Source organism: Enterobacter cloacae complex sp. S3 (assembly GCF_014930495.1).
Taxonomy (GTDB): domain Bacteria; phylum Pseudomonadota; class Gammaproteobacteria; order Enterobacterales; family Enterobacteriaceae; genus Enterobacter; species Enterobacter asburiae_B.
This window is the reverse complement of sequence record NZ_JADBRD010000023.1, coordinates 1-114,355: the sequence shown is the minus strand read 5'-3', so window position 1 is coordinate 114,355 and position 114,355 is coordinate 1. Positions and strand designations below refer to the sequence as shown.

General features: G+C 57.3%; 108 protein-coding genes and 1 pseudogene (1 of these 109 cut by a window edge). 57 read left to right on the top strand and 52 right to left on the bottom strand.

The genetic code is table 11. The features are described 5' to 3' along the window. Positions 1-702 carry the 5' portion of a LysR family transcriptional regulator gene (locus tag IM317_RS15255; protein WP_033146854.1) on the bottom strand. Its footprint begins 180 nt before the window's first position, so only the first 702 of its 882 coding nucleotides appear in the window; its start codon is at positions 700-702; the stop codon falls past the left edge of the window. Positions 703-801: 99 nt separating this feature from the next. Here IM317_RS15255 and IM317_RS15250 point away from each other — a divergent pair, with 99 nt between their 5' ends. The 8 genes from IM317_RS15250 to arnF all read left to right on the top strand — a co-directional run bounded on the left by IM317_RS15250 (position 802) and on the right by arnF (position 9,007). After that, on the top strand, positions 802-1,305 hold the full coding sequence (locus tag IM317_RS15250) for a phenolic acid decarboxylase (protein ID WP_008503103.1): 504 nt from the start codon (positions 802-804) through the stop codon (positions 1,303-1,305). 326 nt (positions 1,306-1,631) lie between these two features. After that, positions 1,632-2,771 (top strand): UDP-4-amino-4-deoxy-L-arabinose aminotransferase, encoded by a 1,140-nt coding sequence (gene arnB, locus IM317_RS15245; RefSeq protein WP_023309541.1) that lies wholly within the window; start codon positions 1,632-1,634, stop codon positions 2,769-2,771. A gap of 1 nt (position 2,772) precedes the next feature. After that, positions 2,773-3,756 (top strand): undecaprenyl-phosphate 4-deoxy-4-formamido-L-arabinose transferase, encoded by a 984-nt coding sequence (gene arnC, locus IM317_RS15240; protein WP_029740674.1) that lies wholly within the window; start codon positions 2,773-2,775, stop codon positions 3,754-3,756. Then, positions 3,753-5,735 carry a bifunctional UDP-4-amino-4-deoxy-L-arabinose formyltransferase/UDP-glucuronic acid oxidase ArnA gene (gene arnA / locus IM317_RS15235; protein WP_033146853.1) on the top strand — a complete coding sequence of 661 codons (1,983 nt, stop codon included), beginning with the start codon at positions 3,753-3,755 and terminating at the stop codon, positions 5,733-5,735. Before arnC ends, arnA begins: the two co-directional genes overlap by 4 nt. Then, complete coding sequence (gene arnD / locus IM317_RS15230; protein WP_023309538.1) at positions 5,732-6,634, top strand: 4-deoxy-4-formamido-L-arabinose-phosphoundecaprenol deformylase; 903 nt, start codon at positions 5,732-5,734, stop codon at positions 6,632-6,634. Before arnA ends, arnD begins: the two co-directional genes overlap by 4 nt. Then, the gene (gene arnT, locus IM317_RS15225) at positions 6,631-8,286 is read left to right on the top strand and encodes a lipid IV(A) 4-amino-4-deoxy-L-arabinosyltransferase (protein ID WP_033146852.1); all 1,656 of its coding nucleotides are present in this window, start codon (positions 6,631-6,633) and stop codon (positions 8,284-8,286) included. Before arnD ends, arnT begins: the two co-directional genes overlap by 4 nt. Then, complete coding sequence (gene arnE / locus IM317_RS15220; RefSeq protein WP_033146851.1) at positions 8,286-8,621, top strand: 4-amino-4-deoxy-L-arabinose-phosphoundecaprenol flippase subunit ArnE; 336 nt, start codon at positions 8,286-8,288, stop codon at positions 8,619-8,621. Before arnT ends, arnE begins: the two co-directional genes overlap by 1 nt. Beyond that, positions 8,618-9,007, top strand: a complete 390-nt coding sequence (arnF, locus tag IM317_RS15215) for a 4-amino-4-deoxy-L-arabinose-phosphoundecaprenol flippase subunit ArnF (protein ID WP_033146850.1) — start codon at positions 8,618-8,620, stop codon at positions 9,005-9,007. Before arnE ends, arnF begins: the two co-directional genes overlap by 4 nt. Here the strand turns inward: arnF and acpT are convergent. The 20 genes from acpT to IM317_RS15115 form a co-directional block, all read right to left on the bottom strand. Beyond that, on the bottom strand, positions 8,955-9,572 hold the full coding sequence (acpT, locus tag IM317_RS15210) for a 4'-phosphopantetheinyl transferase AcpT (RefSeq protein ID WP_033146849.1): 618 nt from the start codon (positions 9,570-9,572) through the stop codon (positions 8,955-8,957). The genes arnF and acpT overlap by 53 nt on opposite strands. A 2-nt stretch (positions 9,573-9,574) precedes the next feature. After that, complete coding sequence (locus IM317_RS15205; RefSeq protein ID WP_033146848.1) at positions 9,575-10,804, bottom strand: beta-ketoacyl-ACP synthase; 1,230 nt, start codon at positions 10,802-10,804, stop codon at positions 9,575-9,577. Next, positions 10,801-11,532 (bottom strand): 3-ketoacyl-ACP reductase FabG2, encoded by a 732-nt coding sequence (locus IM317_RS15200; protein ID WP_032662188.1) that lies wholly within the window; start codon positions 11,530-11,532, stop codon positions 10,801-10,803. Before IM317_RS15200 ends, IM317_RS15205 begins: the two co-directional genes overlap by 4 nt. Continuing rightward, complete coding sequence (locus tag IM317_RS15195; RefSeq protein WP_033146847.1) at positions 11,529-12,002, bottom strand: 3-hydroxy-fatty acyl-ACP dehydratase; 474 nt, start codon at positions 12,000-12,002, stop codon at positions 11,529-11,531. The genes IM317_RS15200 and IM317_RS15195 overlap by 4 nt, the downstream gene beginning before the upstream one ends. Continuing rightward, positions 11,999-13,168 (bottom strand): beta-ketoacyl-[acyl-carrier-protein] synthase family protein, encoded by a 1,170-nt coding sequence (locus IM317_RS15190; protein ID WP_033146846.1) that lies wholly within the window; start codon positions 13,166-13,168, stop codon positions 11,999-12,001. Before IM317_RS15190 ends, IM317_RS15195 begins: the two co-directional genes overlap by 4 nt. Position 13,169: 1 nt before the next feature. Continuing rightward, positions 13,170-13,748 carry a DUF3261 domain-containing protein gene (locus IM317_RS15185; RefSeq protein ID WP_033146845.1) on the bottom strand — a complete coding sequence of 193 codons (579 nt, stop codon included), beginning with the start codon at positions 13,746-13,748 and terminating at the stop codon, positions 13,170-13,172. Further along, positions 13,745-16,069, bottom strand: a complete 2,325-nt coding sequence (locus IM317_RS15180) for an MMPL family transporter (RefSeq protein ID WP_033146844.1) — start codon at positions 16,067-16,069, stop codon at positions 13,745-13,747. Before IM317_RS15180 ends, IM317_RS15185 begins: the two co-directional genes overlap by 4 nt. Next, positions 16,038-16,643 carry an outer membrane lipoprotein carrier protein LolA gene (locus IM317_RS15175; RefSeq protein WP_033146843.1) on the bottom strand — a complete coding sequence of 202 codons (606 nt, stop codon included), beginning with the start codon at positions 16,641-16,643 and terminating at the stop codon, positions 16,038-16,040. Before IM317_RS15175 ends, IM317_RS15180 begins: the two co-directional genes overlap by 32 nt. After that, a complete protein-coding gene (locus IM317_RS15170) occupies positions 16,640-17,062 on the bottom strand; it encodes a thioesterase family protein (protein ID WP_023309526.1) in 423 nt (140 codons plus the stop codon). Before IM317_RS15170 ends, IM317_RS15175 begins: the two co-directional genes overlap by 4 nt. Before the next feature lie 3 nt (positions 17,063-17,065). After that, the gene (locus IM317_RS15165) at positions 17,066-18,757 is read right to left on the bottom strand and encodes a glycosyltransferase (protein WP_033146842.1); all 1,692 of its coding nucleotides are present in this window, start codon (positions 18,755-18,757) and stop codon (positions 17,066-17,068) included. Beyond that, positions 18,748-19,101 carry a hydroxymyristoyl-ACP dehydratase gene (locus IM317_RS15160; RefSeq protein ID WP_033146841.1) on the bottom strand — a complete coding sequence of 118 codons (354 nt, stop codon included), beginning with the start codon at positions 19,099-19,101 and terminating at the stop codon, positions 18,748-18,750. The genes IM317_RS15165 and IM317_RS15160 overlap by 10 nt, the downstream gene beginning before the upstream one ends. Next, positions 19,088-20,449 carry an AMP-binding protein gene (locus IM317_RS15155; RefSeq protein ID WP_033146840.1) on the bottom strand — a complete coding sequence of 454 codons (1,362 nt, stop codon included), beginning with the start codon at positions 20,447-20,449 and terminating at the stop codon, positions 19,088-19,090. Before IM317_RS15155 ends, IM317_RS15160 begins: the two co-directional genes overlap by 14 nt. Then, on the bottom strand, positions 20,442-21,029 hold the full coding sequence (locus IM317_RS15150) for a hypothetical protein (protein ID WP_029740658.1): 588 nt from the start codon (positions 21,027-21,029) through the stop codon (positions 20,442-20,444). The genes IM317_RS15155 and IM317_RS15150 overlap by 8 nt, the downstream gene beginning before the upstream one ends. A 6-nt stretch (positions 21,030-21,035) precedes the next feature. Further along, the gene (locus IM317_RS15145; protein WP_024908875.1) at positions 21,036-21,287 is read right to left on the bottom strand and encodes an acyl carrier protein; all 252 of its coding nucleotides are present in this window, start codon (positions 21,285-21,287) and stop codon (positions 21,036-21,038) included. Between the two features lie 10 nt (positions 21,288-21,297). Next, positions 21,298-21,555, bottom strand: coding sequence for a phosphopantetheine-binding protein (locus IM317_RS15140; protein ID WP_008503081.1), 258 nt, complete (start codon positions 21,553-21,555; stop codon positions 21,298-21,300). Further along, a complete protein-coding gene (locus tag IM317_RS15135; RefSeq protein WP_033146839.1) occupies positions 21,536-22,351 on the bottom strand; it encodes a 1-acyl-sn-glycerol-3-phosphate acyltransferase in 816 nt (271 codons plus the stop codon). Before IM317_RS15135 ends, IM317_RS15140 begins: the two co-directional genes overlap by 20 nt. Further along, complete coding sequence (locus IM317_RS15130) at positions 22,348-23,070, bottom strand: beta-ketoacyl synthase chain length factor (RefSeq protein ID WP_033146838.1); 723 nt, start codon at positions 23,068-23,070, stop codon at positions 22,348-22,350. The genes IM317_RS15135 and IM317_RS15130 overlap by 4 nt, the downstream gene beginning before the upstream one ends. A gap of 66 nt (positions 23,071-23,136) precedes the next feature. Beyond that, on the bottom strand, positions 23,137-24,201 hold the full coding sequence (locus IM317_RS15125) for a methyltransferase (protein ID WP_033146837.1): 1,065 nt from the start codon (positions 24,199-24,201) through the stop codon (positions 23,137-23,139). A gap of 69 nt (positions 24,202-24,270) precedes the next feature. After that, positions 24,271-24,660 (bottom strand): hypothetical protein, encoded by a 390-nt coding sequence (locus IM317_RS15120; protein WP_023309518.1) that lies wholly within the window; start codon positions 24,658-24,660, stop codon positions 24,271-24,273. Positions 24,661-24,997: 337 nt separating this feature from the next. Further along, positions 24,998-26,047, bottom strand: a complete 1,050-nt coding sequence (locus IM317_RS15115) for an AI-2E family transporter (protein WP_032662225.1) — start codon at positions 26,045-26,047, stop codon at positions 24,998-25,000. Between the two features lie 145 nt (positions 26,048-26,192). On the opposite strand from IM317_RS15115, the gene IM317_RS15110 reads away from it, so the two are divergent. Beyond that, positions 26,193-27,410 carry an MFS transporter gene (locus IM317_RS15110; protein WP_033146836.1) on the top strand — a complete coding sequence of 406 codons (1,218 nt, stop codon included), beginning with the start codon at positions 26,193-26,195 and terminating at the stop codon, positions 27,408-27,410. A 4-nt stretch (positions 27,411-27,414) separates the two neighbouring features. Here IM317_RS15110 and IM317_RS15105 read toward each other — a convergent pair whose 3' ends face one another. Then, positions 27,415-27,972 carry a DcrB family lipoprotein gene (locus IM317_RS15105; RefSeq protein WP_023309515.1) on the bottom strand — a complete coding sequence of 186 codons (558 nt, stop codon included), beginning with the start codon at positions 27,970-27,972 and terminating at the stop codon, positions 27,415-27,417. Positions 27,973-28,044: 72 nt separating this feature from the next. Next, positions 28,045-28,710 carry a 7-cyano-7-deazaguanine/7-aminomethyl-7-deazaguanine transporter gene (locus IM317_RS15100; RefSeq protein WP_033146835.1) on the bottom strand — a complete coding sequence of 222 codons (666 nt, stop codon included), beginning with the start codon at positions 28,708-28,710 and terminating at the stop codon, positions 28,045-28,047. Between the two features lie 167 nt (positions 28,711-28,877). Here IM317_RS15100 and tusA point away from each other — a divergent pair, with 167 nt between their 5' ends. Further along, complete coding sequence (gene tusA, locus IM317_RS15095) at positions 28,878-29,120, top strand: sulfurtransferase TusA (RefSeq protein WP_008503071.1); 243 nt, start codon at positions 28,878-28,880, stop codon at positions 29,118-29,120. 153 nt (positions 29,121-29,273) lie between these two features. Here tusA and yhgN read toward each other — a convergent pair whose 3' ends face one another. Then, positions 29,274-29,867, bottom strand: coding sequence for an NAAT family transporter YhgN (gene yhgN / locus IM317_RS15090; RefSeq protein ID WP_003861574.1), 594 nt, complete (start codon positions 29,865-29,867; stop codon positions 29,274-29,276). Positions 29,868-30,046: 179 nt separating this feature from the next. Here yhgN and asd point away from each other — a divergent pair, with 179 nt between their 5' ends. From asd to glgP, 6 genes are all read left to right on the top strand, one after another. Then, a complete protein-coding gene (gene asd, locus IM317_RS15085) occupies positions 30,047-31,150 on the top strand; it encodes an aspartate-semialdehyde dehydrogenase (protein ID WP_033146834.1) in 1,104 nt (367 codons plus the stop codon). Positions 31,151-31,399: 249 nt separating this feature from the next. Further along, entirely contained in the window at positions 31,400-33,586 is a 2,187-nt protein-coding gene (glgB, locus tag IM317_RS15080) for a 1,4-alpha-glucan branching enzyme (protein WP_033147085.1), read from the top strand. Further along, positions 33,583-35,556, top strand: a complete 1,974-nt coding sequence (glgX, locus tag IM317_RS15075) for a glycogen debranching protein GlgX (RefSeq protein ID WP_033146833.1) — start codon at positions 33,583-33,585, stop codon at positions 35,554-35,556. The genes glgB and glgX overlap by 4 nt, the downstream gene beginning before the upstream one ends. A gap of 17 nt (positions 35,557-35,573) precedes the next feature. Next, positions 35,574-36,869, top strand: a complete 1,296-nt coding sequence (glgC, locus tag IM317_RS15070) for a glucose-1-phosphate adenylyltransferase (RefSeq protein WP_193362479.1) — start codon at positions 35,574-35,576, stop codon at positions 36,867-36,869. Beyond that, on the top strand, positions 36,869-38,302 hold the full coding sequence (gene glgA / locus IM317_RS15065) for a glycogen synthase GlgA (protein WP_023309509.1): 1,434 nt from the start codon (positions 36,869-36,871) through the stop codon (positions 38,300-38,302). Before glgC ends, glgA begins: the two co-directional genes overlap by 1 nt. Positions 38,303-38,320: 18 nt before the next feature. Beyond that, the gene (glgP, locus tag IM317_RS15060) at positions 38,321-40,768 is read left to right on the top strand and encodes a glycogen phosphorylase (RefSeq protein ID WP_029740650.1); all 2,448 of its coding nucleotides are present in this window, start codon (positions 38,321-38,323) and stop codon (positions 40,766-40,768) included. 95 nt (positions 40,769-40,863) lie between these two features. Here the strand turns inward: glgP and glpD are convergent, their stop codons facing one another. Then, entirely contained in the window at positions 40,864-42,372 is a 1,509-nt protein-coding gene (glpD, locus tag IM317_RS15055) for a glycerol-3-phosphate dehydrogenase (RefSeq protein ID WP_023309507.1), read from the bottom strand. 302 nt (positions 42,373-42,674) lie between these two features. Between glpD and glpE the strand changes: the two genes are divergently transcribed. The 3 genes from glpE to IM317_RS15040 are packed head-to-tail and all read left to right on the top strand — an operon-like array spanning position 42,675 to position 44,660. Further along, positions 42,675-43,007, top strand: coding sequence for a thiosulfate sulfurtransferase GlpE (gene glpE, locus IM317_RS15050; RefSeq protein ID WP_006177908.1), 333 nt, complete (start codon positions 42,675-42,677; stop codon positions 43,005-43,007). Positions 43,008-43,054: 47 nt separating this feature from the next. Then, positions 43,055-43,885 carry a rhomboid family intramembrane serine protease GlpG gene (gene glpG, locus IM317_RS15045; RefSeq protein ID WP_033146831.1) on the top strand — a complete coding sequence of 277 codons (831 nt, stop codon included), beginning with the start codon at positions 43,055-43,057 and terminating at the stop codon, positions 43,883-43,885. A gap of 16 nt (positions 43,886-43,901) precedes the next feature. Continuing rightward, entirely contained in the window at positions 43,902-44,660 is a 759-nt protein-coding gene (locus IM317_RS15040) for a DeoR/GlpR family transcriptional regulator (protein WP_008503060.1), read from the top strand. Positions 44,661-44,722: 62 nt separating this feature from the next. Here the strand turns inward: IM317_RS15040 and malT are convergent, their stop codons facing one another. Further along, positions 44,723-47,428 carry an HTH-type transcriptional regulator MalT gene (gene malT, locus IM317_RS15035; RefSeq protein ID WP_033146830.1) on the bottom strand — a complete coding sequence of 902 codons (2,706 nt, stop codon included), beginning with the start codon at positions 47,426-47,428 and terminating at the stop codon, positions 44,723-44,725. Positions 47,429-48,014: 586 nt separating this feature from the next. On the opposite strand from malT, the gene malP reads away from it, so the two are divergent. Together malP and malQ are read left to right on the top strand one after the other, a co-directional pair. Then, the gene (gene malP, locus IM317_RS15030) at positions 48,015-50,408 is read left to right on the top strand and encodes a maltodextrin phosphorylase (protein ID WP_033146829.1); all 2,394 of its coding nucleotides are present in this window, start codon (positions 48,015-48,017) and stop codon (positions 50,406-50,408) included. A 9-nt stretch (positions 50,409-50,417) separates the two neighbouring features. Then, the gene (gene malQ, locus IM317_RS15025; RefSeq protein WP_033146828.1) at positions 50,418-52,499 is read left to right on the top strand and encodes a 4-alpha-glucanotransferase; all 2,082 of its coding nucleotides are present in this window, start codon (positions 50,418-50,420) and stop codon (positions 52,497-52,499) included. 80 nt (positions 52,500-52,579) lie between these two features. On the opposite strand, the gene gntT is transcribed toward malQ, so the two are convergent. The 3 genes from gntT to gntX form a co-directional block, all read right to left on the bottom strand. Then, positions 52,580-53,896, bottom strand: coding sequence for a gluconate transporter (gene gntT, locus IM317_RS15020; protein WP_033146827.1), 1,317 nt, complete (start codon positions 53,894-53,896; stop codon positions 52,580-52,582). Between the two features lie 390 nt (positions 53,897-54,286). Beyond that, on the bottom strand, positions 54,287-54,862 hold the full coding sequence (gene nfuA / locus IM317_RS15015) for a Fe-S biogenesis protein NfuA (RefSeq protein WP_008503055.1): 576 nt from the start codon (positions 54,860-54,862) through the stop codon (positions 54,287-54,289). Between the two features lie 61 nt (positions 54,863-54,923). Next, complete coding sequence (gntX, locus tag IM317_RS15010; protein ID WP_033146826.1) at positions 54,924-55,607, bottom strand: DNA utilization protein GntX; 684 nt, start codon at positions 55,605-55,607, stop codon at positions 54,924-54,926. Between the two features lie 36 nt (positions 55,608-55,643). Between gntX and bioH the strand changes: the two genes are divergently transcribed. Together bioH and IM317_RS15000 are read left to right on the top strand one after the other, a co-directional pair. Further along, a complete protein-coding gene (gene bioH / locus IM317_RS15005; protein WP_033146825.1) occupies positions 55,644-56,417 on the top strand; it encodes a pimeloyl-ACP methyl ester esterase BioH in 774 nt (257 codons plus the stop codon). 111 nt (positions 56,418-56,528) lie between these two features. Continuing rightward, positions 56,529-56,798 (top strand): YdgH/BhsA/McbA-like domain containing protein, encoded by a 270-nt coding sequence (locus IM317_RS15000; protein WP_033146824.1) that lies wholly within the window; start codon positions 56,529-56,531, stop codon positions 56,796-56,798. Positions 56,799-56,831: 33 nt separating this feature from the next. On the opposite strand, the gene feoC is transcribed toward IM317_RS15000, so the two are convergent. The 5 genes from feoC to greB all read right to left on the bottom strand — a co-directional run bounded on the left by feoC (position 56,832) and on the right by greB (position 62,883). Continuing rightward, complete coding sequence (feoC, locus tag IM317_RS14995; RefSeq protein WP_033146823.1) at positions 56,832-57,068, bottom strand: [Fe-S]-dependent transcriptional repressor FeoC; 237 nt, start codon at positions 57,066-57,068, stop codon at positions 56,832-56,834. A gap of 10 nt (positions 57,069-57,078) precedes the next feature. Continuing rightward, complete coding sequence (feoB, locus tag IM317_RS14990; protein ID WP_033146822.1) at positions 57,079-59,397, bottom strand: Fe(2+) transporter permease subunit FeoB; 2,319 nt, start codon at positions 59,395-59,397, stop codon at positions 57,079-57,081. A gap of 30 nt (positions 59,398-59,427) precedes the next feature. After that, on the bottom strand, positions 59,428-59,655 hold the full coding sequence (feoA, locus tag IM317_RS14985) for a ferrous iron transporter A (RefSeq protein ID WP_008503050.1): 228 nt from the start codon (positions 59,653-59,655) through the stop codon (positions 59,428-59,430). 336 nt (positions 59,656-59,991) lie between these two features. Continuing rightward, positions 59,992-62,322, bottom strand: coding sequence for a Tex family protein (locus tag IM317_RS14980; RefSeq protein ID WP_033146821.1), 2,331 nt, complete (start codon positions 62,320-62,322; stop codon positions 59,992-59,994). 87 nt (positions 62,323-62,409) lie between these two features. Further along, a complete protein-coding gene (gene greB / locus IM317_RS14975) occupies positions 62,410-62,883 on the bottom strand; it encodes a transcription elongation factor GreB (protein WP_033146820.1) in 474 nt (157 codons plus the stop codon). A gap of 232 nt (positions 62,884-63,115) precedes the next feature. Here greB and ompR point away from each other — a divergent pair, with 232 nt between their 5' ends. Both ompR and envZ read left to right on the top strand, forming a co-directional pair. Next, a complete protein-coding gene (ompR, locus tag IM317_RS14970; protein ID WP_001157751.1) occupies positions 63,116-63,835 on the top strand; it encodes a two-component system response regulator OmpR in 720 nt (239 codons plus the stop codon). Then, positions 63,832-65,178 (top strand): two-component system sensor histidine kinase EnvZ, encoded by a 1,347-nt coding sequence (envZ, locus tag IM317_RS14965; protein ID WP_010436407.1) that lies wholly within the window; start codon positions 63,832-63,834, stop codon positions 65,176-65,178. The genes ompR and envZ overlap by 4 nt, the downstream gene beginning before the upstream one ends. Positions 65,179-65,304: 126 nt before the next feature. Here the strand turns inward: envZ and pckA are convergent, their stop codons facing one another. The 5 genes from pckA to IM317_RS14940 form a co-directional block, all read right to left on the bottom strand. Then, positions 65,305-66,924 (bottom strand): phosphoenolpyruvate carboxykinase (ATP), encoded by a 1,620-nt coding sequence (gene pckA, locus IM317_RS14960; RefSeq protein ID WP_033146819.1) that lies wholly within the window; start codon positions 66,922-66,924, stop codon positions 65,305-65,307. Positions 66,925-67,316: 392 nt separating this feature from the next. After that, positions 67,317-68,201, bottom strand: a complete 885-nt coding sequence (gene hslO / locus IM317_RS14955) for an Hsp33 family molecular chaperone HslO (RefSeq protein ID WP_120785278.1) — start codon at positions 68,199-68,201, stop codon at positions 67,317-67,319. Positions 68,202-68,218: 17 nt separating this feature from the next. Next, positions 68,219-68,620: a ribosome-associated heat shock protein Hsp15 gene (gene hslR / locus IM317_RS14950; RefSeq protein WP_029740483.1), complete on the bottom strand. Its 402-nt coding sequence runs from the start codon at positions 68,618-68,620 to the stop codon at positions 68,219-68,221. Then, positions 68,617-69,300, bottom strand: a complete 684-nt coding sequence (yrfG, locus tag IM317_RS14945) for a GMP/IMP nucleotidase (protein ID WP_033146818.1) — start codon at positions 69,298-69,300, stop codon at positions 68,617-68,619. Before yrfG ends, hslR begins: the two co-directional genes overlap by 4 nt. A gap of 67 nt (positions 69,301-69,367) precedes the next feature. Next, positions 69,368-71,503, bottom strand: a complete 2,136-nt coding sequence (locus tag IM317_RS14940) for an intracellular growth attenuator family protein (RefSeq protein ID WP_033146817.1) — start codon at positions 71,501-71,503, stop codon at positions 69,368-69,370. 324 nt (positions 71,504-71,827) lie between these two features. On the opposite strand from IM317_RS14940, the gene nudE reads away from it, so the two are divergent. Continuing rightward, entirely contained in the window at positions 71,828-72,388 is a 561-nt protein-coding gene (gene nudE, locus IM317_RS14935; RefSeq protein ID WP_008503041.1) for an ADP compounds hydrolase NudE, read from the top strand. Between the two features lie 88 nt (positions 72,389-72,476). Here the strand turns inward: nudE and mrcA are convergent, their stop codons facing one another. Continuing rightward, the gene (gene mrcA, locus IM317_RS14930; protein WP_033146816.1) at positions 72,477-75,029 is read right to left on the bottom strand and encodes a peptidoglycan glycosyltransferase/peptidoglycan DD-transpeptidase MrcA; all 2,553 of its coding nucleotides are present in this window, start codon (positions 75,027-75,029) and stop codon (positions 72,477-72,479) included. Between the two features lie 120 nt (positions 75,030-75,149). Between mrcA and pilM the strand changes: the two genes are divergently transcribed. The 12 genes and pseudogenes from pilM to trpS form a co-directional block, all read left to right on the top strand. After that, positions 75,150-75,926: a pilus assembly protein PilM gene (gene pilM / locus IM317_RS14925; protein WP_033146815.1), complete on the top strand. Its 777-nt coding sequence runs from the start codon at positions 75,150-75,152 to the stop codon at positions 75,924-75,926. Beyond that, positions 75,923-76,417, top strand: coding sequence for a PilN domain-containing protein (locus tag IM317_RS14920; RefSeq protein ID WP_033146814.1), 495 nt, complete (start codon positions 75,923-75,925; stop codon positions 76,415-76,417). Before pilM ends, IM317_RS14920 begins: the two co-directional genes overlap by 4 nt. A gap of 3 nt (positions 76,418-76,420) precedes the next feature. After that, positions 76,421-76,876, top strand: coding sequence for a hypothetical protein (locus IM317_RS14915; RefSeq protein WP_033146813.1), 456 nt, complete (start codon positions 76,421-76,423; stop codon positions 76,874-76,876). Next, a complete protein-coding gene (locus IM317_RS14910; RefSeq protein ID WP_033146812.1) occupies positions 76,866-77,270 on the top strand; it encodes a HofP DNA utilization family protein in 405 nt (134 codons plus the stop codon). The genes IM317_RS14915 and IM317_RS14910 overlap by 11 nt, the downstream gene beginning before the upstream one ends. Then, entirely contained in the window at positions 77,197-78,420 is a 1,224-nt protein-coding gene (hofQ, locus tag IM317_RS14905; protein WP_223998201.1) for a DNA uptake porin HofQ, read from the top strand. The genes IM317_RS14910 and hofQ overlap by 74 nt, the downstream gene beginning before the upstream one ends. A 286-nt stretch (positions 78,421-78,706) precedes the next feature. Further along, the gene (gene aroK / locus IM317_RS14900; protein WP_003861630.1) at positions 78,707-79,228 is read left to right on the top strand and encodes a shikimate kinase AroK; all 522 of its coding nucleotides are present in this window, start codon (positions 78,707-78,709) and stop codon (positions 79,226-79,228) included. Positions 79,229-79,285: 57 nt separating this feature from the next. Then, on the top strand, positions 79,286-80,374 hold the full coding sequence (aroB, locus tag IM317_RS14895) for a 3-dehydroquinate synthase (protein WP_033146810.1): 1,089 nt from the start codon (positions 79,286-79,288) through the stop codon (positions 80,372-80,374). Between the two features lie 92 nt (positions 80,375-80,466). Beyond that, entirely contained in the window at positions 80,467-81,765 is a 1,299-nt protein-coding gene (damX, locus tag IM317_RS14890; RefSeq protein WP_033146809.1) for a cell division protein DamX, read from the top strand. 67 nt (positions 81,766-81,832) lie between these two features. Then, a complete protein-coding gene (dam, locus tag IM317_RS14885) occupies positions 81,833-82,645 on the top strand; it encodes an adenine-specific DNA-methyltransferase (RefSeq protein WP_033146808.1) in 813 nt (270 codons plus the stop codon). A gap of 41 nt (positions 82,646-82,686) precedes the next feature. Continuing rightward, positions 82,687-83,364 (top strand): ribulose-phosphate 3-epimerase, encoded by a 678-nt coding sequence (rpe, locus tag IM317_RS14880; protein ID WP_024907923.1) that lies wholly within the window; start codon positions 82,687-82,689, stop codon positions 83,362-83,364. Beyond that, positions 83,357-84,118: a phosphoglycolate phosphatase gene (gene gph / locus IM317_RS14875; protein WP_033146807.1), complete on the top strand. Its 762-nt coding sequence runs from the start codon at positions 83,357-83,359 to the stop codon at positions 84,116-84,118. The genes rpe and gph overlap by 8 nt, the downstream gene beginning before the upstream one ends. Continuing rightward, positions 84,111-85,112, top strand: a pseudogene (trpS, locus tag IM317_RS14870) (tryptophan--tRNA ligase); the annotation flags it as partial. The gene gph and the pseudogene trpS, both read left to right, overlap by 8 nt. 161 nt (positions 85,113-85,273) lie before the next feature. Here trpS and IM317_RS14865 read toward each other — a convergent pair. From IM317_RS14865 to nirB, 4 genes are all read right to left on the bottom strand, one after another. Further along, on the bottom strand, positions 85,274-85,444 hold the full coding sequence (locus tag IM317_RS14865; RefSeq protein WP_033146806.1) for a YhfL family protein: 171 nt from the start codon (positions 85,442-85,444) through the stop codon (positions 85,274-85,276). A 143-nt stretch (positions 85,445-85,587) separates the two neighbouring features. Then, positions 85,588-86,961 carry a siroheme synthase CysG gene (gene cysG / locus IM317_RS14860; protein WP_033146805.1) on the bottom strand — a complete coding sequence of 458 codons (1,374 nt, stop codon included), beginning with the start codon at positions 86,959-86,961 and terminating at the stop codon, positions 85,588-85,590. 135 nt (positions 86,962-87,096) lie between these two features. Continuing rightward, on the bottom strand, positions 87,097-87,423 hold the full coding sequence (gene nirD / locus IM317_RS14855) for a nitrite reductase small subunit NirD (protein WP_033146804.1): 327 nt from the start codon (positions 87,421-87,423) through the stop codon (positions 87,097-87,099). Next, the gene (gene nirB, locus IM317_RS14850) at positions 87,420-89,963 is read right to left on the bottom strand and encodes a nitrite reductase large subunit NirB (RefSeq protein WP_033146803.1); all 2,544 of its coding nucleotides are present in this window, start codon (positions 89,961-89,963) and stop codon (positions 87,420-87,422) included. Before nirB ends, nirD begins: the two co-directional genes overlap by 4 nt. Before the next feature lie 239 nt (positions 89,964-90,202). Here nirB and IM317_RS14845 point away from each other — a divergent pair, with 239 nt between their 5' ends. Further along, entirely contained in the window at positions 90,203-91,519 is a 1,317-nt protein-coding gene (locus IM317_RS14845) for a cytosine deaminase (RefSeq protein WP_033146802.1), read from the top strand. Positions 91,520-91,522: 3 nt separating this feature from the next. Here the strand turns inward: IM317_RS14845 and tsgA are convergent, their stop codons facing one another. Then, positions 91,523-92,707: an MFS transporter TsgA gene (gene tsgA, locus IM317_RS14840; RefSeq protein ID WP_033146801.1), complete on the bottom strand. Its 1,185-nt coding sequence runs from the start codon at positions 92,705-92,707 to the stop codon at positions 91,523-91,525. A gap of 278 nt (positions 92,708-92,985) precedes the next feature. Here tsgA and ppiA point away from each other — a divergent pair, with 278 nt between their 5' ends. The 4 genes from ppiA to IM317_RS14820 all read left to right on the top strand — a co-directional run bounded on the left by ppiA (position 92,986) and on the right by IM317_RS14820 (position 96,151). Next, positions 92,986-93,558 (top strand): peptidylprolyl isomerase A, encoded by a 573-nt coding sequence (gene ppiA / locus IM317_RS14835; RefSeq protein WP_023309471.1) that lies wholly within the window; start codon positions 92,986-92,988, stop codon positions 93,556-93,558. 106 nt (positions 93,559-93,664) lie between these two features. Then, on the top strand, positions 93,665-94,249 hold the full coding sequence (locus tag IM317_RS14830; protein WP_033146800.1) for a putative adenosine monophosphate-protein transferase Fic: 585 nt from the start codon (positions 93,665-93,667) through the stop codon (positions 94,247-94,249). Between the two features lie 30 nt (positions 94,250-94,279). Then, positions 94,280-94,843, top strand: coding sequence for an aminodeoxychorismate synthase component 2 (gene pabA / locus IM317_RS14825; RefSeq protein WP_033146799.1), 564 nt, complete (start codon positions 94,280-94,282; stop codon positions 94,841-94,843). 87 nt (positions 94,844-94,930) lie between these two features. Beyond that, entirely contained in the window at positions 94,931-96,151 is a 1,221-nt protein-coding gene (locus tag IM317_RS14820; protein ID WP_172421409.1) for an aspartate aminotransferase family protein, read from the top strand. Here the strand turns inward: IM317_RS14820 and IM317_RS14815 are convergent. Together IM317_RS14815 and crp are read right to left on the bottom strand one after the other, a co-directional pair. Next, entirely contained in the window at positions 96,148-98,235 is a 2,088-nt protein-coding gene (locus IM317_RS14815; RefSeq protein ID WP_033146797.1) for a YccS/YhfK family putative transporter, read from the bottom strand. The genes IM317_RS14820 and IM317_RS14815 overlap by 4 nt on opposite strands. A 57-nt stretch (positions 98,236-98,292) precedes the next feature. Further along, the gene (gene crp, locus IM317_RS14810) at positions 98,293-98,925 is read right to left on the bottom strand and encodes a cAMP-activated global transcriptional regulator CRP (protein WP_000242758.1); all 633 of its coding nucleotides are present in this window, start codon (positions 98,923-98,925) and stop codon (positions 98,293-98,295) included. A 311-nt stretch (positions 98,926-99,236) separates the two neighbouring features. Between crp and IM317_RS14805 the strand changes: the two genes are divergently transcribed. Beyond that, positions 99,237-99,641 (top strand): OsmC family protein, encoded by a 405-nt coding sequence (locus IM317_RS14805; RefSeq protein WP_008503018.1) that lies wholly within the window; start codon positions 99,237-99,239, stop codon positions 99,639-99,641. 66 nt (positions 99,642-99,707) lie between these two features. Here the strand turns inward: IM317_RS14805 and IM317_RS14800 are convergent, their stop codons facing one another. The 4 genes from IM317_RS14800 to IM317_RS14785 all read right to left on the bottom strand — a co-directional run bounded on the left by IM317_RS14800 (position 99,708) and on the right by IM317_RS14785 (position 103,862). Then, positions 99,708-100,577 carry a phosphoribulokinase gene (locus IM317_RS14800; protein ID WP_023309465.1) on the bottom strand — a complete coding sequence of 290 codons (870 nt, stop codon included), beginning with the start codon at positions 100,575-100,577 and terminating at the stop codon, positions 99,708-99,710. Positions 100,578-100,607: 30 nt separating this feature from the next. Further along, positions 100,608-100,826: a YheU family protein gene (locus tag IM317_RS14795; RefSeq protein WP_008503016.1), complete on the bottom strand. Its 219-nt coding sequence runs from the start codon at positions 100,824-100,826 to the stop codon at positions 100,608-100,610. Next, on the bottom strand, positions 100,823-101,845 hold the full coding sequence (locus tag IM317_RS14790) for a hydrolase (protein ID WP_049014807.1): 1,023 nt from the start codon (positions 101,843-101,845) through the stop codon (positions 100,823-100,825). Before IM317_RS14790 ends, IM317_RS14795 begins: the two co-directional genes overlap by 4 nt. Positions 101,846-101,957: 112 nt before the next feature. Beyond that, positions 101,958-103,862, bottom strand: coding sequence for an ABC transporter ATP-binding protein (locus IM317_RS14785; RefSeq protein ID WP_033146795.1), 1,905 nt, complete (start codon positions 103,860-103,862; stop codon positions 101,958-101,960). Between the two features lie 135 nt (positions 103,863-103,997). Here IM317_RS14785 and kefG point away from each other — a divergent pair, with 135 nt between their 5' ends. From kefG to slyD, 4 genes are all read left to right on the top strand, one after another. Then, the gene (gene kefG, locus IM317_RS14780) at positions 103,998-104,552 is read left to right on the top strand and encodes a glutathione-regulated potassium-efflux system ancillary protein KefG (protein ID WP_021242220.1); all 555 of its coding nucleotides are present in this window, start codon (positions 103,998-104,000) and stop codon (positions 104,550-104,552) included. Continuing rightward, complete coding sequence (gene kefB / locus IM317_RS14775) at positions 104,552-106,357, top strand: glutathione-regulated potassium-efflux system protein KefB (protein ID WP_033146794.1); 1,806 nt, start codon at positions 104,552-104,554, stop codon at positions 106,355-106,357. The genes kefG and kefB overlap by 1 nt, the downstream gene beginning before the upstream one ends. A 13-nt stretch (positions 106,358-106,370) precedes the next feature. Continuing rightward, on the top strand, positions 106,371-106,571 hold the full coding sequence (locus tag IM317_RS14770; protein ID WP_033146793.1) for a YheV family putative zinc ribbon protein: 201 nt from the start codon (positions 106,371-106,373) through the stop codon (positions 106,569-106,571). A gap of 94 nt (positions 106,572-106,665) precedes the next feature. Then, complete coding sequence (gene slyD / locus IM317_RS14765) at positions 106,666-107,256, top strand: peptidylprolyl isomerase (protein WP_014833521.1); 591 nt, start codon at positions 106,666-106,668, stop codon at positions 107,254-107,256. A 197-nt stretch (positions 107,257-107,453) separates the two neighbouring features. Here slyD and IM317_RS14760 read toward each other — a convergent pair whose 3' ends face one another. Then, positions 107,454-107,672 carry a protein SlyX gene (locus IM317_RS14760; RefSeq protein WP_023309461.1) on the bottom strand — a complete coding sequence of 73 codons (219 nt, stop codon included), beginning with the start codon at positions 107,670-107,672 and terminating at the stop codon, positions 107,454-107,456. A gap of 238 nt (positions 107,673-107,910) precedes the next feature. On the opposite strand from IM317_RS14760, the gene fkpA reads away from it, so the two are divergent. The 9 genes from fkpA to IM317_RS14715 form a co-directional block, all read left to right on the top strand. Then, positions 107,911-108,729, top strand: a complete 819-nt coding sequence (fkpA, locus tag IM317_RS14755; RefSeq protein WP_023309460.1) for an FKBP-type peptidyl-prolyl cis-trans isomerase — start codon at positions 107,911-107,913, stop codon at positions 108,727-108,729. A gap of 166 nt (positions 108,730-108,895) precedes the next feature. Continuing rightward, on the top strand, positions 108,896-109,618 hold the full coding sequence (locus IM317_RS14750) for a transcriptional regulator (RefSeq protein ID WP_014171909.1): 723 nt from the start codon (positions 108,896-108,898) through the stop codon (positions 109,616-109,618). After that, positions 109,618-110,004, top strand: a complete 387-nt coding sequence (gene tusD, locus IM317_RS14745) for a sulfurtransferase complex subunit TusD (RefSeq protein WP_033146792.1) — start codon at positions 109,618-109,620, stop codon at positions 110,002-110,004. Before IM317_RS14750 ends, tusD begins: the two co-directional genes overlap by 1 nt. Beyond that, the gene (tusC, locus tag IM317_RS14740; protein ID WP_033146791.1) at positions 110,004-110,363 is read left to right on the top strand and encodes a sulfurtransferase complex subunit TusC; all 360 of its coding nucleotides are present in this window, start codon (positions 110,004-110,006) and stop codon (positions 110,361-110,363) included. Before tusD ends, tusC begins: the two co-directional genes overlap by 1 nt. A 7-nt stretch (positions 110,364-110,370) precedes the next feature. After that, a complete protein-coding gene (gene tusB / locus IM317_RS14735; RefSeq protein WP_033146790.1) occupies positions 110,371-110,658 on the top strand; it encodes a sulfurtransferase complex subunit TusB in 288 nt (95 codons plus the stop codon). 124 nt (positions 110,659-110,782) lie between these two features. Further along, positions 110,783-111,157 carry a 30S ribosomal protein S12 gene (gene rpsL / locus IM317_RS14730; RefSeq protein WP_000246815.1) on the top strand — a complete coding sequence of 125 codons (375 nt, stop codon included), beginning with the start codon at positions 110,783-110,785 and terminating at the stop codon, positions 111,155-111,157. Positions 111,158-111,253: 96 nt separating this feature from the next. Beyond that, the gene (gene rpsG / locus IM317_RS14725) at positions 111,254-111,724 is read left to right on the top strand and encodes a 30S ribosomal protein S7 (protein ID WP_004106370.1); all 471 of its coding nucleotides are present in this window, start codon (positions 111,254-111,256) and stop codon (positions 111,722-111,724) included. Between the two features lie 96 nt (positions 111,725-111,820). Then, on the top strand, positions 111,821-113,935 hold the full coding sequence (gene fusA / locus IM317_RS14720; RefSeq protein ID WP_033146789.1) for an elongation factor G: 2,115 nt from the start codon (positions 111,821-111,823) through the stop codon (positions 113,933-113,935). 69 nt (positions 113,936-114,004) lie between these two features. Next, on the top strand, positions 114,005-114,355 hold a 351-nt coding region (locus IM317_RS14715), incomplete at its 3' end, for a GTP-binding protein (protein ID WP_171048787.1).

Genomic DNA, 114,355 nt, shown 5'->3' with positions numbered 1-114,355 from the left:
TTCCTCTGGCAGCCAGCCGTAGCCGACCTGAGAGACGACGGCTTCAATCGCGGCATCGATGGTGGAGAAGGTCCACGACTCGCCGGCAGCACGCGCGGCGGGCTGGCTGTCCGCAATCTGGATGAGCGGCCACGGGCGCAGCATCTCATCATTTAGCGGCGCGTCGAGGAGAAACAAGGGGTGCCGGGAATGGGCCACGGCAACAAAGTCGATATTCATCAGCCATTCTCCGAGCCCGGTAATGTCCTGGCGGCGGGTTAAGACCATCACATCGGCTTCGTCGTTAATGGCATCGGCGCGGGTATTTTCCAGCACCTCGGTCAGACGTACCTGAGTCTGCGGATACTGCTGCTGGAACTGACGAAGAATAGCGAACAGGCGGCGGCGCGGGAAAATGGAGTCCACCACCAGATCTAACCGCGTTCGCATCCCGTTGCGAAGGGTCGCTGCGCGCGTCTCAACGTACGAAAACGCTTTCAGCAGCGGTTTAACCTGGTTGAGAAGAAGCTCTCCGGCCGGGGTTAACACCGCCCGTCGCCCCTCCGGGACCAGCAGCGCCACGCCGAGCCGCTCCTGCAGCAGCGACAGGTTATAGCTCACCGAGGACTGGCTGCGGTGGGTTTCTTCCGCGGCTTTGGCAAAGCTGCCCGCTTCCACCACTCTTTCCAGTAAAGCCCATTGTTCCAGCGTCGTCTTATGCATGATTTATCTAAAATTTGGATGAATTTAATTAAAACATAGCGTTATTCATTCATTTTTTGAAGGGGTACGATCGTCTCATCAAAACAAAGGAGACATCTTATGAACACCTTCGACAAACACGACTTAAGCGGCTTTGTTGGTAAACATCTTGTATATACCTACGATAACGGCTGGAACTACGAGATTTACGTAAAAAATGAGACCACGCTTGATTACCGTATTCACAGCGGTCTTGTGGCCAACCGTTGGGTTAAAGATCAGCAGGCTTATATCGTGCGGGTAGGCGAGAGCATCTATAAAATTTCCTGGACCGAACCAACCGGTACCGACGTCAGCCTGATCGTGAACCTGGGCGACAAGCTGTTCCACGGCACCATCTTCTTCCCACGCTGGGTCATGAACAACCCGGAAAAAACCGTCTGCTTCCAGAACGACCATATTCCGCTGATGAACAGCTATCGCGATGCGGGTCCGGCGTATCCAACGGAAGTGATTGATGAATTTGCCACGATCACCTTTGTGCGCGATTGCGGTGCCAATAATGAAAGCGTTATTGCCTGTGCGGCCAGTGAATTACCGAAAAACTTTCCAGATAATCTCTAATAAGCGCGACAATTAACTAAAAAGAAAAGTTCCCGGCTATTTCATATTATTTTGAAATGGCCGGGATTTTTTTTGTTTGTTGATGATTGGTTTAAATGAATCCATTTCAAAATGTTGCAAAAGATCACATTAAAAATATTTAATATTAATTTAACTTGTTGTTTTTCAACTGGCTGCTAGTTGTCTTATAACGTTGCAAACGTTGTCTTAATTTTTCCCTAAGGAAAGAGAGCTACTTTGATATAAGTTTATGGTTCGTTGAAATAAACGGGCTGGCATTTGGTTAATATCAAAAACATGCCATTTTTATTGCAAGGAAATTAATAATGAGTGATTTTCTGCCTTTTTCGCGGCCGTCGATGGGCGCTGAGGAAATTGCGGCGCTTCAGGACGTTTTGATGTCGGGCTGGATCACCACTGGGCCAAAGAATCAGGAACTTGAAGAGGCATTCTGTCAGCTTACCGGGAATCAGCATGCGATTGCCGTCTGTTCAGCCACCGCGGGTATGCACGTCACGTTGATGGCGCTGGATATTGGCCCGGGCGATGAAGTCATTACCCCTTCCCAGACCTGGGTATCCACGCTGAATATGATCGTGTTGCTGGGTGCTACACCGGTCATGATTGATGTGGACAAAGATACGTTAATGGTGACGCCAGAAGCCGTTGAAGCCGCCATTACCCCGCGTACCAAAGCCATTATTCCCGTTCATTATGCTGGCGCGCCGTGTGAAATCGACGCCATTCATGCCATCGGTGAACGTCACGGTATTCCGGTTATTGAAGATGCGGCCCATGCCGCCGGAACCTACTACAAGAACCGTCATGTGGGATGGAAAGGGACCGCGATTTTTTCCTTCCACGCCATTAAAAATATGACCTGCGCGGAAGGCGGCTTAGTCGTCACGGATAATGCCCAGCTGGCGCAGCGGATCCGCAGCCTGAAATTCCATGGCCTGGGCGTAGATGCCTATGACCGCCAGACGCACGGCCGCGCGCCGCAGGCGGAAGTGATCGCGCCGGGCTATAAATACAACCTGGCGGACATCAACGCCGCGCTGGCGCTGGTGCAGTTAGGCAAGCTGAAAGAGGCCAACAGACGCCGCCAGGAAATTGCTGAACGCTACCTGCGTGAGCTTGCCGATACGCCGTTCCAGCCGCTCACCATTCCGTCATGGCCGCACGTGCACGCCTGGCACCTGTTTATTATTCGCGTTGACGAAGCGCGCTGCGGAATTTCCCGCGACAACCTGATGGCGGCGCTGAAAGAGAAAGGCATCGGTACCGGCCTCCACTTCCGCGCGGCGCACACCCAAAAATACTACCGCGAGCGTTTTCCTGATGTATCGCTCCCGAATTCTGAATGGAATAGCGCGCGTATTTGTTCTCTCCCTCTTTTCCCGGACATGACTCATGACGACACAACCCGCGTCATTACCGCACTCCATCAGCTTGCAGGACATTGATATGTTCAGTGCACCGCCTGTACAAAAAGTTTCCGTGGTAATCCCGGTTTATAACGAGCAGGAGAGCCTGCCCGAACTGATCCGTCGTACAACCGCCGCCTGCGACACGATGGGCAAGGCTTATGAAATTCTGCTGGTAGATGACGGCAGTAGCGATAATTCCGCGCTGATGCTGACAGAGGCCGCGCAGGCCGAAGGCAGCCATATTGTTGCCGTGCTGCTCAACCGCAACTACGGCCAGCACTCGGCGATTATGGCGGGGTTTAGCCACGTTACGGGCGATCTGGTCATCACCCTGGACGCTGACCTGCAAAACCCGCCGGAAGAGATCCCGCGCCTGGTCGCCAAAGCCGATGAAGGCTATGACGTGGTCGGCACGGTACGTCAGAACCGTCAGGACAGTCTGTTCCGCAAGCTGGCCTCACGCACCATCAACCGCCTTATCCAGCGCACGACCGGTAAAGCGATGGGCGATTACGGCTGCATGCTGCGCGCCTACCGCCGCCATATTGTCGACGCGATGCTGCACTGCCATGAGCGCAGCACCTTTATTCCGATCCTCGCCAACACCTTTGCCCGCAAGGCAACGGAAATTCCGGTTCTGCACGCCGAGCGCGAGCACGGGGAATCGAAGTACAGCTTTATGCGTCTCATCAACCTGATGTATGACCTCATCACCTGCCTGACCACCACGCCGCTGCGTCTGCTGAGCGTGTTCGGCAGCATCATCGCCGTGGCCGGGTTTGCGTTGTCCGTTCTGCTGGTGGTGCTGCGCCTGGTCTTTGGCCCGCAGTGGGCGGCGGAAGGGGTCTTCATGCTCTTTGCCGTGCTGTTTATGTTCATCGGCGCCCAGTTTGTCGGGATGGGCCTTCTCGGTGAATACATTGGCCGTATCTATAACGATGTTCGCGCGCGTCCGCGCTACTTTATTCAACGTGTTGTCCGTCAGGAACACAAAGCATCTCAAGAGGAAATTCACCCATGAAAGCTGTTGTATTTGCCTATCACGATATGGGGTGCACGGGCACGCTGGCCCTGCTGGAAGCGGGCTATGACATTGCGGCAATCTTTACCCATCCGGACACGGCTGGAGAAAACAACTTTTTCGGCTCAGTGGCGCGTATCGCCGCCGAGCGCGGGATCCCGGTTTATGCGCCGGACGACGTCAACCACCCGCTGTGGGTGGATCGCATCCGCGCGCTCGCGCCTGACGTAATCTTCTCGTTCTACTATCGCAACCTGCTCTCTGACGAGATCTTAGGTCTGGCCGCAAAAGGCGCCTTTAATCTTCACGGTTCTCTGCTGCCCGCCTACCGCGGCCGCGCTCCGCTGAACTGGGTGCTGGTGAACGGTGAAACGGAAACGGGCGTGACGCTGCACCGCATGGTGCGCCGTGCTGACGCGGGCGCTATCGTGGCACAGCAGAAGGTCGCTATTGATAGGGACGAAACGGCGCTGCAGCTGCATCAAAAGCTGAATGCAACGGCGCAGACGCTGCTGCGTGATGCACTTCCAGGCATCCTCAATGGCACCTTCAGCGAGACCGCGCAGGATGAGAGCAAGGCAAGCATCTTTGGCCGCCGCGCGCCGGAAGATGGTCGTCTGGACTGGAACAAGCCTGCCCGCCAGCTGCATAACCTGGTGCGCGCCGTAACCGACCCGTGGCCGGGCGCGTACAGCTTTGCGGGCGTAAGCAAATTTATCGTCTGGAAATCCCGCGTGCGTGACGATATACCGGCTGCCAAACCGGGCACCGTCGTCTCTGTCTCTCCGCTGATTGTAAGCTGCGGTGAACAGGCGCTGGAGATCGTTACCGGACAAACCGACAACGGCCTGTACGTGCAGGGCACGCAGCTGGCACAGTCTCTGGGTCTGGTGGCCGGGGCGCTGATCACAAGCGCGCCGGTGGTTGCCATCAAGCGCCGTACCCGCGTGCTGATCCTCGGCGTGAACGGCTTTATCGGTAACCACCTGACGGAACGTCTGCTCAAGGACGATAACTACGAGATTTACGGTCTGGATATCGGCTCTGACGCCATCAGCCGTTTCCTCGACAATCCGCGTTTCCACTTCGTGGAAGGGGATATCAGCATCCATTCCGAGTGGATTGAATACCACATTAAAAAATGCGACGTGGTGCTGCCGCTGGTCGCCATTGCCACGCCAATCGAGTACACCCGTAACCCGCTGCGCGTGTTCGAGCTGGACTTCGAAGAGAACCTGAAGATCATCCGCGACTGCGTGAAATACGATAAGCGCATCATCTTCCCGTCCACGTCTGAAGTGTACGGCATGTGTACCGATAAGAACTTCGATGAAGACACCTCCAACCTGGTGGTCGGGCCGATCAACAAACAGCGCTGGATTTATTCCGTCTCCAAACAGCTGCTGGACCGCGTGATTTGGGCCTACGGTGAGAAAGAAGGCCTGCGCTTTACCCTGTTCCGTCCGTTTAACTGGATGGGCCCGCGTCTGGATAACCTCAACGCGGCGCGTATCGGTAGCTCCCGTGCGATCACTCAGCTTATCCTGAACCTGGTGGAAGGCTCGCCAATTAAGCTTATCGAAGGCGGGAAACAGAAACGCTGCTTTACGGACATCAGCGACGGTATCGAAGCGCTGTTCCGCATCATCGAAAACAAAGATAACCGCTGCAACGGTGAAATCATCAACATCGGTAACCCGGACAACGAAGCGAGCATTCGCGAGCTGGCAGAGATGCTGCTGGCCAGCTTTGAGCGCCATCCGCTGCGCGACAAGTTCCCGCCGTTTGCCGGCTTCCGCGAAGTGGAAAGCAGCAGCTACTACGGCAAAGGGTATCAGGACGTTGAGCACCGTAAGCCAAGCATTCGCAACGCGAAGCGCTGCCTGAACTGGACGCCGACGGTGAAAATGGAGCAGACCATTGACGAAACGCTCGATTTCTTCCTGCGCACCGTGGAGCTGTCGGAACAGGCCTCATGAAAAAAGTCGGTTTACGCATTGATGTCGACACCTTCAGGGGAACGCGTGACGGCGTACCCAAACTGCTGGAACTGCTGAACAAACACGATGTGCGTTCCAGCATTTTCTTCAGCGTGGGGCCTGACAACATGGGACGCCATTTATGGCGTCTGATTAAACCGGCATTCCTGTTCAAAATGCTGCGCTCGCGCGCAGCATCCCTCTACGGCTGGGATATTTTGCTGGCTGGCACCGCCTGGCCCGGCAGACGTATCGGCGCGGGTAATGAAGCCGTTATCCGCGAGGCGGCGCAGCATCATGAGGTGGGTCTGCACGCCTGGGACCACCATGCCTGGCAAGCCTGGGCGGGCGTCTGGGATATCCCGCGCCTGTCCCGTGAGGTCGAGCGTGGGATGCTGGAGCTGGAGGCCATTACCGGTCAGCCCGTGCGTTGCTCCGCCGTGGCGGGATGGCGTGCGGATCAGCGCGTCGTGAAGGCCAAAGAAGCCTTTGCGTTTCGCTACAACAGCGACTGTCGCGGAACCGGGCCCTTTTTGCCGCTGTTAGGCGAAAATCGCTACGGAACGGTGCAAATTCCGGTTACGCTTCCCACCTGGGATGAAGTGGTCGGGCGCGAGGTGAAGGCGGATGAGTTCAATCGCTACATTCTGGACCGCATCCATCGTGACGCCGGCACGCCGGTGTATACCATCCATGCCGAAGTGGAAGGGATTGCGTATCAGCATGATTTCGACGAACTGCTGACGATGGCCGCTCAGGAGGGCATTGAATTTTGTCCGTTGAGCGAGCTGCTGCCGGACGATCTCAGCACCCTGCCTGTGGGCAAAGTCGTCCGTAATGAAATGGCTGGCCGGGAAGGCTGGCTTGGCTATCAACAAACCGTGAGTCCGGTCCCATGAAAACAGCCCGTTATGGCTTAGCGCTTCTCGCACTGTTTATCGTTTACTACCTCATTCCGGTCGATATTCGTCTGCTCTGGCAGCCTGATGAAACGCGCTATGCGGAAATCAGCCGCGAAATGCTGGCATCCGGAGACTGGGTTGTCCCGCATTTTCTGGGGCTGCGTTACTTTGAAAAACCGATTGCTGGCTACTGGATCAACAGCATCGGGCAGTTGCTGTTCGGGCACACCAACCTCGCCGTGCGCGCCGGTTCTATATTCTCCACCGGGTTAGCGGCGCTGCTGGTCATCTGGATGGCATGGCGTCTCTGGCGAGATAAGCGGACCGCCATTTTCTCCGGTCTTATCTTCCTGACCCTGTTCCTGGTGTATGGCATCGGCACGTATGCGGTGCTGGATCCTATCATCACCCTGTGGCTGGTGGCGGCGATGTGCAGCTTCTGGCTGGCCTCACAGGCCCAAACCGTTGCCGGAAAAGCGGGCGGCTATGTGCTGCTTGGGCTGGCCTGCGGGATGGGGGTGATGACCAAAGGCTTCCTGGCGCTGGCGGTACCGGTGATTGGCGTGCTGCCGTGGGTAATCGCCCATAAGCGCTGGAAAGAGGTGCTGATTTTTGGCTGGCTCGCGATCCTGAGCTGTGTGCTGATTGTTCTGCCGTGGGGGCTGGCTATTGCGCAGCGTGAACCTGACTTCTGGCGTTATTTCTTCTGGGTTGAGCATATTCAGCGTTTTGCCCAGAGCGACGCGCAACACAAAGCCCCGTTCTGGTACTACATACCGTTCCTGATCGCTGGCAGCCTGCCGTGGCTTGCGCTTTTGCCCGGTGCGATTCGTCTCGGCTGGAATGACCGACAAAACGCGGGTGGCGGGTTCTATCTGCTGGGTTGGGTGGTGATGCCGCTGCTGTTCTTCAGCATCGCCAAAGGCAAGTTGCCGACCTATATCCTGCCGTGCTTTGCCCCGCTGGCCATCCTGATGGCGCGCTATGCCTGCCTCGCGGCGGAAAAAGGTGCCAGAGCGTTACGCATTAACGGCGGGATTAACCTGGCGTTTGGCGTTATCGGCGTGGTGGCGGCGCTGGTGGTCTCGCCGTGGGGACTGTCTAAGCATCCGGTCTGGACGTCGGTCGAACTGTATAAAGTCTTCTGTGCGGTGGTGGCGTTCCTCATCTGGGCCGCGGTAGGTTGGTTTACCTTCAGACAGAGCCAGCAGCGCTGGTGGCTGGCGGCACTGTGCCCCGCAGGGCTGGCACTGCTGATTGGTTTTGCCATTCCTAACCTGGTGGTGGATTCCAAACAGCCGCAGTCGCTGGTCGATACCGTGCGCGAGCCGCTTCAGGAAAGCCGATTCGTGCTGGCCAATAACGTGGGCGTGGCCGCGGGCCTGGCGTGGGAGCTGAAGCGTAATGACATCACGCTGTTTGGTCAGAGCGGCGAACTGCGCTACGGGCTGGATTATCCCGATGTGAAAGATCGTTTTGTCAGTGAGGACGACTTCGCGCAGTGGCTGGCAGCGCATCGTCAGCAGGGGCGCGTGTCGCTGGTCATGCTGCTGTCAAAACGCGACGATATTTCACAGGCGAATTTACCGCAGCCGGACAATCTCTATATCCAGGGGCGTCTGGCCTTGCTGGAGTACCTGCCGAAGTGATGACCTGGATCTGGCTGATACTGGCAAGCCTGCTCAGCTGCGCGGGGCAGCTGTGCCAGAAACAGGCCACCCGTCCGGCGAAAGCCGGGCGGCGCGGGACGCATATCGCGCTGTGGCTTGGCCTGGCACTGCTGGCGCTGGGCAGCGGGATGCTGGTCTGGCTGGTGGTGCTGCAACGCCTGCCTGTCGGCATCGCGTATCCTATGCTGAGCCTCAATTTTGTCTGGGTGACGCTGGCGGCGAAGGCGTTCTGGCGTGAGCACGTTGCTGCGCATCACTGGCTGGGAGTAGGGTTCATCATCATTGGGATTGTTATCCTGGGAGGGAGCCTGTGAAAGGAGCGTTCTGGGCCTTATGCAGCGTGCTGTTAGTCAGCGCGGCGCAGCTGTTGCTGCGCAATGCCATGCAGGCATTGCCACCGGTCAGTGAGATCCTGGCGTTTGTTTCCGCGCTGTGGCACTTCTCGTCCGGCACGGGCGCGCTGCTGCTGGGGTTGACGGGGTACGTGGCCTCGATGGGCTGCTGGTATCTGGCGCTGCACCGTATGGCGCTCAGCAAAGCGTATGCCCTGCTGAGCCTCAGCTATATTCTGGTGTGGGGCGCGGCGATCCTGCTGCCCGGCTGGGGAGAACGCTTCTCCTGGCACGGGCTGGTGGGCGTCGGGTTTATTATTCTGGGTGTGTTAGTGATTTTTCTGCCCCGAACGTCCCAACGTGAATAATCGACTCGTGGGTCAGGGTGTAAGGGGTCGATGTGCAGACGGCAAGGCTCAGCGAGCCGACCTGTAGCTGGCTGACCGCATGCGTCTGCGCCGTGCTGTCGATGCTGACAATCTGCCAGGCACTGCCGCCACGCTGTTTCACAATCGCTTCTTTCCGCGTCCAGATACGCCAGAACGCGGAAAGCCGTTCCTCGGGCGCTTCACGCTCCAGCTCGTCATGCTCGGTCATGCTGAAAACCGCATTAGCCAGCGCCTGCCAGTTCATCCTCGGGCGAATCACTTCGATATCGCAGCCGACTTCACCTTCATCGCTCATCAGCAGGGCGATATCGTCACCGCTGTGGCTCAGGTTGAACCACAGCGGATTTCCCTTCGCAAAGGCCGGTTTCCCCTGCTCACCGTAAATGATGTCGGGGAGCGGGTGAGGGGATAACGTTCTGGCGAGCAGCGTTCTCCCGGCCAGCCAGGAGGCCTGTCGGGCACCCTGAGGCGCCCTGTCTGCGAGCGCTGATGCCAGCGGGTCCGCGCAAAGGGTGGAGATTTTTCCCAGTACAAACTGGTACATAGTTACGCCCAGCGTTTAATGATAATCGAGGTGTTGATGCCGCCAAACGCGAAGTTATTGCTCTGCAGATACTCGCAGTCAATCTGACGGGCTTCCCCCATAATATAATCTAAAGCACCGCATTGCTCATCCGGCTGCGTTAAATTGAGCGTCGGGGCAAACCAGCCTTCACGCATCATCTGCAGGCTCATCCACGCTTCCAGCGCGCCGCAGGCACCCAGCGTGTGGCCAAAATAGCTCTTCAGCGAGGAAACCGGCACGCTGTCACCGTAGATGGCGGCAGTGGCCTGACTTTCGGCGATATCGCCGCGATCGGTGGCGGTACCGTGCGCGGAGATATACCCCATATCCCGGGCGCTTAATCCCGCCATGGCCAGCGACTGCTCCATGCAAATCTGCATGGTGTCACGCTGAGGCTGGGTGATATGGGCCGCGTCACAGTTGGTGGCAAAGCCCACGATCTCACCGTAGATCGTGGCCCCGCGCGCTCTGGCGTGCTCCAGCTCTTCCAGAATCAGGGTGCCTGCGCCTTCCCCAATGACCAGACCATCGCGCTGCGTATCGAACGGAGAAGGGGTGGTTTTGGGTTCGTCGTTACGCTGGCTGGTGGCAAACAGCGTGTCAAACACCGCCGCTTCAGACGGACACAATTCTTCCGCGCCCCCCGCGATCATCACGGTCTGATACCCGTGGCGAATCGCCTCCCAGGCGTAGCCAATCGCCTGGCTGCCGGAGGTACAGGCGCTCGACGTCGGGATGACGCGGCCGCGTAGTCCAAAGAACAGGCCGGTATTCACCGCCGTAGTGTGCGGCATCATCTGGACGTAGGTTGTCCCGGTGATGTTATTGGTGTGCTTTTCGGTGAGCATGGTCGCGAATTCGCTGACCGGACCGGTGCTGCCTGTCGAAGAACCGTAGGCGATACCGGTTTGGCCGTTGGTGAGCACCGCTTCGCCAATCAGCCCCGCCTGCTCCAGCGCCAGCTCGGTGGCGCGGGTCGACATCAGCGACACGCGGCCCATGGCGCGAATACGCTTGCGGGTATAGTGTTCCGGCAGCGTGAAATCGTCGATCGGCGCGCCCAGCAGGGTATGCAGGCCATCGTACACCTGCCATTCCGGCATTTTACGCACCGCGTTTTCATACGCCAGCAGCCTGCTGGAAACGGATTGCCAGCTTTCGCCAAAGGCGGTCACGCCGCCCATGCCCGTAATCACCACGCGACGCGTCATAGCATGCCTCCGTTAATGGAAATGACCTGGCGGGTAACGTAGCCCGCAATATCTGACATCAGATAGCTTGCCAGCCCGGCGACCTCCTCAGCCTGGCCCATCCGTTTCATTGGGATGATGGACATGGCTTCCTTCAGCGCGGCCTCTTCCATCTCAATCATGCCGGTATCAATCAGCCCCGGGGCAATGCAGTTGACGGTGATTTTGCGTTTTGCCAGCTCAATCGCCAGCGCTTTGGTGGCGCCGATAATGCCCGCTTTGGCCGCGCTGTAGTTCACCTGTCCGCGGTTGCCCATCACGCCGGACACGGACGATAAGGTGATAATGCGCCCGCCTTTACGGGTGCCAATCATCGGCATAATGCAGGGGTGAATGACGTTATAAAAACTGTCGAGATTGGTGTGGATCACGCTGTCCCAGTCGTCTTCGCTCAGCGCCGGAAAGGCGCCGTCACGGGTAATTCCGGCGTTGCTGACCACGCCATACCATGCGCCATGGGCTTCAATCTCCTGCTCCAGCACCTCGCGGCACTGTTCGCGGTTGCCCACATCAAAGGCGAGTAAACGACCGTTGCCACCCGCCTGCGTGATGGCGTCCAGCGTCTCCTGCGCGCCTGCGGCATCACGATGGTAATGCACGCCTACGGTAAACCCGTCGGCGGCAAGCTGACGAGCGATGGCGCGCCCTATGCCTTTGCTGGCCCCGGTGACCAGTACGGAACGACTCATGCGTTAGATCCCTGATTAAAAAGCGATGTTAATTCTTCTGCGCTCGGCTGGAAGGTGTTGACCCGGCCCGTGGCCAGCGTCTCTTCATTAGCGGAAATCGCGCATTCAAAGCTGCCGAAGCGTTCGTCCTGCATCAGCAGCTTAACGGTGATGTCCAGCGTCAGGCCTGCGGCGAAACGCCCGCTGGCGCAGACCAGCTCGCGCGCGCCGAGCACCATGCCCAGCGCGATATGTTCCTGCCCCTGCTGCTGGCGATGCCAGCCTGACCAGACGCCGACGGTCTGCGCCATCAGCTCGAGCGCGTACCAGCCCGGCAGGTCGCCATCGGCGTTGAGAAACGGCGCCAGCACGCTTTGCCCGTTGACCGCCACGCGGCAGACCGCCGTGTCGTCCGTAACGTTCTCAACGGACCCCAGCAGCATCATTGGCGCCTCGTGCGGCAGATAGGCTTCGGGTGATAAGTAGCTCATGAGGCTCTCCCCAGCAGGATGCTGGCGTTGTTACCGCCAAACGCGAACGAGTTAGACAAAATGACCGGCTTTTTCAGGGCGGTGCGCTGGTGCAGAAGGCCGCACGGCGCCAGCGTGTCGTCCGGCGCGTAGCGGGCGAAGTCCTGCGGCGGCAACGGCAGATCGCGCGTCAGAATCAGCCAGCTCAGGGCCGCTTCGGTAATGCCGGCGGCGCCCAGCGTATGGCCGGTAAGGTGTTTGGTTGAGCTGCACGGCACGCTTTCCCCGAAGAGATCGTGAATCACCTGCGATTCAATCTGATCGTTGAGCGGCGTGGCCGTGCCGTGCAGGTTGATGTAGCCGATATCCTGCGGCTGCATACCCGCTTCGTTAAGCGCCTGCGCGATAGCCCTTATCGCCCCTTCACCTTGCGGATGCGGGGCGGAAATATGGTACGCATCGCTGGATTCGCCCGTTCCGAGCAGCGCCACGTCTGCGGGCTCCCGGCTCAATACCATCAGCGCGGCGGCTTCACCAATGGTGATCCCCCGGCGGTCGCGACCAAACGGCTCGCAGAGCGTAGGGGAGAAAGATTCAAGGCTGTTAAAGCCGTTGACGGGCATCCGGCTCAGGGTATCGGCCCCACCGACAATGGCGATGTCCACCAGCCCGGCTTCAATCAGACGTTTGCCGCCGATCATCGCCCGCGCGCTGGAAGAGCAGGCCGTGGAGATCGTATAGGCCGGGCCTTCGAGCTGAAGCCAGCTGGCGAGGAAGCGGGACGGATCGCCAAGCTCCTGCTGCGGATACTGCCAGCGCGTGCTCGCTTCGCCATGGGCCATGTGGCGCACGTGCTCATCGCCTTCGTCCAGCCCGGAGGTGCTGGTCCCCAGCACCACGGCCACGCGGTCACGACCGACGCGGGCGATGGCCTCGTCAACGGCGGGCTGAATCTGCGACAGCGCGGCCAGCAGCAGCTGGTTATTGCGGGTACGGTGTGCGGCGAAGGCGTCCGGGATGTGCGGAATCTCGCCTTCCACGCCGCCCAGAACGGCTTCGGGTAAACCCTGCAACCAGCCGGTCCGGGCGTGCATCCCCGGCGCCACGCCTGCCGTCAGGTTCGCGGCAATCTCGTCAGGCGAGTTGCCCAGCGCGTTGACCATGCCAACAGCGGATATATAAATCATCTCAGTCACCCAGATATTGAATGGTGATGTGGTATTTGAACACGTGCTGCTCGATGCTGATCGGCTCGCGCTTGCCTTTGCGCTGCAGGTAGACAATCTCCGTCACCAGCTTGCCGCTGGCGTTACGCAGCTCGCGCCGATCGCCATTGTCCGTTAACGTCCAGCCCTTCGGCAACTGCGGCTGCCAGGCGCTAATCGGCCAGTGGCTGAGCATCACGTCGGCCAGCACCTGGCTGGCGGGCGGCAGCTGCGGCACGACGATCGACTGCTCGGTATGAATACCGGTCTCATCGTACGTTGCCAGGAACAGGCGAATGCCCACGGAAGAGAGCCCGGCCAGCGTGACCTTATGCGCATCCGCGTTGAGCATCACCAGCAGGGACTGCGTTTGTCCGTTAAAGCTGCCGGTCAGCAGCTGCTGGGAGCTCACCGCCGGGCTGATGCCGGGCGGCGGCAGCGTCACTCTGGTGCCCGGCTGGAGCCAGGCCTGAGGCCGCGTCTCTTTGGTATCGGTCGAATGGCTGCAGCCCGCCAGCAGCAGCGCCGCGGCCAGCGCAACGGCGCGGTAAAAAGCGTTCATTTACGTTTTCTCTCTTTCTTATCCGGCATCGCCAGCGGAGCCAGCAGGAAGGCGGTAAAAATACCGCTCACCAGCACGATGCCAAAGCTGCTGATGGCCTGGGTGGCGCTGAAGACGAGCATGCCCAGCGTCAGCAGCGTGGTCATCATGGCCAGCGTAATCGCCAGCATCGAGGTCAGCGGCGTACCGCGCGGGTTGCTGAAAAACAGCGTGTAGTTAATGCCAATGCCGAGCACCAGTACCAGCGCCAGCAGTGAGAACAGATTCACCGGGTGGCCCGTTGCGGCCAGCACCGCCAGGCCGCAGCTCAGCGACAGCACGGACGGCACCAGGCTTATCAGCCCTTTACGCCAGCCGAGGCGCAGCATCGCCCCGCAGGCAATGACTGCCAGCGCGGCAAAGAGTAGCCCCGTCAGCAGCGTGCGGTAGAGGGCAAACAGGCTGTCAAAGCTGGCTTTGCGATCGACCCAGACGACGCCGTCATGGCGCGCGGCCAGTTCACCGAGGTAAGCGCTGTTTTTCGCGCCGTCCACCGGCACCAGCACGCCGCTTTCCCCATTGGGCAGGGTCAGCCAGAGCAGACGCCAGCCTTCGCTGGCCGGGCTTTTAAGCCACGCGTCCACGCTGACCGGCATGGCGTCGAGATTCGGGGATACGGCGCTGAGCCCGGCGCTTTTCAGCACGTTCGTTACCGCAGGGGCAGCGTCGTGCAGCAGCGTAAGATCGCTTTTCTGGCGCGCCAGCGAGTTCAGCGGCAGCGTACGCCAGCGGGCGATCTCTCCGGCTTTTTTCGCCTGTGCCAGCGCCGGGGTAAAGGCTTCCAGCCGCTCCAGCGTTTGCTGAGGCGAGGCGCCATGAACCACAAACCATTTCTGATCGACGCTCTGTCCGGTCAGGGCGGTAATGGCCTTCTCCTGCGCCAGAATATCTTTCGGCAGGGCCTGCAGCTGGGCGATGTCGTCGTCCACCCTCAGGGTGCTCATCCCCACGGCGGAGAGCAGCGCCAGCGCGACGGGCAAACCCACGGACAGTTTTTTATTGCGTCGCCACGCGGCCAGCCAGCGCAGCATGATAACCATCAGCGGAACCGGGCGCACCGGTAATCCCCGGCACAGCCACGGATGCCAGAAAATCACCGTCAGGCAGGAGGCGCTCAGCCCCACGGCGGCGAACACCGCCATCTGGCGGATCCCGGGGAAGGGGGCCAGCATCATAATCAGGTAGGCGGCGACGGTCGTCAGCAGCGCCAGCAGCAGCGCATTGCGTACTTTCGCCAGGCTTTGCCAGGGGGAATGCTCCGCGCCGTGCACCATCCGTTCGGTCAGGTAGTAGAGCGTGTAGTCGGCTGAAATACCGATGATGCTCATGCTCATCACCAGCGTCATCAGGTGCAGTTCGCCAAAGAGCAGCAGCGTCACCACCGTACCCGCCAGCGCGCCGATGGCAATGGAGAGCACGCTCAGCAGCAGCGGGCGCAGAGAGCGGAACACCGCCACGATGAGCAGGAACACGCCAAGCAGGGTGGCGATGCCCAGCGTCGAGACGTCGCGTTTGGCCTGCTGGCTGGCGTAATCGCTGTAGAACACGGTCCCGCGCGAAAGCAGCTGCGCCTGGGGGTAACGCGCTTTTAGCCTCTCCTGCAGCGCGCTAAGCGTCGTCACCAGCCGGTGGGTCTGCTGCATATCAAATGACGAGCCCGCCAGCTCGCCGTGCAGCAGATACCAGTAGTTTCCCGCCTCATCCTGTGTGACCAGCCAGCCGTCCATCAGCCGCAGCTTCTGGCCGTTTTGCGCCAGAGCGAGCTGCGAGCCGCGCATCAGCATCAGGGGATCGTTTTGCAGCTCTTTGCCGCTGACGCCGGAAAAGGCCGAATAGAGCTGAGATAAAATCCACTGCGCCTGCGCTTCTCCGCCGTTTTGCAGGCGGGTGCGGGTGGCGGGATCGATCAGGCCATTTCGGTGCTGCCAGAAGAACTCTCCCCAGGCCTTTTGCCCGGCGGCGTCCATCGGGCCTTTGACCTCGCTGAGCGAATCGCTGCTTTGCAGCAGCGCCAGCCACTGCTGCGCCACGCGCGGATCGGGCTCTTTGCCGGGGCTGACCAGCCAGACCAGCTGGCGGTCGAGACGCTGCATAAACCCGTCGTTGAGCGCCGGCGGGATCGCCCCCAGCGTCTGCTTCGGCAGCATGGCCAGCACGCTGCTGTTCAGACGCGCGCCGGGCAGCAGCGACAGCAGCACGCCCAGCAGAATCAGGCATAGCGTGGCCCACAGCAGCGCCGGGCGCAGGGATTTACGGTGCGGCAAAGCGTTGGCGTTCGTCATCGGTCAGGCTGGCGGGCGTCAGTTGGTGGCGTGAAAGGGCGATATCGGTACGGTCGCCCTGTTTATCGTTGAGGCGAATCGTCTCCAGATAGGTCGCGCCGCCCAGATCGAGGGTGGCGAAAATCTTGTCCAGCGGCGTCGTTTTTGGCGTAAGCACCAGCGACCAGCGGCCCGCGCCCAGGTCTTTAAAATCGATGCGGAAGTTCTCTTCAAGCACCCTGCGGTCGGCCTGGAACAGGGCCCGCAGAAGATGGTTGAACTGGAACATCTGCGGATTATTGTCGGCGGTGACGGTCTGCGGCGGCTGGCCGTTAATGGCCTGAACCATCCGCTTGTCGTCCAGCAGGAGCGTCATCGGAAACGGCGCTTTTTGATCCCACAGCAGGCCGCTGTCGCGGGCGATCAGCATCTCGCCCTGCGAGCGCAGCGGCTGCGGCATATCTTTTATGGTGCGAACCTGCTCGAAGTGCGCGCGCACGACAGGCTGCCCGGTGAAGCGCTGCTGCAGTTCATCCAGCGTCACGGCGCTGACCAGCGGGCTGACGATCAGCGCCAGCAAAGGCCACCATTTCATGGCGTCACTCCCATTCGTTCAAACAGTATTGCCGGGCTCACAAAGCACATTTCGCGGGTGGCTTCTTCCACCGCTACCTGGATGGTGTAGCCGGTGGTGGTGCGTTTGCCGGTCTGCGCATCGAAAATTTGATAGGCTATGCGCAGGCGGTTTTCATACTCTTCAACGTGCGCGCGGACGCGAATACGCTGCTCAAAGGTCACCGCATCGCGGTATTTCACCCGGGTATCGACGACGGGCCAGACGTAGCCGGAGGCCTTCATCTGGCGATAGCCATAGTCAAACTGATTGAGCAGCGCCTCGCGGGCGATCTCAAAGTAGCGGAAATAGTTACCGTGCCAGACCACGCCCATCATATCGACGTCGTGGAACGGAACGGTGATCTCAACTTCAGTCGTAAAGCGGGGATCGGTCAGCACCCTTTACTCCTTCTCTCTGGACTCTGGCAGATGCCAGAAATCGAAAAAATTAAACCAGTCGAGCGGCGACAGGAGGGCGTAATGCTCCAGCCGCTGCGCGTAGCGATCGACGGTCTCCTGCAGCGCCTGCTGGCGTTCGCCGCGCGGCAGGTGCAGCGGGTCGGCAAACGGTTCGCTGTGCAGGACGAGCTTACCCTGCTGGCGCAGGGCAAAAATCAGCACCACCGGGCAGCGCAGGATGGAGGCCAGGATAAACGGCCCCTGTGGGAACGGCGCTGGCTGGCCCATGAACGGACTCCAGATCACGCGCCACTCGCCGCCACGCTGCGGATTCACCGCGATGCGGTCGCCCACAATGGCGACCCATTCTCCCCGCTCAAGCTTCTCTTTGATGGCAATCGCGGTGTCCGGGCCGATGTCGGTAACCGACATCAAATTCACGCCCGCCTGGGGCGCCATTTCGCTCATGATTTGCTTAAAGCGCCGGGCGTTTTCGCTGAAGACCAGGGCGGTGATAGTTTTGCTGCCGTCCAGCTGGGCCAGCGCCCGGCAGGCCTCAACGTCGCCAAGATGCGAGGCCAGCAGCAGCTTGCCCTGCGGTGCCGCGATATTAAGCGTTTCGCTCGCGCCGGGGGCAAAGACCACGTCGCGATCAAACTTCAGCTCACCGCGCCAGCTGGCGACTTTATCCAGCATCGCGTTGCCGAAGCGCATAAAATGGAAAAAGCTGTTGAGCCTTGAGGGAACAGGCATGTTCCGCTGACGCAGCTCTTGCTTCACTCTCTCAATCCACTGCCGCGAGGCCTGGCGCGCCGGACGCGCGATAAGCCAGTACACGCCGATCGTTGGCCACAGCAGCACGGTAAAGGCCCGCCGCCCCATCAGCTTCCAGACGCGCAGCATCAGGCGCATGCCCCACAGGCCCTTGACCTCATCCTGCTGCGCCCAGTGCTGGCGGCGTCGACGGAAAAGCAGGCCGGGCATGCGGGGCAGCATGCCGAAGAACAGCCGGGTATGCATCAGGGAGATCCGCACGTTATCTTTTAACGCGTCGAAGTGGGACAACCCGTCATGCGGGTAGGTAACGCGGGTGGGCAGAAAGATGCTGGTGTTGCCCTGCCAGTAGAGACGGACCATCACTTCGGTGTCAAAGTCCATCCGTTTGCCGAGCGTTTCACGCGCTGCCAGGCGCAGCGTGGGCGAGACCGGGTAGACCCGAAAGCCGCACATGCTGTCTTTAAGCTGCAGGGATAAGGTCTCAATCCAAACCCATACGTGGGTTACCCAGCGCCCGTAGAGCCGCGAGCGCGGAATGGAATCATCGTAAATGGGCTGGCCGGAGATCAGCGCGTCCGGGTGGCACTCCGCCAGCGCCAGCAGTTTGGGAATATCTTCGATGGCGTGCTGACCGTCCGCGTCCACCTGCACGGCGTGGGTATAGCCCGCGCGCGCGCACTCCTCCAGCCCCCTGATGACCGCGGCACCTTTTCCGGCGTTTTGCGCCAGGCGGACCAGCGTTACCTGCGGCTGCTCCGCCGCCAGGCGCTCGAGCTCCTGACGGGTGCTCGCTTCGCTGCCGTCATCCACCACCAGGCACGGCAGGCCGAACGGTGCGAGACGCGACAGCACGCGGGCGATCATGGCGCCGTGGTTGTAGCACGGGATCAGCACGCAGGGGCGGAAGGTTACTGACATAGCCGAATTTTCCCGCTGCTGGCGGTATGGCGCTCCGCCCCGGCGTGACGCTGGTAGCTGAAGGTCAGCATCTGACGTTCGGCATGCCACTCAAGCACCAGCGTCACCGTGGTTTCCGGCAGCAGAGGCGCCTGGAACTTCACGTTTTGAATGCTGTGAAAGCGGTAGCCCGGCGCCAGTAACGTCGTGGCGTAGTGCATCACCCAGTCAAGCTGCGCAACGCCGGGCAGCAGCGGTTGTACGGCAAAATGGCCCTGAAACCAGAACAGCGCCGCGTCGAGATGCAAAATGATTTCCAGCTTCTCCGGCTGTGTCTGGTGGCGCTCAATTTCATGAATTTTCATGAAATAACTCCTCTAGCTGCGCATAGACACGCTTGTTCATACTGTTTACCGGCATTTCATCGACAATGCGCCAGTAGCGCGGAACGGCGACCGGCTCAAGCCACGGCAGCAGGGCGCGACGCCAGGCGAACTCCTGCGCTTTTTTATCCTGCATATAGCCGCGCTGGCGAACCGCTTCGTCCAGGACCAGCAGTGCGCCAATCCCCTGACGGCCTCCGCGCGTGACCGGCAGCGCCGCCGCTTCGCAAATGCCGTCGAGCTCCAGCAGGCGACGTTCGATCTCGTTAAGCGAGATGCGCTTTTCTTCAATTTTGACCACCCGCCCGCGACGACCGGCGATGCTGAATAGCCCCTCGCTGTCGAAGTGCAGGATATCGTCCAGCTGGAGTCCTTCAGCCTCGTGGATCAGTGGCGACGTGACGCGACAGGCGTCATCTTCCTGATGGAAGATAACGCCGGGGAAGGCCAGCCACGGGACGTTATCCTGCTGGCGATGGCGCCAGGCGAGGATGCCGGTTTCGGTGCTGCCATAAATTTCATCCGGGCAGATGTTAAGCCAGCCAGCGGTGATGGCGACGTCACACCACGGCAGCATGCCCCCTGCTGAAATCAGCATTCTGACGGGCGGCGCGGGCAGTTCCGTATCCAGGCGCTTCAGGAACGCCGGGCTGCTGATGAACAGATAATGCCGGTCATGAGGAAGGGCGGCCAGCTGCTCGGCGTAGTAGAGCATTGCGGCATGCAGCGGCAGGCCCAGCGCCATCGGCAATACGATGCGGAAGGTCAGGCCGTACAGATGTTGCGGTACGACCGAGGCGACAACGCTACAGCCGGTGAGCCGCTCGCCGAAGCGGTCAGCCAGCAGACGGGCTTCGCGATCCAGGCTGACGATGTGCTTAATCACCCGGCGCGGGGTACCTGTGGAGCCGGAGGTGAACAGCTCTACGAAGCGGCTTTCGTCAATGGCCGGCAGGGGCGCCCAGCGGCGAGCGGTCTGATGGCTGGAGGCCACCACAATCAGCTTGCCATGGAAATCGAGAGAGCGATCGCTCAGAACGCCGCTAAACAACGCCTGCTGTTCTTCAAGCTGCGAGACGCGGCTATGGCCGGGGATGACCGGCGTTTTACCGGCATGCAGCGAGGCAAGCAGCGCAACGATAAACAGGTAGCTGTTTTCAAAGCACAGCGCCCAGCGCTCGCCTTCCTGCTGATGCAGAGTGTCGACCAGCAAGGTCACGTCGTGGCGCAGCTGGCCCAGCGTCCAGGTACGATCGTCAAGCCAGGCAACGGGCATGTCGTCAGGGCGGGGCGCGTTTAACCACTGGCCCAGCGGAAGGGGATTAGTCATTGTGCATCTCTTTTTTTATCACCCGCTGGCGCACCAGCCACTCGGTCGCCATCAGCGTTCCCATCAGGATGTAGGCCACCATACCGTTCCACAGCGTCCACAGATGCATGTCGCCGTGGAGCACGGTGAACAGCGCCATCGCGCCGTTTCCGATGAAAAAGCCGCACCAGACGAGGGTCACCTTGCGGGTATAGCGCACGCCCTCCGGGGGCAGGTTTGGCTCGCGCAGGCGCGCCAGCCGTTCGACCAGCGGCATCGCGGTCCACAGTGAACCGCCGAACACGGCCAGCATCACAAGGTTGACGACCACCGGGTAGAACAGCAGCCACTGGTGGGTTTTCAGCAGGTAGCTTGCCGCGCAGAGCGCAATGCCCGCGAGCGCCACGCACTGCACCACATACCGCATCGGGCCAGCGTTCCGCCGCGCCTGGCGCAGCCGCAGCAGCAATACCAGCGCCATCACCGGCAACAGCCACTGCAGGCTGTTGTGCGTTAGCCCAAATCCAATCAGGAAGGGCCACGCCAGCAGCATCAGCCCCGTCAGCAGTGGGATGACCGGGAACGTCCGTCCACCACGCACGACGTCTTACTCTTCGCGCAGAAGCTGTTCGACGGCGTCTACCACATCCTGAACGGTACGAACCGACTTGAAGGTTTCCGGCTTGATTTTCTTGCCCGTTTTCTTCTGCAGATGAACAATCATGTCCACCGCATCAATGCTGTCCAGCTCCAGGTCTTCGTAAAGACGGGCTTCGGGCGTAATGTCCTGTGGGTCGATTTCAAAGAGCTTGGTCAGAAGGCCGCAGACTTCCTGATAAATGGTTTCTTGTTCAGTCATTGTTCACATCTCAGGCGCGTTGAGCGTTGATAAAGGACGCCAGCGTGGCGACGGAAAAGAAGTGCTGGCGCATCTCTTCGCTTTCGGCAGAAAGCACCACGCCATACTGGTTTTTCACGGCCAGACCCAGTTCCAGCGCGTCAATGGAGTCCAGACCCAGCCCATCGCCAAACAGCGCGGCATCGGTATCAATATCCTCTGCGGTAAGCTCGTCCAGATTCAGCGTGGTGATTATGAGATTCTTAATTTCAAGATAAAGCGCTTGCATCATTAATTCCTGACAAAGATTGAAGGCCTGATGTTAATCGATGCTGCAGATGCCGGTTTAACTGCCTTGCCGCCAGCGCCGGTTCTTGTTCATTTGCATCGTAAAATTCGTCGATGTTCACGCGGTCGCGGACATCCACGGTGAAAACAGGTTTTTCTGGCGGTACATCATACCAGTGGCTTTTTTTATCCAGCAGGTGTTCGCTACAGTGGATCAGCACCACCCGCAGATCGCTGTTACAGCGCACGGCGATATTTGCCGCGCCGCGCTGGAGGGAGATAGCCTCGCCAAACCGGGTACGCGTGCCTTCCGGGAAGATTAACAGCGTGTCGCCCTGAGCCAGACGCTGCTGGCTGGCCGCGAGCAGGGGCTCGGCTTCGCTGTTAATCAGGTAATCCGCCGCGCGGATGACGCCGCTGACAAAGGGATTGCGCAGCAGCGCGCTTTTCACCAGGCAGTCGGTTTCGGGCATCACCGACGCCAGAATCACGTAGTCTATTAACGTGGGGTGGTTAGCCACCACCAGACAACCCCGATCGCTGCGCAGCGCGTCAAGATTGTGAATGCGATAGTCCAGTACGCCGAGGCCGCGCGCCACGGTCAGGAAGAAGCGGAAGCTGGCCGCAATGCTGCGACGCGCCAGGCGGCGACGGCTGGCGCGGTCGCGCTGGACGATCAGCAGCAGGTTGAACCAGACCAGCGATAGCAGCAGCCCGCCCACGCCAAACAGCGCGAAGCAGAAGCCGGTCATCACCAGACGCCATAACCAGTTGATACGGGCAGCCAGGCGATTCATGCGCGCGTCCATTGCCACAGCAAACGTTCGCCGGGCACCGCAAACTGACGTTCCTCGCTGAGATAGCGCTGCAGGAACATCAGGCTTTGCGGCAGGGCGGGTTCTTCACCCGTGCTGCCGCTGCGGGTTTCACACTGCAATCCGTTGCCGGATTCAATCACCAGCGCCAGCGCGTAGGGCCAGGTGGGCATCTGCGGCGGTAGCGCCGGATGGTAAAATTCCGGCAGCGCGCCGTCAAAATCGACCAGCAGGACGCGGGAATAGCCCGCATGCAGCAGGCTCAGCACTTCACATAGGGCCTGCTGGAAGGTGTCCAGCCCGGCAGAAATGGATGACGAGACGATGGCCTGGCGTGCGGTGATCGTGAGATTGCCCACCGCGGAATTGTGCACGGACATCGCGAAGTCGGTGGGTGAAACGGACTGCCCGGTCGCCAGAGCATGCAGAATACGGTAGTTGCGCTCCAGCTCGCCGTGGCGGCTGGAATAGACGACGGCATCAATGGCGTGGTTTTGCAGCATGGCCAGACCAATATCCACCGCCAGCTTACTGCCTGAATTGAGGCGGCGCGCGGTCATCATGGGTAAAGCGGTCAGGCGGGGAAGCGGGGCCGCTGGGTCAACGGCCAGCTGCAGGCGCGCCCATGCCTGCCACTCTGTGGCATCGCTGAGTCCTGGCGCTCTCGCCTGCCAGTCGATAATGTTCAGTGAAAATTTCATCTACGCGCGTCCGCGAAAAAAACCGTATTCAAAGGGCAGACTGGGCCACCCGGCAGCTAAGCTGCTCTATTGTTCACGTTTGGTGCATATCAGCAGGGTATGACCGACCCCAAGGTTGTCCAGCCGCTGTTCAACGCTGAAACCTGCGCTCTCCAGGTAGCGATAGAACTTCTCTACGCTGTAAAACCGGCTATTGCCATTCGCCATACAGGTGAAATAGAGCGAGGTGGCATTCAGGCTGAAAGAGGCTGCTTCAAATTTCTGAGCATCCCAGAAAAGCTCCATGATGCACAAACGTGCGCCTGGCTTCATGGCCTGTGCGACGCGCGTCAGCATGGCGACAATCTGATCCGGAGAGAAACAATCCAGGAACTGGCTCATCCACCAGACGTCGGCGTCACCCGGCAATGTTGCTGGGCTAAGCATATCGACAGCATGGAATGCAATACGATGAGAAAAACCTGCTTTTGCGATGTTTTCCTGCGCCAGCGCTATCTGCTGCGGCAGATCGAGGATCGTCACGGCAACATTTTCGTCATAGCGGCAGCAGCGTAACGACCATTTACCCGTATTTCCGCCCACATCGTACAAGTTTGTCGGCGAGCTTGCGAATATATATGGCAACGCAGCGTCAAAAGCGGCGTCAGAATAGTAATGATCGAAGGCGAACCAGCTCTCTTTCGCCGGAGCAGGTAATTGGGATAACGCCGGGTAGATGGTTGGCCAGTTGCCAAACACGGCTAATCCGGCAGGTTTTTCCTCCTGCAGGGCGTCCGCCAGGTGAAATAGCCCCTGATAACAAACGTCCTGGGTGAAATCCATATTTACGCGGGTCATTTCGTCGTGCAGTAAAAAATGGCCCACTTTCGCCAGGAAATAACGTCCATTCTGTTGGGTAACAATTCGACCGCTTAATCCCATATCCAGCAGTACGCTGACGCCATAGCTGCCGAGCGTGCTGTGTTCGGTTATTTCGTCGAGGCTTGCCCCCGCTTTACCTTGTTTATCGAGCCAGGCGAGAACGCCTGAGTTACGCAGACAAAGCGCAGTCTGGAATAACATCGGGGCAAAGGCGATGCGTTGCGCTTCGGTAATGGCATCCAGTGCGCTGAGTGTGTCCTTTTCGTACATTCCTGCGTAACCTTTAAGGCTAATAAAAAGAGGTTATCGGGCCATACGCGGCCCGACTTTAGAAAAATATTACAGCGCGGCGCCAGCGGAGAGGTTCAGCTGAATATCGTGGTCGAGGTTATTTACCCAACGGTTATAATTTTTGTGAATTTTACCGTCTGCCGCTTTCAGGTTAAGGCTGTTTTCATAGTTGATTGAATAGCTTGTGGCCGTGTACGGAATACTTACCTGGACGGAGTGATCGCGTGACTGCAGACGCCCCTTAATCATTCCCGGGCCGGTTTCCGTCATGATCCAGTCGCGTTTTTGGCCTGCTTTCAAAATTGCCGTTTTTACCTGATCGGCAGTATGGCCCGCGCTTACAATAGAGTGAACCTGAGCAATTGGGGCGGTGCGCGCACAGCCTGCCAGTGCGCCAACGAATACGGCAGCAGCACACCATTTAACGATCTTTTTCATCAACAACTCCATATCAATAATAACAATTAAAGGTAGTGTTTTTTACAAATAATATTCATCCGGCTTTTTGTTATCGCTGGGTGTATTTTTTAATCAATATTAATGTTTACATTACGTTGACGCGAAGACGGGCATAATAACATGGAAAATAAATAAGAATTTCATTTTTTATAATTTGCGTTAAATCATGAGTTGCGTTTCAACGTTATGCGCGCGGCGTAATTAAAAACAGAATGAGTATCGCCTTAACGCAAATAAAAATACCGCGACGGATTAGGGACGCGGTAATTTACGGTGTATTACTGACGGTTTAAACCTACCTGTACAGGTAGGTCGGTTAGCCGGGTAACCGGCTTTTCGGCCTCCCCGGCCCGAGCAGGATCGCCAGCTTGCTGCCGCCTTTGGTGGTTTCCATCCAGATTTTACATACGCTGGTCAGGGGGACCGACAGCAGCATACCGACCGGGCCCAGCAGCCATCCCCAAACCAGTAAGGATAAAAACACCACCAGCGTCGACATGCCCAGACGGTGTCCCATCATGCGCGGTTCAAGAATATTGCCCAGCACCATATGCACGACGAGGAACAGCGCGCCGACCAGCATGCATTCGTAGAAACCGTTAAACAGAAACGCCTGAATCATCGGCGGCACGGCGGAAAGCACCGCGCCAATATTGGGCACGTAGTTCAGCAGAAAGGCCAGCACGCCCCACATCAGCGCGAACTGCACGTCCATCAGCATCAGCCCCAGCCAGACAATCACCCCGGTCCAGACGCTCAGGAGCGTTTTCAGCGCCAGATATTTGGAGACGCCCTTCAGGGCCCGGTGTAATCCGGCAATGTGAATTTGCGGATTGTTCAGCGCAAAGCGCAGCTTATAGGGGACGTGGCGAACTTCGAACAGCATAAACACAACGGTCATGACCAGCAGCAGAATGCTGGCCATCGCGCCGGAAAGCCCCGTCATCAAGGTGGTGGCGTAGGTCATGACCTTCTCGGAGTCCATCCTGCGCAGCATCCGTTCGGGTGAGATATGCAGATTGAGGAATGGCACCATCTCCTGCAGCGCGACAATTTTACGCGTCAGCTCTTTGTTGTACTGCGGCAGCATGGTGGAGAATTCGCTCAGCGATGCCGCCAGCACGCCGAAGAGCGCCGTCAGTCCAATCAGCATGACAATAACCACGATGGTGATGGCTACCGGACGGCTGACGCCCCGGCGTAAAAACCAGGTGACCAGAGGATTAAGCACGATGGCAAAAAAGAGCGCCAGCAGGAGCTGAACAATAATGTCAGCGGCAGCATGGATACCCGCAAGGATAACCACCAGACAGGCGAGTTTTAATAAGATGTGGAGTCCTGCTTTGTCGGACGGGTTAGCGATCATGCGTGTTCCTTAATATGATGACCCGATAAGTGTAGTGCCCGGGCTTCGCTTCGTCTGGCACCGTTAATCTGAAAGTCGGGGCTGATTTTCTTATTGCGCCGTGGTAATAGTGAAACACTGTTGTAAAAAATCCAGGTAGAACCCCATGCCCGAACCTGCCGCTGAACCGGCACTGAGCGGACTGCGCCTCAATCTGCGCATCGTTTCCGTTGTTATTTTCAACTTTGCCAGCTATCTGACCATTGGCCTGCCGCTGGCGGTCCTGCCGGGCTATGTCCATGACGTGATGGGCTTCAGCGCCTTCTGGGCGGGGCTGGTGATTAGCCTGCAATATTTCGCCACGCTCCTCAGCCGCCCGCATGCCGGGCGCTACGCGGACGCGTTCGGTCCAAAAAGCATCGTGGTGGTGGGACTGTGCGGCTGTTTCCTCAGTGGCCTGAGCTACCTGCTGGCTGCCGCAACCGGCCACTGGCCGCTGGTCAGCCTGGCGCTGCTCTGCCTGGGCCGCGTCATTCTGGGCATTGGGCAAAGTCTGGCGGGAACCGGCTCGACGCTGTGGGGCGTGGGGGTGGTAGGCGCGCCGCACATTGGCCGGGTGATCTCCTGGAACGGGATTGTCACCTACGGTGCGATGGCGCTCGGGGCGCCGCTCGGCGTGGCCTGCTATGCGCCTGGCGGGCTGTATGGGCTTTCCATCACCATTATGGCGGTCGCGCTGCTGGCAATCCTCTTTGCGCTGCCGCGTCCGAAAGTGAAGGCCAGCAAAGGCAAGCCGCTGCCGTTTCGGGCGGTGCTGGGGCGCGTCTGGCCGTACGGCATGGCGCTGGCGCTGGCGACCACCGGCTTCGGCGTGATTGCGACCTTCATTACCCTGTTCTACGACGCCAAAGGCTGGGACGGCGCAGCCTTTGCGTTAACCCTGTTTAGCTGTGCGTTTGTTGGCGCCCGCCTGCTTTTCCCTAACGGCATCAACCGTCTTGGCGGGCTGAATGTGGCGATGATCTGCTTTGCGATAGAGATTATCGGGCTGCTGCTGACCGGAATTGCGATGGTGCCCTGGGTCGCGAAAGTGGGCGTATTCCTCGCGGGGGCTGGCTTTTCCCTGGTCTTCCCGGCGCTGGGCGTGGTGGCGGTAAAAGCCGTGCCGCAGCAGAATCAGGGGGCGGCGCTGGCGACCTATACGGTGTTTATGGATATGTCTTTAGGCATTACCGGCCCGCTGGCGGGGCTGGTGATGGCCTGGGCAGGGGTTCCGGTGATCTATCTTGCCGCGGCGGGTCTGGTGGTGATTGCGCTGCTGCTGACGTGGCGGCTAAAAAAATGGCCCCCGGTGCAGGCACCGGAGGCCACGTCATCGTCGTGAAGCGTTACTGGATCACGATGGTGTTAATGATGTTTTCAGCAGCCGTCTGCGCTTTCTGCTGATCTTCGGCTGGCAGGGTGATCTGCAGGGTCAGCAGTTTGTTATCGACCTTGCCCAGCACCACAGAAGAGTATGCGGTCTGGCCTTTTGCGGAGATGATGCTGTCGAGCTGTTGCAGCGTGTGGCCTTTCAGCTCGATGGATTTATTGGTCACGACCTGCAGCTGAGGATCGCGGCCGCGCTGCTGATCTTCCAGACGTTTGGACAGGACGGCCAGGTCTTCGCTGGTGTCGTCGCCCACAATCACAATGACCGCTTTCTGCCCGGTTGCGTCGGAGTAAACGTGCATGTTATTCGCCTGGGTGCCCAGCTTGCCGCTCTGATCGGTCATATCGGCTGGCAGAGAGAAGCTGAGTTTGCCATCCATCAGATTCACCGGCTGGCCGGTCGCGTTGCTCTCTGCGGATGCGCCCTGAGCAGGCGTTTTCGTGTCGCTGTTATCACAGGCTGCAAGACCCACAACCAGCAGGCCAATCCCGACATATTTAACCAGATTGCGCATTGACTTCTTCCTTTCGATAAACGGCCATAACGGCTCATTCGCTCATCTTATCACAACTGATAAAGCGAACCCTTAACCAGCCTGCAATGCCGTGATTTCAGATTTATCTGCCAGCCTTTTCAGCAGCATATTGAGCAGCACGCCGTACATCGGCAGGAAGAACACAATGCTGATAAGGACCTTGAAGCAGTAGTCCACCAGCGCGATTTCCATCCAGTGTTCGGCCATGAACGCATCCGGGCTGCGCCAGAAGGCGATGAAGAAGAAGGCCAGCGTATCGCTCACGTTACCGAACAGCGTGGAGGCGGTTGGCGCCATCCACCAGCGATGATTTTGACGCAGGCGGTTAAACACATGCACGTCGAGGATCTGCCCCAGCGCGTAGGCCATAAAGCTTGCCGCGGCGATACGGGCAACAAACAGGTTGAAGTGGGTTAACGCCTCAAAGCCCTGCCAGCTTCCCATATAAAACAGTGACGAAACCACGTACGAGATGAACAGCGCCGGGAGCATGACCGAAAAAATAATACGGCGAGCCAGCGATGCGCCAAAGATACGCACGGTCAAATCCGTCGCGAGGAAAATAAACGGGAAGCTGAATGCGCCCCAGGTGGTATGAAAACCAAAGATGGAGATTGGGAGCTGCACCAGATAGTTGCTGGAGGTGATCACCAGCAAATGGAAAAGCGAAAGCCAGAACAACGCTTTTACGCGCTGTGATTCAGAAAACGACGTCATATTGTGACCTTTTTATACGTTGGGGTGAGGGAACCCAATAAAAACCGCAGCATGATACTGCTTTGGCAGGACATTGCAATGGTTAGTTTTTACGCAATCGTTAACCTGGTTTGCATTGATCGCAACCGGGCGTAAACTACAGCCGTTTTTACCAGACCGAGAAGACCATGACCGACCTGTTTTCCAGCCCAGACCACACTCTTGATGCCCAGGGCCTTCGCTGCCCGGAACCGGTAATGATGGTACGCAAAACCGTGCGCAACATGCAGACCGGTGAAACGCTGTTGATTATTGCCGACGACCCGGCCACGACCCGCGATATTCCCGGCTTTTGTACCTTTATGGAGCATGAGCTGGTGGCACAGCAGACCGAGGCGCTGCCGTACCGGTATTTGATTCGTAAGGGGTAGATGGGCTGGCGTTGCTGTAGGTCGGGTAAGGCGAAGCCGCCACCCGACGAATATGTGTCCTCTGCGGCCTGATGCCCTCACCCCGGCCCTCTCCCACGGGGAGAGGGTGCAAACACTAAAAACGGCAATCTTTGATTGCCGTTTTGCATTTACCTAGCCTTTCATCCACGCGCGGATCCCGTCCAGGAACATCTGCGTTGCCATCATCACCAGAATCAGCCCCATCAGGCGTTCCAGCGCGTTCACCCCTTTCTCACCCAGCAGGCGCAGGAACAGCGACGACTGCAGCAGGATAATAAACGTCCCGCCCCAGGCGATCAGCAGGGCAATCACCAGATGGCTCATCTGGTTCGGATACTGATGCGACAGCAGCATCAGCGTCGCCAGAATGGTCGGCCCGGCGACGAGTGGAATCGCCAGCGGCACGATAAACGGCTCTTCACCCGCGGGCAGGCCGCTGCTGCTGCCTTCCGCGCTTGGGAAAATCATCTTAATGGCAATCAGGAACAGAATAATCCCGCCGGAAATCGACACGGTTTCGGCGCGCAGGTTCAGGAACGCGAGAATTTTTTCACCGGCAAAGAGGAAGATAAACATCACCAGCAGGGCGATGAGCAGCTCGCGGATCATGATCGCCCGGCGGCGCTTCGGCTCGGTGTGCTTCAGCACCGACATGAAGATAGGCAGATTTCCCAGTGGATCCATAATCAGGATCAATAAAACCGCCGCGGAAATGATTTCACTCATCTTTAAATTATCCCTGATACTTAGTAGTGTTATTCCGATGATTAGCGCTTTTTCTGATTGCCGGGCAATCATCGATTAATTTCGCTTGCGACTTTGGCAGCATTTTGTAATGTGAAGCATATCCCAGTTCAATACTGGCTTGCACAATCAGCACACACCCTCAGCAGGAAAAAAATGCTATGAAAAACGTTGGTTTTATCGGCTGGCGCGGTATGGTCGGCTCTGTACTCATGCAACGCATGGTTGAAGAGCGCGATTTCGACGCTATCCGCCCGGTCTTCTTCTCCACTTCCCAGCTCGGCCAGGCTGCTCCGTCCTTTGGTGGTACCACAGGCACGTTGCAGGATGCTTACGATCTGGAAGCGCTGAAGGCACTCGACATTATTGTGACGTGCCAGGGCGGCGATTATACCAACGAAATCTATCCAAAGCTGCGTGAAAGCGGCTGGCAGGGCTACTGGATTGACGCGGCCTCTTCGCTGCGTATGAAAGACGATGCCATCATCATTCTCGACCCGGTGAACCAGGGCGTCATCACCGACGGCCTGAACAACGGCGTGAAAACCTTTGTCGGCGGTAACTGCACCGTCAGCCTGATGCTGATGTCCCTCGGCGGCCTGTTCGCGCAGGATCTGGTTGAGTGGGTCTCCGTGGCGACCTACCAGGCGGCGTCCGGCGGCGGCGCGCGTCACATGCGCGAGCTGCTGACCCAGATGGGCCAGCTGCACCAGAGCGTCGCAACCGAGCTGGCAAACCCGGCGTCCGCGATCCTCGATATAGAACGTAAGGTCACTCAGCTGACCCGCAGCGGCGAGCTGCCGGTGGACAACTTCGGCGTACCGCTGGCCGGTGGTCTGATCCCATGGATCGACAAACAGCTGGATAACGGCCAGACCCGCGAAGAGTGGAAGGGCCAGGCTGAGACCAATAAAATCCTCGCGACCGCGAACACCATTCCGGTTGACGGTCTGTGCGTGCGTATCGGCGCGCTGCGCTGCCACAGCCAGGCCTTCACCATTAAACTGAAAAAAGATGTGTCTATTCCGACCGTGGAAGAGCTGCTGGCCGCGCACAACCCGTGGGCGAAAGTGGTGCCAAACGATCGCGATATCACCATGCGCGAGCTGACCCCGGCTGCCGTTACCGGCACGCTGACCACGCCGGTTGGCCGTCTGCGCAAGCTGAACATGGGGCCGGAGTACCTCTCCGCGTTCACCGTCGGCGACCAGCTCCTGTGGGGCGCCGCCGAGCCGCTGCGCCGCATGCTGCGCCAGCTGGCGTAATAATTTGTTAACTACCGGGGGTGATTTTCACCCCTTTTTTTTGCGTACTACATGGAGTAACACGCGTATGTCTTATTTTTTATCAGGAGTCATCTAAAGCGTTGGCTATGCTTTAAGGAAGAGTCATTTCTTACCTGAGGTTCGAACGGAGCAGAATGGATGCACATTTTTGTGCTGTCCCGTTCAGGTCACATTAAAAGTCGTCCCGGAGCGCTTAAAAAGGACGACATAAAAAACAGGATGAATACCATGTCCGATCGTGTGGATAGAGACGTGATTAATGCGCTTATTGCGGGTCATTTTGCTGACCCCTTTTCTGTGCTTGGGATGCATCAAACTGAGGATGGCCTTGAAGTTCGGGCACTGTTACCGGATGCCACAGAAGTCTGGGTGATTGAACCCAAAACCGGCCGCAAGGTCGGTAATCTTGAATGCCTCGATTCCCGTGGCTTCTTCTCGGGCGTGATGCCCCGCCGTAAAAACCCTTTTCGCTATCAGCTCGCCGTTCTCTGGCACGGTCAGCAAAACCTGATTGACGATCCTTACAGCTTTGGCCCGCTGCTTAAAGAGATGGACGCCTGGCTGCTCTCCGAAGGAACGCATCTTCGCCCTTATGAAACCTTGGGTGCCCATGCCGATACCATGGACGGCATTACCGGCACGCGATTCTCCGTGTGGGCGCCTAACGCCCAGCGCGTCTCCGTTGTCGGCCAGTTCAACTACTGGGACGGTCGCCGCCACCCGATGCGCCTGCGCCGGGAAAGCGGCATCTGGGAGCTGTTTATCCCCGGAGCGCACCCCGGGCAGCTTTATAAATTCGAGATGATCGACGCCAACGGCAAGCTGCGCATCAAAGCCGACCCGTATGCCTTCGAAGCGCAGATGCGCCCGGATACCGCGTCGCTGATTTGCGGCCTGCCGGAGAAGGTCGTCCAGACGGAGGAGCGCAAACAGGCCAACCGCTTTGATGCGCCGATCTCCGTCTATGAGGTACACCTTGGCTCCTGGCGTCGCCATACCGATAACAACTTCTGGCTGAGCTACCGTGAGCTTGCCGACCAGCTGGTGCCCTACGCCAAATGGATGGGCTTTACCCACCTTGAGCTGCTGCCGGTTAACGAGCACCCGTTCGACGGCAGCTGGGGCTATCAGCCTACCGGGCTGTATGCGCCAACGCGCCGCTTCGGCACGCGCGATGACTTCCGCTATTTCATTGATGCCGCGCACGCCGCCGGGCTGAACGTGATCCTCGACTGGGTGCCGGGACATTTCCCTGCGGATGATTTCGCGCTGGCAGAGTTTGACGGCACGAAGCTGTACGAGCACAGCGACCCGCGCGAAGGCTATCACCAGGACTGGAACACGCTGATCTACAACTACGGTCGCCGTGAGGTCGCAAACTATCTGGTCGGGAATGCCCTGTACTGGATCGAGCGGTTTGGCATTGATGCCCTGCGCGTCGATGCGGTGGCGTCGATGATCTACCGCGACTACAGCCGCAAAGAGGGCGAGTGGATCCCGAACGAGTTTGGCGGCCGTGAAAACCTGGAAGCGATTGAATTCCTGCGCAATACCAACCGCATTATCGGCGAACAGGTGGACGGTGCCGTGACCATGGCGGAAGAGTCGACCGACTTTGCGGGCGTCTCCCGTCCGCCGTCATCAGGCGGCCTGGGGTTCTGGTATAAGTGGAACCTGGGCTGGATGCACGACACGCTCGACTACATGAAGCTGGATCCGGTTCACCGTAAGTATCATCACGATAAGCTGACGTTCGGGATGCTCTACAACTACACCGAAAACTTCATGCTGCCGCTGTCGCACGATGAAGTGGTGCACGGCAAAAAATCCATTCTCGACCGCATGCCGGGCGACGCGTGGCAGAAGTTTGCCAACCTGCGCGCCTACTACGGCTGGATGTTTGCCTTTCCGGGCAAGAAACTGCTGTTTATGGGCAATGAGTTCGCCCAGGGACGCGAGTGGAACCACGACGCCAGCCTCGACTGGCACCTGCTGGAAGGCGGCGACAACTGGCACCACGGGGTGCAGCGTCTGGTGCGCGACCTGAACCTGACCTACCGCCACCACAAAGCGCTGCACGAGCTCGACTTCGATCCGTACGGCTTTGAGTGGCTGGTGGTGGACGACCACGAGCGCTCGGTGTTTGTCTTTGTGCGTCGTGACAAAGCGGGTAACGAAATCATCGTCGCCAGCAACTTCACGCCGGTGCCGCGCGAACATTACCGCTTCGGCATTAACCAGCCGGGCAAATGGCGCGAGATCCTGAATACCGACTCGATGCACTATCACGGCAGCAACGCCGGTAACGGCGGGCTGGTCCAGAGCGATGCCATCGAAAGTCACGGGCGACCCAACTCCCTGAGCCTGACGCTGCCGCCGCTTGGCACCATCTGGCTGATGCGGGAGGGCGAATGACGCAGCTTACGGCAGGTAAACCCGAACCGCTCGGCGCGTGTTTTGACGGAAAGGGTGTCAATTTCACCCTCTTTTCCGCTCACGCTGAGCGGGTAGAACTGTGCGTGTTTGATGGGGAAGGTAACGAACACCGTTACGATTTACCCGAGCGCACGGGGGATACCTGGCACGGCTACCTGGCCGGAGGACGGCCAGGCATGCACTATGGCTTTCGCGTACATGGTCCGTGGGATCCGGCGCAGGGGCACTGGTTTAACCCGGCGAAGCTGTTGATTGACCCGTGCTCGCACCGCGTGGACGGCGAATTTAAAGACGACCCGCTGTTCCACGTGGGCTACGGCGAGCCCGAACACCGCGACAGCGCGCCCGTCGCGCCAAAAAGCGTGGTGGTAAACGATCTTTATGACTGGGAAGACGATGCCCCGCCGCAGACGCCGTGGGGCAATACCGTTATTTATGAAGCCCACGTCAAAGGGCTGACGTACCTGCACCCGTCGATCCCCAAAGAGATGCGCGGCACCTATAAGGCGCTCGGGCATCCCACCATGATTGCCTACCTGAAACACCTCGGCATCACCGCGCTGGAACTGTTGCCCGTGGCCCATTTCGCCAGCGAGCCGCGCCTGCAGCGGCTGGGGCTAAGCAACTACTGGGGCTACAACCCGCTGGCGATGTTCGCGCTTGAGCCACGCTATGCCGCCCATCCGGAAAAGGCGCGTGACGAGTTTCGCGATGCGGTGAAGGCGCTCCATACGGCGGGCATTGAGGTCATTCTGGACGTCGTGCTCAACCACAGTGCTGAAAGCGATCTCGACGGTCCGACGCTCTCCATGCGCGGAATTGATAACCGTAGCTATTATTGGATCAGGCAGGATGGCGATTATGAGAACTGGACCGGCTGCGGTAACACGCTCAACCTCAGCCATCCGGCGGTCACGCATTTTGCTTATGAATGCCTGAAATACTGGGTGGAGACGTTCCACGTCGACGGTTTTCGTTTCGATCTGGCGCCCGTGATGGGGCGCACGCCAGCGTTCAGCCAGCAGGCGCCGCTGTTTGAGGCGATAAAAAACTGTCCGGTGCTCTCGCAGGTGAAGCTCATTGCCGAGCCGTGGGACATCGGGGAAGGCGGTTATCAGGTCGGGAATTTCCCGCCGCTGTTTGCCGAGTGGAACGATCACTACCGCGATGCCGCGCGCCGCTTCTGGCTGGAACGGAATCTGTCGCTGGGGGAGTTCGCCGGACGCTTTGCCGCTTCAAGCGATCTCTTTAAGCGCGACGGCAAACGCCCGTCGGCCACCGTCAATCTGTTGACGGCACACGACGGTTTTACGCTCAGGGACTGCGTTTGTTTCAATCAGAAACACAATGAGGCAAACGGCGAAGAGAATCGCGATGGCACTAACAATAACCATAGCTTTAATCATGGTATAGAAGGGTTAGGCGGTAGCCTGGACGTCATCGAGCGGCGACGCGCCAGCGTTCACGCTTTGCTGACAACGCTTTTATTGTCGCAGGGCACGCCGATGCTGCTGGCAGGCGATGAACACGGCCACAGCCAGCACGGTAACAACAATGCGTATTGCCAGGACAACACGTTAACCTGGCTCGACTGGGGTGAAGCCAACAGCGGGCTGATTCATTTTACCGCTGCGCTGATCCATCTTCGCCAGCAGATCCCCGCGCTGACCGCCGACCGCTGGTGGGAAGAGGGTGACGGCAACGTTCGCTGGTTGAATCAAGACGCGCAACCGTTAAGCGCGCAAGAGTGGCAACACGGCGTACCACGCCTGCAAATCCTGCTGTCGGATAAATGGCTGGTCACGCTGAACGCGACGGATGACGTCGCAGAGATTGTTTTACCTGAAGGGGAATGGCGAGCTGTTCCCCCCTTTGCCGGAGCGGATAATCCGGTAGTAATGGCTGTCTGGCACGGGCCTGCGCACGGAGTGTGCGTATTCCAAAGATGATAAAAAAGGAGTTAGTCATGGTTAGATTAGAGAAGAACGATCCCTTAATGTTGGCGCGCCTGCTACCATTAAAAACGGTTGCCCTGATACTTGCGGGTGGACGTGGTACCCGTCTGAAAGATTTGACCATCAAGCGCGCGAAACCGGCCGTTCACTTTGGTGGTAAGTTCCGTATCATCGACTTTGCGCTCTCCAACTGCCTGAACTCGGGCATTCGCCGTATTGGCGTCATTACGCAGTATCAGTCGCACACGCTGGTTCAGCATATCCAGCGCGGCTGGTCATTCTTCAGCGAAGAGATGAACGAGTTTGTCGATCTCCTTCCCGCTCAGCAACGCGTCCACGGTGAGAACTGGTACCGCGGAACGGCGGATGCAGTGACGCAGAACCTCGACATCATTCGCCGCTATAACGCGGATTACATCGTGATCCTCGCCGGGGACCATATCTACAAGCAAGATTATTCCCACATGCTCATCGACCACGTCGAAAAAGGGGCGCGCTGCACCGTAGCGTGTCTGCCTGTGCCCGTTGCTGAAGCGACGGCGTTTGGCGTGATGCACGTGGATGCCGACGACAAAATTATCGACTTTGTTGAAAAGCCGGCGAACCCGCCAACCATGCCCGGCGATGACACCAAATCGCTCGCCAGCATGGGGATTTATGTCTTTGATGCAGATTATCTTTATGAGCTGCTGGAAGACGATGACAAAGACGAAAACTCCAGCCACGACTTCGGTAAAGACATCATTCCGAAAATCACTAAAGCTGGCATGGCCTATGCACATCCTTTCCCGCTGTCCTGCGTGCAGTCCGACCCCAATGCGGAACCTTACTGGCGCGATGTGGGAACTCTGGAAGCGTACTGGAAAGCGAACCTCGACCTGGCGTCGGTCACGCCTGAGCTGGATATGTACGACCAGAACTGGCCGATTCGTACCCATATGGAATCGCTGCCGCCGGCCAAATTCGTGCAGGACCGCTCCGGCAGCCACGGTATGACGCTGAACTCGCTGGTGTCCGGCGGGTGCATTATTTCAGGCTCGGTGGTGGTGCAGTCGGTGCTGTTCCCCCGCGTGCGAATAAATTCATTCTGTAATATCGATTCGGCAGTCTTGCTGCCTGATGTCTGGGTAGGGCGCTCGTGCCGTCTGCGTCGCTGCGTTATCGATCGTGCCTGCGTCATTCCAGAAGGGATGGTGATTGGTGAGAACGCGGAAGAAGACGCGCGTCGTTTCTATCGTTCGGAAGAGGGGATCGTGTTAGTCACACGGGAAATGTTGCGGAAGCTGCAGATCAAACAGGAGCGATGATGCAGGTTTTACATGTATGTTCTGAGATGTTCCCGTTGTTAAAAACGGGCGGTCTGGCAGATGTTCTGGGTGCATTACCGGCGGCGCAAATCGCCGGAGGCGTGGATACCCGAGTCCTGCTGCCCGCCTTTCCGGATATCCGGCGCGGTATTCCCGATGCAAAAGTGGTGACCCGCCGTGAGACCTTCGCCGGACGCATCACCCTGCTGTTTGGACATTACAATGGCGTAGGGATTTACCTGATCGACGCGCCGCACTTATACGATCGACCGGGCAGCCCGTATCACGATACGAACCTGTTCGCCTACACCGATAACGTGCTGCGCTTTGCGCTGCTCGGCTGGGTCGGGGCAGAAATGGCGACGGGGCTGGATCCGTTCTGGCGCCCGGATGTGGTGCACGCGCACGACTGGCACGCCGGGCTTGCCCCGGCGTATCTCGCGGCGCGCGGCCATCCGGCGAAATCGGTCTTTACCGTGCATAACCTGGCGTATCAGGGGATGTACTATGCCCATCACATGAGTGAAATCGATCTGCCATTATCGTTCTATAACATGCACGGGCTGGAATTTAACGGGCAGATCTCGTTCCTGAAAGCCGGGCTGTATTACGCCGATCATATTACCGCCGTGAGCCCAACCTACGCGCGTGAGATCACCCAGCCGGAGTTTGGCTACGGCATGGAAGGGTTGCTGCAACAGCGCCACCGCGAAGGCCGCCTGTCGGGCATTCTGAACGGCGTGGATGAACAGATCTGGAGCCCGGAAACCGATCTCCTGCTGGCGGCGCGCTATGGCCGTGATTCCGTGGAAGACAAAGCGGAGAACAAACGCCAGCTGCAGATTGCAATGGGCCTGAAGGTTAACGATAAAGTGCCGCTGTTCGCGGTGGTCAGCCGCCTGACCAGCCAGAAAGGGCTGGATCTGGTGCTGGAGGCGTTGCCCGGTTTACTGGAGCAGGGCGGACAGCTGGCGCTGCTCGGCGCGGGCGACCCGGTGCTGCAGGAAGGCTTCCTTGCCGCCGCGGCGGAACATCCGGGGCAGGTGGGCGTGCAGATTGGCTACCACGAAGCGTTCTCGCACCGCATCATGGGCGGCGCGGACGTCATCCTGGTGCCGAGCCGTTTCGAACCCTGCGGCCTCACGCAGCTTTACGGTCTGAAATACGGCACGCTGCCGCTGGTGCGCCGCACGGGCGGACTGGCGGATACCGTATCCGATAGCTCTCTGGAAAACCTGGCGGACGGTATCGCCAGCGGGTTTGTCTTTGAGGACAGTAATGCCTGGTCGCTGCTTCGGGCGATTCGGCGTGCTTTCGTCTTGTGGTCCCGTCCATCGCTCTGGCGTTACGTTCAGCGTCAGGCGATGTCCATGGACTTTAGCTGGCATGTTGCGGCGCAGTCATACCGCGATCTCTATCAACGCTTGATGTAACGAGGCGAAGTTACTGATATGAACGCTCCATTTAGCTACTCTTCACCCACGCTCAGCGTTGAGGCGTTAAAGCACTCCATCGCCTACAAGCTGATGTTCACCATCGGGAAAGATCCGGTTATCGCCAACAAGCACGAGTGGCTGAACGCCACCCTGTTTGCGGTGCGTGACCGCTTAGTTGAACGCTGGCTGCGCTCAAACCGCGCCCAGCTCTCGCAGGAAACGCGTCAGGTTTACTACCTGTCGATGGAATTTTTGATTGGCCGCACGCTGTCCAACGCGCTGTTGTCGCTCGGTATTTATGACGACGTCAAAACCGCACTCGAAGAGATGGGGTTAGATTTAGAAGAGCTGATCGACGAAGAGAACGACCCGGGCCTCGGCAACGGCGGCCTGGGGCGTCTCGCCGCCTGCTTCCTCGACTCGCTGGCAACGCTGGCGCTGCCGGGCCGCGGCTACGGTATTCGCTACGACTACGGTATGTTCAAACAGAACATCGTCGACGGACGCCAGAAAGAGTCGCCGGACTACTGGCTGGAGTACGGCAACCCGTGGGAGTTTAAGCGCCACAATACGCGCTACAAGGTGCGCTTTGGCGGACGTATCCAGCAGGAAGGCAAAAAATCCCGCTGGGTAGAAACGGAAGAGATCCTGGCCGTGGCCTACGACCAGATTATCCCCGGCTATGACACCGATGCCACCAACACGCTGCGCCTGTGGAGCGCCCAGGCCAGTAGCGAAATCAACCTCGGTAAATTCAACCAGGGGGACTACTTTGCGGCGGTGGAAGACAAAAACCACTCCGAGAACGTGTCCCGCGTGCTGTACCCGGATGACTCGACCTACTCCGGTCGCGAGCTGCGCCTGCGTCAGGAGTATTTCCTCGTCTCCTCGACGATTCAGGATATCCTCAGCCGCCACCATCAGCTGCACAAAACCTACGCCAACCTGGCGGAGAAAACCGCGATCCACCTTAACGACACTCACCCGGTGCTTTCCATACCGGAGCTGATGCGTCTGCTGATCGACGAGCATAAGTTCAGCTGGGATGACGCGTTTGAAGTGACCTGTCAGGTATTCTCCTACACCAACCACACGCTGATGAGCGAAGCGCTGGAAACGTGGCCGGTAGACATGCTCGGTAAAATCCTGCCGCGCCATCTGCAGATTATCTTTGAGATTAACGACTACTTCCTCAAGACCCTGCAGGAGCAATACCCGAACGATACCGGGCTGCTGAGCCGCGCTTCCATCATTGATGAATCGAACGGGCGCCGCGTGCGCATGGCCTGGCTGGCGGTCGTCATCAGCCACAAGGTCAACGGCGTGTCCGAGCTCCACTCGAACCTGATGGTGCAGTCGCTTTTTGCGGACTTCGCGAAAATCTTCCCGACGCGGTTCTGCAACGTGACCAACGGCGTCACGCCGCGCCGCTGGCTGGCGCTGGCCAACCAGCCGCTCTCTGAGGTGCTGGACGAGAATATCGGCCGTACCTGGCGTACCGACTTGAGCCAGCTGAGCGAGCTGGAACAGCATATTGATTTCCCGACGGTGAACAAAGCCGTGCGCGAAGCCAAGCTGCTGAACAAAAAGCGTCTGGCGGTCTGGCTGGCGATGCACCTCAACGTGGTGGCAAACCCGAAAGCGCTGTTTGACGTTCAGATCAAACGCATCCACGAATACAAGCGTCAGCTGATGAACGTGCTGCACGTGATCACCCATTACAACCGCATTAAGGCCGATCCAACGGCCGAATGGGTGCCGCGCGTGAAGATCTTCGCCGGTAAGGCGGCCTCCGCCTACTACATGGCCAAGCACATCATTCATCTCATCAACGACGTGGCGAAGGTAGTCAACCAGGATCCGGACATTGGCGACAAGCTGAAGGTGGTGTTCATTCCGAACTACAGCGTGAGCCTGGCGCAGATGATCATCCCGGCGGCGGATCTCTCTGAGCAGATTTCCACGGCGGGTACGGAAGCATCCGGCACCAGTAACATGAAGTTTGCCCTCAACGGCGCGCTGACCATTGGTACGCTTGACGGGGCGAACGTCGAGATGCTGGAGCACGTGGGCGAAGAAAATATCTTTATCTTCGGTAATACGACGGAAGAGGTGGAGGCGCTGCGCAGGAAAGGCTACTCGCCGCGTCAATATTACGAAGAGGATGAAGAGTTACGTCAGGTGCTGACGCAGATCGCGACCGGCGTGTTTAGCCCGGATGAACCGAGCCGCTATCGCGATCTGGTCGATTCGCTGATTAACTTTGGCGATCACTACCAGGTGCTGGCGGACTATCGCAGCTACGTGGACTGTCAGGATAAGGTTGACGAGCTGTACCGTCAGCAGGAGAAGTGGACCAGCGCCGCGATGTATAACATCGCCAATATGGGCTATTTCTCGTCCGACAGGACCATCAAGGAGTATGCCGAGACGATCTGGCATATTGATCCGGTGAGGTTGTAAAAGCAAAACGGCAACCTCGGTTGCCGTTTTTAGTGTTTGTTCCCTCTCTCTGTGGGAGAGGGTCAGGGTGAGGGCATCAGCCCGCACCGATCGTATTACGACGCCAGCGACAGCTCACGCTTCCCCGCATTTTGCTGTAACCACTGCGCCACGCGAGACTGTTGCTCGGCGTTGAGCCACATCCCTTCTTTGGTACGACGCCAGATAGCATCATCCAGACGACGAACCCACTCGTGCTCAACCAGGTAGCGCAGCTCGGCTTCGTACAGCTCGTGGCCGAAATGTTCGCCCAGATCCGCAATGTCCTTCGCGTCGGCCAGGAAAAGCTCGGTATTGCTGCCGTAGGTGCGGGCATAGTGGCGCGCCATCCCTTCGGTGATGAACGGGAAGCGACGGCGCAGCTTCGCGGCGTAATCATCGCGATTGTCGCCGATATCACCGCCGGGCAGTACCGCGCCTTTGGTCCATGCCGGGCCAATGCCTTTATAGTACGGCGCCAGTTTTTCCAGCGCGTGCTCGGCCAGCTTGCGGTAGGTGGTCAGCTTGCCGCCAAACACGGAAAGCAGCGGCGCCTGACCGTCAACGTCGTGAATATCGAGCGTGTAGTCGCGGGTAATCGCCTGCGGTGAGTCAGACTCGTCATCGCACAGCGGACGCACGCCGGAGTAGGTCCAGACCACGTCGTCGCGTGACAGCTGCTTCCTGAAGTGCGCGTTATACACTTTGAGCAGGTAGTTCACTTCGCTCTCGTCGATCTCGACGTTCTTCGGATCGCCTTTGTACTCCACGTCGGTGGTACCGATGATCGAGAACTCGTCCATCCACGGGATCACAAACACGATGCGCTTGTCTTCGTTCTGCAGAATGTAGGCTTGCTTCTGCGTATGCACGCGCGGCACCACAATGTGGCTGCCCTTGATCAGGCGAATGCCGTACGGCGAAGGCAGATGCATGCCGTCGTCGAAGAACTGCTTCACCCACGGGCCGGTGGCGTTCACCAGACCGCGCGCTTTCCAGCTGAATTTCTCGCCGGTATCGATGTCTTCCGCTTCTACAATCCACAGGCCGTTTTCACGACGGGCAGAGGTCGCACGGGTACGGGTTTTCACCTCGCCACCTTTCTTCTCGACCATCTGCGCATTCGCCAGCACCAGACGCGCATCGTCCACCCAGCAGTCGGAATATTCGAAACCGCGCACGATTTCAGGCTTAAGGACCGATTCTGAGCCAAAACGCAAACCTTTCGAACCCGGGAGGCTGGTGCGTTTACCCAGATGATCGTACATAAACAGACCGATTCGAATCATCCACGCCGGACGCAGATGCGGGCGATGGGGCAGGCGGAAGCGCATCGGAATCGCCAGATGCGGGGCCATTTTCAACAGCACTTCACGTTCGGCCAGCGCTTCGCTGACCAGGCGGAATTCGTAGTGTTCCAGGTAGCGCAGGCCACCGTGAATCAGTTTGGAGCTGGCGGACGACGTCGCGCAGGCGAGATCGTTAGCTTCCAGCATCAGTACGGATAAACCGCGTCCTGCGGCATCGACCGCAATACCGGCACCGTTGATGCCACCGCCTATCACAATCAGATCTTTGGTTTCCATAACACCCTCATGCACTTTCGTTAAAGCTCAGAAATGTTCGATATCGCTCATAATAGCAAAGGAACGCGCTTTTGGTAACATCAAAAAAACAATTTAGAGTGATATGGATAACATAATGGCGTTTACCCGCCGCCAGGACGTACACTACGGGGTAAAATAGTGCGGTCTGATGCTCTCTCCCCTCACCCTAACCCTCTCCCCAGAGGGGCGAGGGGATGGTTTGCTCCCTCTCCCTTTTAGGGAGAGGGCAGGGGTGAGGGTCAGCAGGCGGCATAAAACCTGAATAAGCGAAAGAGAACACCATGGATCAGTTTGAATGTATTAACGTAGAAGAAGCCCACCAGAAGATGCACCAGGGAAAAGCGGTGCTGGTGGACATCCGCGATCCGCAGAGTTTTGCGATGGGCCACACGCCGGGCGCGTTTCATCTCACTAACGACACGCTGGGCGCGTTTATGCGCGATAACGACTTCGAGACGCCGGTGATGGTCATGTGCTACCACGGCAACAGCAGCAAAGGCGCGGCGCAGTATCTGCTTCAGCAGGGCTACGACGCGGTGTATAGCGTCGACGGCGGCTTCGATGCCTGGCATCGTCATTTCCCGGCAGAAGTGGAATACGCTTTTGAGCGCTGATCCCGCTATACTGTCCCCTTTTGTGTGGAAATAAGCGACCGCTGCCCATGTTGATGATCACCTCTTTTACCAACCCGCGCGTCGCCCAGGCGTTTGTCGACTATATGGCGACGCAGGGCGTTATTCTGACCATTCAGCAACATACGCAGACCGACGTCTGGCTGGCCGACGAGAGCCAGGCCGCGCGCGTAAACGAAGAGCTGGCGCGTTTTCTTGAGAACCCCGGCGACCCGCGCTATCTGGCGGCCAGCTGGCAGTCCGGGCAGACCGACAGCGGACTGCACTACAGCCGTTTTCCCTTCCTCGCCACCATCCGCGAGCGCGCCGGCCCGTTTACGCTGCTGCTGATGGCGGCCTGCATTATCGTTTTCATCATTATGAACGTGGTGGGCGACCAGAGCGTGATGATTGCCCTGGCCTGGCCCTATGACCCGTCTCTTGAGTTTGACGTCTGGCGCTACTTTAGCCACGCGCTGATGCACTTCTCGGTGATGCATATCCTCTTCAACCTGCTCTGGTGGTGGTATCTCGGCGGCGCTGTTGAAAAGCGTCTGGGCAGCGGCAAGCTGATCGTTATCACCCTTATCAGCGCCCTGCTGAGCGGCTATGTGCAGCACAAGTTCAGCGGGCCGTGGTTCGGCGGGCTGTCGGGCGTCGTGTATGCCCTGATGGGCTATGTCTGGCTTCGCGGGGAGCGCGATCCGGAAAGCGGCATCTATCTGCAGCGCGGATTAATAATCTTTGCGTTAATATGGCTTATTGCCGGATGGTTTGATCTGTTTGGTATGTCTATTGCCAACGGTGCGCACGTCGCCGGGCTGGCCGTGGGGCTGGCGATGGCCTTTGCCGACACGCTCCATGCGCGAAAACGAACATAATTCTCAGGGATAATTGATGAAACAAACACAACGTCATGACGCTATTATCGAACTGGTAAAAAAACAGGGATACGTTAGCACCGAAGAGCTGGTGGAGCAGTTTGCCGTCAGCCCGCAAACCATCCGTCGTGACCTGAACGACCTGGCCGATCAGAACCGCATTCTTCGCCACCACGGCGGGGCGGCGCTACCGTCCAGTTCGGTCAATACCTCCTGGCATGACCGTAAAGCCACGCAGACGGCAGAGAAAGAGCGCATTGCCCGCAAGGTCGCCAGCCAGATCCCGAACGGGGCGACGCTGTTTATTGATATCGGCACCACGCCGGAAGCGGTCGCCCATGCGCTGCTGGATCACGAGAACCTGCGCGTGGTCACGAACAACCTGAACGTGGCCAATACCCTGATGCAGAAAGACGACTTCCGCATCATCCTCGCGGGCGGCGAACTGCGCAGCCGCGACGGCGGCATTATCGGCGAAGCGACCCTCGATTTTATCTCTCAGTTCCGCCTCGACTTCGGCATTCTCGGGATCAGCGGCATCGACAGCGACGGCTCGCTGCTGGAGTTTGATTATCACGAGGTGCGTACCAAGCGCGCGATTATTGAGAACTCACGTCACGTGATGCTGGTGGTAGACCATTCGAAGTTTGGCCGAAATGCGATGGTAAACATGGGCAGCATCAGCATGGTGGATGCTGTTTATACCGACGTGATGCCGCCGGCGGGCGTGATGCAGGTGATTAAAGATAATAATTTGCAGTTAGAGTTGTGTTGAAAAGCCGTTCTCCCTCTCCCTGTGGGAGAGGGCCGGGGTGAGGGCACCAGACCGCAGAGGTCCTACACGCCATACCCCATCATCTTCAACAGCTGCTGCGCATGCTGCACCGCATCCTGACGATGCGCCACGCCCAGCTTCTGATACAGATTGCGGATATGCGTTTTGATGGTGGTCGCCGCCACCGCAAGCTCACCGGCAATCTGCTCGTTGCTGTAGCCTGAATAGATCAGACCCAGAACCTGCCATTCGCGCTGGGTGAGCGGACTGGTACGGATAAGCTCCGGCACTTCCGGGTGGTTCAGCAGGCGCTCAACAAAGTTCTCATCAAAATGCGCGAACTTGTGCCGATGATGCTGGTTAATCTCGCGCAGAATGCGCTGAGCGCGATGCTGATCCAGCTCCGGCAGCGTGTTGAGCTGAATAAGCTGACGCAGCTGCTGCGCCATCACTTCACCTTCAATCACAAAGTGGCTGATAAAGCCGGTGCGGTTAGCCAGCTGCAGCGCTTCCAGCAGCACGCGCTGGGCATCGTTTTTACGACCCGCCTGCCAGTAAAGCTGGTTCAGCAGCAGCAGGTTGCGGTTCAGGTCGCTCATCAGACGCAGGCTGCGCGCGTTCTCGTTCAGCTCTTCCAGCACAATCTCTGCGGGCTCTAATTCACCGAGCAGGATCTGCGCGCGGGCAATGTTCCGCCACTGGCTCTGCAGGAAGTGGTTGTTCGCAAATTCGGGTTTTGGCGTCTGACGCAGCCAGTTGGCGGCGGATTTTTTATCGCCGGTCATCTGCCAGTAAATCACCCGGACCTTATCGGCGTTTGAGACCCAGTCGCTGTGATACTGACCGTTGCCGAGCAGGTTCTCCAGGCGGTTCAGATGGTTGCGGGCGTTATCGAGATCGCCGCGTGCCAGCGAGCACTGTACCAGCAGCGCCAGACACTGCAGCTGCTGCTGAGGCTGGAAGCTGGAAAGGACATCCACACCCTGGCGGGCGCAGCTTTCGGCTTCATCCAGACGCGACCATGCCCACAGCAGCTGAGCGCGAATACGCAACAGGAACTCGTGCATCGGCAGCTGTTCCAGGTGCTGTTCACGAATCAGCTGGAACGCTTTTTCCTGGTTTTCCCAGGCGGCCTGCAGGAACCCCTGCGCGAATAAAATCTCGCTCTGTTGGATCAGGCTCCACAGCGCGTAATGCCAGACATCATGTCGACGCGCCATCTGTTCGGTTTGCTGCATCAGTGAAAGGGAACGGGTGAGGTCGCCTTTGCAGTGCAGCACTTCACCGTGCACAGAGGTCGCCACGATGCGGCTGTAGAAGTTAGCCAGCGGCAGTTCATCCAGCGCGACCATCGCCAGCCGTTCAGCTTCGTCCGGGTCGCCGTCGTTAATGGCCACCTGAGCGCGCAGCGCGTCGAACTCGCCGTGCAGGGTGGTATCCATTTCGCTTTCCATCTCCTGCTCGGCGCGCGCCAGCAGGGTGTTCACTTCACTGTAGCGGTGCTGGCTCTGCATCAGCCAGGCCTGCAGCAGCACCAGACGCGGGTTCTCCAGCAGGCTTTCCCACGGCAGGGCTTTGAGAGACTCTTCCAGCAGCGTTAGTTCGCTGTGGTTAAACAGGCCCCACGCATGGTTGAGGAGGATATCGCGCAGCATGCTGGCATCACCGGCGGCCAGCGCGTGGTGGATGGCCTCGCTCGGGAAGCCTTGCGCCATCCAGCTTTCGGCAGCGGCGCGGTGGATCTCCGGCAGTTCAACCGCCAGTTCCCACTGACAGCGCTGGCGCAGGAAGCTGCCAAACAGCGGGTGATAGCTAAACCACTCGCCGGGATCGTCCATGCGCGTCAGGAAAAGGCCCTGACGTTCAATCTCTTCGAGCTGCAGCTGACCGTTTTCACAGCCCGTCACGCGCACGATAAGCGCATCGTTCATGGAACGCAGCAGCGAGCTTTTCAGCAGGAAATTACGCGTCGAGGGATCGACGCTGTCCAGCACCTCATCCACCAGATAGTCGGAAAGGTGACTGGCGTTGATGCCCGCCAGACGCCGGGCAGACTGATGCGCCGGACTGTTGTTTTGTCGGGCAGAGAGCGCGATAAGCTGCAGCGCCGTGGCCCAGCCGGCAACGTCATCACACAGACGGCTGCTTTCGGCGGCCTCAATCGGTGATGTCAGGCGGCAGTCAAAGAACTGTTTCGCTTCCTGGTGGGTAAAGGCCAGCTGCTGGCTGCCCACTTCCAGAAGCTGATCGCGCACGCGCAGGTTGGCAATACCCAACTGCGGCAGGTTGCGTGACAGCACCACTAAAGTCAGGTTTTCCGGCTGATGGCGCAGGAAGAAACGCATCGATTCATGAATCACCGGATTCGTGATGAGATGGTAATCGTCGATCACCACGTAAAGCGGACGATGCCATTCGGCCAGTTCGATAAACAGCTGAGAGAAAAGGGAGGAAAGGCTGGCGTACTGGCGCTTTTGCACCATCACCTCACTGGCGACGCAGTGTCCATGGGTGGCTTGCTGTATGGCGGCAATCAGATAGCTGGCAAAACGCTCCTGCTGGTTATCGCCCCCGTCGAGGGAGTACCAGCCAAGATCGCTTTTACCCGCGGCCCATTGCGAAATGAGCGTTGTTTTTCCATAGCCTGCAGGGCTCGTAACCAGCGCCAGTCGGAAATTATGCGCGCCGGAAAGTTTAGCCAACAGACGCTCGCGGACCACTGTATGGTCAAGACGAACCGGGCGACTTAATTTAGACGGAATCAACATAGGTTTCACTTCACTGTGGGGAACGAGAGATTTTATTTTTTTTGCGCTTCGTAATTAATACGATATAAGGTCGAACAGAAAGAGAACTATTGCAAGTTATGTCTGGGTTTTGTGGTTCTGAATTTGCACTCTGTCACAAAACATTCAGGCAAATGTTGGAACTTTCTCGAAAGGGCCGTAACGCCGCGTCACTGCTGGTTTGTCTGTATACATTGCCGCTGCGCTGAAACTGGTTTCAGAAAGGTATAGTGACGTCAAATTTAATAAAGTGCGGGTAAAGTTGAGTGAGAGTAATAGTCTTTTGAGATGTGTCCCGATGGCTAAATTATTATTCTACGTAAGTAATCATTTCAGAACGGATTAATTTCACCCGAAACCGCATTTCATTTCTTTGACATTCTCCCCGGTTACTTTTTTATCTTCCGGGCACACTCGAACTATGCTCTGAGAGTGGCCTCGATCACACTTTTATGCTCATCCCCGCTACTCCTCCCTGTCTAATCCCCCACAGGAGGAGGAAGAGGGGAAATGAGCCAGGCACACTAGCGCCAACTTGTGTTTTCTTTCTAAAGGATGCCGATCCCCTATGTCACAGCCTACCTTCAACAAAGCTCAATTCCAGGCTGCCCTGACGCGTCAGTGGCAGCGTTTTGGCCTTCATGCTGCAAACGAGATGACGCCTCACCAGTGGTGGCAGGCAGTGAGCGGTGCGCTCGCAGAACAGCTGGATGCTCAACCTTTGGCAAAGCCGGTGAAGAACCAGCGCCATGTAAACTACATTTCAATGGAATTCCTGATTGGCCGCCTGACGGGCAACAACCTGTTGAACCTCGGCTGGTATCAGGACGTTGGTGACGTCCTTAAAGAACACGACATTAACCTGACCGACCTGCTGGAAGAAGAGATTGACCCGGCGCTGGGCAACGGCGGTCTGGGACGTCTGGCAGCCTGTTTCCTCGACTCCATGGCGACCGTCGGCCAGTCGGCAATTGGCTATGGCCTGAACTATCAGTATGGCTTGTTCCGTCAGTCGTTTGCCGATGGCCATCAGATGGAAGCGCCGGACGACTGGCATCGCAATACCTATCCGTGGTTCCGCCACAACGCGCAGCTGGATGTGCAGGTCGGTATTGGCGGGAAAGTGACAAAGCAGGGGCTCTGGGAACCGGCGTTCACCATTACCGGTGAAGCCTGGGATCTGCCGGTGCTCGGCTACCGTAACGGCGTGGCGCAGCCGCTGCGTCTGTGGCAGGCGAAGCACGCGCATCCGTTTAACCTGACCAAATTCAACGACGGCGATTTCCTGCGCGCCGAGCAGCAGGGCATCGACGCCGAGAAGCTGACCAAAGTCCTCTACCCGAACGACAACCACCTGGCCGGTAAAAAGCTGCGCCTGATGCAGCAGTACTTCCAGTGCGCCTGCTCCGTGGCGGACATTCTGCGTCGCCATCATCTGGCGGGCCGCAAGCTGGCGCAGCTGCCGGACTTCGAAGTGATTCAGCTCAACGACACGCACCCGACGATTGCGATCCCAGAACTGCTGCGCGTGCTGATCGACGAGCACCAGCTGAGCTGGGATGACGCCTGGGCCATCACCAGCCGTACCTTTGCCTACACCAACCACACCCTGATGCCAGAAGCGCTCGAGTGCTGGGATGAGAAGCTGGTGAAAACGCTGCTGCCGCGCCACATGCAGATCATCAACAAGATTAACGACCAGTTTAAAACCCTGGTGGATAAAACCTGGCCAGGCAACAAAGCGGTCTGGGCGAAGCTGGCGGTTGTGCATGACAAGCAGGTGCGCATGGCGAACATGTGCGTGGTCAGCGGCTTTGCGGTGAACGGCGTGGCGGCGCTGCACTCGGATCTGGTGGTCAAAGATCTCTTCCCGGAATACCACCAGCTTTGGCCGACCAAATTCCACAACGTGACCAACGGCATCACGCCGCGTCGCTGGATCAAGCAGTGCAACCCGCTGCTGGCCGGTCTGCTGGATAAGACCCTGAAGAAAGAGTGGGCCAACGATCTGGACCAGCTCATCAACCTGGAAAAACAGGCTGACGACGCGAAATTCCGCGAGCAGTACCGCGCGATCAAGCTGGAGAACAAGGTTCGCCTGGCGGAGTTTGTGAAAGTGCGTACCGGCATTGAGATCAACCCGAATGCCATTTTCGATATCCAGATCAAACGTCTGCACGAGTACAAACGCCAGCACCTGAACCTGCTGCATATTCTGGCGCTGTACAAAGAGATCCGCGAGAACCCGCAGGCCGACCGCGTGCCGCGCGTGTTCCTGTTCGGTGCGAAAGCGGCACCGGGCTATTACCTGGCGAAAAACATTATCCTCGCCATCAATAAAGTGGCGGCGGCGATCAACAGCGATCCGAAAGTGGGCGACAAGCTGAAGGTGGTGTTCCTGCCGGATTACTGCGTCTCGGCGGCTGAAATGCTGATCCCGGCGGCGGATATTTCCGAGCAGATCTCGACGGCAGGTAAAGAAGCGTCCGGTACCGGCAACATGAAGCTGGCGCTGAACGGCGCGCTGACCGTCGGTACGCTCGACGGGGCAAACGTCGAAATCGCCGAGAAGGTCGGGGAAGAGAATATCTTTATCTTCGGCCACACCGTGGAAGAGGTGAAGGCCATCAAGGCCAAAGGCTATGACCCGGTGAAATGGCGTAAGAAAGACAAAGTGCTCGACGCGGTGCTGAAGGAGCTGGAAAGCGGTAAATACAGCGACGGCGACAAGCACGCGTTTGACCAGATGCTGCACAGCATGGACAAACACGGCGGTGACCCGTATCTGGTGATGGCGGACTTCACGGCCTACGTTGAAGCGCAAAAGCAGGTCGACGTGCTGTATCGCGACCAGGAAGCCTGGACCCGCGCGTGCATTCTGAACACCGCCCGCTGCGGTATGTTCAGCTCTGACCGTTCAATCCGTGATTATCAGGCCCGTATCTGGCAGGCAAAACGCTAAGGAAGCGCGATGGAGAGTAAACGTCTGGACAGCGCCGCGCAGGCGGCGGGGATCAGCCTCAGTTACATTAATGCGCACGGCAAACCGCAGTCTATTGGCGCCGACACCAAAAGACGTTTGCTGGATGCCATGCACAAAGCCGACGCGAAAGCGTCGGTTGCGCCGGTGCCGAACGTGAAGGTGTTCACCGCAGGCAAAAAGATGCCGCTGGCGGTGGAGGGGCGCGGCGAGTTTAGCTGGCTGCTTACCACCGAAGAGGGGCATCAGCACAAAGGCCACGCCACCGGCGGCAAAACGTTAAACCTTCCGGCGAAGCTGCCGGAGGGGTATCACACCTTAACGCTCACCCAGGACGATCGTCGTTTCCACTGCCGGGTGATCGTCGCGCCAAAACGCTGCTACGAGCCGCAGGCGTTGCTCGAAGGTAAAAAACTGTGGGGCGCCTGCGTGCAGCTCTATACGCTGCGATCCGACAGCAACTGGGGCATCGGTGATTTTGGCGATCTGAAAAAGATGCTGGCGGATGTGGGCGAGCGCGGCGGCGCGTTTATCGGGCTCAACCCGATCCACGCGCTCTATCCGGCCAACCCGGAGAGCGCCAGCCCGTACAGCCCGTCGTCCCGTCGCTGGCTGAACGTGATTTATATCGACGTTAACGCGTTAGATGACTTCAAAAACAGCAAAGAGGCGCAGGCGTGGTGGAAACTCAGCACCACGCAGCAGGCCCTGAAGCAGGCGCGCGACGCGGACTGGGTGGACTATTCCACCGTCACGGCGCTGAAAATGGCCGCGCTGCGTCTGGCGTGGAAAGGCTTTTCGCAGCGCGATGACGAGCAGATGGCCGCGTTCCGCCAGTTTGTAACGCAGGAGGGCGAGAGCCTGTACTGGCAGGCGGCGTTTGATGCACTGCACGCGTATCAGGTGAAGGAGGACGAAATGCGCTGGGGTTGGCCGGTCTGGCCGGAAGCGTATCAGTCCGTCGACACGCCTGAAGTAAAAGCGTTCTGTAAAAAATATGCCGATGAAGTGGACTTCTACCTGTGGCTGCAGTGGCTGGCGTACAGCCAGTTTGCCGCCTGCTGGCAGGTGAGCCAGGGCTATAAGATGCCGATCGGCCTGTATCGCGATCTGGCCGTCGGCGTGGCAGAGGGCGGCGCGGAAACCTGGTGCGACCGTGAGCTTTACTGTCTGAAAGCTTCCGTCGGCGCGCCGCCGGATATTCTTGGTCCGCTCGGTCAGAACTGGGGATTACCGCCGATGGATCCGCACGTCATGGCGTCGCGCGCCTACGAGCCGTTCATCGACCTGCTGCGCGCGAACATGCAGAACTGCGGCGCGCTGCGTATCGACCACGTGATGTCCGTGCTGCGTCTGTGGTGGATCCCGTACGGTGAAACGGCCGATCACGGGGCGTACGTGCAGTATCCGGTTGACGATCTGCTGTCGATCCTGGCCCTGGAAAGTAAACGCCACCAGTGCATGGTGATCGGTGAAGATCTCGGTACCGTGCCGGTGGAAATTGTCAGCAAGCTCCGCGATAGCGGCGTCTACTCCTATAAAGTGCTCTATTTTGAAAACGACCATGAGAAAACCTTCCGCGCGCCGAAAGCGTACCCTGAACAGTCAATGGCAGTCGCGACGACGCATGACCTTCCTACGCTTCGTGGCTATTGGGAAAGCGGCGATCTGACGCTCGGCAAAACGCTGGGACTGTATCCAGATGAAGAGGTTTTGCGCGGCCTGTATCAGGATCGCGAGCTCTCCAAACAGGGGCTGCTGGATGCGCTGCACAAGCAGGGCTGTCTGCCGAAACGTGCCGGACATAAGGCGTCATTGATGTCGATGACCGCTACCCTCAATCGCGGCTTGCAGCGCTATATTGCCGACAGCAACAGCGCCCTGCTGGGTCTGCAGCCGGAAGACTGGATTGATATGGCGGAGCCGGTGAACATTCCGGGCACCAGCTATCAGTACAAAAACTGGCGTCGCAAGCTGTCCACATCGCTTGAGAAGATGTTTGCCGATGACGGGGTGAACAAGCTGATTAAGGATTTGGACAAACGCAGAAGGGCGGTGGGCAAGAAGCGGTAGTTTCACCCTAACCCTCTCCCGGAGGGAGAGGGAATAGAATGTAGGCCGGGTAAGCGTCAGCGCCACCCGGCTTTTTTACATCAAACCACCATATTCAACAGCAGTACCCCGACCAGACCGCACACCGAAATAATGGTTTCCAGCGCGGACCAGGACTTGATGGTTTCACCGATCGTCAGGTTGAAGTACTCCTTGAACAGCCAGAAGCCAGGATCGTTAACGTGAGAGAAAATCACGCTACCGGAACCGACGGCGATAACCATCAGCTCAGGGCTAACACCCGTGGTCGCAATCAGCGGGGCAACGATACCGCCCGCGGTGATCGCCGCAACGGTCGCAGAACCCAGCGCAATACGCAGAACCGCGGCAATAGACCAGGCCATCAGGAGCGGCGACACGTTGGTTTCATGCATCATGGCAGCGATGTATTTGTCCACGCCGCTGTCGACCAGAACCTGCTTGAATGCGCCGCCGCCGCCGATGATCAGGAGCATCATGGCAATGATTTTGATGGAAGAGGTCAGCGTGTCGTTGATCTGATCCATTGAACGACCGCGGTTAAGGCCGAAGGTGAACATCGCGATCAGCACCGCAATCAGCGTCGCCATGACCGGGTCACCGAGGAATTCCGCAACGGACAGGAAAGCATGACCTTTCGGCAGAATCATCTCCGCCACGGCACGCATCGCCATCAGGATCACCGGTACCAGAGAGGTCCAGACGCTGACGCCAAAGCCCGGCATCTCTTCTTCGGTGAAGGTTTTGGCGCTGTACAGACCTTCCGGGATCGGCTTATCAATGCCTTTCAGGAAGCGGGCATAAACCGGGCCCGCCAGAATCACGGTTGGGATCGCCAGAATCGTACCGAACAGCAGGGTTTTACCCATATCCGCGTGGAAAATGGTTGCGATAGCGGTTGGGCCCGGGTGCGGCGGCAGGAAGCCGTGAGTCACGGACAGCGCCGCAGCCATTGGCACACCGACATACAGCAGCGGGATGTTTGCCGCAGCCGCGATGGTGAACACCAGCGGCAGCATCAGCACGAAGCCCACTTCATAGAACAGCGCGAAGCCGACGGTAAAACCGGTTAATACCACCGCCCACTGGATGTTCTTCTTGCCAAATTTGGCAATCAGCGTGGTGGCGATACGCTGCGCGCCCCCGCAGTCTGCCAGCATTTTGCCGAGCATGGCGCCGAAGCCCATGATCAGCGCCAGGCTGCCGAGCGTGCCGCCGACGCCGGCTTTGATGGAACTGATAACTTTAACCAGCGGCATACCCTGCATCAGACCGACTGCAAGTGCCACCAGAACCAGAGCGATAAATCCGTTCATTTTGAAACGGATCATCAAGAGCAGTAATAACACAACACCGATAGCAACGATGACTAATGGCATGATTTACCTGGCCTTTGAATTGTTATGGGTAACGTCATTGTTTCAACGACAAATTCCGATTGTCCCAACTGGGAACAGAGTGTTAACGGCACTCATACTGATGCCTTCGAAACCATTAAGTTTAGTCGGCTGTTATAAGGATGCTGAGTGCCCACGAGAATGATACGGGTAACATGGCTCGATTGAGAATCACCCTGGGAGGCTAAATTTGAATTATGAGACGCAGGTCAACATATGGGAGGTAAACGCAAAACGGTAACCATGAGGTTACCGTTTTTAATGTTTTCACCCTCTCCCGTGGGAGAGGGCCGGGGGTGAGGGCATCAGACCTCACTATTTCTGTAGGCCCGGTAAGCGCAGCGCCACCGGGCGATACAGACGGATACTGAATTAGTAGTAAGAGTGCTCGCCGCGCTGGTGCTCGGTCAGGTCACGCACGCCTTTCAGTTCCGGGAACTCGTTCAGCAGCTGCTTCTCGATCCCTTCTTTCAGCGTCACATCGACCATTGAACAGCCGTTGCAGCCGCCGCCAAACTGCAGAATGGCAAAACCTTCGTCGGTGATTTCCATCAGGGAAACACGACCGCCGTGGCCCGCCAGCTGTGGGTTGATCTGGGATTGCAGCAGATACTCAACGCGCTCCATCAGCGGGGCATCGTCAGACACTTTACGCATTTTCGCGTTCGGCGCTTTCAGGGTCAGCTGAGAACCCAGCTGATCGGTGACGAAGTCGATCTCCGCATCTTCAAGATACGGTGCGCTCAGCTCATCAACGTAGGCGGTGAGCTGTTCAAATTTAAGGGCAGTGTCAGTCGCTTCCACAGCGTCCGGAGGACAATAAGAAACACCACATTCTGCATTCGGAGTGCCTGGATTAATCACAAACACGCGGATCTGCGTCCCTTCTTCCTGATTTGCCAGCAGTTTGGCAAAGTGCGCTTGTGCAGAATCGGAAATACGGATCATAGCTTTGGCCTAATAGTTGACTAAATTACCTGGGTATAATCATACGCCCATTGAAGAAGGGCTACAAGGTACGGCACAGACACCATACCTGAACCGACGCGGCGCCGCTTCGCAAAAGCAGTCGGGAAAGTTCAGCAACGGTACTGCCCGTGGTGACGACATCATCCACAATCGCGATATGGAGACCGTCGACCGGCAATTCAAGGCGAAAGGCATTTTTGAGGTTTCTTTTGCGAAGCCGTGCGCTGAGCTGATGCTGGATGGCGGTGGCATGAACGCGTGTCAGCGCGCGGGCCTCATACCGGCAGCCGAGCCACCGCGCGAGGGGACGGCAGAGCAGGTCACTCTGGTTATAGCCGCGCCGCCAGTGCCGACGGCGGTATAAGGGGACATTCACCACCATGTCAATTTTCGGCAGTGCCCGGTGACGTCGCGCCTGCAAAACCGCCAGCAACAGCAGTCGGGAAAGGGGCTGTGCCAGCGAGCTCTGCCCGGAAAACTTCAGCGCGTGGATCAGCCTGTTCAGCGGCGGAACATAATCATCCACTGCCACCAGCGCACTCCACGGCGGGGATTTTTTCAGGCAGCGGCCACAGGGCAACGAGGGGTTCGTGGCCGGTAAACCACATTGTGGACAGATCCCGATACGCCATTGCAGCGATCGCGTGCAGACGGAGCAGACGCCCCACCCGCTGAGCGCCAGCGGCATTTGGCATAGCCAGCACAAGCCGGGTACTGTTAGCATGTGCAACCTCCATGTGAAAAAAGAGAACAGTAACTGATGAAGACGCTGTGGTGGCAGACCGTAGGGACAGGAAATTGCCATCTTGTGCTGCTGCACGGATGGGGCCTGAATGCGGAGATATGGCATTGCATACGTGAGGAACTTGCCTCGCATTTCACGCTGCATCTGGTGGATTTACCCGGCTTTGGCCGCAGCCGCGGGTATGGCGCGTTGTCGCTTGATGAAATGGCGCAGCAGGTTCTGGACGCTGCGCCGCAAAACGCGGTCTGGCTGGGCTGGAGCCTGGGCGGGCTAGTGGCGAGCCAGATTGCGCTGTCGCAGCCTGAACGCGTAAAAGCGCTGGTGACGGTGGCGTCATCGCCCTGTTTTAGCGCGCAGGAAGAGTGGCCGGGGATCAAGCCTGACGTGCTGGCGGGCTTCCAGCAGCAGCTGAGCGAAGATTTCCAGCGGACCGTAGAGCGGTTCCTGGCATTGCAGACAATGGGCACTGACACCGCGCGTAAGGATGCCCGAACGCTGAAGCAGACCGTGCTTTCGCTGCCGATGCCGGAGGTTGAGGTGCTAAACGGCGGACTTGAGCTCCTGAAAACGGTTGACCTGCGCGAGCCGCTGGCCGCGCTGACGGTGCCGCACCTGCGTATCTACGGTTATCTCGACGGGATTGTGCCGCGCAAAGTGGTTCCGCTGCTGGATTCGCTCTGGCCGGAGAGTGAATCGCAGATTATTGCCAAAGCCGCACATGCCCCGTTTATCTCTCATCCGACGGAATTTTGTTCAGCGCTGATTGCGTTAAGTCAACGTTTCGACTGATTATTTTCTATCCTGCCTGGAAAAAGTAACACACCGCAACCATACTCCAGATGTCGTTGCGGTTGTTCTGCCTACGATAATCAAAACAACAATCCTATGGAGAGTCAGGCTATGAAACTTGTTACAGGTATTGTCACTTCTCTGGTTATTGGGTCACTGTCATTTGGCGTCTTTGCGGCAAAAGAGCTGGAAAAAGATAAAGTTGCCGGCATGAATCTGACGAAAATTGGTGAGATTTCTACGTCTGACACCACCGCGCCGATGGATGCTCGCAGAGAGCTGTCGAAGAAAGCGGATGAGCTGGGCGGAACGTACTATGTCGTCACCAGTGCAGAAAAACAGACCAAAAACGTACGCGCAACGGCGGACGTCTACAAGTAATACGATAAAGCCGGGCAGCGATGCCCGGCTTTGTTAACGCAGCGTCCACCACTCCCTGAGGCAGGACTTTCCTTCCGGACAGCTTTTACAACTGCCGGAGAGACAACCGTCCGCTTCTTCCTGAATCCGCACGGCTTTCCCCATGGCTTCCAGTCTTTCCAGTATGGCATCGATCATCGGCTGCGGCGTATGCAGGCTGAGGCTCAGCTGTTTCGCCTCCATTCGCCCTTGCAGTGCCAGCAGGTCACGAACCTGAATCAACGATGCCATGGTTTGCTCCTTAGTGACAGTCGCCCGCCGGGCTGCTGCAGCAGGTCGCGGCGGTTTTACGGTTTGCCAGCAGGTCGATGTCGACGCGGCTGCGCGCACGCCGCAGCAAACCGAGCACTATCACGTTAAACAGCACAACCGCGAGAATACAGACCAGGCTGTAGCGCGGATGCTGGCTGAAATTAACGGTTTGATAAAAGAGCGTCGACAGCGAGTACGCTATGTTTAACCCCCACAGGATGGAGAAGCCCATCCAGCCGCGGCTGGACTCGCGGGCAATCGCTCCCATCACGGAGATGCACGGAATGTAGAGCAGGACAAAGATGAGGTAGCTGTAGGCCGCGGACGCGCTGCCAAATTTCTCGCCCATCACGCCCATGGCACCTGTTGCCATTTCGCCGTCGCCTTTGCTGGCCTCAATAGGGTTCGCCAGCACGCTCAGGCTGAAGGTATCTTTCAGGCTCTGCCAGGTCTCCTCTACGGCACCCAGTAGTTCATGACCGAGATGAAACTCTGCCGGATTAAATTCCTGTTCCTGAATGTTCTCTGCGGTGTAAAGCGTGTTCAGGGTGCCGACAACCACCTCTTTCGCCATCGCGCCGGTGAACAGCCCGACGGTCGCCTGCCAGTTATCCTCATGCACGCCAATCGGTTTGAAGACCGGCGTGATGACGCGGCTGACGGAGGCGAGGGCAGAGTCGTTGATGTTATCTGCCGCCTGCCCGCTGAGGGTGAAGCTGTTCAGCGCGCTCAGGAAAATGCTGACGATGACAATCACCTTACCGGCGCGCAGCACAAAGCCCTTCAGGCGCTGCCAGGTCTGGATCGCCAGGCTTTTCAGATGCGGCACGTGATACACCGGCAGCTCCATCACAAACGGCGACGCTTCACCGCGCATAATGGTGTGCTTCAGCATCAGACCGGTGAGGATCGCCATCACGATGCCCAGCACGTACAGCGAGAAGACCGCCAGCGCGCCCTGCTGACCAAAGAAGGCTGCTGCAAAGACCGCAAAGATGGCCAGACGGGCACCGCAGGACATAAACGGCGCCATCATGATGGTCATCAGACGTTCACGTGGCGCATCCAGGGTGCGTGCGCCCATCACCGACGGTACGTTACAGCCGAAGCCGACAATCAGCGGGACGAAGGATTTACCCGGCAGACCCAGCGCCTGCATCAGACGATCCATCACGAACGCGGCGCGCGCCATGTAGCCGGAATCTTCCAGGAACGAGAGGAACAGATACATCATGCCGATCTGCGGCACCAGAGGCAGAACGGTGTTGATACCGCCGCCGATCCCCTGTGCGAGGAAAATGGTTAACCATTCCGGGAAGTGCAGGGTGTAACCCACCCACTGAATTCCGTGGACGAAGACCGCGACGGAACCGGCGTCGAAAATAGGCTGGAGTGCGCCGCCGATGTTAATGGCGAGCAGGAACATCACGTACATGACCAGCAGGAAGATGGGCAAACCGAGGAAGCGGTTAAGCACAACTTTATCCACCGCCGCCGTAAAGCGGCTGGGCTCTGCCGTCAGGGCGTTGCTGACAACGTCGCAAATCGAGGCGATGGCCTGGTAACGCGCATCGGCGATGTGCAGCGCCGGGTCGTCCAGCTCGTCGCTAAGACGGGCCACCGTCGCGTCCAGCTTATCGGCCGCATGCCCGGCGTAAGCGCGGCTGTAGATATCCCCTTCCAGCATCTGCAGGCCAAGCCACAGGCGCTGTTTCGCAGGCATGCTTTTGTCCATCTCCTGCGCCAGCACATTGGCTTCGCGCAGGAGAGGCTGCGCGTAATGCACCAGTTCAATGTCATGATTTCCCTGGTGACGGTCAATGGCCAGCTTCAGCGCATCAATACCGCGAGCGCGCGTCGAGACCAGCGGAACGACCGGGCAACCCAGGCGCGCGGAGAGGGCATCGACGTCGATACGAAGCTTTTGTTTCTCCGCAATGTCGAGCATGTTGAGCGCCACGATGCAGGGGATCCCCAGCTCCAGCAGCTGCAGCGTCAGATAAAGGTTACGTTCGAGATTTGAAGCGTCGACCACGTTGATCAGCAGGTCCGCGTCGCCGCCAAGAATATAGTGGCAGGCAATCTGCTCATCGAGCGAGGTTTGCGACGAAATGGTGGTTAAGGAGTAGGTGCCGGGAAGGTCAACCAGCGTCACCTGGTTGTCCGTTGTCGTGAACTGGCCCTCTTTACGCTCAACCGTCACGCCCGCCCAGTTGCCCACGCGCTGGCGGGCTCCGGTTAGCTGGTTAAAAAGCGTAGTCTTGCCGGAATTAGGATTGCCAATTAAGCCAATAGTTAACTTTTTCATTTTTTTAGACTCACTGAAACCGCTGGCTTGTTATCGGGATAAGGCTTCGACTTCTATTAACGCGAGGTCTTTCTTACGCAGCACCAGATTCACGCGGCGGGTTTCGATATGAACCGGATCGCCCAGCGGCGCCACGCGCACGACCTGGAATGACGAGCCGGGCAGCATGCCCAGCGACAGCAGCTTTTGCCGATAGGCCGGGCTAATTTCGCGGGTAAAACCGGTAATCTTCCATGCACTGTCTGGAGTGAATTGCATAACGCCTGATTCCACGAAAGGTTAAATTATCTACTATGGGATGATAATGAGAATAGTTTTTATCAGCAATATTAAAACTGTGACGGAATGTTGTTTACGGTATTAATTTACGGCCTGTTTGACCTGGCTCAATATTTGCTGAATTGCCTGGAAAACAAAAAGGGGAGTATTTGTTAACGGGGTGATAATTCGTGGTTTAAATATGGCTATGCGATCGGTTTCATATATTTCGATATGATTTTATTCCCCCCACCCATGAGGACGAGGGGGAAAGACCGCACCGTGCGATCCCCTCTCCCTTTTGGGGAGAGGGTTAGGGTGAGGGGCATTGCAACCTTAGCGTTTCTTACCCATCGCTGCCGCCAGCGCATCCATCATCGCGCTGTTGCCAGCAGGCTGAGCATCACGTCCGCGCGGTTTTGCCGCTTTCGTGGCCGGGCGCTGCTGCTCGCGGCCACCGCCATTGCCGCCGCGGCGCGCGCTGGTGTCGCCCGGCTGCTCGTCCAGACGCATGGTCAGCGCGATACGCTTGCGCTGCAGATCCACTTCCAGCACTTTGACCTTCACGATGTCACCCGCTTTAACCACGGTGTGCGGGTCTTCAACGAACTTGTCGGCAAGGGAAGAGATATGCACCAGACCGTCCTGATGCACGCCGATATCCACAAACGCGCCAAAGTTGGTGACGTTGGTCACCGCGCCTTCCAGCACCATGCCGGGCAGCAGGTCGTTCATGGTTTCCACGCCGTCAGCAAAGGTCGCCGTTTTGAACTCAGGGCGCGGATCGCGGCCCGGCTTTTCCAGCTCTTTGATGATGTCGGTGACGGTGGGGACACCAAATTTGTCATCGGTGAAATCAACGGCTTTCAGGTTGCGCAGGGCGCTGCTGTCACCCATAAGATCTTTCAGTGCCTGCTGGGTGGCGGCCAGAATGCGCTCCACAACCGGGTACGCTTCCGGGTGAACGGTGGAGGCATCCAGCGGGTTATCGCCGTGGTTGATGCGCAGGAAGCCCGCACACTGCTCAAAGGCTTTTGGCCCCAGACGGCTCACCTTCAGCAGCTGCTGACGGTTCTGGAACTGGCCGTTCTCATCACGCCAGGCGACGATGTTCTGCGCCATCATGCGGGTTAAGCCCGCCACGCGGGTCAGCAGGGGAACGGAAGCGGTATTCAGGTCAACGCCGACGGCGTTTACGCAGTCTTCCACCACCGCATCCAGCTTGCGCGCCAGCTGAGTCTGGCTCACGTCGTGCTGATACTGGCCCACGCCGATGGATTTCGGGTCGATCTTCACCAGCTCCGCCAGCGGATCCTGCAGGCGGCGTGCGATAGAGACCGCACCGCGCAGGGAAACGTCCAGGTCCGGGAACTCCTGGGCCGCCAGCTCGGACGCGGAATAGACGGATGCTCCCGCTTCGCTGACTATCACTTTCTGTGCTGTCACTTTCGGGAACTGCTTCTGCACGTCGAGGTAGAAACGCTCGGTTTCGCGTGAAGCCGTACCGTTGCCGATGGCAACCAGCTCCACATTGTATTTTTCGCACAGCGCCGCCACCACGACGGCCGCTTTCGCTGCCTGGCCGGTGTGCGGATAGATGGTATCGGTCGCCACCAGCTTGCCGGTGCCGTCAACCACAGCGACCTTCACGCCGGTACGCAGACCCGGATCGAGACCCATGGTCGCGCGCAGGCCGGCAGGGGCGGCCATCAGCAGGTCGTGCAGGTTACGGGCGAAGACGTTAATCGCTTCGTCTTCGGCGCGCTCGCGCACGGTGCTCATCAGCTCGGTTTCGAGGTGCATCAGCACCTTGATGCGCCAGGTCCAGCTCACCACGCCTTTGCGCCAGCTGTCCGCCGGGGCGTTGTTCAGGCGCAGGCCGAGATGGTCGATAATGATCTGCTCGCAGTGGCTCTCTTTCGGCGGCTCGTCGAACTGCGGGTCGGCGTTCAGGGAGAGCTGGAGCACGCCTTCGTTGCGGCCGCGGAACATTGCCAGCGCGCGGTGTGAAGGGGCGGTAGAGATCGGTTCGTGGTGATCGAAGTAGTCGCGGAATTTCGCGCCTTCTTCCTCTTTACCCGCGACGACGGTAGAGACGATGTGGGCATTCTTCCACAGGTAATCACGCACTTTAGCGAGCAGGGCGGCGTCTTCGGCGAAGCGCTCCATCAGAATGTAGCGCGCGCCGTCAAGGGCGGCCTTGGTGTCCGCTACGCCTTTGTCGGCGTCGATGAATTTGGCGGCTTCGGTTTCCGGATCGTGGGACGGCTCGTTCCACAGCAGGTCGGCCAGCGGCTCAAGACCCGCTTCAATCGCAATCTGCCCGCGCGTGCGGCGCTTCGGTTTATACGGCAGATAGAGATCTTCGAGTTCGGTTTTGCTCAGGGTGCCGTTGATGGCGCTTTCAAGCTCGCTGCTCAGCTTGCCCTGTTCGCCGATGGATTTGAGGATCGCCTGACGACGTTCTTCCAGCTCGCGCAGATAACCCAGACGGGTCTCCAGGTTACGCAGCTGCGTGTCATCCAGACCGCCGGTGACTTCCTTACGATAGCGTGCAATAAACGGCACGGTGTTCCCTTCATCAAGCAGGCGAACGGCAGCTTCTACCTGTTCGGCTCTGGCCTGAATATCACCCGCAATAATGCGGCAGAGCGAATCTTTCATCATGGCTTTATCATCTGTTGAGTCGAAAAATCAGGGGATAGTTATACGGGCTGACACGGCAAAATGCCAGCCGGGGAGGGCGCTCTCGGACTATTTTACGTAGACGATCTCATTGACGTACCAGCTGGCTTCACCGGCTGGAGTCTGAACGACGGCCAGATCGCCCACTTCCTTTTTGAGCAGCGCGCGAGCCATCGGGGAGTCGATGGAGATGTAGTCCTTACGACCAAAAATTTCATCGTAGCCGACAATGCGAAAACGCAGAATGTCGCCATCGTCGTTTTCAATCTCCACCCACGCGCCGAAGAACACTTTGCCCTCCTGCTGCGGGGAGTAATCGACAATTTTGAGATTCTCGAGACACTTCGTCAGGTAGCGAACCCGGCGGTCAATTTCGCGCAGCCGCTTTTTGTTGTACTGGTAGTCAGCGTTTTCGCTGCGATCGCCCAGGCTTGCCGCCCAGGTCACCTTTTTGGTTACTTCAGGACGCTCTTCGCGCCAGAGGTAATCCATCTCTTTTTTGAGCTTTTCGTACCCTTCGCGGGTGATCAGGGGCGTTTTCATGGTAAAGCCTTTGCTGCCTGCCGGTTAACTGTCTTGCGCACAATACGTACCGCACAGTGTAACAGACAGGATTAAAAATGATTTATGTGATGAAATGAGCAGATAAGCTGCTGTTAAATATGCTTTGTAACAATTTCGACTAGAATTTATACCAGAATTAACTGGTCGAATACGTGCACTTTTTTAGAATACGCTGTTACAAAGACTATCCGAACCTTTGGGAGTACACACAATGCAAGAGAACTACAAAATTCTGGTCGTGGATGACGACATGCGCCTGCGCGCGCTGCTGGAACGTTATCTGACCGAGCAGGGCTTCCAGGTTCGTAGCGTCGCGAACGCTGAGCAGATGGACCGTCTGCTGACCCGTGAATCTTTCCACCTGATGGTTCTCGACCTGATGCTGCCTGGCGAAGACGGGCTTTCTATTTGCCGCCGTCTGCGCAGCCAGAGCAACCCGATGCCGATCATCATGGTGACGGCGAAGGGTGAGGAAGTTGACCGTATCGTCGGCCTCGAAATCGGCGCAGATGACTACATTCCAAAACCGTTTAACCCGCGTGAACTGCTGGCGCGTATTCGCGCTGTTCTCCGCCGTCAGGCGAACGAACTGCCTGGCGCACCGTCGCAGGAAGAAGCCGTCATCGCCTTCGGCAAGTTCAAGCTGAACCTCGGCACGCGCGAGATGTTCCGTGAAGATGAGCCAATGCCGCTCACCAGCGGCGAGTTTGCGGTTCTGAAAGCGCTGGTCAGCCACCCGCGTGAACCGCTTTCCCGTGACAAGCTGATGAACCTGGCGCGCGGTCGCGAATACTCCGCAATGGAACGCTCCATTGACGTGCAGATCTCCCGCCTGCGCCGCATGGTGGAAGAAGATCCTGCGCATCCTCGTTATATTCAGACCGTATGGGGTCTGGGCTACGTGTTCGTCCCGGACGGCTCTAAAGCATGAGGCGAATGCGCTTCTCGCCGCGTAGCTCGTTTGCCCGCACCCTGTTGCTGATCGTCACCCTGCTGTTCGTCAGCCTGGTGACGACCTATCTGGTGGTGCTGAACTTTGCGATCCTGCCGAGCCTCCAGCAGTTTAATAAGGTCCTGGCCTACGAAGTCCGTATGCTGATGACCGACAAACTGCAGCTGGAGGACGGCACGCAGCTCGTCGTTCCCCCGGCGTTTCGCCGTGAAATCTACCGTGAGCTGGGCATTTCGCTCTACTCCAACGAAGCGGCGGAAGACGCTGGCCTGCGCTGGGCGCAGCACTACGAATTCCTCAGCCAGCAGATGGCGCAGCAGCTGGGCGGCCCAACGGAAGTGCGCGTTGAGGTCAACAAAAGCTCGCCCGTCGTCTGGCTGAAAACCTGGCTGTCACCCAATATCTGGGTGCGCGTTCCGCTGACCGAAATCCATCAGGGCGACTTCTCGCCGCTGTTCCGCTACACCCTGGCGATTATGCTGCTGGCGATAGGCGGCGCGTGGCTATTTATCCGTATACAGAACCGACCGCTGGTCGACCTGGAGCACGCTGCGCTGCAGGTCGGTAAAGGGATTATTCCACCTCCGCTGCGCGAGTATGGCGCCTCGGAAGTCCGTTCGGTGACGCGCGCGTTTAACCATATGGCGGCAGGCGTGAAGCAGCTGGCGGATGACCGTACGCTGCTGATGGCAGGTGTAAGCCATGACCTGCGCACGCCGCTAACGCGTATTCGTCTGGCGACGGAGATGATGGGGGAAGAGGACGGTTATCTCGCCGAGTCCATTAACAAGGATATCGAAGAGTGTAACGCCATCATCGAGCAGTTTATCGACTACCTGCGCACCGGGCAGGAGATGCCGATGGAGATGGCGGATCTGAACGCGGTGCTGGGCGAAGTGGTGGCGGCGGAAAGCGGCTACGAGCGCGAGATTGATACCGACCTGCAGGCGGGTGAAATTCAGGTACGCATGCACCCGCTCTCCATCAAACGTGCAGTGGCGAATATGGTGGTCAACGCGGCGCGCTACGGCAATGGCTGGATTAAAGTCAGCAGCGGGTCTGAACTCAACCGCGCCTGGTTCCAGGTGGAAGACGACGGTCCGGGCATCAAGCCCGAGCAGCGTAAGCATCTGTTCCAGCCGTTTGTGCGCGGCGACAGCGCGCGCAGCACCAGCGGCACGGGCTTAGGCCTGGCGATTGTTCAGCGTATTATCGATAACCACAACGGACTGCTGGAGATTGGCACCAGCGAGCGGGGTGGACTGAGCATTCGCGCCTGGCTGCCGGTACCGGTGACGCGGGGGCAGGTGAAAGAGGGTTAAAAAAAGGGTGGCAATTGCCACCCTTTTTTGTAGGTCGGGTAAGGTGAAGCCGCCACCCGACAAAATGCGGTCTCTGCGGTCTGATGCCCTCACCCCGGCCCTCTCCCACGGGGAGAGGGAGAAGGACTACAGCTTCGGACCCGCGCTCACCAGCGCAGCACCCGCCGGGGTATCGGTGTACTTCTCGAAGTTCTCGATAAACAGCTTCGCCAGCGATTCTGCTTTCTCGCGCCACTGCTCCGGAGAACCGTACGTGTTGCGCGGGTCGAGGATATGCGTATCCACACCCGGCAGCGACGTAGGGATCGCCAGGTCAAACATCGGCAGCGTGAAGGTTTCGGCGTCGTCCAGAGAACCATCCAGAATGGCGTCGATAATCGCGCGGGTATCTTTGATGGAGATACGTTTTCCGGTACCGTTCCAGCCGGTGTTCACCAGGTATGCCTGCGCGCCGGATGCCTGCATGCGTTTCACCAGCACTTCAGCGTACTGCGTCGGGTGCAGCGACAGGAAGGCCGCGCCGAAGCAGGCGGAGAAGGTTGGGGTTGGCTCCGTCACGCCACGCTCGGTACCCGCCAGCTTGGCGGTAAAACCGGAGAGGAAGTGATACTGCGTCTGGCTGGCCGTCAGGCGAGACACCGGAGGCAGCACTCCGAACGCATCCGCGGTCAGGAAAATGACCTTCGTGGCATGACCCGCTTTTGACACCGGCTTCACGATATTGTCGATGTGGTAGATCGGGTAAGAGACGCGGGTGTTTTCCGTTTTCGACGCATCGTCGAAGTCGATGGAGCCGTCGGCACGCACGGTGACGTTTTCCAGCAGCGCATCGCGACGGATCGCGTGGTAGATATCAGGCTCGGCCTCTTCAGACAGGCGAATGGTCTTCGCGTAGCAGCCGCCTTCAAAGTTGAATACGCCGTCGTCATCCCAGCCGTGTTCGTCATCGCCAATCAGGCGACGTTTTGGATCGGTGGACAGGGTGGTTTTCCCGGTGCCGGACAGGCCGAAGAATACCGCCACGTCGCCTTTTTCACCGACGTTAGCCGAGCAGTGCATGGAGGCGATGCCCCGCAGCGGCAGCAGGTAGTTCATGACCGAGAACATCCCTTTCTTCATTTCGCCGCCGTACCAGGTACCGCCTATCAGCTGGATACGCTCGGTCAGGTTGAAGGCCACAAAGTTTTCGGAGTTCAGACCCTGCTCTTTCCACTGTGGGTTCGTGCATTTCGCACCGTTCATCACGATGAAATCCGGGGTGAAATCCTGCAGCTCTTCGTCGGTTGGACGAATAAACATGTTTTTCACGAAATGCGCCTGCCAGGCCACTTCAGTGATAAAACGCACGGAGAGACGGGTATCGGCGTTAGCGCCGCAGAAAGCGTCGACAATGAACAGACGCTTGCCGGAAAGTTGATGGGTGACGAGCCCTTTCAGGTGCTGCCAGGTTTCCGGGGAGAGCGGTTTGTTGTCGTTCTTCCCTTTGCCCTTGTCAGCCCACCACAGCGTATCGCGGGTGGTTTCGTCTCGGACGATATACTTATCTTTCGGCGAACGACCGGTAAAAATACCGGTATCGACGGCGATAGCACCAAGATTCGTCAACACACCACGCTCGTATCCTTCCAGTGCTGGATTGAGCTCTTCCTGATACAGCGTATCGTAGTCGGGGTTGTAGACGATTTCCTGGACGTCGTGAATACCATAAGCCTTGAGATCTTGCGGGGTTAAACCAGTAACACGCATATCACTGCTCCTTAGCCAATATGTACTGCCTGAAATTGTAGGGTTTTTCTGAGGTTGTTAACCGCGACGGGGCTCATAGATTTACGCATCTGGACAAAACCCTTACTAACGGAAAACGCTGCGACTCCAGTCACAGCGCAGGCGGATTATCGCAGGAATCGCTTTTTGGTTGGGGAAAATGTTCCGAAAAGGTTAAAGAGTGGTGATTTTATCGGAAAGAATGTGAATGTAATCGCATACACGTAAGAAAATTACGTAAGAGTTACATAAGGAAAACGATTCAGCTTGGGGGGAGTTTTTTACCCCTCACCCCAGCCCTCTCCCCAAAGGGGAGAGGGGGTTCAAGTTCCCTCTCCCCTTTGGGGAGAGGGTTAGGGTGAGGGGAAAGAGGTTTAGTGAACCTGCGGATCCGCCGGGGAGGCGTTATTGCGGATCTCAGCGATATCCATCGAATTGAACACGTAGTGCGTACCGCAGTAGTCACAGTGCATATCGATTTCGCCGTCTTCCGCCATGATGCTGTCGATCTCTTCATCCGGCAGGGTTTTCAGCGCGCCAGCACAGCGCTCGCGTGAGCAGGTGCACTTAAATTCCACGGACTGCGGATCGTAAACCGTCACTTCTTCTTCGTGGTACAGACGCCACAGCACGTCGGTCGCCGACAGGTTGAACAGCTCTTCCGCTTTGATGGTTTCGGTCAGCGTCGCCAGGTGCTCAAAGTCATTGGTCTGTGCGTCCTGCGCAGGCAGAACCTGCAGCAGCATACCGCCCGCAGCAGGCTGACCGCCCACTTCACCGGTGCGGATGAAGAGACGCGTCGGCAGCTGTTCAGAACGCATGAAGTAATCTTCCAGGCAGGCTGCCAGGGTATCGCCTTCCAGACCCACCACGCCCTGATAGCGCTCACCTTCCTCAGGGGAGATGGTGATCACCAGGTAGCCATTACCCACCAGCGTTTTGAGGTCTGCATTTTCAGGCACGTCGCCCTGAACGCGCGCCACGCCGCGCATCTGCTGCTGGTTATTGCCGTTGATCACCGCCAGCGTCATCGGGCCGTCACCCTGCAGCTGCACGGTGATATCACCGGCAAACTTCAGCGTCGCCGTCAGCAGGCTGGTGGCAACCAGCAGTTCGCCCAACAGGGTCTTCACCGGCAGCGGGTAGTTGTGGTTTTCCAGAATCTGTTTCCAGGTTTCGGATACGGTGACCAGCTCGCCGCGCACGGCGAATTGTTCAAACAGATAGCGGTGTAATTGGTCGTGTTGGGCCATTTTCATCTCTCGTGCGGGTGAGGTTAATCAGTCTCACCGTGTTTAAATTTCATCAGATCGCGACGCTCTTTTTTATCCGGTCGCCGGTCCGGGTGGGGCATCGTCAGCGCGTTCATTTTGCGCGCCAGCGCGGTCTTCTCGCGCTTTTCAATGCTCTCCGCCGTCTCTTCATAAAGCAGTACGGCTTCCGCTGCAGGTCGACGCTGTTCGGTAATGGCTTTAATCACCACCGTACGTTCATCGTTGCCCTGACGCAGCGTTAAGGTGGCATTCAGCTCAACCAGCTTGCTCGGTTTGCTGCGCTGGCCGTTGTAATGCACTTTTCCGCCGTCAACCATCTCGCGGGCAAGGGCGCGTGTTTTATAAAAACGCGCTGCCCACAGCCATTTATCCAGTCTTACCCCGTCAGAGGGTTTTTCTTTCATGGCGTCTCCTTCACGGTCAGTGAGGGGATCATCTGGCGATAGTCGTTCAGTCCAGGGTGGCGCATATAGCTTTTTTCAGCCAGGCCAGAGTCAGGATTGGTCACGCCCAGACAGTAGCGAATGCCAAACCTTGCCGCGGAATCCAGAATGGGCTCGCTGTCATCAATGAACAAGGTACGTTCTGGCTGCAAACCCGTCTCTTCCTTCACCGCATGCCACAACCGCTGATCCTCTTTCGGATAACCAAATGTGTGGGTGGAAAGTAATAAATCAAGGTGCGACGCCAGACCGGTATGCTCCAGCTTCACCGCCAGATTATGTGGATGCGCGTTGGTCAACAAAATACGGCGCTTGCCGCTCGCTTTCAGCGCATCCAGAAAGGGCACGGTGTCCTCGCGCAGAACGGCGCGCGGCCCCTGGGCGGTGGTCATGGCACAAATATCCAAACCGAGGCGCTCGCTCCAGTAGTCAAGACAGTACCAGTTTAGCGTATGTTGCACCGCGCTATATTGCGAACGAATGAATGCCTGCGCTTCTGCCGGGGAGATCCCCTGCTGCTCGCCATAGGTTTCAGGAACCAGCGTTTGCCAGAAATAGTTATCAAAGGCGAGATCGAGCAGCGTGCCGTCCATATCCAGCAGAACGGTATCTACCTCCTGCCAGGCGATATCAAGATGCATAAGGGGGAACTCCAGCCAGAAGAAACGTGCGCGACAGGGTAGCACATCTTGCCGCGCAACGACGTTATCAGATCAGGCTCTCAGACGAGGGGATCAGCTTTGGATTGAGGCAGTTTTCATAATACTGCTGAATGTCGGCAAGCCGGGTGCGCGAGCGCTGGTAGCGGCGCAGGGCCATAAAGCCGTTCCAGAAAATGGCGATCAGCATCGCGGTCATCAGCAGAGAGGTGCCGATGTAACGCCACAAGCCTGCGCTATCCGGCATCCGGTGCAGGCCGATATGGCGAGTGCCGTTGGCGTCGGTATAAATACTCGTGACAATCCCTTCGGCGCTGAACGGCGTTTGCATCAGCATCTGCGCAAGGCGCTGGAACTGGCTCCACTGCTCCTGCGCCGGGTAGTCATAAAGCGCAACCTGCGGGTAGGGTTGATCGACAAGGTCGCTGCCTTCATCGCTTGCAATCACAAAGCCACCCGGCGCCGGGCTGTTCAGCGCCTGAGCCGCACGGGTGGTCTCGCGCATCATGAACGGCGACGTCGAGGTGGCGACCAGGTTATCCAGCGATTCCGCGCTCACCGGACGCAGCAGCACGTTAACGCCATCCAGTCGTCCCGCTTCGGCGCGTTTTACCAGCGAGTCCCAGTCTTTGCTGTTCCCCAGGTTTACCAGGGCGTTTTTAAGGCGTATGCACTCATCCTGAGAGGAGCATAAATCCTGCGTTTTCAGGACGATGTCACCAAAATCATCCAGCAGAACCATGCCTGATTTCTGAATGGCCGAGCGCAGCGCGGGGCTGACGCGCGAATCATCGTCCGGTTTCGGGTGCAGCTGGCGGTTAACCGTCTGGGTGAGAGCCGTGGCCTTATTCACCACTTCGGATTCCGGCAGCGGCAGCGGCGGCGCGTCGTTCCAGATAATTTGCGAACAGTCGAACGGCATGAACGGCGAGCTCTGACGCGTGTTCCACGCCCCCGGGGTGTGAATATTACACATCCCGGTTCCCTTCAGGCGCAGCGTGTCCCCCACGCGTACACCGGCTTCATCCAGTTTGTTGACGCTTGTCGCTTCAATGGTTTGCGCCCCTTTGATCCATGACAGGGTGAATTTAATGGGCATATCCAGCGGCACGAAAAGCAGCAGCATGGCTAAGACCAGCGCGGCGCCGCCGGCAATGACCGTACTGCGTAGCCAGTGCTGAAGCGGGAAATTTTTCACTTCATCATGCAGAGACAGGAAGCGCCCCTGACGCACAACGTGGCGGTCAAGGTAGATATCAATATCGGTTTTCTGCCCTAAATCCTGTGCGATCCACGGCTGCCAGTGGCGCGGGTAGATCAGGTCGATAATACCGAGCGAAATATTGTTGAGATGCTCCTGATCGTTTTCACCGAACAGGCCCCAGCGCTTTGGGGTACCGCGCAGGCAGTGGATCTCGCGCAACGAGGTTTTAGCCGGTGGAGCAAAGAGACCCCAAAGCCCGCCGGCCAGCAGCAGCACCGCGCCGCCAGCCAGCCAGGGGACAAACACATCCGGCGTCAGCAGGCAGATGAAAAAGAGCAGGAAGGCAGCAACGATCAGAATGGCTTCACGGATGCCGTCCGGGCGGCTCAGGGCGTACTCTTCATGCGTCTCCTGGCGAATGTTCAGCAGTTCGATCTGCTCTGTCTCTTCGCCACGAATGGACGCCTGCGTTGAACTCGCGCGTTCCAGCGCAAAACGCGGGGCTTCCTGAAGGTATTCATTCAGCGTATGGCCGTTAAGCGTGATTACCAGAGGCAACGAATCGGTGTGAATCAGCTCAACGCTGTTTTCGTCATTAATGTATTGCTCCCAGGACGGGGGCAGATGCACTTCGACGGAATCAAGGTAATAGCGCCATTTGTTGGGGTCATCAGTGGTGATGCCATAGCGCGTGATGGAGCGCGTCACGCAGAGCACGGTATCACTTTGCGCATTAAGCTTTAGCGCGACGGGCGCAGCGGTGGCTCCCGTTGGCCCAGGCGTTAACTGAGTACGGTTCAGGATTTCGAGATAGTTTTCAACCGCATCGCGCTCGTCCTGCGTGAGTTTACGCGTGCTCGCACCCGCAAATGCGTTTAAAAAGGGCAGACGATAACGGCGCTGTACGCGGCGCCTGTACAACCACCCTGCAACCAACGCGCCGGCCAGCATAGCAGCGAGAACAATCAAAATGGTGCTCATGCTTTCCCCATCTTACTTATCTTCTTACAGGTGTAGTCAGTAGCACCTTTACATTGAATGAGAGTCTGTGGCTGGCTATCGGCAAGTATGGAGTCGAACTTGAGCATTCTGAAGCGCATCCCAGTGACCGGTGATGATAGCAAAGCCTGTTATGGCGCGATATCAGCAAATTCCTGGAAACATTTCAACCTCTTGACATTTGTTTTGAATTGAGGATTGATCCCTGATACGTTGCACAAATGTAAATAAAGAACGATTGACATTGCCGAAACCGTGCGGCATATCGCACAATAACGCCAGTTCTCACTGCTAAGACCCATCAAGATGAGCAAACCATTACAAAAACCCACCATTCTGAATGTTGAAACTGTCGCCAAATCGCGCCTGTTTAATGTCGAAAGTGTGGACCTGGAGTTCAGCAACGGTGTGCGTCGCGTTTATGAACGTATGCGCCCCTCTTCGCGCGAAGCGGTGATGATTGTTCCCATTGTCGACGATCATCTGATTTTGATCCGCGAATACGCTGTGGGAACGGAATCTTACGAGCTTGGGTTCTCGAAAGGGCTTATCGACCCGGGTGAAACCGTCTTTGAAGCGGCAAACCGCGAGCTGAAAGAAGAGGTCGGCTTCGGTGCGAATGAGCTTTCATTCCTGAAAAAGCTAAGCATGGCGCCGTCCTATTTTTCCAGCAAAATGAATATCGTGGTGGCTGAAGATCTCTATCCTGAATCGCTGGAAGGGGATGAGCCGGAGCCGCTGCCGCAGGTTCGCTGGCCGCTAGCGCACCTGATGGATCTGCTTGAAGACCCTGACTTTAATGAGGCTCGCAACGTGAGCGCGCTGTTCCTGGTACGGGAGTGGTTGAAGGGGCAGGGGCGACTGTAGTGGCCTGATGCCCTCACCCCAACCCTCTCCCACGGGAGAGAGAGCAAACACAAAAACGGCAACCAGAGGTTGCCGTTTTGCTTTGTTGTCAGAACAGCTCGTGCGTCTCGCCGTTATCAATAATCTCTGTCCCCACCTCGTGCACCGCCTGCGTGGTTGGCTGCGTGCCCTCGATGAAATACTCTTCGCGACTATTACCGCCGTTGGCGAGCTGACCCGTGCTGCGGTCGATATTAACCGTCACCACGCCTGGCGGTGGCGTTAACGGCTGCTCCGGCACGCCTTCAAGAACGGACTTCATGTAGGCGTCCCAGGCCGGCTGCGCGCTCTTCGCACCGCCTTCGTAGCCGGAAATTTGATCCTTAATCGCGCCGGAGGCCGTTGTACGACCTAAGTCACGGCGGTGATCGTCGAAACCGATCCAGACCGACGTCACCACGCCCGGACCGTAGCCGGAGAACCACGCGTCTTTCGAGCTGTTGGTTGTCCCCGTTTTACCGCCGATGTCATGACGCTGCAAATCGCGCCCTGCGCGCCAGCCTGTGCCCTGCCAGCCCGGTTCACCGAAGATGTTGGTGTTCAGCGCGCTTTTGATCAGGAACGACAGCGGCGTGTTGATCACGTGCGGGGCATACTCCGGCGCGCCGGTCTGTGCCACCAGCGACTGGTTAGCCTGCTCAAGCTGCGGCTGCGGCACGACGCCGCTCTGCTGCTCCTGAGACACGGCAGGGTCTTCCATGTCCTTGTTTTCAAGCACCTCGGATTTCGGCGTATTGCCATAAATCACCGGAATATCGCAGTCAGGGCAGGCAATTTTCGGCTTCGCTTCGAACAGCACGCCGCCCTGATCGTTCTCGATCTTGCTGATGAAGTACGGGTCAATCAGGAAGCCGCCGTTAGCCATCACCGAGTACCCGCGTGCGACCTGAAGCGGCGTAAACGAGGCGGAGCCTAACGCCAGCGACTCGGTGCGAACGATGTTCTGCGCCGGGAAACCGAAGCGCTGCAGATACTCTGCGGCATAGTCGACGCCCATCGCGCGCATGGCGCGCACCATCACCACGTTTTTCGACTGTCCCAGGCCCTGACGGAGACGAATTGGGCCGGCATACTCCGCAGGGGAGTTCTTCGGCTGCCAGTCGGAACCGGCACCGGCATCCCAGCGGGAGATTGGCACGTCGTTAAGGATGCTGGCTAGGGTCAAGCCTTTATCCATCGCTGCCGTGTAGAGGAACGGTTTGATATTGGAACCGACCTGACGCAGCGCCTGGGTAGCGCGGTTAAATTTGCTCTGGTTGAAATCAAACCCGCCGACCAGGGCCAGGATAGCACCGTTCTGTGGATTGATAGAGACCAGGGCTGAGTTGACGTCCGGCACCTGTGCCAGCCACCAGGATTCGCCTACCTTGCGCACCCAGATTTGCTGCCCGGTCTGGACGGCATCGGTCACTTTACGCGGCGTTGCGCCCTGCAGCGTATCCGAGCGGTAAGGACGCGCCCAGCGGATACCGTCCATACGCAGCGAGACGGAAGTACCGTCCGCGAGCGTCGCAACGGCTTCCTGAGGATCGGCCTGCGTCACCACGGCAGGAAGGAGCGGACCATAGGTTGGCAGCGCCTTCAGCGTACTGGTGATTTTTTTACTGTCCCACGCGCTTTCGCCCACTTTCCAGAGCACGTTTGACGGGCCGCGATAGCCGTGACGCATATCGTAGTCCATCACGTTGTTCCGCACCGCTTCCTGAGCCGCCTGCTGGACCTTGCGGGTGACGGTGGTGTACACGCGATAGCCATCTTCGTAGGCCTTGTCACCATAGCGATTCACCATCTCCTGGCGAACCATTTCGGTCAGGTAAGGGGACGCGAAGGCGATCTCAGGGGCGTGGTAGTTAGCGTCAATGACATCGTTACGCGTCTGGTCGTACTCGCTCTGGCTGATGTAGCCTTCGCTCAGCATACGTGACAAAACGACGTTACGGCGCGCGGTGGCGCGATCGAGCGAGTAGAGCGGGTTAAACGTGGACGGCGCTTTCGGCAGACCGGCGATGGTTGCCATTTCGCTTAAGGTGAGCTGCTCAACGGGCTTACCGAAGTACACCTGTGCGGCAGCCCCCACGCCATAGGCGCGGTAACCCAGGTAGATTTTGTTGAGGTACAGCTCAAGGATTTCGTCTTTGCTCAGCAGCTGCTCAATACGGATCGCGAGGAACACCTCTTTGATCTTGCGTATCAGCGTCTTTTCAGGGCTGAGGAAGAAGTTACGCGCCAGCTGCTGCGTAATGGTACTCGCCCCCTGAGAGGCGTGACCAGAGAACAACGCAATGCTCGCGGCACGGAAAATCCCCACCGGATCGACACCGTGGTGCTCGTAAAAACGGCTGTCCTCCGTGGCGATAAAGGCTTTCACCATCACGGGGGGGATTTGGTTTAAGGTCAGCGGAATACGACGCTTCTCGCCATACTGCGCCATCAGCTCGCCATCGGCGCTATAGACTTGCATCGGGATCTGGAGGCGCACATCGCGAAGCGTGGCGACATCAGGTAGCTGTGGCTCAATATATTTGTATAAACCGTATATCGAGCCTGCTCCCAGCAGAATGCAACAGACTGCAAGGATGAATAAATACTTTACGAACTTCACCGGAGATTTCCCATTTGGTTTCACTTGGGCAGTTTCTAAACAATCGCGCGGTAGTATAAAGGCAAGCCTGATTCATTGATATAGCCGTCAACCCGACGGGCGATAAGGAGATCGTGAAGCATGGCTTTCAAAACATGGCAAACGGGCGTTCATATTCAACAGGATAGGGTGCAGATCGTCGCCTTGGCCCGGGATAAGTCGGGCTGGTGCTTGCGCCGCTGGTGGGCGATTCCTCTGGACGAGGGCATCATTCGTGACGGCAAAATTTGTCAGCCAGAACAGCTGGTTGATGCGTTACGCGACTGGCGCAAAACGCTGCCGCACTACCATCGGGTGTTCCTCTCTTTCCCGGCAGCACGGACTCTGCAACGGACGCTCCCCCGCCCGACCGTTGCGCTGCGTGACAGCGAGCAGCTCTCATGGCTTGGCGCGGCGCTCGCGCGCGAACTGGAGATGTCTGCCGATACGCTCTGTTTCGATTACGCGCAGGATACCTTCAGCAATACCTTTCACGTGACCGCCGCGCAAAACAACGAGGTTGATACCCTACTGGCGCTGGCGAAAACGCTGCGTTTGCGGCTGGTGGCCATTACGCCGGATGCCAGCGCGCTGGCGAATCTTCTTCCTGCGGTGGCGCCAGCGACGTGCGTCGCCTGGCGCGACGATCGGCAGTGGCTGTGGGCGATGCGCCACCAGTGGGGACGCCGCTTTACCACAGAAGCCGAAAGCGTGGCCGAGCTGGCGGCTCTGCTGGCGCTTGGTCCGGATGACATCGCGCTGTTTGATAACCGACGTGATCCGTGGGAAATCCTGGAGCGCTGCCAGGCCCCGCTACCGGACTGCGGCGCTGATTATACCGTTGCGCTGGCGCTGGCCATGAGCGAGGTGCCCGGATGAGCCTCATGAACTTTCTGCCCTGGCGACAGCAGCGGCGCGCACGATGCCTGCGCTTCTGGGGGGCAATGTGTGTCGGCACCGTGCTGTTGATGTTCGCGGTCATTTTCTGCCTGCGGATAAACCCTGTTATGAGGCTGCACGCGCTGCAAACGGAGCTGACGGGAATGCAGACCGTGCAGCACGCGCTTGCTTCCCGGCAGAAACTCGCCTCACAGGCGCAGAAGCCAGCACAGACACGTCAACAACGCGCATGGCAACCGGTGCTGGAATCCCTTTCCCGCGCCACTCCTTCACAGGTCTGGCTGACAGAGCTTCGCTATCAGCCTCCTGCTCTGATGTTGACCGGGTATGCCATAACCCTGCCAGCCCTGTCTGCTCTGCGCGATGCGCTGGGCCAAATAGCGGGTTTTACGCCCGGAACGGCGGGTGAGCTTCGGCAGGACAGCCAGGGGCGCTGGATGTTCACCCTCCATCTTAAAAGCGAGGGGTAACGCATGGATACCTTGTTAGAACGCTGGTGCGAAAGCCGTCCCTGGTATCGGGTGCTTTTGTGGTGTCTGGGGAGCCTCCTGGCAGGACTGGCCGCGTGGGGCACCTTGCTCAGACCGCTGGACAGGCAGTGTGCTGAACGACAGCGACAGCTGATTCAGGACGTGAGGACGAACGCGGCGTTATGGCCTGCCGTCAGAAAGGTGCCGTTTCGTACGGAAACAACGGAAGCACTGGCGCTGACGCCGTTTTCCCCGCTCGATTTTCAGGGTGATAACGCGACGCTGGTTCACTGGAAGCCGCTGCAAAACGGAGGGGAACTGATGCTGGAGGTGGAGTGGCAGGCTCTCCCGGCGCTTTTTTCCCGGCTGGCGCAGCGCGATGTGCAGATCGCCGCTTTCGCAATTGCACCACAAGGTACAGCGTTGCGCCTGCGGCTGGAGCTGGAACATGCGAAATAGCGCGAGATATTTGCTGGTTTGCTCAGCGCTGCTATTGACCGGCATGCGCGATCCGTTTCGCCCGCCGGACGATCCCTGCGCCATTGGCGAGCTGGCGCAGTGGCGCTATCGCGGCATGGTGGGAGGACAGCAGGCTATCGGCATTTTACAGGATGGGCAAAAGCGCTGGTACCGGCTGAAAACGCATGAACGCTTCCCGGCGGGCTGGACGATAACAGCCATCAATGAAACGGAACTGGTTGTTGATGTGGGTGACACATGTGAACCAGGAACATGGACGTGGCAACGAGAAGGAACGGATAAGAATGAATTTACGGATAATGCTGTGGCTGCTGGCGTTCAGCCATCCGCTGTGGGCCGCCGCGCCAAAACCGGTCACGCTGGTGGTGGATGACGTGCCTGTTGTGCAGGTGCTGCAGAGCCTGGTCGCACAGGAGAACCGAAATCTGGTGATATCGCCTGATGTCGGCGGCTCGCTTTCGCTCAACCTGACGCGCGTCCCCTGGCGGCAAGCGTTACAGACGGTTGTCACCAGCGCTGGCCTCGTTTTGCGAGAGGAGGGCGGCATTTTTTATGTGCATACCGCGGCCTGGCAGCGTGAACAGCAGGAGCGCTCAGAACAGGAGCGAACGCGTCGACAGCTTGAGGCGCCGCTGGTTTCTCACAGCATCGCTTTTTCCTATGCCGATGCCGGCGAGCTGCAAAAAGACGCGGAAAAGCTCCTGAGCGCCAAGGGAAGTTTGTCTCTCGACAAACGCACCAACCGGCTGCTGATTCGCGATAACCAGACGGTGGTGGAGACGCTGCAGCGCTGGGCCGCTCAGATGGATATTCCCGTCGAACAGGTCGAGCTGGCGGCGCATATTGTGACCATTAATGAAAAAAGCCTGCGTGAGCTGGGGGTGAAGTGGAATCTCGCTGACGCCGCCGACGCGGGCAAGGTTGGCCAGCTCACCACGCTTGGCAGCGATCTTTCCGTCGCCAGCGCCACCAGCCATGTGGGTTTTAACATCGGACGGATCAATGGTCGGCTGCTGGATCTGGAACTTTCTGCGCTAGAGCAAAAGCAGCAGGTTGATATCATCGCCAGCCCGCGGCTGCTGGCCTCGCATATGCAACCGGCCAGCATCAAGCAGGGGAGTGAAATTCCGTATCAGGTCTCAAGCGGTGAAAGCGGCGCCACCTCCGTTGAGTTTAAGGAGGCGGTATTAGGGATGGAGGTCACGCCGGTGGTCTTACCGGGAGGACGCGTGCGCCTGAAATTGCACATCAGTGAAAATATGCCGGGACAGGTTCTGCAGCAGGCGGACGGCGAAACGCTGGCGATCGACAAACAGGAGATAGAAACCCAGGTGGAGGTAAAAAGTGGAGAAACGCTGGCGTTGGGCGGAATTTTTTCGCAGAAGAACAAAACCGGCAGCGACAGCGTGCCGGGGCTGGGGAAAATCCCCTGGCTTGGGCAGCTTTTTCGCCACGATGGGAAGGATAATGAACGGCGCGAGCTAGTGGTGTTTATTACACCACGTCTGGTCGGTATTCGCTGACGGGTAACGATCCCCGCAATGATTTTGCATTCAGTTTGTTGCAGATGTTTGACGTGGGGCATGAATTAGCATACAAGGAGTACCGATTTGAGTTGGACTTGCGTCTTATTACCTTATGCGCCCGGCGCGGTGATTTAATCAGTTGCCAAACAAGCCGGAGTATTGAGATAATTTTTAGTCTGACTCTCGCTCTATTGCATATGAGGTTTCAGTTCATGTCCTGCTACGCTGGGTGTCTGCGAAGCGGGAATTACCATTAACGAATAGTCTTAGTAGTACCGATAAAATGGCAGAGAAACGCAATATCTTTCTGGTTGGGCCTATGGGTGCCGGCAAAAGCACTATTGGGCGTCAGTTAGCTCAACAACTCAATATGGAATTTTACGATTCTGATCAAGAGATTGAGAAACGAACCGGAGCTGATGTGGGCTGGGTTTTCGATGTAGAAGGCGAAGAAGGTTTCCGTGACCGAGAAGAAAAAGTGATCAACGAACTCACGGAAAAACAGGGCATCGTTCTGGCAACAGGCGGCGGTTCTGTGAAATCTCGCGAAACCCGTAACCGTCTCTCCGCCCGTGGCGTAGTGGTCTATCTTGAGACGACCATTGAGAAACAGCTGGCACGTACGCAGCGCGATAAAAAGCGCCCGCTGCTGCAGGTTGAAACGCCACCACGCGAAGTTCTGGAAGCGTTGGCCGATGAACGCAATCCGCTGTATGAAGAGATTGCCGACGTGACCATTCGTACTGACGACCAGAGCGCTAAAGTGGTTGCAAACCAGATTATTCATATGCTGGAAAGCAACTGATTCTGGCTTTATATACACTCGCCTGCGGGTAAAAGCATTAAAGGTGGATGTCGCGTCATGGAGAGGATTACAGTTACTCTCGGGGAACGTAGTTACCCTATCACCATCGCGGCTGGTTTGTTTAACGACCCAGCTTCCTTTTTACCACTGAAAGCGGGTGATCAGGCGATGCTGGTCACCAATGAGACGCTGGCTCCGCTTTATCTCGACCGCGTACGCCACCTGCTTGAGCAGGCGGGCGTAAAAGTCGACAGTGTGATTCTCCCCGATGGCGAGCAGTATAAAAGCCTGACGGTACTGGATACCGTCTTTACCGCATTGCTGCAAAAACCGCACGGTCGCGATACAACACTGCTTGCCCTGGGCGGCGGTGTTGTGGGCGATCTGACCGGCTTTGCGGCCGCAAGCTATCAACGTGGCGTCCGTTTTATTCAAATCCCGACCACGTTGCTGTCCCAGGTCGACTCCTCTGTGGGTGGCAAAACGGCAGTCAACCATCCGCTCGGCAAAAACATGATTGGCGCGTTCTACCAGCCCGCATCGGTGGTGGTGGATCTCGACTGTCTGAAAACCCTGCCGAAGCGCGAACTGGCTTCGGGTCTGGCAGAAGTGATCAAATACGGCATTATTCTCGATGGCGAGTTCTTTAGCTGGCTTGAAGAGAATATGGATGCGCTGCTGTGCCTGGATGAGGCTACACTGGCATACTGCATTCGTCGTTGTTGTGAACTGAAAGCAGAAGTTGTCGCTGCAGACGAGCGTGAAACGGGCTTACGTGCTTTACTGAATCTTGGGCATACGTTTGGCCACGCCATTGAAGCCGAGATGGGTTACGGCAACTGGCTGCACGGTGAAGCCGTCGCGGCCGGTATGGTCATGGCAGCGCGCACCTCTGAACGTCTGGGGCAGTTTAAACCTGAAGAGACGGCACGCATCATTGCGCTGCTTGAGCGTGCAGGTTTGCCGGTAACCGGGCCGCAGGAGATGTCGGCGCAAGCGTATTTACCCCACATGATGCGCGATAAAAAAGTATTGGCAGGTGAGATGCGTCTTGTACTCCCGCTTGCAATAGGGAAGAGTGAAGTGCGCGGCGGAGTGCCGCACGATGTCGTTCTTGGCGCTATCGCTGATTGTCAGCAGGCGTAACAACTAGAAAGGTCAGGCCACTGTCGCAGGTGGTCGTTTAGCTTCAGGTGAAATGCAAAGTCGTTAGCATAAGCCTTTGAGTGGGGTGTTAAATGGATGAATTCAAACCAGAAGACGAGCTGAAACCCGATCCCAGCGATCGTCGTACTGGTCGTTCTCGTCAATCTTCAGAACGTGATAACGAGCCGCAGATCAACTTTGACGATGTTGATCTGGATGCAGACGATCGTCGCCCTTCGCGCAGCCGCAACGCGCACGAAGAGCGAGCAGAAGAGGATTATGAGTCCGAAGAAGATTCAATGGACGAACAGCCTGTAGAGCGTCGCCCTCGTAAACGTAAAAAAGCCGCTGCGCCGAAACCGGCTTCCCGCCAGTACATCATGATGGGCCTTGGCGTTCTGGTGCTAGTGCTGCTGATTGTCGGCATTGGCTCCGCGCTTAAAGCACCGTCAACGAACTCAACCGAGCAAACTGCTTCCGCTGAGAAGAGCATCAACCTGTCCGGTAACGATGCGACCAATCAGGCGAATGGCGCACAGCCTGCGCCGGGTGCGACTTCCGCAGAGCAGACCGCAGGTAACACCACAGCGCCGCAGGATGTTTCTCTGCCGCCCGTTTCTTCAACCCCTGCTCAGGGTCAGGCACCTGCCACGCCTGAAGGCCAGCAGCGCGTAGAAGTTCAGGGTGATCTGAACAATGCGCTGACGCAGCCGCAGAACCAGCAGCAGGTTGATAACGTCGTGGTTAACTCCACGCTGCCAACTGAGCCGGCAACCGTTGCCCCGATTCGCGGTGGTAACGCTCAGCCACAAACGGCTGCGACGGAAACCAAACCGCGCCAGACGCAAACTGCGACGCGTCCTGAACGTAAGCAGGCGGTGATTGAGCCTAAGCGTGAAACCAAACCTCAGGCAGTCGTAAAAGCGCCTGAAGTGAAAGCGGTACCGGCACAGCCGAAACGCACCGAAACGGCTGCGGTGAGCGAGCCTGCTAAAGCGCCAGTCACGCAGACTGCGCCGAAAGCAACGGCAACCACAGCTGCACCTGCAGCAACGGCTCCGGCAGCCACGGCAACAGCCTCCAGCAGCGCCGCAGGCAAAACTGCAGGTAACGTTGGCTCGATGAAGTCTGCGCCATCCAGCAACTACACGCTGCAGCTGAGCAGTTCGTCTAACTATGACAACCTCAACAGCTGGGCGAAGAAATCAAATCTGAAAGACTATGTTGTTTATCAGACGACCCGTAACGGTCAGCCGTGGTATGTGCTGGTCAGCGGCGTTTATTCGTCCAAAGATGAAGCGAAACGTGCCGTAGCGGCACTGCCAGCGGATGTTCAGGCAAAAAATCCCTGGGCGAAGCCGATTCATCAGGTTCAGGCCGATCTGAAGTAATGTTTAAAGCGCAGGATGCTGTCGGAGCTTTCTCCACAGCCGGAGAAGGTGTAATCAGTTAGTCAGCATGAAAAAAAATCGCGCTTTTCTGAAATGGGCAGGGGGGAAATACCCCCTGCTCGATGATATTAAAAAGCACCTGCCAAAAGGCGAGTGTCTAATCGAGCCTTTCGTGGGCGCAGGATCGGTGTTCCTGAACACTGATTTTTCTCGTTATATCCTGGCGGATATCAACAACGACCTCATCAGCCTCTATAACATTGTTAAGCTGCGTACCGAAGAGTATGTCGCAGAGGCGCGCAAACTGTTTACGCCGGAGAATAATCAGCCGGACGTTTACTACCAGTTCCGCACTGAGTTTAATCAGAGTCAGGATCCGTTCCGTCGGGCGCTGCTGTTCCTCTATCTCAACCGTCATGGTTACAACGGCCTGTGCCGCTATAACCTGCGCGGGGAGTTTAACGTGCCGTTTGGTCGCTATAAGCGCCCGTATTTCCCGCAGGACGAGCTGTACCACTTTGCCGAAAAAGCGCAGAACGCAGAGTTTCATTGCCTCTCCTATGAAGAGTGTATGGAGCTGGCAGGCGTAAACTCGGTGGTTTACTGTGACCCGCCTTACGCACCACTGTCTGCAACGGCGAATTTCACCGCTTATCACACCAACAGCTTCAGCCCGGCCGAACAGGCCCGTCTGGCGGAGATGGCAGAAAAGCTGGTCAGCAAAAGAATTCCGGTGTTAATTTCGAATCACGACACGCCTGATACGCGCGAATGGTATAAAGCCGCGAAGCATTTTCAGGTCAAAGTGCGGCGTAGCATTAGCAGCAACGGCGGCACACGTAAAAAGGTGGACGAACTTCTGGCTCTTTATCGCCCCTGAGCCGTTTTGCCCGCCGGTAAACACATTTCAAGGAGAAGCGGATGAAACAGTTTTTGATTGCTCCCTCAATTCTGTCGGCCGATTTTGCCCGCCTGGGTGAAGACACCGCCAAAGCTCTCGCGGCTGGCGCAGATGTCGTCCATTTCGACGTTATGGACAACCACTACGTCCCTAACCTGACCATTGGCCCAATGGTGCTCAAGGCATTACGTAACTATGGCATTACCGCGCCGATCGACGTTCACCTGATGGTTAAGCCTGTTGATCGCATCGTGCCTGACTTCGCCGCAGCGGGTGCCAGCATCATCACTTTCCATCCGGAAGCCTCTGAACACGTGGACCGCACGCTGCAGCTGATCAAAGAGAACGGCTGTAAGGCGGGCCTGGTGTTTAACCCGGCCACGCCGCTGAGCTATCTCGACTATGTCATGGACAAGCTGGACGTGATTCTGCTGATGTCCGTTAACCCGGGCTTTGGCGGTCAGTCGTTCATTCCCCACACGCTGGATAAGCTGCGTGAAGTGCGCCGTCGTATTGATGAGTCAGGTTACGATATTCGCCTGGAAGTGGACGGCGGTGTGAAAGTGAATAACATTGGTGAAATTGCGGCAGCCGGCGCGGATATGTTCGTTGCAGGTTCGGCAATTTTCGACCAACCGGATTACAAAAAAGTCATTGATGAAATGCGCCGTGAGCTGGCGAAGGTAAGTCATGGATAAATTGCAGGCAATTCGGGGTATCGCATTTGACCTCGACGGCACGCTGGTCGACAGCGCGCCGGGCTTAACGAGCGCCGTAGACCAGGCGCTGTACGCCCTTGAACTCCCCGTTGCGGGGGAAGAGCGCGTGGTAACGTGGATTGGCAACGGCGCCGATGTCCTGATGGAGCGCGCGTTGACGTGGGCGCGTCAGGAGCGCGCGTCGCAGCGTTCCGCGCAGGGTAAACCGAGCGTTGACCACGCTGACATCCCTAAGGATGAACAGCTGCGGATTCTGCGCAAACTGTTCGATCGTTTCTATGAAGAGACCGTCGAGGAGGGCAGTTTCCTGTTCCCGGACGTTCAGGAAACGCTGAGCGCGCTGCACGCGAAGGGCATTCCGCTGGGGCTGGTGACCAACAAACCGACGCCGTTTGTTGCACCGCTGCTGGAAGCGCTCGATATCGCGAAGTATTTCTCCGTGATTGTGGGCGGCGACGACGTACAGAACAAAAAGCCGCATCCGGAACCGCTGTTGCTGGTGGCAGGAAAATTATCCTTAACGCCTGCGGAGCTGCTCTTTGTCGGGGATTCGCGCAATGATATTCTGGCTGCCCGAGCGGCTGGGTGTCCTTCCGTCGGATTAACCTATGGCTACAACTACGGTGAAGCCATCACATTAAGTGAGCCGGATGTGGTCTTCGACCACTTCAAAGATTTGTTGCCCGCACTCGGGCTTTCGCACAGTGAACATCAGGAATTGAATAATGACTAAGCCCATCGTTTTTAGTGGCGCACAGCCTTCAGGTGAATTGACCATTGGTAACTACATGGGTGCGTTACGTCAGTGGGTCAGCATGCAGGATGAGTACCATTGCATTTACTGCATCGTCGATCTCCATGCGATTACCGCGCGTCAGGATCCTGAGAAGCTGCGTAAAGCCACCCTGGACACCCTGGCGCTGTACCTGGCCTGCGGCATCGATCCTGAGAAGAGCACCATTTTCGTTCAGTCGCACGTGCCGGAGCACGCGCAGCTGGGCTGGGCGCTGAACTGCTACACCTATTTCGGCGAGCTGAGCCGTATGACCCAGTTCAAGGATAAATCCGCGCGCTACTCTGAAAACATCAACGCCGGTCTGTTCGACTATCCGGTGCTGATGGCGGCGGACATCCTGCTGTATCAAACCAACCAGGTACCGGTAGGTGAAGACCAGAAGCAGCACCTGGAGCTGAGCCGCGATATCGCCCAGCGCTTTAACGCGATTTACGGCGATGTGTTTAAAGTGCCAGAGCCGTTTATTCCGAAGTCCGGCGCGCGCGTGATGTCGCTGCTGGAGCCGACCAAGAAGATGTCCAAGTCTGACGATAACCGCAACAACGTTATCGGCCTGCTGGAAGATCCGAAATCCGTCGTCAAAAAGCTCAAGCGCGCGGTCACCGACTCCGACGAGCCGCCTGTAGTGCGCTACGACGTGCAGAACAAAGCGGGCGTCTCCAACCTGCTGGATATTCTCTCCGGCGTGACCGGCCAGAGCATTCCTGAACTGGAAAAACACTTCGAAGGCAAGATGTACGGCCACCTGAAAGGTGAAGTGGCAGACGCCGTTTCCGGCATGCTGACCGAGCTGCAGGAGCGTTATCACCGCTACCGTAACGACGAAGATTTCCTGCAGAGAGTGATGAAAGACGGCGCGAAAAAAGCTAGTAAACGTGCGTCTAAGACACTGAAAGCAGTATATAAAGCTATTGGCTTTGTTGAAAAGCCGCCAAGATCAAGTAACAAGAAACAAGAAGACGCCTTATATAAATCCAAGTTAAAACAATATCAGGTGTAGGTCGGGTAAGGCGGAGCCGCCACCCGATAAAAAAAATGCTCTACGCCAACCAAAAACCGGGATATCCCGGTTTTTTTACGCCTGAAAAACGCTTACTGATCCGCCGCCGGGCCGCAACCGCCGATGATCTTCGAAATGGAGATCGCCGGATGCAGCAGGTAATCGTAGCTGCAGTTATTTTTGGTGTTCTGTACATGACCGGTACAGGCAGTCAGAGTCGATAACAGGCCAACCAGAACGGCGGCTTTTGCCAGTTTGAACATACGCATTCCTTGTCTTAAAAACGAAAGTTGGATGTAACTCAGGGGAATAAAGGGAGAAATTCCACTTCGGGGCGGTATGTTATCGACAGCAGTAAGAGGGGAGTAGTCCGCATAAGGACTACTCCGCAAAGGAAGAATATGCGTTAGTGATTCGAGAACCAGTTCAGCTTATCGCGCAGCTCAACCACGCGACCCACCACAATCAGCGCCGGGCTTTCGACCTGCTGCGCCAGCTCACCGAGCTGCGTCAGTACACCATTCACCACGCGTTGCTTGATGGACGTACCGTTTTCCACCAGCGCAACCGGCATATCAGCCTCCATGCCGTGCTCCAGCAGCTTCGCCTGAATCGTCGCGGCCTGGTTCAGCCCCATGTAGAACACCAGCGTCTGCTTTTCAGCGGCCAGGTTATGCCAGTCCAGCTCGCTGCCGGTTTTCAGATGGCCCGTCACCAGACGCACGCTCTGGGCATAGTCGCGGTGGGTCAGCGGAATGCCAGAGTAAGCTGAGCAGCCGGATGCCGCCGTAATGCCCGGCACGACGGAGAACGGAATACCCGCGTCACACAGGGTTTCCAGCTCCTCGCCGCCGCGACCAAAGATAAACGGATCGCCACCCTTAAGGCGCACCACGCGCTTACCTTTCTGCGCCTCGCGCAGGAGGATCTGGTTAATCTCCTCCTGCGGCACGCAGTGATAGCCCGCCCGTTTACCAACGAATACGCGGTCGGCATCGCGGCGTACCAGGTTCATGATGTCATCAGAGACCAGACGATCGTAAACCACGGTATCGGCCTGCTGGATCTGCTGTAGCCCTTTCAGCGTCAGCAAGCCCGCATCGCCGGGGCCTGCGCCCACCAGCACCACTTCACCGCGATGGTCCAGCGGCTCGCTGAGCAGCTGTTCGGTCGTCTCTTCTACGGCTTTGGTGTCCTGATTCGCCAGCGACTGCGCCAGCCTGTCGTTCACAAAGAATTTTTCCCAGAAGCGACGGCGCTCGCCCACGGTCGAGAAGGTTTGCTTCACGCGGGAGCGGAGCTGCCCGGCGTAATGCGCAATCTGACCAAGGTGCTGCGGCAGCACGGCCTCCAGCTTTTCCCGCAGCAGGCGGGCGAGAACCGGCGAGCGTCCACCGGACGACACCGCAATCATCAGCGGCGAGCGGTCAATAATCGAGGGCATGATAAAGCTGGCCTCTTTCGGCGCATCCACCACGTTGCAGAAGATTCGGCGCGCTTCGCAGGCGTCGCTGACGCGCTGGTTCACTTCATCGTCGTCCGTTGCGGCAATCGTCAGCCAGCAGGTATCGAGCAGGGATTCATCAAACTCACCCTGTTCCAGCGTGAGCATCCCTTCCTGAGCCCAGACCTCAAACTGTGGGGCGAAGGTGAGGGCGTTGACGGTGAGCCGGGCGCTAGCCTCTAGCAGCAGGCGCGCTTTGCGTTCAGCCACGTCGCCGCCGCCCACGAGCAGGCAGTCGCGGTTGCGTAATTGACAGAAAATCGGCAGGTGATCCACGACGTTACCTCGCAGCTTTCATGGAGGGGGTAAGAATTGACGTCAGGATAACAGCAGGAATCGTACAAAACATACGGTTTTTCCTGCCGTTACCCATAAGGGGTCATAAGCTTTTCGTATTGAAAAGGCGGGGGATCAGCCTTTCAGCTGCACCTTGCCGTCCTTCACGCGAACGTCATAGTGCTTCACTGAATGACTCTCATCTTCCATGCAGAAACCGTCGCTTAAGCGGAAACGCTGCTTTTTCAGCGGGCTGGCGACCCACAGTTCGCCCTGATGCTCGGCAATCAGTCCGCGGGAGAGCACGCTGGCCTCGAAGAACGGGTCGATATTGCTGATGGCAAAAACCTGTTCATCGTGAAGAGGGCGGAAAATCGCAACCTGCTCGCTGCCCAGCAGCGCGCATACGCCGGTGGCCGGGATGATGTCGTTAATATCGCAAATGTTTATCCACTGGCTCATGCGTTTTCCTCCACCAGCGTGACCGGAATACGTTCATACGGTGTCGCCGGACGATGCTGTTCACGCTCCGGTACAACCTGTACGTTCGGGTCGCGCTGGGTGCTGTTAATGAAGTGTTTGAAGCGCGTCTGCGCCGCCGGGGTGTTGACGGTTTCCGTCCACTCGCAGATCACCGCCTCGCGCAGGCGCGCCATCTCCGCTTCCAGGTGCTCGTTCAGGCCCAGCTTGTCGTCGATGATGACCGCTTTCAGGTAGTCGATGCCGCCTTCCAGGTTATCGAGCCAGGAGGCGGTACGGGTCAGCTTATCGGCGGTGCGGATATAGAACATCATGAAGCGGTCGAGATACTGAATCAGCGTGTCGCGATCGAGATCCGCCGCCAGCAGGTCCGCGTGGCGTGGCTTCATCCCGCCGTTGCCGCAGACGTACAGGTTCCAGCCTTTTTCGGTGGCGATAATACCCACGTCTTTACCCTGCGCTTCCGCACATTCGCGGGTACAGCCGGAGACGCCAAACTTCATTTTGTGCGGGGTACGAATGCCTTTGTAGCGGTTTTCCAGCTCCACGCCGAAGCCCACGCTGTCGCCGACGCCGTAGCGGCACCAGGTGCTCCCCACGCAGGTTTTCGCCATGCGCAGCGCTTTGGCATACGCGTGACCGGTTTCGAAGCCGGCTTCAATCAGCTGACGCCAGATTTCCGGCAGATCGTCTTTCTGCGCGCCAAACAGGCCAATACGCTGGGAACCGGTAATTTTGGTGTACAGGTTAAATTCACGGGCAATACGGCCCACGGCGACCAGCCCTTCCGGCGTGATTTCGCCCCCGGCTGAGCGTGGAATAACGGAGTAGGTGCCGTCTTTCTGGATGTTCGCCAGGAAGTTGTCGTTGGTGTCCTGCAGCGGCGTATGTTCCGGCTTGAGTACGTACTCGTTCCAGCAGGAGGCCAGCAGGGAGCCGACGGTCGGTTTACACACTTCGCAGCCGTAGCCCTGACCGTGTTTCGCCAGCAGTTCGTCGAAGGACTTGATGCCTTCCACGCGGATCAGGTGATACAGCTCCTGGCGAGAATACGCGAAGTGCTCGCACAGGTTGTTGTTCACTTCGATGCCCTGTTTCGCCAGTTCGGCGTTCAGCACCTGAGTGACCAGCGGAATACAGCCGCCGCAGCCGGTACCGGCTTTGGTTTCCGCTTTCAGCGCCGCCACGGTGTGGCAGCCTTTGTTGATGGCGGAGATCAGCATGCCTTTGGTGACGTCGAAGCAGGAGCAAATTTGCGCGCTGTCCGGCAGTTTATCCACGCCGATAGACGGCTTGCCGCTGGACGCGTGCGCCGGGAGGATCAGCGCGTCCGGGTTTTCCGGCAGCTCGATGGCGTTCAGCACCAGCTGGAGCAGGTTGCCGAAGTCGCTGGTGTCGCCCACCAGCACCGCGCCGAGCAGGGTTTTGTTGTCCTGGCTGACGATGAGGCGTTTATAGACTTCTTTGCTTTCGTCGAGATAGACATAGCTGCGAGCGCCGGGCGTGCGGCCATGCGCATCGCCAATACCGCCCACGTCCACGCCCAGCAGCTTCAGCTTGGCGCTCATGTCTGCACCGGTAAACGCGTTTTCGCTGCCGAGGATATGGTCCACGGCGACCTGCGCCATTTTGTAGCCCGGCGCCACCAGGCCGTAGACGCGGTTATTCCAGCTGGCGCATTCGCCGATGGCGTAGATATCCGGATCGGAGGTCTGGCAGGCGTCGTTGATCATGATCCCGCCGCGCTGCGCCACGGCCAGCCCGCACTGGGTCGCCAGCTTGTCGCGCGGGCGAATACCGGTGGAGAAGACGATGAAGTCCACTTCCAGCTCGCTGCCGTCGGCAAAGCGCATGGTTTTGCGCGCTTCAGTCCCTTCCTGAACGATCTCTTTGGTGTTCTTGCTGGTGTGAACCTTCACGCCCATGCTTTCGATTTTACGACGCAGCTGGTCACCGCCCATGTGGTCGAGCTGTTCGGCCATCAGCATCGGGGCAAATTCGATGACGTGGGTTTCAACGCCGAGGTTTTTCAGCGCGCCTGCCGCTTCCAGACCCAGCAGGCCGCCGCCGACGACCGCGCCGCGACGGCTGCGACGGGCGCAGGATTCGATGGCGTTGAGGTCTTCAATGGTACGGTAGACGAAGCAATCCTGAGTTTCCGAGCCTTTGATCGGCGGGATCCACGGATAGGAGCCCGTCGCCATGATCAGCTTGTCGTAAAAAACCGTACGCCCGGCGCTGGAGTGGATCACTTTTTCCTGACGGTTGATGGTGATAGCGCGTTCGCCCACCAGCACTTTTACGCCATGCTTCTCGTAGAAACCTTCGCGCACCAGAGAGAGCTCTTCGGCGGTATGATGGGAGAAGTAGGAAGACAGGTGCACACGGTCGTACGCCTTGCGGGGTTCTTCACAGAACACGGTAATATCGAACTGCTCAGCATCGGCCTTATCGAGAAGATCCTCAATAAAGCGGTGGCCGACCATGCCGTTACCGATGATAGCGAGTCTGACTTTGCTCATTATTGCCTCGATTTCTTTTCTATTATTGCCTACCTTAACGATTCAGCAGGGGCGCTTATTGATGCAAATCAAATACGTCTTCGCCTACTCCTTAGGTGGTATATAACTGATTTGTCAGGATTTTTATAAGTGGCGGAAATCGCAGGCTTTTCGTGCTCGTTGAATTTGTGTACAAATCAGGGGCGGTTTTGCCAAAATCGATACGCCTGAATATCAGCGGCGTTTTTTAGGGGAAGGGTATGTCTACAACACCGTTATGGCTTGTTCAGAATGTTCGTTTACCGGGTCAGGAAGGGCTGTGGCAGCTCGCCATTGAGAACGGGCGATTTGGTGACATCACCCCGATGGACTACACCCACGCCGAAAGTTATGAAGTATTGAACGCGCGCGGCGGGCTTGCTATCCCGCCGTTCATTGAGCCGCATATTCATCTTGATACGACCCAGACCGCGGGTGAGCCGAACTGGAACCAGTCCGGCACGCTGTTCGAAGGCATTGAGCGCTGGGCGGAGCGCAAGGCGTTGCTCAGCCATGAGGATGTTAAAGCGCGCGCCTGGAAAACGCTGAAGTGGCAAATTGCCAACGGCATCCAGTTTGTCCGTACCCATGTGGATGTCTCCGACCCGACGCTCACCGCCCTGAAGGCGATGCTGGAGGTGAAGCAGGAGGTTGCCCCGTGGGTGACGCTGCAAATCGTCGCGTTCCCGCAGGAAGGTATTCTCTCTTACCCGAACGGCGCGGCGCTGCTGGAAGAGGCGTTAAGGCTGGGGGCCGACGTGGTGGGGGCGATCCCGCACTTCGAGTTCACCCGCGAGTATGGCGTACAGTCGCTGCATATCGCTTTTGAACTGGCGAAGAAATATGACCGTCCGCTGGATATCCACTGCGATGAAATCGACGACGAGCAGTCGCGGTTTGTCGAGACGGTGGCAGCGCTGGCGTATGAGGCCGGCATCGGCCCGCGCGTGACGGCCAGCCACACCACCGCCATGCACTCCTACAACGGCGCTTACACCTCGCGGCTCTTCCGTCTGCTGAAAATGTCGGGAATTAACTTCGTCGCTAACCCGCTGGTCAATATCCATCTGCAGGGGCGCTTTGATGACTATCCGAAGCGCCGCGGCATCACCCGGGTGAAAGAGCTGCAGGAAGCGGGCATTAACGTCTGCTTCGGCCATGACGACGTCTTCGACCCGTGGTACCCGCTCGGCACCGGCAACATGCTGCAGGTGCTGCATATGGGGCTGCACGTCTGTCAGATGATGGGCTATCCGCAAATCGACAGCGGCCTGAATCTCATCACCCATAACAGCGCCCGTACCTTCGGCCTGAGCGATTACGGTATTGCCACGGGGAACCCGGCGAACCTGATTATTCTGCCTGCCGAGAGCGGGTTTGAAGCGGTGCGCTGCCAGGTGCCGGTGCGCTGGTCGATTCGTCAGGGACGGGTGATCGCCACGACGCAGCTGGCGCAGACGTGGATCCAGATGGATATCGGAGGAGAAGAGGTAAGTTTTGCCAGAAACAGCCCCTCTGCCGAGCGCAAAGGGGCGTAGGGGTTAGTGAGACGCTGCCGCCGCGTTGTGCTGGCGGTGGCGGGTCACGAAGCCCAGAACGAAGCACATGATAAACACCACGGCATACAGACCGTTCGCGGTGTGCAGCGCCGCCAGCGGGCCGCTGTGGGCGACGATCGGGCCGGTGACCACGAAGGTCAGCATGGTGCCGATGGTGCCGCAGGTCAGGACGAAGTTAACCAGCTTCGGCGAGGCCACTTTGGTCTGCAGGGAGCCCAGAGTGATGATCGAGGTATAAATGGCGCTGGAGAAGAAGCCCAGGGTCAGAATGAACCACGGCATATGCTCCGGTGAACCGTTGATGAACAGGTACATCAGCACGGTCGCCAGCCCCGCCAGCACGGTCAGAATGCGCTGCAGGTCGAAGAAGCGCAGGATGAAGCTAAACGCCCACATGCCGAACATGTAAGACATCCAGAAATCGCTCACCAGTTTACCCGCGTCGTTCAGGCTCATGCCCAGACCTTTGGCATACTCCGGTACCCAGGAGATAAAGCCCAGCTGGCCCAGGATGTAGCACAGCGCGGCGATGGAGAGGAACAGCACGCCGATGCCCCACTTTTCTTTCGCAACAGGCTCTGCGGTGGTTTGCGCTTTCTTGCCCAGCACCGGGAACTTGCAGCCGAAGGTCAGAATAAAGATCGCCACGTAGACCAGGCCGATGCAGGCATAGACCCAGTACCACTCAATGCTGCGCGCCAGCAGAACCGCCGCGAGCATCGGAAAAATCATTCCGGCCATGCTGAAGAAGGAGTCGGTAAACAGCAGACGCGCGCCGCGCTGGCGGCCTTCATACATGTGGGTAATCAGGAACGTACCGATCGACATGGTGATCCCGCTCACCAGACCGAGCACGAACATGGCGGCGGAGAACAGGGCGATGCTGTGGCTCAGCATCAGGCCCGCCACGGCGGCAACCATCAGCACAAAGCCAAAGCGCAGCTGGGTTTTCAGCGGGACGATTTCCATCAGCCAGGCATTCAGGAAGATAGAGATCAGGATCCCCGCGTTGAGGAAGGTAAAGGTGTTACTCATGCTGGAAACGGGCAGCTGGAAGTAGTCTGCGATATTCCCCATCACCATCCCGGTGACGATCACCAACGCGCCGGTCAGGGCGTAGGAGAAGAAGCTGATCCATGTGAGCTTGATGCGATTGCTGTTAGTCATGTCTGGCCTGTTCAGAAAAAGAAAAGCGCCCGGGGGGCGCTGAGAGCGGGCAGATTTTAGTCGCTAAAGTGATCTATTCCTATCTTTTAAGGGTAATGATTACGTCATTGCAGGTTTTAGTGTGATCTAAATCACATTAATTGACGGCGTAACCAATCGTTTGCGCGGTAATAATTGTTTCAATTTCGTAAAATTAGGTAAAAGGCTGGTCTCCGTTCATACTGCTCTTTAGAATCAAGCCATTCGCTTTTTATACTGCGCTTTGTTAAGGAATTCTCATGCTCAAATCAACACTGGCGGCTGTCGCAGCTGTGTTTGCTCTTTCTGCCGTTTCCCCTGCTGCGCTGGCAGCCAAAGGGGACCCTCACGTTCTGCTGACCACCTCCGCCGGGAATATTGAGCTGGAACTGAATAGCCAGAAAGCCCCTGTTTCCGTGAAAAACTTCCTCGACTATGTGAACAGTGGTTTCTATAACAACACCACCTTCCATCGCGTGATCCCAGGCTTTATGGTACAGGGCGGCGGCTTCAACGAGCAGATGCAGCAGAAGCAGCCTAACCCGCCAATCAAAAACGAAGCGGACAACGGCCTGCTGAACAAACGCGGCACCATCTCTATGGCGCGTACCGCAGACAAAGACAGCGCGACCAGCCAGTTCTTCCTGAACGTGGCGGATAACGCCTTCCTCGACCACGGTCAGCGCGACTTTGGCTATGCCGTTTTCGGTAAGATTGTGAAAGGCATGGACGTGGCCGATAAGATTTCTCAGGTGCCTACTCACGACGTCGGTCCGTATCAGAATGTGCCGTCAAAACCGGTGGTTATCCTCTCCGCAAAAGTTCTGCCGTAATTCTTCTGAGCGCGGGCTTCTTCTGCCCGCGTTATGTGACCCTCCCTGCGAAAGCGCGTTTTGCTGCTTATACTTGTGGCAAACGGACTATTCAGGGAGGCGTTAAGTGAAAAAGCTCACCGACAAGCAAAAATCCCGTCTCTGGGAACAGCAGCGTAACGTCAATTTACAGGCCAGTTGTCTCCTTGAAAAAGGTAATGGTCCCTCAGAGCCCCATATTGAGACGCTGGAGCTTGGGCCTTCCGCGCCCGGGTTGCCCCATCTGTGCCATATTCATCGTCATTTGTACCGCAGCGAGATGAAGCGGGCAGGTGAGTTACGTACCGACGATATTTTTAAGGGTGACATTCCGTTCTGCCATTTCGAATACATCGAGAAGATGGGCAACGAGCTGATGGCGGCGCTGGAAAGCGAAAAGTATCTCGTGGGTCTTGAGAAAGCGGCGTTTGTTGACCGGGTTAGCCACTATTACTGCGAAATCAACATGCTGCATCCATTTATGCGCGGCAACGGTATTGCCCAACGCGTTTTCTTCGAGCAGCTGGCGCTCCACGCGGGCTACGCATTGGACTGGCGCGATATCGATCCCGACCAGTGGGTGGCGGCTAACCGAAGCGGCGCAACGGGGGATTTAACCGCGCTGAACGCTATCTTTGCCAAAGTAGTGAGCGAAGCGCGGGAATCTGAGTAGAATAGGGCGGCATTTTTTTCGGGAGCCGCCATGATTCTGCTGATTGATAACTACGATTCCTTCACCTGGAACCTTTACCAGTATTTTTGTGAACTGGGTGCAGAGGTGGTTGTCCGCCGCAACGACGAGATCGGACTGGCCGATATCGGGACGCTGGCTCCGCAGAAAATCGTGATTTCTCCGGGGCCGTGTACGCCGTCGGAATCGGGTATTTCTCTGGATGTTATCCAGCACTATGCCGGCAAGCTGCCGATACTGGGCGTCTGTCTGGGCCATCAGGCGATTGCTCAGGCGTTTGGTGCCTCCATCGTGCGCGCTGCCAAAGTGATGCACGGTAAAACCTCTCCGGTCACCCACGCCGGCACCGGGGTATTCACGGGGCTCAATAATCCGTTAACCGTGACGCGCTACCATTCCCTGGTGATTGACCCGTCGACCCTGCCCGACTGCTTTGAAGTGACCGCCTGGAGCGATACGCAGGAGATCATGGGGATTCGCCACCGCGAATGGGACCTCGAAGGCGTGCAGTTCCACCCGGAAAGCATCCTCAGCGAGCAGGGGCACGCGCTGCTGGCAAATTTCCTCAATCGCTGAATATCTGTTGCCTTGCTATGATTTTTTATGCATATTTTGTGATTATATTTTCACAATCACTGTGACATAAAAATGGATGGTCATGACATGGCAACTGAACAACCAGCAATTACCCGCGCGACATTTGATGAAGTGATCCTGCCGATTTATGCACCGGCTGAGTTTATCCCGGTGAAGGGGAAAGGCAGCCGCGTCTGGGATCAGCAGGGTAAAGAGTATGTGGATTTCGCGGGCGGGATTGCGGTCACGGCGCTGGGTCATTGCCATCCCGCGCTGGTTGAGGCGCTGAAAACCCAGGGCGAAACCCTGTGGCATACCAGCAATGTGTTCACCAACGAACCGGCGCTGCGCCTGGGCCGGAAGATCATCGATGCGACCTTTGCCGAGCGCGTGCTGTTTATGAACTCCGGCACTGAAGCCAACGAAACTGCGTTTAAGCTGGCGCGCTACTACGCGACAACGCGCCACAGCCCGTACAAAACCAAAATCATCGCCTTCCACAATGCCTTCCACGGACGCTCCTTCTTTACCGTCTCCGTTGGCGGCCAGCCGAAGTATTCCGACGGGTTTGGCCCGAAACCGGCCGACATCGTCCACGTACCGTTTAACGATCTGCACGCGGTGAAAGCGGTCATGGACGACCACACCTGCGCGGTGGTGGTCGAGCCTATCCAGGGTGAAGGCGGCGTGACGGCGGCAACTCCGGAATTCCTGAAAGGGCTGCGCGCGCTGTGCGACGAGCATCAGGCGCTGCTGGTCTTTGATGAAGTGCAGTGCGGGATGGGGCGTACCGGCGATCTGTTCGCTTATATGCACTACGGCGTGACGCCGGACATCCTGACCAGCGCCAAAGCGCTCGGCGGCGGTTTCCCGGTGAGTGCGGTACTGACGACGCAGGAGATCGCCTCCGCGTTCCACGTCGGTTCTCACGGTTCCACCTACGGCGGTAACCCGCTGGCGAGCGCCGTGGCGGGTGCCGCATTCGACATTATCAACACGCCGGAGGTGTTGAACGCCGTGAGCGCGAAGCGCGAGCTGTTCGTAAAACACCTGCAAAAGATTGATGAACAGTACGATGTGTTCAGCGAAATTCGCGGGATGGGGCTGTTGATTGGCGCCGAGCTGAAGCCGCAGTACAAAGGCCGGGCGCGCGACTTCCTGCACGCCGCCGCCCACGAAGGGGTGATGGTGCTTAATGCCGGGCCTGACGTGATGCGCTTTGCGCCGTCGCTGGTGGTAGAAGACAAAGACATCGAAGACGGTTTAACCCGCTTTGCCGCGGCGGTCGAGAAGATCGTAAAAGGCTAATACTCGGTTCGCTTTAGCCGGCGCGTTAACCAAATGCCGTGATGCGGACGCTGACGCCATGCCACCGACGAAATGGTGTGCATGGTGTTCAGATGCCCCAGAACGCGCTGTAAATGCTGCTCCAGGGTGCTCATTGGCCCGTGGGTCAACGTCTCCGGCGCTTCCAGAATGTTTGAGTCGCCCGACTCGCCCGGCGCGTCATACTCCAGACGCTGCTGGCACCTCTGCAACGCAATTTCACACGACTGCAAATAGCGCTGCGCCAGATCCGGCGTCAGCATCGTGTGCTCGCGCGCCAGCGTGGTCATGGCGTTAATATGCTCGACGATAAACTGGCTGTGCGTCACCCAGAGCTTCATGTCTGCCAGATAGTGCGAGTTAAAGCCCGGCTCCTGCATCGCCTGGTTGAGCGAGTTAAACAGGGCGTTGTGCGCCTGGTTGACCTTCATCCGCTGATAGGCCAGCGGGGAGGGCTGCGGGTCGTCGCTCAGGATCAGGCGAATAGCCTGCTGGTCGGCTTCCAGCGCGTCGTGGGCGTTCTGCCTCAGCAGCCCGCTCTGCCACTGCGGCCACAGCCAGACCATGCCGCCAAAGGCAATCAGGCAGCCGATCAGGGTATCAATCAGTCTGGCGACAATAAACTGTTCGCCATTGAGCGTGAGCAACTGCAGCGTATATACCGCCGTCACCGTAAAGCCCACCATCGCCCAGCCGTAGTTTTTGCGGATAATCAGGTAGCTCACCAGCGTAATCGCCAGCATCCCTGCCAGGGTATAGCCTTCCGGCACGTGGAAGTGCAGCGTCACGCCTGCAATGATCAGCCCGGCCAGCGTTCCGCCAGCCCGGTGCAGAATACGCACCCGCGTGGCGCCGTAGCCGTTCTGGGTGACAAACAGCACGGTCATTAAGATCCAGTACGGTTTCGGCAGGTGCAGCGCCATGCCCATCAGGCTGGCGGTACTGAGCATCACGCTAATCCTTGCGGCGTTGCGCAGGGCGGACGATTTAAGAGAAAGATAGCTTTTGAGCGCGGGCAATAACGGAAGCCGTTTTTGCTTATCCGCCATCAGGTCGCGGGGATAAAGCGGGCGCTGTGTGCGCAACACGCGGGCGATGCGGCTGAAGTGCCAGGCGGCAAACTGGCCGACCGGGTTATCGGGATGCTGACGGGCGATTTTCTCCAGCGCGCCCAGCTGTTTTTCCATGTTAAAGCGCGTCGGGTAGCGGTGGTAGAGAATATCATCGGCCAGCACGCGCAGACGTGCGGACACGGTTTGTGCGTTCCAGCGGATCACCGCTTCGGCGTGGCTGCGCTCAACCAGCTTTTGCACCTCCTGCGGGTGATGAAGGCTTACGGAGATGTGCTCCTGCAGATCCAGCCCGACCTGGAAGGTGCGCAGCAGCCGTTTGTATTCGTGGTTCTTGTTGGCGGCGAGCATATGCAGCTGCTGATAGCACTGGCTTATGAGATCCACCACCTTCTGCTGGCGCGTCAGCAGCGGCGGTAAGGATTTTTCCGGGTCGGTATGCTGGGTGAGCAGGGTATATTTGGCCTCGCAGTAATCCGCAAGCTGCACATAGAGCAGGCTCAGGGATTCACGCAGAGGCTGCTCCCGCCACAGCCAGAACCAAAACCAGTTAAACAGCCCGTACCATAATGTCCCCAGGGCGTAGATCAGCAGCGGCTCCCACACCGGCATGTTCCCGGCGAGGCTCAGCGTGAAAATGGCCGCAATCAGCGAGGCGGGAAGCAGGCGAGCATGCAGCGAACTGATTTCCGCCGTGACGCCAAGGGTCATCGCCAGCACGGTCAGGATCAGCGGCAGCGGGATATCACGAGCCAGTAACAGCTGTACGGCGAGGCTACAGCCCGCAAACAGGCAGCCGCCGATAATCAGGCGTTTGAAAAAGCGCTTATGCGGCGTGTCCAGACCGGCGATGTTGCAGCAGGCGGGCACGAGGGAAAACAGCAGGCCTTGCTGAAGATGTCCGAGGATCAGGCCTATGGCCACAGGAAGACACAACACCAGCGTTTGTCGCAGTGCGTAGTTAACTTCCGGGTGATAGATCAGCCTGCGCCACATGGGGAATAGAGACAAAAACGGCGTGACACCTTGCGATGGCACGCCGTTTAAGCGGAATTAACGCGTTCCGTAGACCACGATGGTTTTACCGTGGGCGGAGATCAGGTTTTGATCTTCCAGCATTTTCAGGATACGGCCCACTGTTTCACGGGAGCAACCGACGATCTGACCAATTTCCTGACGGGTAATTTTAATTTGCATGCCGTCCGGGTGGGTCATGGCGTCTGGCTGTTTCGCCAGGTTCAACAGGGTTTGTGCGATACGGCCGGTAACGTCCAGGAAGGCGAGGTTACCCACTTTCTCTGACGTGACCTGCAGACGGCGCGCCATCTGGGAAGAAAGACGCATCAGGATGTCAGGGTTAACCTGAATCAGCTGACGGAACTTCTTGTAAGAAATTTCAGCCACTTCACATGCTGTCTTTGCTCGAACCCAGGCGCTACGTTCCTGGCCCTCTTCAAACAGGCCCAGTTCACCGATGAAATCGCCCTGGTTCAGATAAGAAAGGATCATCTCTTTCCCTTCTTCATCTTTGATCAGCACTGCCACCGAGCCTTTAACGATGTAATACAACGTTTCCGCTTTTTCACCCTGGTGAATCAGCGTGCTCTTCGATGGGTACTTATGAATGTGGCAATGAGACAAGAACCATTCGAGAGTCGGGTCTGTTTGCGGTTTGCCAAGCACCATGCGCTGTTATCCTCTGTTATAAGCTGTCACCAGAGTCATCAGATGCATCCGGACTCTGGGGTTGCAATCGAATTCTTACCCATACCCTGGGAAGTCGGCTACCGTAACGTTTCGCAGCCAGTAAAGTTTGATGTCCTCTGCATACACGTGTAACGTCAATGTATTACTGTAGCATCCTGAGTGTTTTAGCATAGCTTTCGCCGCGTGTCTCCTGGTGTCTCGCTTCAGCATGATGCAGGTCGCCTTCCATTGCGAGAAATGTAACGCACGCGTAATCTGTCACCAAAAATGCAACGTTGGAGTTAATGAATATGCAAGCGCGCGTGAAATGGGTTGAAGGTTTAACGTTCCTGGGCGAGTCCGCGTCAGGACACCAGATTTTGATGGACGGTAACTCCGGCGATAAAGCACCCAGCCCAATGGAAATGGTGCTGATGGCGGCAGGCGGATGCAGCGCAATTGACGTGGTGTCGATTCTGCAAAAAGGACGTCATGACGTGACGGATTGTGAGGTTAAACTCACGTCAGAGCGTCGCGAAGAGGCGCCACGCCTGTTCACCCATATTAACCTGCACTTTGTGGTCACCGGTAAAGAGCTGAAAGACGCGGCGGTCTCGCGTGCGGTGGACCTGTCTGCGGAGAAGTACTGCTCTGTGGCGTTAATGCTGGAGAAAGCGGTAAAAATCACGCATTCGTATGAAGTGATCGAGGCGTGATTGATGGGGCATCGTGCGTGTTGATGCCCTCACCCTAACCCTCTCCCACAGGGAGAGGGAACATGCTCACGCGATCTGCTTCCCTTCCATCAGTCGCTCCACCAGCGGCGTCATGATGAGCTCCATCGCCAGCCCCATTTTTCCGCCCGGCACGACTAACGTATTCATGTGCGAAATAAACGAGCCCTGCAGCATTGCCAGCAGCCAAGGGTAATCAATGCCTTCGAGATTGCGGAAATGGATCACCACAAAGCTCTCATCCAGCGACGGGATGCTTTTAGCGGCAAACGGGTTCGAGGTGTCCACCGTCGGCACGCGCTGGAAGTTGATATGGGTGCGGGAGAACTGCGGCGTCAGGAAGTTAATGTAATCCTCCATGGAGCGCACCACGGAGTCCATCACCGCCTCTCGCGAATGGCCGCGCTCGCTCATGTCGCGCGTCAGCTTCTGGATCCACTCCAGGTTAACGATAGGGACCACGCCGACCAGCAGATCCACGTGGCGCGCCACGTCGTGTTGAGGGGTGACCACGCCGCCGTGCAATCCTTCGTAAAACAGGACGTCGGTGGGTTCCGGCAGCGGCTGCCACGGGGTAAAGGTTCCCGGCACCTGATTCCAGGGTACGGCTTCATCATAGGTGTGCAGATACTTGCGGGATTGCCCTTTGCCGCTCTTACCGTACTCTATAAAGGTTTGTTCCAGCAGGCCAAAGTCATTGGCCTCCGGGCCGAAGTAGCTGATGTGTTTACCCGAATCGCGCGCCTTACGAATGGCCATGTCCATCTCCGGACGCGTGTAGCGGTGAAAGCTGTCGCCTTCGACCTCCGCCGCACGGAGATTCAGCTGGGCGAAAATCTTGCGAAATGCGAGGCTGGTGGTGGTGGTTCCCGCACCACTCGACCCCGTAACGGCAATAACCGGATGTCTGGCAGACATAGCAACTCCCTGACTGAAAAGGGTGGAAGATCAGCCGTGAAACGCGTTGCGGGGCATGATATTGACCGTCTCATGCAGTTCTGACCACACCAGCACCACGTCGCCGCTTTTCAGCTGGCGCTTAACATCGTTGACCTTTTGCTCAAGCGAGCGTTCCTGTTCACCATAATCGGTGCCTTCGCGTAATACAAAGCTTTCAATCAGATTATCGAGCGTTTCGGGAGCCAGATCCTGCCAGGGAATAATCATTTTGCACCGTCCAGATAAGGGGTCAGCCAGTCAGGAATTCGCGCCTCAAGCCACATTTTCGGGCGGCGCAGCGTGCCCCCGATAAACCCGACGTGGCCGCCATGCTCGGTCAACTGATAGTGAACGTTGTCGGGCAGGAATTCCTGAGCGGGGATCGAGTGATGATCCATAAACGGGTCATCTTTGGCATGAATAATCAGCGTCGGCTGCGTGATCTTGCTGAGCAGCGGCATGGCGCTGCACTGACGATAATAGTCAATCGCATCGGCGAAGCCGTGGATTTTCGCGGTGATCAGGTCGTCGAAATCGCGGATACGACGCACCTTTTTCAGCTGGCGCAGGCTTACCGGCAGGGTATCCGGGTAGGCCTTCAGCTTACGCGCCGCGTTGGCCTTCAGAAGGTTGAGCAGGTAGCGCTGATAGACGCGGGAAAAGCCTTTATCCATGTGGTAGCTACACTGCTCAAGCATAAACGGCGCGGAGACAATGACGGCGGCATCCAGCGGTACGCTTTCGCCCTCTTTGGCCAGCAGACAGGCCAGCATATTCCCGCCCAGCGAGTAGCCCACGGCGGCCGTTGGCACGGTGCCATAATTTTCCCGCAGCCAGTGTAAAAACCACGTCCCGTCTTCGGTTTCACCCGAGTGATAAATGCGTTTCTGACGATTCGGTTCACCGCTGCAGCCGCGAAAATGCATCACCACGCCGAGCCAGCCGCGCGCTTTTGCCGCCTCAATTAGCCCATGTGCATACGGGCTGTGCAGGCTGCCTTCCAGACCGTGGAAAACCACCAGACGCGGCTTATGGCGAGCCTGTTCAGGCGCTTCGCTCCAGGCGAGATCCAGAAAATCACCGTCTGGCAGGTCAAGCCGTTGCCAGTGCGGGGTGAACTGAACCTTGCGGCGGATCAGTCGCGGCAGCATGGTCTGCAAATGCGGATTGGCCACGCCGCGCATAGGCACGAACTCAGTGCTGTCTTCGGCCGCAATGTCGAAGTCTGATGGAATGATTTGGGTCATAAGCGCGATGCTGATTCTTGTCGGAAATTTACGATACTTTCCGAATTGTACCCCGTTTAAGCTGGATTTCCGAACCCGGTACGGATTCTGCTCTTCAAACGGGGTAAATAAGTCAGTCAGCCTGCAGCATCGCTTCCAGCTGTTCCTGCGCGTCGAGCCACGCCATCTCGCACTCTTCGAGACTGGATTTGGTCTTCGCCTGGGTTTGCAGGCAGTCGGTCAGCTCAGCCTTGCGGCTCTGGTCATACAGGCCGCTATCGCCGAGCTTCTCTTCAACGATAGCAAGCGTGGCGTTGAGTTTTTCCATCTCTTTTTCGAGACGGGTAATCTCTTTACGCAGGGGCTGCGTCTGGGTGCGGAGCTCCGCTTCACGGCGCTTCTGGTCTTTACGCGCCTGCGCGCTGTTGGCGTTGTCTTTCGCTGACTCTTCCGGCTGGTTTTCCTGCTTCTGCACGTCCGTCAGCCACTGCTGATAGTCTTCCAGATCGCCGTCGAACGGTTCGACTTTGCCGCCGTGCACTAAATAGAGATCGTCCGTGGTGGAGCGGATCAGGTGACGGTCGTGCGAAACCACCACCAGCGCGCCTTCGAACTCAATCAGCGCTTCGGTCAGCGCCTGACGCATGTCGAGATCCAGGTGGTTGGTCGGTTCATCGAGCAGCAGCAGGTTCGGGCGCTGCCAGACGATCAGCGCCAGCACCAGACGGGCCTTTTCGCCGCCGGAGAAGCGCTCGGTGTTTTCAGTCACCTTATCGCCCTGGAAGCCGAAGCCGCCGAGATAGTCGCGCAGCTTCTGCTCCATCTCCTGCGGCGCAAGACGCGCGAGGTGCTGAATCGGCGATTCATCCGCGCGTAAAAATTCCAGCTGATGCTGGGCGAAGTAACCCAGCTTGATACCCTTCGCCAGACCAATTTCACCGCTGACCGGGTTAAGCTCGCCCGCCAGCAGTTTGATCAGCGTCGATTTACCGGCGCCGTTACGCCCCAGCAGGCCAATGCGGGAACCCGGCACCAGGTTGAGCTTGATGGAGTCGAGAATAATGCGGTCGGCATAGCCCGCGCTGACTTTTTCCATTTTCAGCAGCGGGTTAGGCAGGCTTTCCGGCTCGCGGAAGCTGAAGTGGAACGGGTTATCCACGTGCGCCGGGGCGATCATCTCCATGCGTTCCAGCATCTTGATGCGGCTCTGGGCCTGCTTGGCTTTTGAGGCTTTGGCCTTAAAGCGATCCACGAAGCTCTGCAGGTGCGCCACGCGCTGCTGCTGGCTTTCGTACATGGACTGCTGCTGGGCGAGACGCGTCGCGCGCTGGCGCTCGAAGGAGCTGTAGTTGCCGGTGTACTCGAACATCGTTTGCTGTTCGATATGAATGATTTTATCCACTACCGGGTCAAGGAAGTCGCGGTCGTGGGAGATCAGAATCAGAGTGCCCTGATAGCTCTTGAGCCACTTCTCCAGCCAAATAACCGCATCGAGATCGAGGTGGTTGGTCGGTTCGTCAAGCAACAGCAGGTCAGAGCGGCAGATCAGCGCCTGCGCCAGGTTGAGGCGCATACGCCAGCCGCCGGAGAAGTCGCTGACCGGGCGTTCCAGCTGTTCGTTGCTGAAGCCCAGGCCGTGCAGCAGGCTGGAGGCGCGGGAGCGAATGGTCCACGCATCGATGGCGTCCAGCTTGCCGTGAACGGTGGCGATGGCGTGACCGTCGTTGCGCTCGTTAGCAGAATGAAGTTCCGCTTCCAGCTTGCGGTATTCACGGTCGCCGTCGATAACATAGTCGAGTGCCGGTTCGCTCAGCGCAGGCGTCTCCTGGTTTACCCAGGCGAGCTGCCAGTTCCCCGGGAAGGTAAAGTTACCGCCATCCGCGCTAATCTCGTTTTTCAGCAGCGCCAGCAGGGTGGATTTACCGCAGCCGTTTTTGCCGACCAGACCCACTTTTTGGCCCGGGTTGATGGTAGCAGTGGCGTTATCCAGCAGGACGCGCACGCCGCGACGAATTTGTAACGAGGAGAAAACAATCATAGAAGCGCCGTATGTTCCGACTATGTTAATTTGTCATTATGATAATGTAAGGTGTGGGCCATTTTCCGCACCGGGCCGCCATGGTAGCCCAAAACAGCGACGATACACAAAAACAGAAACAAGACCGGGAGGGGAATGATGTCTCAGACAGCAAAAGTGCTGCTGCTGTATGCCCATCCGGAATCTCAGGACTCGGTGGCAAACCGGGTGCTGCTTAAGCCGGCCACACAGCTTAGTAACGTAACGGTGCACGATCTCTACGCGCACTATCCTGATTTCTTTATTGATATCCCTTACGAGCAGGAGCTGCTGCGTCAGCATGACGTGATTGTGTTCCAGCATCCGCTTTATACCTACAGCTGTCCGGCGCTGCTGAAAGAGTGGCTGGACCGCGTGCTGAGCCGGGGCTTCTCCAGCGGGGTGGGGGGCAACCAGCTGGCGGGAAAGTACTGGCGTAGCGTGATTACGACCGGTGAACCCGAAAGCGCTTACCGTCACGACGGGCTGAACCGCTATCCGATGAGCGATATCCTCAGGCCATTCGAGCTGACGGCGGCCATGTGCCGTATGCACTGGATGAGCCCGATTATTGTCTACTGGGCGCGGCGTCAGGATCCGAAAGAGCTGGCAAGCCACGCCAGAGCCTATGGTGAATGGCTGGCGTCACCTATTCCGGCAGGAGGTCGTTAATGGAAGGATCGAATTTACTCCTCGCCGGGGTGCTGTTTTTATTTGCGGCCGTCGTTGCGGTGCCGCTTGCAGCCCGTATTGGTATCGGTGCGGTGCTGGGGTATCTGCTGGCGGGGATCGCGATTGGCCCATGGGGGCTGGGATTCATCAGCGATGTCGATGAGATCCTCCATTTCTCCGAGCTGGGCGTGGTGTTCCTGATGTTCATCATCGGCCTGGAGCTGAATCCTTCGAAATTGTGGCAGCTCCGACGCTCTATCTTTGGCGTGGGCGCCGCGCAGGTGTTGTTCAGCGCCGCGATCCTGGGTGGCCTGTTAATGCTGACCAACTTTTCATGGCAGGCGGCGGTGATTGGCGGGATAGGCCTTGCGATGTCGTCGACGGCGATGGCGCTGCAGCTGATGCGCGATAAGGGGATGAACCGTAACGAAGCCGGTCAGCTGGGCTTTTCGGTGCTGCTGTTCCAGGATTTGGCGGTGATCCCGGCGCTGGCGCTGGTGCCGCTGCTGGCGGGGTCCGGGGACGATCACTTCGACTGGGCTAAAATCGCCATGAAGGTGCTGGCCTTCGCGGGCATGCTGATTGGCGGTCGTTTCCTGTTACGTCCCGTGTTCCGCTTTATTGCCGCGTCGGGCGTTCGCGAGGTGTTTACCGCCGCGACGCTGCTGCTGGTGCTGGGATCGGCGTTGTTTATGGACGCGCTGGGGCTGTCGATGGCGCTCGGGACCTTTATCGCCGGGGTGCTGCTGGCGGAGAGCGAGTATCGGCACGAGCTGGAAATTGCCATCGATCCCTTCAAAGGGCTGCTGTTAGGCCTGTTCTTTATTTCTGTGGGGATGGCGCTCAACCTCGGTGTGCTCTATACCCATCTGCTGTGGGTGGTCGTGAGCGTCGCTATCCTGGTGGCGGTGAAGATGCTGGTACTGTACGTCATGGCGCGTATCTACGGGCTGCGCAGTTCGGAACGCATGCAGTTTGCCAGCGTGTTAAGCCAGGGAGGCGAGTTCGCGTTTGTGCTGTTCTCGACCGCATCCTCCCAGAAGCTGTTTAAAGACGATCAGATGGCGCTTTTGCTGGTGACGGTCACGCTGTCTATGATGACCACGCCGCTGCTGATGAAGCTGGTGGATAAACTGCTGTCGCGCCGCCTGAACCCAAATGACGATGAAGACGAAGCGCCGTGGGTGGAAGACGATAAGCCGCAGGTGATTGTGGTGGGCTTTGGCCGTTTTGGACAGGTTATCGGGCGTTTGCTGATGGCAAACAAAATGCGCATTACGGTACTGGAGCGTGATATCAGCGCGGTCAACCTGATGCGCAAATATGGCTACAAGGTTTACTACGGCGACGCGACCCAGCTTGAGCTGCTGCGCTCGGCGGGGGCGGAAGCGGCAGAGTCCATCGTGATTACCTGTAACGATCCGGAAGACACGATGAAGCTGGTGGATCTGTGCCAGCAGCATTTCCCGCATCTGCATATTCTGGCGCGTGCGCGGGGACGTGTTGAAGCTCACGAATTGTTGCAGGCGGGTGTGAAACACTTCTCCCGTGAGACGTTCTCCAGTGCGCTGGAGCTGGGTCGTAAGGCGCTGATCTCGCTCGGCATGCATCCGCATCAGGCGCAGCGCGCCCAGATGCACTTCCGCCGGCTGGATATGCGGATGTTGCGCGAGCTGATGCCGGTACATACCGATACGGCGCAGATATCCCGCGTGCGGGAAGCGCGTCGCGAGCTGGAGGAGATCTTCCAGCGAGAGATGCAACAGGAACGACGCCAGCTTGATGGCTGGGATGAATTTGAATAAAGGGTAACGAAAGATGGCTGTACGTAAACGCTTTATCGCGGGTGCAAAATGCCCGACCTGTCAGGCGCAAGATACCCTGGCGATGTGGCGGGAAAATAATGTTGATGTTGTTGAGTGTGTTAAGTGCGGTCACCAGATGCGTGAGGCCGATAAAGAGGCCCGCGATCACGTTCGCAAAGAAGAGCAAGTTATCGGGATTTTTCATCCGGACTAGCGATATGCCCTGAGTTTTTTTAAGCTAAAGGGTACACGGGTGCAGATTTCCGCTACAATCTGCGCCAGCAATTTTCCCACGCTCAGGAGATATCATGAAAGTAGCAAAAGACCTGGTGGTCAGCCTGGCCTATCAGGTACGTACAGAAGACGGTGTGTTGGTTGATGAGTCTCCGGTGAGTGCGCCGCTTGACTACCTGCATGGTCACGGTTCCCTGATTTCCGGCCTGGAAAACGCGCTGGAAGGTCATGAAGTTGGCGACAAATTTGACGTTGCTGTAGGCGCGAACGACGCTTACGGTCAGTATGACGACAACCTGGTTCAGCGCGTTCCTAAAGACGTGTTCATGGGCGTTGACGAACTGCAGGTTGGCATGCGCTTCCTGGCTGAAACTGACCAGGGCCCGGTTCCTGTTGAAATCACCGAAGTGGAAGATGACCACGTCGTGGTTGACGGTAACCACATGCTGGCTGGCCAGAACCTGAAGTTCAACGTAGAAGTTGTTGCGATCCGTGAAGCGACCGAAGAAGAGCTGGCTCATGGCCACGTTCACGGTGCGCACGGTCACGACCATGACCACGATCACGGCCACGACGGCTGCTGCGGTGGTCACGGCCACGATCACGACCATGGTCACGACCACGGTAAAGGTGGTTGCGGTAACGGCGGCTGCGGTTGCCACTAATACCCGTCGTCTTTCAAGCCGCAGGTGCGTTGGCTGCGCTTTCAAACCCCGGTCACATAGTTATCTATGCTCCCGGGGATTTTCAAGCTTGCCGCCTTCCTGCGACACGAAATCCATAGGGTATTTGGTATGTAGGCCCGGTAAGCTTCGCGCCACCGGGCACAAAAAAAGCGGGATAATCCCGCTTTTTTTGTGCCTCAATAATGAGGAGGTGGCGTCTCTTCTGACTGAGAGGCAATGTTTGACGGCTGCGTGGCCTTCAGTTTTTCAGTCAGCAGGCGCATATGATCCCGCAGTTTTGCCATTTCGAGCTCATGTGCGGTCACGGTCTGGTTTAGCTCTTCGATGGTGATGTCCTGAAAAGCCAGGCGGCTTTCCAGCTCAGCCATTCTCGCTTCTATTGCTGTATCCTTCATCATTCACCTCGTTTATTTCAGATTCGCCATAATGGCCCTGCGGCGGCGCAGTTTAACTGAGTTTATCCTTAAGTACAGTCCGCATCCCCTTGGCAGGAAACTTATTTAAACAAAAATAGTCTGAAAAGTGGCGAGAATTGGAAGTGTCTGTCTGTAGATTTCTTCCGCAACGTTTTATAGTACGTAACTCATTTACGTTTAACGCTGGGGTGAGAGTCCCCAGGCCCTGGAGATATGGATGAAATCACTGTTTAAAGTAACGCTGCTGGCGACGACGATGGCTGTTGCGCTGAACGCGCCGCTGTCATTCGCTGCTGATACTGCTGCGAAGCCTGCTGCCACTGCAGACAGCAAAGCGGCGTTCAAAAATGACGACCAGAAATCCGCCTACGCACTGGGCGCATCTCTGGGTCGCTACATGGAAAACTCTCTGAAAGAACAAGAGAAACTGGGCATCAAACTGGATAAAGCTCAGCTGATCGCGGGCGTTCAGGACGCATTTGCAGATAAGAGCAAGCTGTCTGACCAGGAAATTGAACAGACTCTGCAGGCGTTCGAAGCGCGCGTGAAGGGTGCCGCGCAGACCAAGATGGACGCGGACGCTAAAGACAACGAAGCGAAAGGCAAAGCCTACCGCGATACCTTTGCCAAAGAGAAAGGTGTGAAAACCTCTTCTACCGGCCTGGTGTACAAAGTTGAGAAAGAAGGCACCGGCGATGCGCCTAAAGACAGCGACACCGTTGTTGTGAACTACAAAGGTACGCTGATCGACGGTAAAGAGTTCGATAACTCTTACACCCGCGGTGAGCCGCTCTCTTTCCGTCTGGATGGTGTGATCCCTGGCTGGACTGAAGGCCTGAAAAACATCAAGAAAGGCGGCAAGATCAAGATGGTTATCCCACCGGATCTGGCCTATGGCAAAACCGGCGTTCCGGGTATCCCTGCCAACTCTACGCTGGTCTTTGACGTAGAGCTGCTGGATATCAAACCGGCACCGAAAGCGGATGCGAAAGCAGACGCACCGGCTGACGATAAAGCCGCTGCTGCTAAGAAGTAATGTTGAAAAAAACCGCCGCCTTTCAGGCGGCGGTTTTTTTATTGTGGGGCAGATATAATTAACACTGGAAAGCGCCACGCACGCTGTATTAATTTAGTTGTCCGTGTAGATAATGAGCCTGCCCTGAAAACCTAACGACAGGCTCCTGAAAAGGAGTGTTTTTTTCATGTCCAGGTCGCTTTTAACCAACGAAACCAGTGAACTTGATTTGCTGGATCAACGTCCTTTCGATCAGACCGACTTCGATATTCTGAAATCCTACGAAGCGGTAGTGGACGGGTTAGCGATGCTCATTGGCTCCCACTGCGAAATCGTATTGCACTCCCTGCAAGATCTGAAGTGTTCCGCCATCCGCATTGCGAATGGTGAGCATACTGGCCGTAAAATTGGTTCGCCAATTACCGACCTTGCATTGCGTATGCTGCATGACATGACCGGCGCGGACAGCAGCGTCTCAAAATGCTATTTCACCCGCGCCAAAAGCGGCGTGCTGATGAAATCAGAAACCATCGCGATTCGAAACCGCGAGCATCGTGTTATTGGGCTGCTGTGCATCAACATGAACCTTGATGTGCCATTCTCGCAAATCATGAGCACCTTTATTCCACCAGAAACGCCGGACGTTGGCTCTTCTGTTAACTTTGCCTCCTCCGTTGAAGATCTGGTGACCCAGACGCTTGAGTTTACGATTGAAGAGGTGAATGCCGATCGCAACGTCTCGAACAACGCCAAGAATCGCCAGATCGTGCTTAATCTCTACGAAAAAGGGATTTTTGATATTAAAGACGCCATCAACCAGGTGGCCGATCGTCTGAACATCTCCAAGCACACGGTCTACCTCTATATTCGCCAGTTCAAAAGCGGCGATTTCCAGGGACAAGACAAGTAATGCGTTTTGCGTTAATGGTGACAGGCCCGGCGTACGGCACTCAGCAGGCCAGCAGCGCGCTGCAGTTTGCGCATGCGCTACTGGCGGCCGGACATGAGCTAGCGAGCGTCTTCTTCTATCGGGAAGGGGTGTATAACGCGAATCAGTTTACGTCACCGGCGAGCGACGAATTCGATCTGGTGCGCGCCTGGCAGGCATTAAACGAAAAGCAGGGCGTAGAACTGCACATCTGCGTGGCGGCGGCACTGCGCCGCGGGGTGACCGATGCAACCGAAGCCGCACGTCTTGGTTTATCGGGTTCTAACCTGCAGCCCGGCTTTTCGTTGAGTGGCCTGGGTGCACTGGCACAGGCGGCATTAACCTGCGACAGAGTGGTGCAATTCTGATGAAGCGTGTCGCGTTTGTTTTTTCCTCCGCACCGCACGGCAATGCGTCCGGCAGAGAAGGGCTGGATGCGCTGCTCGCGACCTCAGCATTGACCGAAGATATCGGTGTCTTCTTTTTGGGCGACGGCGTATTTCAGCTTCTGGCGGGGCAGCAGCCTCAGGCCATTCTGGCGCGTGATTACATCGCGACGTTCAAAGTATTACCGCTTTACGATATCGAAACCTTCTATGTCTGTGCCGACTCCCTGGCCGCGCGCGGTTTAAACGAGGCAACGCCTTTCGTGCTGGATGTGACAGTCCTGTCTTCTGCTGCACTGCGCGAACACCTTTCCCACTACGACACCGTTCTGACTTTCTGAGGCTGACATGCTCCATACTCTGAGCCATTCACCGTGGCAATGTGATATCGATGCGTTACTGAGCATGCTGCGCGAAGGTGATGACCTGCTGCTGATTCAGGATGGTGTGCTTGCCGCACTGGACGGCAGTCGTTTCGTTGAAATTCTCACGAATGCCCCCATAACAGTCTCTGCGCTGAAGGACGATCTGGATGCGCGGGGTCTTTCTGGTCAAATTTCAGCCAAAATTGACGTGGTTGGCTATACTGATTTCGTCAATCTTACTGTGACGCACGCCAGTCAAATGAACTGGTGATTTGAGATCGCTGTATATTTCTTGACACCTTTTCGACGTAGCCCTAAAATTTCGCGTCCTCATATTGTATGAGGTCGTTTTATTACGTGTTTACGAAGCAAAAGCTAAAACCAGGAGCTATTTAATGGCAACAGTTAACCAGCTGGTACGCAAACCACGCGCACGCAAAGTTGCAAAGAGCAACGTGCCTGCGCTGGAAGCCTGCCCGCAGAAACGTGGCGTATGTACTCGTGTATATACCACCACTCCTAAAAAACCAAACTCCGCACTGCGTAAAGTATGCCGTGTGCGTTTGACTAACGGTTTCGAAGTGACTTCCTACATCGGTGGTGAAGGTCACAACCTGCAGGAGCACTCCGTGATCCTGATCCGTGGCGGTCGTGTTAAAGACCTTCCGGGTGTTCGTTACCACACCGTTCGTGGTGCGCTCGACTGCTCAGGTGTTAAAGACCGTAAGCAGGCTCGCTCCAAGTACGGCGTGAAGCGTCCTAAGGCTTAATGGTTCTCCGTTAAGTAAGGCCAAACTGATTTATCTTAATGTCAAACTAAACTCTTTGAGTTTTGGACAATCCTGAATTAACAACGGAGTATTCCCATGCCACGTCGTCGCGTCATTGGTCAGCGTAAAATCCTTCCAGATCCGAAATTCGGATCAGAACTGCTGGCAAAATTTGTAAATATCCTGATGGTAGATGGTAAAAAATCTACTGCAGAAGCAATCGTATACAGCGCGCTTGAGACCCTGGCTCAGCGTTCTGGTAAAAATGAACTGGAAGCTTTCGAAGTCGCTCTCGACAACGTTCGCCCAACCGTAGAAGTTAAGTCCCGCCGCGTTGGTGGTTCTACTTATCAGGTTCCAGTTGAAGTTCGTCCGGTTCGTCGTAATGCTCTGGCAATGCGTTGGATCGTTGAAGCTGCTCGTAAACGCGGTGATAAATCCATGGCTCTGCGTCTGGCGAACGAACTTTCTGATGCTGCAGACAACAAAGGTACTGCAGTTAAGAAACGTGAAGACGTTCACCGTATGGCTGAAGCCAACAAGGCGTTCGCACACTACCGTTGGTAATCCCTTCGGAGTATTAGTCACCAGGCGGGCGCTTCAGAGAAGCCGCCCGCTCTGGGTAACTTAACTGAACGCCTAAAGATATAAACGAGGAATCAAATGGCTCGTACAACACCCATCGCACGCTACCGTAACATCGGTATCAGTGCGCACATCGACGCCGGTAAAACCACTACTACCGAACGTATTCTGTTCTACACCGGTGTAAACCATAAAATCGGTGAAGTTCATGACGGCGCAGCCACCATGGACTGGATGGAACAGGAGCAGGAGCGTGGTATCACTATCACCTCCGCAGCGACTACTGCATTCTGGTCAGGTATGGCTAAGCAGTACGAACCGCATCGCGTAAACATCATCGACACCCCAGGGCACGTTGACTTCACCATCGAAGTAGAACGTTCCATGCGTGTTCTTGACGGCGCGGTAATGGTTTATTGCGCAGTTGGTGGTGTTCAGCCACAGTCTGAAACCGTATGGCGTCAGGCGAACAAATATAAAGTTCCACGCATCGCGTTCGTTAACAAAATGGACCGTATGGGTGCTAACTTCCTGAAAGTTGTTGGCCAGATCAAAACCCGTCTGGGCGCGAACCCTGTTCCGCTGCAGCTGGCAATTGGTGCTGAAGAAGGCTTCACCGGCGTTATCGACCTGGTGAAAATGAAAGCCATCAACTGGAACGATGCAGACCAGGGCGTTACCTTCGAATACGAAGATATCCCAGCTGCAATGCAGGACCTGGCTGACGAATGGCACCAGAACCTGATCGAATCCGCTGCTGAAGCTTCTGAAGAGCTGATGGAGAAATACCTGGGTGGTGAAGAACTGACTGAAGAAGAGATCAAAAAAGCTCTGCGTCAGCGCGTTCTGAACAACGAAATCATCCTGGTAACCTGTGGTTCTGCGTTCAAGAACAAAGGTGTTCAGGCGATGCTGGATGCGGTAGTTGACTACCTGCCATCCCCAGTTGACGTTCCTGCGATCAACGGCATCCTGGACGACGGTAAAGATACTCCGGCTGAGCGTCACGCAAGCGACGAAGAGCCATTCTCTGCACTGGCGTTCAAAATTGCTACCGACCCATTCGTGGGTAACCTGACCTTCTTCCGCGTTTACTCTGGTGTGGTTAACTCCGGTGACACCATCCTGAACTCCGTGAAAGCGGCGCGTGAACGTTTTGGCCGTATCGTACAGATGCACGCTAACAAACGTGAAGAGATCAAAGAAGTTCGTGCGGGCGACATCGCTGCAGCTATCGGTCTGAAAGACGTGACCACTGGTGACACCCTGTGTGACCCGGATCACCCGATCATTCTGGAGCGTATGGAATTCCCTGAGCCGGTAATCTCCATCGCAGTTGAACCAAAAACCAAAGCTGACCAGGAAAAAATGGGTCTGGCTCTGGGCCGTCTGGCGAAAGAAGACCCATCATTCCGCGTATGGACTGATGAAGAATCTAACCAGACCATCATCGCTGGTATGGGTGAACTGCACCTGGACATCATCGTTGACCGTATGAAGCGTGAATTCAACGTTGAAGCGAACGTGGGTAAACCTCAGGTTGCTTACCGCGAAGCGATTCGCGCGAAAGTTACCGATGTTGAAGGTAAACACGCTAAGCAGTCTGGTGGTCGCGGTCAGTACGGTCACGTTGTGATCGACATGTACCCACTGGAGCCGGGCTCTAACCCGAAAGGTTACGAGTTCATCAACGACATCAAAGGTGGTGTAATTCCTGGCGAATACATCCCAGCCGTTGATAAAGGCATCCAGGAACAGCTGAAAGCGGGCCCTCTGGCTGGCTATCCGGTTGTTGACATGGGTGTTCGTCTGCACTTCGGTTCTTACCACGACGTTGACTCCTCTGAACTGGCGTTTAAACTGGCTGCGTCTATTGCCTTTAAAGAAGGCTTTAAGAAAGCAAAACCAGTTCTGCTTGAGCCAATCATGAAGGTTGAAGTAGAAACTCCTGAAGAGAACACCGGTGACGTTATCGGTGACTTGAGCCGTCGTCGCGGTATGCTGCGTGGTCAGGAATCCGAAGTAACTGGCGTTAAGATCCACGCTGAAGTTCCGCTGTCTGAAATGTTCGGATATGCAACTCAGCTGCGTTCTCTGACCAAAGGTCGTGCATCATACACCATGGAATTCCTGAAGTATGATGATGCGCCTAACAACGTTGCTCAGGCCGTTATTGAAGCCCGTGGTAAGTAATCCACAGGATTAAAACCTAAGTCCCGTGCTCTCTCCACAGGGGAGAGCACTATAGTAAGGAATATAGCCGTGTCTAAAGAAAAATTTGAACGTACAAAACCGCACGTCAACGTTGGTACTATCGGCCACGTTGACCATGGTAAAACTACCCTGACTGCTGCAATCACTACCGTTCTGGCTAAAACCTACGGTGGTTCTGCTCGTGCATTCGACCAGATCGATAACGCACCAGAAGAAAAAGCTCGTGGTATCACCATCAACACTTCCCACGTTGAATATGACACCCCGACTCGCCACTACGCACACGTAGACTGCCCAGGCCACGCCGACTATGTTAAAAACATGATCACCGGTGCTGCGCAGATGGACGGCGCGATCCTGGTTGTTGCTGCGACTGACGGCCCAATGCCTCAGACTCGT

Bases quoted from the DNA above. Each gene is read 5' to 3' on its own strand.
- pilM (WP_033146815.1), top strand. From the start codon at position 75,150: ATGGCTTTCAAAACATGGCAAACGGGCGTTCATATTCAACAGGATAGG.
- IM317_RS14820 (WP_172421409.1), top strand. From the start codon at position 94,931: ATGGCAACTGAACAACCAGCAATTACCCGCGCGACATTTGATGAAGTG.
- glgA (WP_023309509.1), top strand. From the start codon at position 36,869: ATGCAGGTTTTACATGTATGTTCTGAGATGTTCCCGTTGTTAAAAACG.
- ppiA (WP_023309471.1), top strand. From the start codon at position 92,986: ATGCTCAAATCAACACTGGCGGCTGTCGCAGCTGTGTTTGCTCTTTCT.
- yrfG (WP_033146818.1), bottom strand. From the start codon at position 69,300: ATGCATCTTGATATCGCCTGGCAGGAGGTAGATACCGTTCTGCTGGAT.
- IM317_RS15180 (WP_033146844.1), bottom strand. From the start codon at position 16,069: ATGACGAACGCCAACGCTTTGCCGCACCGTAAATCCCTGCGCCCGGCG.
- IM317_RS14790 (WP_049014807.1), bottom strand. From the start codon at position 101,845: ATGACCCAAATCATTCCATCAGACTTCGACATTGCGGCCGAAGACAGC.
- dam (WP_033146808.1), top strand. From the start codon at position 81,833: ATGAAAAAAAATCGCGCTTTTCTGAAATGGGCAGGGGGGAAATACCCC.
- pckA (WP_033146819.1), bottom strand. From the start codon at position 66,924: ATGCGTGTTACTGGTTTAACCCCGCAAGATCTCAAGGCTTATGGTATT.
- glpD (WP_023309507.1), bottom strand. From the start codon at position 42,372: ATGGAAACCAAAGATCTGATTGTGATAGGCGGTGGCATCAACGGTGCC.
- aroK (WP_003861630.1), top strand. From the start codon at position 78,707: ATGGCAGAGAAACGCAATATCTTTCTGGTTGGGCCTATGGGTGCCGGC.
- IM317_RS14865 (WP_033146806.1), bottom strand. From the start codon at position 85,444: ATGTTCAAACTGGCAAAAGCCGCCGTTCTGGTTGGCCTGTTATCGACT.
- envZ (WP_010436407.1), top strand. From the start codon at position 63,832: ATGAGGCGAATGCGCTTCTCGCCGCGTAGCTCGTTTGCCCGCACCCTG.
- gntX (WP_033146826.1), bottom strand. From the start codon at position 55,607: ATGCTAACAGTACCCGGCTTGTGCTGGCTATGCCAAATGCCGCTGGCG.
- tusB (WP_033146790.1), top strand. From the start codon at position 110,371: ATGCTCCATACTCTGAGCCATTCACCGTGGCAATGTGATATCGATGCG.
- IM317_RS14770 (WP_033146793.1), top strand. From the start codon at position 106,371: ATGGCTGTACGTAAACGCTTTATCGCGGGTGCAAAATGCCCGACCTGT.
- slyD (WP_014833521.1), top strand. From the start codon at position 106,666: ATGAAAGTAGCAAAAGACCTGGTGGTCAGCCTGGCCTATCAGGTACGT.
- hslR (WP_029740483.1), bottom strand. From the start codon at position 68,620: ATGAAAGAAAAACCCTCTGACGGGGTAAGACTGGATAAATGGCTGTGG.
- IM317_RS14845 (WP_033146802.1), top strand. From the start codon at position 90,203: ATGTCTACAACACCGTTATGGCTTGTTCAGAATGTTCGTTTACCGGGT.
- IM317_RS15165 (WP_033146842.1), bottom strand. From the start codon at position 18,757: ATGTCAGTAACCTTCCGCCCCTGCGTGCTGATCCCGTGCTACAACCAC.
- IM317_RS15105 (WP_023309515.1), bottom strand. From the start codon at position 27,972: ATGCGCAATCTGGTTAAATATGTCGGGATTGGCCTGCTGGTTGTGGGT.
- asd (WP_033146834.1), top strand. From the start codon at position 30,047: ATGAAAAACGTTGGTTTTATCGGCTGGCGCGGTATGGTCGGCTCTGTA.
- IM317_RS14980 (WP_033146821.1), bottom strand. From the start codon at position 62,322: ATGATGAAAGATTCGCTCTGCCGCATTATTGCGGGTGATATTCAGGCC.
- glgX (WP_033146833.1), top strand. From the start codon at position 33,583: ATGACGCAGCTTACGGCAGGTAAACCCGAACCGCTCGGCGCGTGTTTT.
- nfuA (WP_008503055.1), bottom strand. From the start codon at position 54,862: ATGATCCGTATTTCCGATTCTGCACAAGCGCACTTTGCCAAACTGCTG.
- greB (WP_033146820.1), bottom strand. From the start codon at position 62,883: ATGAAAACGCCCCTGATCACCCGCGAAGGGTACGAAAAGCTCAAAAAA.
- malP (WP_033146829.1), top strand. From the start codon at position 48,015: ATGTCACAGCCTACCTTCAACAAAGCTCAATTCCAGGCTGCCCTGACG.
- fusA (WP_033146789.1), top strand. From the start codon at position 111,821: ATGGCTCGTACAACACCCATCGCACGCTACCGTAACATCGGTATCAGT.
- yhgN (WP_003861574.1), bottom strand. From the start codon at position 29,867: ATGAGTGAAATCATTTCCGCGGCGGTTTTATTGATCCTGATTATGGAT.
- IM317_RS14795 (WP_008503016.1), bottom strand. From the start codon at position 100,826: ATGATTATTCCCTGGCAGGATCTGGCTCCCGAAACGCTCGATAATCTG.
- arnE (WP_033146851.1), top strand. From the start codon at position 8,286: ATGACCTGGATCTGGCTGATACTGGCAAGCCTGCTCAGCTGCGCGGGG.
- bioH (WP_033146825.1), top strand. From the start codon at position 55,644: ATGAAGACGCTGTGGTGGCAGACCGTAGGGACAGGAAATTGCCATCTT.
- IM317_RS15115 (WP_032662225.1), bottom strand. From the start codon at position 26,047: ATGATCGCTAACCCGTCCGACAAAGCAGGACTCCACATCTTATTAAAA.
- gntT (WP_033146827.1), bottom strand. From the start codon at position 53,896: ATGCCATTAGTCATCGTTGCTATCGGTGTTGTGTTATTACTGCTCTTG.
- IM317_RS14805 (WP_008503018.1), top strand. From the start codon at position 99,237: ATGCAAGCGCGCGTGAAATGGGTTGAAGGTTTAACGTTCCTGGGCGAG.
- IM317_RS15145 (WP_024908875.1), bottom strand. From the start codon at position 21,287: ATGACTGAACAAGAAACCATTTATCAGGAAGTCTGCGGCCTTCTGACC.
- IM317_RS14940 (WP_033146817.1), bottom strand. From the start codon at position 71,503: ATGAGCACCATTTTGATTGTTCTCGCTGCTATGCTGGCCGGCGCGTTG.
- IM317_RS15200 (WP_032662188.1), bottom strand. From the start codon at position 11,532: ATGAGTCGTTCCGTACTGGTCACCGGGGCCAGCAAAGGCATAGGGCGC.
- IM317_RS15140 (WP_008503081.1), bottom strand. From the start codon at position 21,555: ATGCAAGCGCTTTATCTTGAAATTAAGAATCTCATAATCACCACGCTG.
- rpsL (WP_000246815.1), top strand. From the start codon at position 110,783: ATGGCAACAGTTAACCAGCTGGTACGCAAACCACGCGCACGCAAAGTT.
- IM317_RS15160 (WP_033146841.1), bottom strand. From the start codon at position 19,101: ATGAAAATTCATGAAATTGAGCGCCACCAGACACAGCCGGAGAAGCTG.
- IM317_RS14815 (WP_033146797.1), bottom strand. From the start codon at position 98,235: ATGTGGCGCAGGCTGATCTATCACCCGGAAGTTAACTACGCACTGCGA.
- IM317_RS15125 (WP_033146837.1), bottom strand. From the start codon at position 24,201: ATGTACGAAAAGGACACACTCAGCGCACTGGATGCCATTACCGAAGCG.
- IM317_RS15100 (WP_033146835.1), bottom strand. From the start codon at position 28,710: ATGACGTCGTTTTCTGAATCACAGCGCGTAAAAGCGTTGTTCTGGCTT.
- glgB (WP_033147085.1), top strand. From the start codon at position 31,400: ATGTCCGATCGTGTGGATAGAGACGTGATTAATGCGCTTATTGCGGGT.
- ompR (WP_001157751.1), top strand. From the start codon at position 63,116: ATGCAAGAGAACTACAAAATTCTGGTCGTGGATGACGACATGCGCCTG.
- damX (WP_033146809.1), top strand. From the start codon at position 80,467: ATGGATGAATTCAAACCAGAAGACGAGCTGAAACCCGATCCCAGCGAT.
- arnT (WP_033146852.1), top strand. From the start codon at position 6,631: ATGAAAACAGCCCGTTATGGCTTAGCGCTTCTCGCACTGTTTATCGTT.
- kefG (WP_021242220.1), top strand. From the start codon at position 103,998: ATGATGTCTCAGACAGCAAAAGTGCTGCTGCTGTATGCCCATCCGGAA.
- tusA (WP_008503071.1), top strand. From the start codon at position 28,878: ATGACCGACCTGTTTTCCAGCCCAGACCACACTCTTGATGCCCAGGGC.
- IM317_RS15190 (WP_033146846.1), bottom strand. From the start codon at position 13,168: ATGATTTATATATCCGCTGTTGGCATGGTCAACGCGCTGGGCAACTCG.
- feoA (WP_008503050.1), bottom strand. From the start codon at position 59,655: ATGCAATTCACTCCAGACAGTGCATGGAAGATTACCGGTTTTACCCGC.
- IM317_RS14800 (WP_023309465.1), bottom strand. From the start codon at position 100,577: ATGTCTGCCAGACATCCGGTTATTGCCGTTACGGGGTCGAGTGGTGCG.
- malQ (WP_033146828.1), top strand. From the start codon at position 50,418: ATGGAGAGTAAACGTCTGGACAGCGCCGCGCAGGCGGCGGGGATCAGC.
- malT (WP_033146830.1), bottom strand. From the start codon at position 47,428: ATGTTGATTCCGTCTAAATTAAGTCGCCCGGTTCGTCTTGACCATACA.
- IM317_RS15185 (WP_033146845.1), bottom strand. From the start codon at position 13,748: ATGAACGCTTTTTACCGCGCCGTTGCGCTGGCCGCGGCGCTGCTGCTG.
- IM317_RS14910 (WP_033146812.1), top strand. From the start codon at position 76,866: ATGCGAAATAGCGCGAGATATTTGCTGGTTTGCTCAGCGCTGCTATTG.
- IM317_RS15175 (WP_033146843.1), bottom strand. From the start codon at position 16,643: ATGAAATGGTGGCCTTTGCTGGCGCTGATCGTCAGCCCGCTGGTCAGC.
- IM317_RS14760 (WP_023309461.1), bottom strand. From the start codon at position 107,672: ATGAAGGATACAGCAATAGAAGCGAGAATGGCTGAGCTGGAAAGCCGC.
- glpG (WP_033146831.1), top strand. From the start codon at position 43,055: ATGTTGATGATCACCTCTTTTACCAACCCGCGCGTCGCCCAGGCGTTT.
- IM317_RS15110 (WP_033146836.1), top strand. From the start codon at position 26,193: ATGCCCGAACCTGCCGCTGAACCGGCACTGAGCGGACTGCGCCTCAAT.
- crp (WP_000242758.1), bottom strand. From the start codon at position 98,925: ATGGTGCTTGGCAAACCGCAAACAGACCCGACTCTCGAATGGTTCTTG.
- IM317_RS15120 (WP_023309518.1), bottom strand. From the start codon at position 24,660: ATGAAAAAGATCGTTAAATGGTGTGCTGCTGCCGTATTCGTTGGCGCA.
- tusC (WP_033146791.1), top strand. From the start codon at position 110,004: ATGAAGCGTGTCGCGTTTGTTTTTTCCTCCGCACCGCACGGCAATGCG.
- kefB (WP_033146794.1), top strand. From the start codon at position 104,552: ATGGAAGGATCGAATTTACTCCTCGCCGGGGTGCTGTTTTTATTTGCG.
- arnA (WP_033146853.1), top strand. From the start codon at position 3,753: ATGAAAGCTGTTGTATTTGCCTATCACGATATGGGGTGCACGGGCACG.
- tusD (WP_033146792.1), top strand. From the start codon at position 109,618: ATGCGTTTTGCGTTAATGGTGACAGGCCCGGCGTACGGCACTCAGCAG.
- fkpA (WP_023309460.1), top strand. From the start codon at position 107,911: ATGAAATCACTGTTTAAAGTAACGCTGCTGGCGACGACGATGGCTGTT.
- IM317_RS15205 (WP_033146848.1), bottom strand. From the start codon at position 10,804: ATGACGCGTCGCGTGGTGATTACGGGCATGGGCGGCGTGACCGCCTTT.
- glpE (WP_006177908.1), top strand. From the start codon at position 42,675: ATGGATCAGTTTGAATGTATTAACGTAGAAGAAGCCCACCAGAAGATG.
- IM317_RS15250 (WP_008503103.1), top strand. From the start codon at position 802: ATGAACACCTTCGACAAACACGACTTAAGCGGCTTTGTTGGTAAACAT.
- IM317_RS14750 (WP_014171909.1), top strand. From the start codon at position 108,896: ATGTCCAGGTCGCTTTTAACCAACGAAACCAGTGAACTTGATTTGCTG.
- feoB (WP_033146822.1), bottom strand. From the start codon at position 59,397: ATGAAAAAGTTAACTATTGGCTTAATTGGCAATCCTAATTCCGGCAAG.
- IM317_RS15135 (WP_033146839.1), bottom strand. From the start codon at position 22,351: ATGAATCGCCTGGCTGCCCGTATCAACTGGTTATGGCGTCTGGTGATG.
- IM317_RS15000 (WP_033146824.1), top strand. From the start codon at position 56,529: ATGAAACTTGTTACAGGTATTGTCACTTCTCTGGTTATTGGGTCACTG.
- aroB (WP_033146810.1), top strand. From the start codon at position 79,286: ATGGAGAGGATTACAGTTACTCTCGGGGAACGTAGTTACCCTATCACC.
- arnB (WP_023309541.1), top strand. From the start codon at position 1,632: ATGAGTGATTTTCTGCCTTTTTCGCGGCCGTCGATGGGCGCTGAGGAA.
- rpe (WP_024907923.1), top strand. From the start codon at position 82,687: ATGAAACAGTTTTTGATTGCTCCCTCAATTCTGTCGGCCGATTTTGCC.
- IM317_RS14920 (WP_033146814.1), top strand. From the start codon at position 75,923: ATGAGCCTCATGAACTTTCTGCCCTGGCGACAGCAGCGGCGCGCACGA.
- nirD (WP_033146804.1), bottom strand. From the start codon at position 87,423: ATGAGCCAGTGGATAAACATTTGCGATATTAACGACATCATCCCGGCC.
- hofQ (WP_223998201.1), top strand. From the start codon at position 77,197: ATGCTGTGGCTGCTGGCGTTCAGCCATCCGCTGTGGGCCGCCGCGCCA.
- IM317_RS15040 (WP_008503060.1), top strand. From the start codon at position 43,902: ATGAAACAAACACAACGTCATGACGCTATTATCGAACTGGTAAAAAAA.
- gph (WP_033146807.1), top strand. From the start codon at position 83,357: ATGGATAAATTGCAGGCAATTCGGGGTATCGCATTTGACCTCGACGGC.
- IM317_RS14785 (WP_033146795.1), bottom strand. From the start codon at position 103,862: ATGATTGTTTTCTCCTCGTTACAAATTCGTCGCGGCGTGCGCGTCCTG.
- hslO (WP_120785278.1), bottom strand. From the start codon at position 68,201: ATGAAAATGGCCCAACACGACCAATTACACCGCTATCTGTTTGAACAA.
- pabA (WP_033146799.1), top strand. From the start codon at position 94,280: ATGATTCTGCTGATTGATAACTACGATTCCTTCACCTGGAACCTTTAC.
- rpsG (WP_004106370.1), top strand. From the start codon at position 111,254: ATGCCACGTCGTCGCGTCATTGGTCAGCGTAAAATCCTTCCAGATCCG.
- nudE (WP_008503041.1), top strand. From the start codon at position 71,828: ATGAGCAAACCATTACAAAAACCCACCATTCTGAATGTTGAAACTGTC.
- nirB (WP_033146803.1), bottom strand. From the start codon at position 89,963: ATGAGCAAAGTCAGACTCGCTATCATCGGTAACGGCATGGTCGGCCAC.
- IM317_RS15195 (WP_033146847.1), bottom strand. From the start codon at position 12,002: ATGAGCTACTTATCACCCGAAGCCTATCTGCCGCACGAGGCGCCAATG.
- arnD (WP_023309538.1), top strand. From the start codon at position 5,732: ATGAAAAAAGTCGGTTTACGCATTGATGTCGACACCTTCAGGGGAACG.
- feoC (WP_033146823.1), bottom strand. From the start codon at position 57,068: ATGGCATCGTTGATTCAGGTTCGTGACCTGCTGGCACTGCAAGGGCGA.
- acpT (WP_033146849.1), bottom strand. From the start codon at position 9,572: ATGTACCAGTTTGTACTGGGAAAAATCTCCACCCTTTGCGCGGACCCG.
- IM317_RS14915 (WP_033146813.1), top strand. From the start codon at position 76,421: ATGGATACCTTGTTAGAACGCTGGTGCGAAAGCCGTCCCTGGTATCGG.
- arnC (WP_029740674.1), top strand. From the start codon at position 2,773: ATGTTCAGTGCACCGCCTGTACAAAAAGTTTCCGTGGTAATCCCGGTT.
- glgP (WP_029740650.1), top strand. From the start codon at position 38,321: ATGAACGCTCCATTTAGCTACTCTTCACCCACGCTCAGCGTTGAGGCG.
- glgC (WP_193362479.1), top strand. From the start codon at position 35,574: ATGGTTAGATTAGAGAAGAACGATCCCTTAATGTTGGCGCGCCTGCTA.
- IM317_RS15155 (WP_033146840.1), bottom strand. From the start codon at position 20,449: ATGACTAATCCCCTTCCGCTGGGCCAGTGGTTAAACGCGCCCCGCCCT.
- tsgA (WP_033146801.1), bottom strand. From the start codon at position 92,707: ATGACTAACAGCAATCGCATCAAGCTCACATGGATCAGCTTCTTCTCC.
- IM317_RS15130 (WP_033146838.1), bottom strand. From the start codon at position 23,070: ATGAAATTTTCACTGAACATTATCGACTGGCAGGCGAGAGCGCCAGGA.